Below are 115,343 nucleotides of genomic sequence, written 5' to 3'. Positions count from 1 at the left end.
AGTAAAAAGGAGCTATACATATAGGTTTGTTGTGTTTTACTCATCGATATCCTTGTTTCCCTTCAGGGTGTTCTCCCCCGTATTAGCGAATACGGATCGTTTCGGGATTAGCTGGTAAGGAACCCTTATGAGGCCGTCTCGTTTGTTTTTATCTTCAATTGTGTAAGGAGGGTAGAAATACGGTTGTCCCAAACTAGATTGCCTAAGTAAATGTAAAATTAATAAAGCGACGCTTACAGCGATTCCTAAGCCGCCCATTATACCCGCGGATAGGATGATGGGAAAACGAATAATTCGAATTGCATTCGCCATGCCAAATACAGGTGTTGTGAACGATGATAAGGCGCTTAAGGCCACGATGATGATTAAAATATTGCTGGTAAAACCAGCTTGTACCGCTGCCTGTCCAATGACGATACCGCCAACAATCCCCATCGTTTGCCCTACTTTGGAAGGCAGCCTTGCACCCGCTTCACTTAAGAGCTGAATAATCATTTCCATGATTAACGCTTCTACGATCGGAGGAAAAGGTACTCTTGCGCGTGATTGCGCTAGCGGGACTAGCAATGCTTGTGGAATAATTTCGTAATGATACGTAAGTGCAGCCACATACGTTGCCGTAGCAAATAGGGATATCGCAATACCGACAATTCGCAAGTTTCGAAAAAACAACCCCGTAGCCCATCTAAAATAGTAATCTTCAATGGATTTGAAAAAATCAAAAAATGTGTTGGGACATATTATGACATGTGGGCTGCCGCTAACTGTAATCACAACCTTCCCCTCCAACAGGGGAAATATCGCCCGATCCACTCTTTCTGTGGTAATCATTTGCGGGAAAAACGAACTTGGATTATCTTCCAGCCATTGTGCTAAAATCGTTGCATCCAGTATCGCTTCAAGCTGTAACGCTTCGATGCTGTTATAAATATGGGTAACCATTTCTAAATCAGCTCGATTACTCAAATAGACGATACGTATATTGGTTTGAGTAGTATTTTCACCCTTAATCAAGGCGATTTCGCATAGATCGGGATTCGGCAAATATTGATGAATCAGCGCTACATTGGTCTCCATATTTTCCGTAAAAGCAATTTGCGGACCAAGAATCTGACTCTCATTTTCTGGCTTAGTCAACGCTCGTTCTCTGCGTTTAGCGGTGTTAGCTAGAATCCCATACGGATAACCGCTTATGTGGATATACGTCCAGCCTTGCAAGATACGCTGCTGCAAAGGGTACCAATTATCGTCAAGCAGCCGTTGACCTATGGGGATTAAATTCACCAGCTTCTCAGGTGAAGGCACATCTTCGATCTCAAGTAATCGATTCAGAATTTCTTCGATGAGAAGATCCGAATCCACCAAATTACTGAGATAAAAAACACCATACGTAACCTTCTTCACCACCAATTCTCTACTAACAAAATCAGGAAACATACGAAACGTTTCTTGAAACTGTGTGTGCATTTGAGGCAATTCCGCTACGAAATGAAAAGATGTAGTCGCCGTCACATAGGACTCATTGATCTTGGGTTTGGATTTGAATAACCTTTTTATTATGGAAAACATGGTCGTAGTCACCATTATCCTGACATGTTGATAGTAGGAATATCATGCGCGGAATCGATGCAAATTATGTAAGTGAATGGGTATATGTCTACACAGAAAAAGACTGAACTCACCTAATCTTCCCTAGTGAATTCAGCCTCTCTACGATTAAATAACAAATTCAATAAATTCCGGTGAACGCAGTCTCCCACTTTGGGTCCAGCTCCTTGTCTTGATCCTGGCCATGATCCGAGGCTCCATATAAGCAAAGTTCTTATCTTCCTTGAAAACTAATCGCCTCTTCACGCCTTCTATGGCCTTCATATGAAGGGGGGATACACCTGATTCAATGATTCCTACTGGCAACTTGGATCCATCGGCCCCATCAATAGATGCTAATAAAGCAAAATTATTTTTCCTATAACCAGAAATGTACACATCTGCATACGTCCAATTAATTACTTTTTGCCAGCGGATGGAGCGTTTGTTTATTTCATATGTGGAATTTTCTTTTGTGGATTTGATGATAATGCCCTCAAGCCCGCGGCCACGAACTTGTTCGTAATAATCGATTGCACTTCCTTCAAACATGTCAATTTTTTTATAATTTTCATTTTCAATAAATGCCTGGTCCAATAACTCTTTGCGTTGAAGCAAACTTAAACCTGTGACATCAATTCCTTTGTATCGCAAAATGTCAAAAGCACAAAAAACCACAGGCATTTTATTTTTCTTAGATAAAAACCTCGCGGACATCGCTTCATAATCAGGTTTTCCTTGATCATCCAGTACGACTAATTCACCATCAAGTATGGTGCCTTCCGGTACAGGGCATCTTAATAGCTCAGGGAATTTATGCGTAATTAAGTTATTGTGTCTCGTATACACATACAGTTTATCCATATGGGAAAGAATACATCGTAAACCATCTAATTTGAGTTCGGCAATATGATTCTTACTGTAAAACGGCTGGTTATTTTTGGCATTGTACAGCATCATAGGAGAAATGAACATATTATTATCACCCTGACTTAAATGATACTGCACTATGAACCTCCTGCCTATTGGTAACTGTTTCCCGAGCTTTTATATAATAAATATAAGAATCCTCTAAGCCTGTCTTCCCTTTTGTGATAAAACCTAGTATATTAAACGTACAGTTTAATAAAAGCGTTTTCATGGCCAGGAGATAATGAGAGGCCCTAACACCAAGCGATGTGTATACATCGCGGTTGTTAGGGCTTTTTGTTGTTTATTCACAGAAAGGAGTCAGTCTACATGTAGCTTTTAGAAGCATCGTTCTCCCATGTGATTTTCCAGTTTTTTTGGATTTCTGGATTTTGGTTCTCACTCTCCCAAATGAAATGGAGGAATTACATTGTACAAGAAAAGTTTTTCGGCAATGTTCGCTAAGTGCTTAGTCGCCGCGTTGTTGGTAGTGAATGTCGCAGGATTGGGAACCGTCCCAGTTGCCCATGCCGCAGCAATAAGTCCATCTGACTTGGTGATCACCGAGATCGTGCCCGCTTCAAGTGGTACAAGTCAATCCTATGAATATATTGAGATCTTTAATAGGACGTCGCAGACGATCGATCTTCAAGACTTCAAATTACAGTACTATACGGATTCACCGTACACGACTCCCAAAAACACATGGCCTATTACTAACAAAACGATTGGACCTAAAAGCTCTTTGGTGCTTTGGTTGAAAAAAACCGATGCCTCCAATGTGCCGCTGATCGTGCCACTGAGCAGCTTTAATGCGAATTATGGCGTCAACCTAACCGCAGAAAGTGTATTCGAAGTTGCCTTGACGACGAGTGGTCAAGGGCTGCATGATTCATCGAAACGGCGAGTAGCGATCGCAGACGTTAATGGAAATGTGATCAGCGGGGCTTACATAAACGATGGAGTAGTTGATGGCACAAATAAACTCGACAAAAGTGTAACTTACACCTACACTGCGGGGAACTTGGATGTAACAAAAATCGCAAACGGACAAATACCCACACCCGGCACGCTAGCAATCCCTTCTGGTTTGACGGCAACACCTTTTTTAAACAGCATTGAATTAAGCTGGAACGCGAATTCAGAAGAGAATTTAGCCGGCTACAAAGTTTACCTTGCAGAGACTCAGCAAGTCTTTACCGTGACAGGTACAACCTATTCGATCCCTGACTTGACGAGCGGAACCACCTATAACATACAAGTAACCGCTAAGGATACCAATGGCAATGAATCTCCACGCTCGTCGTCAGTCCGTACAACCACGCTAACGAATAACGACCTGCCTCCCTCAACACCTGTTGGCTTGATGGTGGTTGCAGGCCCAACATCGACAACGCTTACCTGGAATGCCAACACGGAATCTGATTTAGCAGGCTACAAGGTTTATATGAACGGCAGCAACATTTCAGGTACAGTAACAGGTACGACGTACAAGGTAAACGGATTGACAAACGATGTCACGTATAATTTCACGATCACAGCCGTGGATAACATCGGCCAGGAATCAGCTCTATCGGATGCTCTCGCAGGCACGCCACGACAATATCCTACCCTGATGATCACGGAAGTCGTACCGGATAGCTTGAAGATTGATATGAACAGCGGCACGCCTGATGCCTATGAGTTTGTTGAAATCTATAATACGGGCAGCGAACTCATTCATTTGAAGGACTATAAAGTCATTTACACGACGCCAACTGTATATAAATGGCCGATTACAACCGATATCGTGATTCAGCCAAAGGGAACAGTCGTGTTATGGGCCAAAAATACAAGCAACTCCACAACGAACACAGCTACATTGGCAGGTTTTAATGCAAGCTACGGGACGAACCTGACCACGGATCAGCTTGTTGAAGTTGATGCATTAGGAGGAATGGCCAACGCCTCGCCTAGAACGTTATCTATCGCAGCACCGAACGACGTACCGATCAGCACGGTTTCCTATGACGCGGTAGATGTTGGTGAAAATCGAGGGGCTAATTTCAAATTTCCAACGGATGGAACGATCACATTGCGAAAGCTTGGATATGCCGAAACCGCTACACCAGGTTCCATATTTGCCGCTCAGCAGCCACCATCGCCATCAGACACCATCCCACCGGCCGCACCTACAGGTGTAGCTGCTGCATCACAAACAAACAGCAGCGAATTGAGCTGGAATGCGAACCTGGAGGCAGATGTCGCCTATTACAATGTGTATATGGATGGAACTCTAACTCAAACATTGCTAGGTAATCATACAACCACTACGATCATTAATTTACAAAATAATCGACCATATAAGTTCGAGGTAACAGCAGTAGATACTGCAAGCAATGAATCCTTGAAATCCACTGCGGTAATCGTGACGCCATCAGAAGCGATGCTGCCTAAGCTTCTGATTACAGAGCTTTCTCCAGACACAGGGAACTACTTACCCTCAGGGGCGCCTACCAGTTATGATGCCTATGAATTCGTAGAGATATTCAATTCAAGCAACGCTTCGATAGATCTCCAGGGCTACAAGCTACAATTTACTAGTTCTGATGTGACGAAAAGCTGGGAGAAAACGATCGACCAATCATTCGTGATCGCTCCACGCGAAATTAAGTTAATTTGGACTCGCAATGTCGGACTCGACTTTTATTCGGATGAGCATTTTAATCATTACTATTTCGATGCCTATACGGAAAAGTACATGCCACAAGGACACATATACAAAATAAATGACGTCAACGGTCTCATCAATGCTGGTCAGCAAACGATCGCGATTTCCGATCCGGCTGGAACAGAAATTATCCGTGCTATTTATAACGATAACGGTGCTACTGACTATGCTGAGAAAAAGACAATCACCTATGCTTACCCGTTTGACGGCTCGACTACCATGAGGAAGATCGGTACGATGCAATCCACATCGCCTGGCGTATTGCAGGATGGACAAGTGCCTCCAAGAACGAAAACAGACGATCTTGCCCCCGCAGCTCCGACTGGCGTCATTGCTGTTGCTGGTGAAGGTAACGTTTCGCTCAGCTGGAACGCCAACATAGAATCGGATATCAACGCGTATAAAATTTATAAAAATGGATTGTTGGACATCATGATACCTGCCGGACAAACAACGTTACATGTTCCGCTGCTTCAAGGAGAAATCTCGTATTCCTTCGAGATATCCGCTCTCGATTCATCTGACAACGAATCACTACGATCGGCGATAGTCGCGGCAACGCCAACTCATCAACGCATCACACAAACGGAAAGGGCTATAAATTCATTTAATCCGGCTTACCAAACGCTATGGAACGTAAGCAGTGAAGGAGCCATCATCCCTGGACTTGCCGAAGATTTCGTTCCGCAAGGAATGGCGTACGACAAAGATGAGGATTGGATTATCATCACCAGTTATATGGAGGACAAACGTCCGAGCACCCTGTCGATCATCGACGCCAAAACCGATCAATTGATCAAATATGTAAACCTATATGATGGCAATGTGCCTTATAACGGCCATGCCGGAGGAGTAGCCGTCAGCAAAGATCATGTATGGATTGCTTCCGGGTCAACAATCTATCAACTGAGTAAGGAAGACCTGATCAACGCACCGGATAAAGGCGGCGTCTCTTTCGAAAGCAAGTTTTTAACGATCACTAACGCATCCTTTACTAATTATGCCGACGGCGTTCTATGGGTCGGAGAATATTACTACCCTCCTACCTACACGACACCTGCCAGTCATAAAGTGTTAACCCGCGACAATTCGTACCAATATGCCTGGGTAGCTGGTTACCGATTGGACGACCAAACTGATGTTCTGCCGACTGGTAGAAATGACGGAACTAATGCGGTTGTTCCCGATTTGATTTTGTCCATACCGGATAAAACACAAGGAATGGCGATGCTGCATGACAGCATCATGCTTAGCCAGTCCTATTCGCGGAGCAGGGACAGCAATCTTTTGAAATACAATAAACCTGATTTTAACGGAACAGCCGATACGACCGTAAAGATAAATGCCATTGACGTTCCCTTGTGGTATGTGGATAGTCAAGCGAAAGCAGCCGGCAATAACGATTTGCTCGTCCCACCTATGTTGGAGAATACGATCGAACGTAATGGGAAGCTGTATTTATTGTTCGAATCCGGCGCTAACGAATACCGGGATACCGCCAACTATACGCTTGATCGACTACAGATTGTCGATTTGAGACAGTGGACGAATTATGGGAAACCGTTGGACCCAGAAGGCAACCCATCGCAAGAGTCTGTGCCAACACCTGCACCAAAGCCGGAAACAACCTCGCTTATTGTAAAGCCTGAAGATTTGACTCAGGTGAATGGGAACGTTATTTTCGAGTTATCGGGTGAACAGAACCAGGTTATTCTGCCGGCCAATACGATCGAATTGCTCCAAACCGGCTCTTTGGAAATCATCAGAGACGATCTGAGAGTAACACTAACCCATGATGCTCTACAATTTATTGCTTCACAAGCGACCGAGGGAGAACTGAAAGACGGAACAATTTCCTTCATACTAAACAAATTGGATAAAGAGAATGTAACCACGCAGCTGAATCATGCCTACGGTTCAACAAATGTGGTTGTAAGAAGCGCTAGCGATGCCATTGACTTCCATCTGAGCATTGTGAACAGTACTGGTGAGGAGAAAGAAATCAGCACTTTTGAAACTCCAATCACTATTACCTTTAAGATCAATCCCAATGTGGACACCAACCTGTTGGGCATCTATTATATCGACAATAACGGAAATATGGAGTATGTCGGTGGGGAATTGAAAGGGGATGTATTGGAGGCTCAGTTGAATCACTTCAGTACATACATCACTCTGGAGTACCACAAGCTTTACACGGATGTTCCTGAAGGACATTGGGCGAAACCGGCTATTTCCGAATTAAGTGCAAAGCACGTCGTGCAAGGTGTAACCGATATGACATTCGAACCGGCCAGAGCCGTAACGCGAGCTGAGTTTGCCGCGTTGCTTGCAAGAACTATGATGCTGAAAGCAACACAACGGTCTCCTTTTGCTGACGTCTCCGAGCACGCATGGTATGCCGAAGCCGTCACAGCGCTTGCAGAAGCTGGTATCGTGAACGGAGCCGAAAGTAACAACTTCGCTCCGGACCTCACGATAACTCGCGAACAGATGGCGGTCATGCTGCTTCGGGCTGCGGAAGTCAGCGGGACTCCTGCTGGAGCCGTTAGCATGAAACCGACATTTACGGATGATGACTTGATCAGTGATTGGGCAAGAGAAGCCATTGAGAAAGCAATAGTCCTTGGCTTGATCGAAGGTAAAGACCACAATCGCTTGGATCCGCAAGGTCAGACGTCCCGTGCGGAGAGCGCCAAGGCGATCTCTAATTCATTGAAGAAATTGAAGTCATCCTTGCAATAATGACATCAATGCCAAAAAGATCTGGATGCGCGAAGCACCAGATCTTTTTGTATTTGAAATTTAGCTAAGGCCAGCTTTTGTCAATCCGAATGCTGCATCAGCCGAGCCTGGTACGTTCTTGAAAGCGACATTAATGCGATTCCAAGCATTAATCGCCATTACAGAGAAAGTCAGATCTGAGATTTCTTTTTCAGAGAACTGTCCACGAACACGATCATACAATTCGTCCGGCACACCATGTTCAGGAAGCTTAGTCAGAATCTCTGTCCAAGCAAGTGCCGCCCGCTCGCGCGGCGTAAACAGTGTTGATTCTCTCCATATTGCAGTGTGGTATAGGCGAAGCTCGCCTTCCCCATGAATCTTGGCTTGTTTAACATGCATGTCTAGACAGAATCCGCACCCGTTCATTTGTGAGGCTCTGATGTGAACTAGATCAAGAATCTTCTCTTCAACCGCACTATCATGTTCGGCGTTGCTGAATTCCAGCATTTTTTTGAAAAGCTCCGGTGATTGCTGCATATAATTTAAACGTTGTGTCATAAGTGATTACCTCCTATTTTTTCTGACACTATTAAGACAACTGGCGACTTTAATGTGTGACATCATCTTTTACTCGCTCCCCCTTCTCATACCTGCCAATTTCTGCATAAGCACTTTCCGCTCTGTTCATACTATCTCTGAGATCATAGGCACTGGAGGGAATCATCCTTGGAGGCAATCAGCACGAGTATAGAAGTGAATGAAGACTATCTCAGTGAACAGTTCAAGGATTGCTCCGATATTGTCATACGATCCTTTAAGTTAATGGATGAAACCCAACTTTCACTAACGAAATTCGTATCTATTCTCAATTTCGTTCAGAATATCGATGCTTTCTTCATACCACTTTGGTTGCTTGGAGCTTTCATTAAATTATCCCTATGTTTATTTATTCTTAGCTATGGTTTATCGGAGTGGACAGGAATTCAAAATTGGAAGTTTATCGCTTACGTCATGGCTTTCATCTTGTTGATATACGTCATCTATATCACACACAACCTTCGGCTTTCGTTTACACTTAAGAGCATGTTTCTGATTAGCTTTTTTACCCCGCTGTCTACATTGTCATTCCCTTGATTTTATGGGCAATTGGCAGTATACGACTTCGCCGTAAACCCTCAAATAGCTAAATGTTGTAGTTTATCTGGATTCACAATAATGTAAATTCGTTGAATAGCCATGGTTTGTTCATCCCATTCAAAACAAATGACACCAGTTGGAACACCATCTTGCGATATCAATACCCCTGGCTGCTCATTGACCTGGGCAAGCTGCGCTTTCGAAACTGGGAAGCGACTTTGTGAGAGAGCACCCAATAACTTGAGCACGCGTTCTTTCCAATAGATCGGATGGATAGCTGCCGATACTTTCCCTCCACCGTCTGCAATCAGTATGACATCCTCTGTTAACATATCCACCAAGGATTGAATGTTACCATTCGCAATCGCCGAAATGAATCGTGTCACCAGTTCCTTTTCTTGAACTAGACGGGTGGATGAACTTGCCTGCTTTTCTGAGGACACATCTACCTTCTTCTTGACACGACTGTATATTTTCCGGCAATTCACTTCCGTTTTATTAAACATTTCACCAATTTCACTATGTTCATACGCAAAAACTTCGCGAAGAATAAACACCGCTCTCTCCAAGGGGGTCAGTTTATCCATCAGAATAAGAAAAGCATATGAAATCCTATCATGGCGCTCTGCGCTTTCCAACGGACGATCCTCGCCTAACTGCACGGTTGGTTCTGGCAGCCAATTTCCCACATAGCTAATTCTTTTTTTTCGCGCTGACTTTAATTCATTCAAACATCGATTGACCATCATTTTACTTAAGTATGACTTGGTATTATGAATATTCTCATTGATATGATCATGAATGCTAATGAACAAATCTTGCACCATATCCTCTGCATCTGATCTAGAACCAAGCATCCGGTACGCAATGGAAAATAAATGAGGCTTGTAGGTTGTATACAAATCCTCCATATTCGTTGTAGGTTGATCCATCGTGGAACTTTGCATAATAACCCTCCTTCATTCCTAAAGAGAAACTTCAGTCATTCTGACAAAAAAAAACGTCTTAGATAAGACAAATGGCGGTGTCCATCTGTGACATAAATCTTGAAAAAAAGAACACCAAGGTGTTCGTAGGTTTGGATGGACTTGCGATTCATACATACATCAGCAGGCCATAAGAAAAAGCAGCCATTTGGGCTGCTTTTCCTTATTTCATATATCACAATTTCAGCGAGGTAACTCTACCGATACCTCACGACGGGCCGCCGCGGAGCGCAGCACGCCATCAATAATCGCCTGTTGGATAAGAATCTGCTCACCAGGAATTGGAGCTGGTCGACCATCCCTAACCGCTTCGGCAAAATCGTGTACTTTCTGATCGAACAAATTCAATTTATGCTCGACAAGCGGAACTGGCGTCGCTGTATGTCCGCCGAATTCATCATGGAATAGCGTGATGGATCCTACGGAGCCATCCCATACACCTGACCACGGCCCAGCACCGGCCGGCGTCACTTTAAGCCCCGCATCCGTACCGAGGAACATCGTTGCTCCTAGGGTATCCATGTGCATCGCCCACGAAATTTTGAATTGAAGCACAAGATCATTCTCGAAGCGCACCATCGCAACCCCGAAATCTTCAACTTCGAACTTGCTCGCTTCCGGATGGTACAGGGAGTTCGTACCGAAATGGTTAGACGTAAAGGCAGACACCGTTAGCGGGCGGGGATATCCAAGCGTATTCAGCGCCATATCTAACGAGTAACAACCAATATCCGCCATCGCGCCTGCTCCGGCGAGCTGTTTACTGATGAATGTCCCGCCCGGCATACCCCGACGACGCCCGCCACCAGTCTCTACATAATAGACATTGCCCAGTCGTCCTGATTGCACAATCGTTTGCAGTAGTTTCATATTCGGATCATAGCGAGGCTGGAAACCTAGTGTTAGCATTTTCCCGCTCTCCTTCGCCGCCTGTGTCATATCAACACCTTCTTCAAGTGTCACCGACATCGGTTTCTCAAGTAGAACATTCTTTCCTGAGCGCAACGAATCCACAGTCGTTATGTGATGGGAAACGTTCGGCGTACAAATGCTAACCCCATCCAAATCCAAGCGCAATAAATCCGTATGACTATCAAAGGAAGCAGCTTCCGTTAATCCTTCCGCCTGTGCAAATGCGAACGCCTTGCCTGGAATTACATCTGCCACACCTACAATTTCCACATAATCTAGCTTTTTATACGCGGATATATGGGCTCTGGCAATGCCCCCAGTTCCGATGATCCCAATACGCAGCTTTTTGCTCATCGTCGTCAATCCTTCTTTCTATGAAAGTGTTTGAAGTCCGGAATTCCCCTTCATTTCAATACAGATTGACAATAGCATATAGAAGAACGATTTATTAGTTCATATTGATGCCATAGGACATGTAAGATTGCGACATTCGCATAGGGATCTCTACACAGCCTCTTCGGTTAATCGACATATGGCCTCTTCAAGTATCGTCTGATCTCGAAGAAGCATAAATTTGGCTGAATAATCGGCACAATTTAACACTGATTCCTGCATCACTGACAATGCTTGGTCAAGTGTCATCCATCGAACAACCATCCCTAGTTGTATTTCGTTGTCAGTCAGCATCGGATCGCAGATGCTATCGTTTGCTTTCGCTAGATAACAGTAGGAGAATTGCATATAGTTATTTCTGTTTTTATGCTCTTCGATATATCCCAACTCATGAATGATTTCTGCATCATAACCAGTCTCTTCCTGAATTTCACGTAGAAAGGCATCCTTAGAATCCTCGCCTTCATCTACCCCTCCACCAGGCAGCTTGTACAGATTCGTAGAGGACATATACATCAGTGCAACGTTCATCAGGTTATCAACTACAACACCTCTTGATCCGTATCGAGAGATGGTATCAATATATTCAAGTGCACTACCGAGGATATCGTTGTCTGTAATTTTTCTGATCAGTCGCATGTAATCAACTCCCATTATCTTCATTCGATTTCATTATAAGTGATTGATTAAATTTTGCGTGAAAAAGAAGCACACCTTAAACTTGACTCTCCTCTTAGGGTAAGACTTTAAACTACATAAGGAAGGGAGGAATGAGCCATGCTGTACACGGTCAAAGAAGTTTCGGAGTTATCGAACGTAACCATCAAAACACTGCATCATTATCACAAAATCGGTCTCCTCTTACCAAGCAAAATTAGTGATGCTGGCTATCGTTTTTGATTCGATGCCATCTTGATTTTTTGAATAAACAGGGTCATGTGCTATCCGCGCAGGATTTTGCAGCGCAGACACAATTTTCCTCAGTGATGACTTTCATCTTAAAATTTCTGGAAGATCAACAAACAGGACTAGCTTACTATTTGTCTGCCTTTGCCGCGTCGTTGGCTTTACAGCCATAGAGCAGTCCCGGCCCAATTGTCGCTACGCTATAAGAGAAGTGCAAAAAGAAGGTCCAGTAAGCCGTATAGGTGGCTTATTGGGCCTTCTTCTTATCTCCAAATCACTTTCTGCGAGTCGTTACTCCTGCTGAGGTAGTGTACTTTCGCCTTTTTGAACAAACAAAGTATTTTATTTGAAATACTACCTTGACAGTCATAGTACTATGTCGTATTATAAAGGTGCGAGGTGATGATATGAGCGAGAACAAAATTACATCCGACCTGCTGCGAGGACATACCGATACTATGATTTTACGGCTCTTGTCCGAAGCTGACCGCTACGGGTACGAGATTGTCAAATTGATTGCCGAGCGATCAGGCGGCGAATATGAATTAAAAGAAGCCACGATGTACTCCAGCGTCAAGCGGCTTGAGACAGACGGCGATATCGAGTGGTACTGGGGCGATGAATCTCAGGGCGGACGACGCAAGTATTTCCGGATTACCGAAAAGGGTAAGAGTGCTTACGTCCGTAACAAAAACAATTGGGAGTATTCGAAGCGCGTACTAGAAAACTTATTATAAGGGAGAGATTGCTATGATGAATCCAAAATTGACGAACTATTTGAACAGTGTTTTCACGCCATACGATGGGGTAAAAAGTGTTACTGAATTAAAGACCGACCTGCATTCCGATTTGCAGGAGCGCTACCGCGAACTTAAAGCTGAGGGCAAAGACGATGAAACCGCGTTTCATATGACGATTGAAAGCATCGGCGACATCGAACAAACAATCCTGGAGGTCGCCAACCTCTCCCGCTCACTGGAACGGCAACTCGTGACCAACTTTAGCGCAAGCAACCTTGCAATGGGTGACTTTGCAGGTGTTAAGGCCCATAAAGGTCAATTTAATGCTAGCGCGTTACGCGGTGCCGACTTTGCAGGCGCTGACTTGACTGGCAGCTCGTTTAAGGCCAGCGACGTACGTGAAGCTAATTTTGACCGCGCAAATCTGACGGACTGCACCCTGAATGCAACTGACCTTACTAATGTAAGCTTCAATAAGTCAATCCTTGTACGCACCAACTTCAGCGTTTCGGGAATGGAAGGAGCCAAATTCACAGGTGTAAAACTGACCGACGTCACGCTAAGCAAGATCGATCTTAGAAAAACAATCTTTGAAGATTGTATCTTTGACGGCGTGGACTTCGAATATTCCGACCTGAGCGGGGTGTGTTTTGACGGGCAAACCTTTATCGGCGTTAAGTTTGACAAATCGGCAGTAAGCGAAGTTTCATTTAAAGGCGCTATACTCAAGAATGTGTCCTTTCAAGCGTTCTTTTCGTTGACCAACAAGTATTACCGTGCTTTCAAAACCATATGCTTTGATGAGGCAGTCATGGATAAACTGACCTATGCTTCGCTTAAAGGCATGGGGGCCGATTTGTCTAAGGTTACTATTCGATAAGGAGGGGGAAGTTATGCCCAATAATTCGATTCAAGTCAAAGGACTGCACAAGTCCTACAAGCAGCATCAAGTCCTAAAGGGTGTTGATTTCGAGGTGGAAAAGGGCAGTATTTTCGCCCTTCTCGGCTCTAACGGGGCTGGCAAAACAACAGTTGTCAAAATCCTTACCACGCTGCTCAAACAAGACAGCGGAACGGCCACTGTAAACGGATTCGACGTTACGAAGCAACCCGATCATGTCCGGCAGGCGATCTCTCTGACCGGTCAATTTGCCGCGGTGGACGAAATATTAACCGGTCGGGAAAATCTGATCATGATTGCCAAGCTGCGATACCTCAAAAATCCACGTCAGGTTGCGGACGACTTACTAACTCGCTTCGACCTGACAGAAGCCGCTGACCGCAGAGCGTCTACTTATTCAGGTGGTATGCGGCGCAGACTTGATATCGCCTTGAGCCTTGTGGGAAAACCACAGATCATTTTCCTCGACGAGCCGACCACTGGCCTTGACCCCGAGGCACGTATCGAAGTTTGGAAGATTGTCAAAGAACTTGCCGACGGTGGCACGACGGTACTCCTGACCACGCAGTATTTGGAAGAGGCTGAGCAGCTTGCTGACAGAATTGCTATTCTTCATGAGGGTAAGATTATCGCCAGCGGCACGCTCTCAGATCTCAAAAAGCTCTTTCCATCTGCAAAGGTGGAGTATGTTGAAAAACAGCCATCATTAGAGGACATCTTCCTCTCTATCGTCGGCAAAAAGGAGGCGAAGTAAATGGAAACGGCAAAGAATCATTTCTTCACCGATATTAACGTTATGCTAGGACGTTCCATGCGCCATATTTTCCGTAGTATGGACACCATCATCACGGTCTGCATCACGCCAATTGCAATGATGCTCCTGTTCGTCTATGTGTTAGGCGGCGCCATTCAAACCGGAACGGATAACTATGTGAATTACCTGTTGCCAGGCATATTGCTTATGGCGATCGCAAGCGGAATAGCCTATACATCTTACCGCCTGTTTATGGATAAACAGCGAGGCATATTCGAGCGGTTTCACACGATGCCGATTTCACGTTCCGCCTTACTTTGGGGGCATGTACTGACCTCTCTAGTTTCCAACGCCATATCACTAGTCGTCATCATTCTTGTAGCATTGATTATGGGTTTTCGTTCTTCCGCGGGTATACTGCCTTGGCTTGCCGTAGTAGGCATACTTGCGTTGTTTACACTGGCGCTAACTTGGGTCGCGGCGATTGCCGGACTGTCCGCAAAAACGATTGAAGGTGCAAGCGCATTCTCTTATCCGCTTATCTTCCTGCCATTTATCAGTTCGGCGTTTGTGCCGACCGAGTCGATGCCGACAGTTGTACGCGCCTTTGCTGAAAACCAGCCAGTGACCTCGATTGTGAACGCCATCCGTGCGCTACTGGCAGAGCAGTCGGTGGGCAATGATATATGGATCGCTCTTGCGTGGTGCGTTGGGATTTTGTTAGTATCCTTTTTCTTTGCGATGAGGGTGTATAAGAATCGGGTGTAACCATTCAGATTTGTAAAAAACATAAAAAATCCCGATGTAGAAGGCTTTGAGCCACATCGGGATACTCTTATTAGTGACAAAGTGAATGACAACTCACAACGGTTATGCTTTCCTATCCTTACGCCATCCTGTAGAGAGATAATAATTACTGTTCTCTTCAATTCCCCCTCATCAATCCCCGCTATCCCTTACCCCACAAGGAATTTAAGCCTCAATCGAGTAATAAATCAAGATAATAATTACTGTCCTCATCGATTACATAATCGGAGTGAAAACTGGCTGAAAACTGGTTCAATTGTGAACGAAACGAGATAATAATTACTGTCCTTTTATGTCAGATCGAAGGTTTGAATAGATGCATAGGAAAAGGCTATTCAAATTCCCCTCTGCCTTTTACTCTTATATTTCGGCCGCTGTATCGAAACACGCTGTATCCCTTGCTATTACTGACTTTTCTCATATATGTATTCGGTTTAATCTCCTTGTTTCCTTCCAGCTACCCCTCTTCTCTTCACCCTGATTACAACGAAAAAGACTGGAATTTTGATCGAGAAAAAAATCGACCAGTTTCCAGTCTTTAGTGTATCCGTGGACAGTTATTTTTACCCATGGACACTTATTTAGGTTGGTGGACAGGAATTATTTACTGATTAAAAAGTAATGATAGTAAAATAAGGAGTTTTACTATCATTAGGAAAAGTCGTATGGAGTATCAGAGATAACACACTAGTTGGAGATCAGAGGGATTAGATAAAGAACTTTGTCAGATCATAGTTTGATTAGATACTAGGGCAGAAATCCAGCACATCTCCTTTTTTTTATTTTCCCCATGGCTTTTTCCATGGATTTAGATTACTTTCTGTCTTGTTCTGCTCGTCAAATTCCCTTACCCTCGATTCTACCAAACAAAAAACCAGTCAGAACACAAAATAAAGTTTTAGACTGGGTTAATTTTGAAGTAAATGTTGACTCGTCTGTAGGCAATCTAGCATTTTTAAATTTTCTTTCTATCCCAGATGCACGAAGGTTACCTGAATGTAAAATTCCATTCCTAAGAGCATTAATGAGTTGAGCATAATATTGAACTTTTTCGTCGAAATTTTCTATGTTATGTGAACTCGATATAAACTCATGACTTTTTAAAAAGTGAATTGTTCTATCGGTGAAGTCTGACCCAAGACTACTTGAAAACTTAGTTATTCCGATAGAAATTGATTCTCTTTCTTCTGGAGAATAGTTAGCATCTTGATTTACTTTGTTCTTTAAATTATTCAGCATTTCAATTTTCATCGTAACTTCATCATTAGAGACATTAGAAGCATTTAAGTCAATGAGAATATTAATAAGAGGTCCTAATAGTGCAATTTTCGTATCAAGATATGCATTTTTCTGCATCTCAATATAAAAAAATATTAACTTATCAAGTTTATTTGCTTTTACATTCTGAGAACTAATGGTAGTCAAAATATGCTCTATTTTTAAGATCACATTTCGGAATGATCCTTTTAGTTCTAATTGATCTCCTGAATATTTATTCCAATCTTCCAATGTTTCAATCTCCAGGCATATATAATCACCAACAAAAAACCATCCTTTGCTGTCGAATGTATCCTGTTCAATGATTTCATGTCTCTTATAACCGCTATTCTTAACATCTTCGTAATTTTCAACTTTTACAAACGTATATTCACAAATTGAAAATTCATTTACTGAATCCAAAAACAAGTTATAAACTTTCTGCATAACTCTCCTCCTTATCAAATGATATTTTAGATCTATTCCGATCCGAGGAGAAATAGGAATCCACTCCTGATTTTCCTCGGCTCTTAGGCAAACTATTTAAGTTTAGTAGACTTAGTGGGAGAGTGACAGAATAATGCACCAATGTATCCCTTGTTCAATTCTCATTTTTGGGCCTACAAAGGAGCATGCTTAGCAATATCAAGGCTCTACATTGGATTTTATTCCCTCAATAAGAATCGAAATCATACTTTCTGTACTACTGGTTTAGAACCTACCTGATTAGTTCTTATATTTCTTTATTACCCCCACCAAATCCACGAATTTAAATCTCATAACTCCGAGAGAACTCATGAGAAACTCAAAGAAACATAATGAAATTGGATACGAATTGTGACAAACTGCAATGTTTTTGCGGGATTTTCCAAAGCACCCTTGCGCCTGCAAAATTCTAATGCAGATAAGGATCGTACGTAAAAAGGAAGAATTTATTATTTGCAAAAAAGAGAAAAACTATTAAATTCTAAATTTCAGCTATGCCTTCTTTTAAAAGGAAGTTTTTCCTTAACGCATTAAAAAAGCGATCAATATCATTTGATTGCATACCTCTTAATAGCTTATTTTGGCATACGGTTTCTTTGAAACCATGTAGTTGTATTAGATTAGTGTAAGTAATGTTTAACCTTTGAAACCTGTGTAATGATAATAGTTCAAATATTCTTACTGATACATCATAGATATCTTTAAACAACTGTAAATCTAATTCTATTTTCTTAACTAAGTGAAGGTTAGCAATATCATAATGTGCAATATAATAATGTCTTAGATCAATAATATCCCTCACAAGTTCTTTTCCACGCTTGATCAAGTCCTTGACTTCTCCACGATTAAATTCTTTAACTGATTCTCTTAAGTCTGAGATACAAGATAGAAAATTGTAATGCTTCAAATAATCAAATCCAAAATTGTTAGATTGTTCAGGTTTTGCAGTTGAAAACAATTTTGTAGAAGTAAGAATCAAAACAAGATAAGAATTATTAATAAACTGCTTGACAAAGATCAAGTCAGTCGGAAATACTCCTTTAACTTTAAACTCATCATTAATAAACTTCAATATTTTCTCACAATAGAATAAATTCACATCAAAATTTATTAACTCATTTCTTATAAGACCAGTCATACCTTCAAAATTATCCCTTTTTTCACTACACAGAATATTTTTATAATAAAACCTTTCTTTATAGCTGTACATGTTGTGCGTAGTTTCTGTTATCCTATTTTGAAGAAAAATAATACAATAGATATATCCTTCCTGGTCAGTTACACCTGCTTCAGTTAAGTATAGCTTTAGCAAATAATCTGCCACAAGCTTCCTACGAAATATGTGTTTACCTTCAATTCCATCAATATCATCTTTGTCATTGTTTCTTTCTATAGAATCTTTCAGAAAAATAATTTCTTCACTGTTGACTTCATCATCACTCATCAATAAAAGTGTTATTTCATCAACATTTTGCAGTAATAAATTAAAAATTTCAATTGTATAAAGCTCTTGCTCATAGAACATTGATATATGTTTAACAGCATCTTGAATTCGATTAATTATATTTCCCAAATGAAGTCGTCTCCCTTTTAAGATTTTTTTCTGTAACGAACATGTTCTTCTCTATGACTATTAGTAGATCTCTTCTTGTAAATCCGCCATCATTTGTGTGAATATTTAAAACCTCCACAATATTATCTATAGTTAGATTATACCATTCATATACACTCCGAATTGGCATGTTTTCTCCAAAGATGCGGAGATCAAATAAAAAAAGAACGGCCGAGGAAACACAGGAGTTGATACCTGAATCTCTCGGCTCATATTTCTTAGGCAGACTTTTATTAAGAATCATTGGGATATCATCGAACTTCTGAACTTCTGGCGAATTCTTAGAGGTCAATAATGTTTTGCGGTGGACGAATTACCCTATAGAAATTTAGTGCATTCTTATGTTTAAGCTTTACCTCATGATTATCGGTTTGAAGAATTCTTCTTTCAAGTATTCATCAAAATTAACATCAGCCCAAGAAACCCATTCTATTGCATTATCAAGATATCGTCCTTCATTTTTAACAGGCACCTCGTACGGTATAACCAATCCATTCCCAACTACCACATTTTGAAAAAACGGAGCATTTAAGCAGGAAGTATGGCATGCACCACCAAACCATTGCTGGTTTTGTTCCGTTAAATATGCATCAACTATTGGCTGACTGATATACATATTGTTGGTTTGATCTATAAAGCATTCACCATAACTTACACCTACACGAAATGGCAGGTCCAAATTTGCTGAAATAAGCCATTAGTGCACCTATCGCATCAAAAAAGTTGGCTACAGGGACAATTGTATCATGATTTTCCTCAGCCACATCGACCCACATTAAAAGAGTATCGCTAAAAATAACTGAATTTACAACTTCGATTTGCAGACGATATTCCCCTTGACCATTGATCGTATGAACTCTTTGATTTGTCGCTTGATCTATGGCATCCCTTTTTAGTCGTTGAAATCTTTCCACTGCCTCTTGTAACTCTGTCTGCTCGATAAACTGCCTAAATCCTATAATATCACACATTGCAATATCACGATTACCGTATGACACATCGTCGCCTCCAACGGGATGCCAGATTTTACAATTGCATTAACTATCGCTTTCTGTAAGCTTACAGCTAGTATTATTGATAATACTGGGTATAAAACCGATAAGGAGTGATAAACCGCACCGGTTTCTGCTCCAGATAATCCATGACCTGAACAAATTCTGTGAAATCCGCAGCATTCCAGTGTGGGGGGTGAATTTGAAGTAATAGATATTTCTTGTCTACCCCCTTGGCTTCATATTGCTGCTGGAAAGCTTCTAGATTGGGGTGAATGACAGGGTGCTCAATATCAACAACCCGCTCCAGCACTGCTTTGCTGCTCAGGCGACCAAACAGCCAAACCATAAGATCCGGCACTGCTTCCAAAGCTCTCGTTGTATGATCATCTATGGCATTGCCCGGTGCTCCGAATGTGCGAAGCACTACCCCTAAACGCTTGCGTGCCAACTGTTGTGTGCGCAAAAGATGCTCCAACTGATATTCAGCTGACGTATTCTGAAACTCGTAGCATACAACGTTTTGATCGTTTTCCTTAGATAGCATGTGATCGTATCCATGGTTCCAGATTTCATGACCGTTCTTTTCTATCAGTTGCTTCACTCTGTAAACAAACCGTTCATCTGCGTTTTCCAGGGTATTCCCGATAAGCCCCAAGCTTGCAACAATTCCGCGTCGCTCCATCTCATTAAAGAAACGATTCCATGCCGGAGACAAGCCATCGGGGCTATCCTCCGAATAGACTAGATCATCAGCTTTAAGAATAATCCATTGTCCATCAAAGGCAAAATTATCAGTGCCCATATTACACTTCATTTTCCGATTCTCTCCTTTTTTATTTAATTTCCATCTAAGATGATATTTTATATATTAATAGAATAAATTTATATTTTGATTCTTTGATACTTTTTAACCTTCTACTCTTTCTAGATCATTAGACACTCAACAGAAATCTAAGAAACTGATTCCCTTGAATAATATTCCAAACCTATAACATCAAGTCTTTCTTAGATTGGAAATGTAATTTACCAATAAAGGACGAATAACTTTAAAAGTTGCTTTCAATGAGTACTGAAGAATTGCAAAAATCATAAATACTTTTTTATATATTCAAAGTTTGGCATTAGATCCAATTTATATGCTTTTCTTATTAAATAATAAAAGCTTTTATATGAGCAAAACTGATAAACCTTCAACATTTACGCTCGTCGCATTCGGGTTAAGCTGTTCTACTACCTGTAACTTAATTTTAAAAATAACCAATTTGCAATAATATATAATAATAAATAAATTGGTAGTGACAAACTATTTTCCCAATGAGTATGATTGACAAAATGAAGCCACTGATCAAATAATGGATGTCCAATGTACGTTGTGAGAAAACTAAATAGACTACCTTTTATGAATACTTGTTTTATCGAATCACTTTTTATCATAAACATTATAATTACAGGTATAAGAGTAAAATCATACGGGAGAATTCCAATTGGTATAGGCAATAATTGTACATTGTACTCCCAGTAACCCAATGTGACTCCCAAAGCATCCAATATGCATGAAATGAGAGCTATGACAGCCCCGGCGTATAAACGTTGTTTTCTATAATCTCTTCTATCGTAGATCAACCACAATATCCATGGTAATACGGATAATGCTAGACAAGTCCACCATTTCCAAGAAATTATACTGCTCCGAACAAAATCTTCGATTGGAACCACCTCCTGGTATTCGTTCTCAATCTTTTTTGGCCTAATTATGCACTTTACAGTAATGTTCAACTCAATAAAATATCTTTCAGAGGTTTCAAAGCTCCACCTCGTTCATGCCCAATGCCTTGCTAGCTAGTAGGTTCGGGTCTCCATTGACATATTCGGGAAGCTTCGGATATGGGAAAACGTCAAGCTGGTGTACGCTGAAATGTTGCCGGATCAGATCGAAAATCGAGACACCTTTGGGGTATTCCTCTATCTGGACATATTTTATCAACTAGCTCTATTGACCACTTTGACTCATGATTGATCCCTCAATCAGCAGCTCGGAGATGATTCCAGTCATTAGGAATTAATCATGAATTCCGCCGTCTCCATGGAATATCCGGATTTCGAAGGAGCTGCTGCCTACGAAATCCGGGTGGTCCTGTACGAATGTGCTTATGCTCAGTCACTCGTCTCTAGGTTGATCTGCGCCGTTCCTCCTTTACGCATCGCCTGCGACAATAGCCTTTTGGCTTCTTAAGATTCGCTGCAATTCGGAAACGTTTACCTCCCGTGTTGCGATTTTTTGCCTGACCGAAAGTGCAGCAGCTACGCCTGCCGCTTGGCCGATAGCCATACAATGGGATTGAACGCGCGAGGAAGCCAATGCTTCATGGGTTGCTGAAATATTGCGTCCTGCGACCAGCACATTGTCGAGGCCCAACGGAAGCAAGCATCTGTAGGGTATATCATATGCCCCCTCCAATTCCGTCCATTGGTTGGTCATATCCCTCGGGTTATGAATATCAATCGGGAAGCAGCCTTTGGCAATGCCGTCAGCGAAGCTCCGTCCTTTCAGAACGTCGTTTTCATTCAGGATGTAATCCCCGACAATTCTCCGCGTCTCTCTAACTCCGACTTTCGAAGCTAAGCCAGAAATTGAAGCTTTGGAGAATCCGGGAAAGTACTTCCGGGCGAATTGAGCCAAAGAAATTGCTTGATCCCTCAACTCAAGCTCTGCCCGGATTAGGTCCCGATTGTCGGTGCCATCAATCTCATTTAATCTTGTCGCATTGAACAGCACATCCCCTTTTCGGTAATCGGAAAAAAGTGTGACGCGCTCACGTCCGAGATTAAGCTCACCTTGCTGCCGCCCTCGAAGGACCAGATTGTTAAAGCCGCTGAAAGCGACCATCGAGTCAGAAAAATACGAAGGCAGGTTTGGCGGCAAGATCGGATAGGTAACCCAGACGAGTTCATCCTCATGCTGCCGTGTGTATTCGATAAGAGAGTCAGTATCAACATAGCTCATCTTGAAAATCGAAGTTACCGGCTGTACAGCCCCATCTTTTTGGCGTCCGTATTCGTAACGAGCGCCGGCCATGACAGCAATATCCCCGTCACCGGTACAATCAATAAAAACACTTGCTTTTATGAGTTGCTTCGAGGATTTAGTCACAGTTCCTATGGATTTAACGAGGCCGCTCTCAGTTTCGACTTGATCGACTCTCGTGTTTAACCGAAGGTCGACACCGGCTTCCGTCACGATTTTGTTCAATACGAATTTAAGAATTTCGACATCAAAGGGGGTGATATGTCCGCCTGTCCCCCACGTGCTGTTCGGATCCTTGTAAGGGCACTTGATCGTCCCCGTAGACCCTTCGTATTCCACAAGCAAGTCTACAATTTCTTGGAACACTCCCCGAATAACTTGGGTATCTTTGTAGAAGTTGGTCATCCATGGGCCGACCATGCTTCCGGTGCCCGCACCGCCTAGATACGGGGTCGGCTCGATCAAGACCGTCCGAGCCCCAGCTCTCGCAGCTGCAACCGCTGCAGCCACACCCGCCGGACCTCCTCCAATCACTGCAACATCATATGGCTGCGTTAAAGTCATTCCGAATAACTTCCCTTCAAGTGGTTTCATTATTTACCTAACAAAATCTTATCACCGTTTTTCTTCATGTTTGCGATTGTGGCTGCCGACGTTTGTTCGCCGAGCAGTGCTTTTTCTACTTCCTCATTGACCACCTTAGTCAGTTCCGGAAGCTTTTCCACATTCGAATCCACGACATAGTCATTTTCGGAGAAGATCACACGCTTAAACGATTCCAGATCAAACAGTTTTTCCGGATTATCGCCAAGCAGCAGCTTAAGTACTTTGTTCCTGTCCACCTTTTTCCAAGAAGGCACCCGTCCTGAGGCAATTAACGGTTCGTTTCCTTCTGTCACATACCATTTAAGGAATTTCCAGGACGCATCCTTATATTTGGAATCAGCGTTGATAGATACGTAATCGAAATAGGAAGTACCGCCACCTGGATATTTGCCCACCGAAGAAATGTTAGGTGTCGGCGCCAATGCCGTTACAAAGTCATGTGGAAAGTTTTTTATATCCTTAATCGTCCGAATGCTGGCCGTACCGCAGAGATTCATGGCTGCTTTTCCGGTAGCGAACATGCTGGTGCCCTGCAATTTAGTAGTGTTCGCTTCCGCATATGCCGGCTGCGCTTTTAGGTTCCGTTCCAAATTGACCATGACATCGATATATTTCTTGAATGGCGGTGCATCGAAATTGCTCGTTCCGTCCTTTTTATAGTACGCATCTGGACCGAGCTCCGTCTTGACGATCGAATTCATCCAGGCGGTCTTCGGCTCCAAACAGCCAATAAATGAACCATAACGTTTGCTCGCCCCATCGCCTTTCGTCAATTTGGCGGCATAATCCGCGTATTCGTCCAAAGTCCACGTTTTGGGAATGGGAAGACCCGCTTCGTCCAGGTAGCTTTTATTTAAAGATACGAATTCATTTAAAATAATGGCCGGAATATAATAGGAGCTGTTGTTAATCTTTAGAATGGATTTATCGCCGAAATTCTCTTCAATGTTGAACTTGTCTTTGGCGAAATAGCTGTCGAGAGGCTCTGCAATCTTCGCCTTAATTCGCTTTTGCATTGGTGCCATACCGTAGTTAATAAAAACGTCTACCTGCCCACCCGCCAATAAGGCTGTATCCAGCTTCGTGTTGCCTGCATCGTCATTCACGTACCGAAGATATTCCACCTGAATATTCGGATTGGCCTTATTCCAGTTGTCGACCATCTGCTGAGGACCGTTTTCAGGTGGAATCGCTCCCCACATCTTTAATTTAATCACCTCATTTTTGGCCGGCGTTGTCACCGTTCCTTCTATCTGCTTGCCCACATTGTCCGTATTCGATTGCGAACAGGCTACAAGCCCCATCATACTTAAAACCAATCCTGTCAAAAGTAATTTCTTCATATGAACCCTCCTTGTATTGTCTCCTACAATAACTCTGCATACTGCATCAGCGCAGATTCATTGATCTCAACGCCCAACCCAGGGCCTTCTGGCAATTCGTAATACCCGTTCTTGCAAACAATAGGCTCCTTCAGAAGCCGGTTCGCCGCCGGCAGCACGTTTGGCTGGAACTCAAGCGTGTAGTAATTGTGGATATTAGCGCATAGCTGCAACGTCGCAGCGATGCAAATACCTAGCCCATTGCTTAAATGTGGAGCAATCTGAATATTGAAGGCTTCCGACATCGTGGCGATTTTACGCATCTCGGAAATGCCAACCCAACCCATATCCGGCTGATAAATATCTCCGGCTCTTACGTTAATCCGGTCCTTGAACTCATAACGCGTTCGGATCTCTTCGCCAATCGCTACGGCCATATCCAGCGCCCGGCTGACTTCAGCGATTCCCTGGATATCCTCACTGGCAACAGGAGCCTCAAGAAAATCGTAACCGAGGGCTTCCAGCCGGCGGCCCAATTGAATCGCTTGCGACACCGAATATTGCTGGTGCACGTCAACCATTAATCGGAAACCGTCCCCGACCGCTTCCCTTATCGTCTGGGCGGTTCGGGCATCCTGTTCGATCCCAAAGCCCAAATGCAGCTTGATGGCGTCGAAGCCCTGTTCCTTCCACTGAATCGCCAGCTTGCCCTTCTCCGAGTCTGAATCTGCGTACAGCCCCGAAACATAAGCATGTATCCGCTTTCTTTCCGCACCACCGAGCAGCACATGTATCGGCTGGTGCAGCGATTTTCCCCACAGGTCCCACAATGCAATATCGACAGCCGAGATGGCCGTCAGCATGAACCCGGAGAAAAAACCTCGTTCTCTCATCGAGCCGTACATGCGATTCCATAAAACCTCGATTTGGCGCGGGTCTTCGCCTAGCAATAGCGGTGTCAAAATTCGCTTGATGATATTGCCGGTGACCTCAGGACCGATCGGCGATAAAGCTTCGCCCCAGCCGGTTAATCCGCATTCCGTCTCTATTTTCACCAGCAGTGTTTCCTGCTTGGTCGAATAAATTGCTTTATACTTTGGATGTCGGTAATAATCGGAGTCAGGCTTTGTAGCAGCCGAATTTATTAATTGCACGCTTTGCTTAGGGGATTTGTGAACATAGATGTCGATTGACTTAATTCTCATATTGCCCTCCGTATGTTATTTGATTAAAAATCAACCTTTAATACCGCTGGAAACAACCCCTTCCACAAACCATCGCTGAGCGAGAATGAAGATCAGGATGATCGGCAGAACGGCACTTACCGAAGCAGCCATCATTAGAGTGTAGTCTGTTCCCATTTCATCGATATAGTTCGTTAAACCAAGCGGTACCGTATACAATTTATTGTCTGACAAAAATACAAGAGGATTGATAAACTCATTCCAGTTCGACGTTACGTTCAAAATCACAAGTGAAACCAACGCCGGCTTCGAAAGAGGCATCACGATTTTTGTCCAAATCAGGAAATGGCCTGCTCCCTCTATCCGGGCAGCTTCGGAAAATTCATGGGGAATCGTAATGTAGAATTGCCGAAGTAAAAACACTGCAAACACTACGAAAACGCCAGGTACGATAAGGGCCAGGTGGGAATTGTACATGCCTAGATACTTAAACAGTATGAATCTGGGGATAAGGGTGACTTGATCTGGAATCATTAATGTTGCTAAATAAAGCATAAAAATCGTGTCCCGTCCTTTAAATACGATGCGCGAGAAGCCATATGCCGCAGCCGAGCTAATAACGACCGTACCTGCCACCGTCAATATCGTTACTTTAATGGAATTCAAGTAATATAACCAAAACGGATTCGATCCCATCCATACCGATTTGTAATTATCCCAGCGAAATACCGAGGGAATCCACTTTACGGGAAACACGAATACTTCAGCTTGTCCCTTTAAAGAGGTGGACAGCATCCAAATAAAAGGCAGGACCATCGTCAGGCTTAATGCGCCCAGCACCACTGTGAGCATCAATTTGGACACAACCTCTTTGGATGAAGACGTTTGTTTGTGTAAAAAACCTCTCATGTCGCCCCCCCTATTAATAGTGCACCCATTTCTTTTGGCCTCGCCATTGAACGATGGTAATGATGAAAATCATAATGAAAAGGATCCATGCCATCGCCGAAGCATAACCCATATCGAAAAACTTGAATGCAGACTGGTAAATATAAAAAGTTATGACGCTAGTAGCCGTTCCAGGACCGCCGTACGTCATCGAGAACACAGCGATAAACACTTGAAAGGAATGAATCATGCTTGTGATTAACACGAAAAAAGTTGTCGAGGACAGCATTGGCAGCGTAATGTGAAAGAAGCAGCCTCTAGAGCCGGCACCGTCGATTTTGGCAGCCTCATATAAATCCTTCGGTATACCTTGAAGGCCAGCCAAATAAATGATCATGTTATACCCGATGTTCGACCAAATGGTCATAATCATGATCGCGGGCAATGCCCAGGTCGAGCTGGACAGCCATCCGGGAGGGTCGCTGATTCCCAAGCTTCTAAGGAAAGCATTGATTGGACCTTGAGACGGGTTATACAAAACTCCCCACACGACCGATATTGCTACTAAACTAGAGATGTGAGGCATAAAGATTAGCATCCGGAATGTCGACTTGAGATATGCGCCTTTATTTAATGCGAGGGCCGACAGCAGAGACAAGACGATAGTCGCGGGCACCGTGACACAGGTGAAAACCAGATTATTTTTCAGACTGTCGATGAACCAGTGATCACTCCACATTTTTGTGTAATTGCTGAATCCCACAAATTCGATCCCAGAGAACCCCTCTAAAAAGTTCCAGTTGGCAAAGCTGATTACCAAAGAGAAAATAATGGGAATGAATGTAAACAACCCAAAGCCAAGCAAACTGGGGAAAATAAACAACCAACCTCGAAGTGCTTCCGATCTATTCATACTAAGTTCACCTCCTTTTGAGAAAATTATAATGTAAGCGCTATTATTCAGAAACTCACGCATCTTTGAAATACGAACGTATTTATTATTTCCTATTGAGCAACCATCCGCTCTTTAAAGGGTGTGTTTGCAATTCTTCGATATTGATCACCGATTCTTCGAGACTCAATACTTATACTGTGAAGGAGAGACAGACGTGTACTTTTTGAAAATTTTCGCAAAATATTTTGTGCTGCGGAAGCCGACCTGCTCTCCGACGTCGATCCAGTGTAACTGATTGCTTCTCAGCAACTCTTTCGCCCTCTCCACGCGAACCTTTTGCAAATAATTGACGAATGGCTCTCCCATTTCCTTGGAAAACAAGTAGCTAAAGTAATTTACACTTAGATTGGTCAAATGTGCCATGTCAGTAACCTGAATCTGGTCCATATAATGAGCATGTAAATAATCTATGACTTTACAAATCTCGATTCGATGATGCGAGGCTTTGAGAATATGCAGCGTCTCCCAAGCCAGCATGTGAAAATCGAGACACCAACCTCTTAATTGCTGGTAGGTTGCAGCTTGTGAAATTTGATTGTAGGGGGACGAATGGTTCCAGAATTGCTGAATATTCCCGCCCCACTCCTGCATCAGAGAGACCACGGTGGAAACCCATAGGCATATTTCATTTTTTATATTTTGCTCAGCGATGCACTCATCTGCATCCAACGGGAACAAACGTTCGAAACCTTCGCGAGCAATAGCTTCCTCAGGCCCTTCAAGTACCGTGTAGTATTGTTTTAAATGTTCGACGGCAAAAAAGTTTATGCTTGTACTTACGGCAGCATGCGTTCTCGCGCCGTCTTCCGGGCGCAGCGCTTGTCCATAAAAGTCCGCCTCCGGTTTCTCCAACTCGCAATCAGACAACTTGTCGGGTAGTGTGTCATGTTTGGATATCGGACGAGCTTTACCTGTGCAATCCTGAATTCGCTTGATGTTCAACACCGTTTCCAGCAGTTCGTCCGGCCCCATTAGAAATTTCTGTACGTAATCGGTTACCCCCAAGCGAAGGGCATTCCTGACTGATTCAAAATCCTCCAGCACACTAAGTATTATTATTTTCATCTCAGGAAATTCATCCCTGATCATACGTATCATCGTTAACCCATCCATTTTGGGCATCCGAATATCGCTTAGTACTATGTCTGGCAGCGTACGCCTTACGAGCTCAAGGCCAGTTTCTCCGTCGGCAGCTTCACCAGCCACTTCTATCCCATAATACTCCCAATTCATGCTCATAATCCCTCTGCGTACGAGTATCTCATCATCAATCACGACGATCTTCATCAACCATCTCCTCCTTGTGAACCGGCAGCTTGATGGAAACCACTGTATGACCATTCCCTTTATTTTTCTGAAGCTGTATTCCACAGTCCGCCCCATGCATTAATTGGATGCGATTGTGAACGTTTTTCAAACCGATGCGCGGCCCATGAGCCGATGCCGGCTGCTTCAACAATTTATGAATTTCATCGATTCTTTCCTGAGATAAACCTTGCCCTGAATCCTCCACCTCAATTAGCAAAATTCCGGAGGCAAGCTTTGTTCGAATAATCATCTCGCCCTCGCCCCTTCCGGAGAATATCCCGTGCTGATAAACATTTTCGACCAGGGGCTGTAAAGACAGCTTGGGCACCATGCAGGCCAGTGATCCCGGATTAATCTTCTCACGGACTTTAATGCTCTCACCGAAACGGTATCTCTGTATGGTCAAAAACGATCGGACGTTCTCCAGTTCCTCCTCAAACTTAATAATCTCTTGTCCGCGATGGATGCTCATATTCAATAAATGTCCGAGCGACATCAGCATTTCCGTAATGTCCTTTGTGCCTGACATTACCGACATCCATTTGATCGTATTCATCGTATTGTATAAAAAATGAGGGGTAATTTGCGACTGGAGCGCCTCCAGCTTGGCTTGTTCCTTCTGCTTATTCAGAATCACCTCATTTTCAATATGGCTCTTTAGCCTCATCAGCATGCTGTTCATGCTTCTGCTTAATAATCCAATCTCGTCTCGGGACTTCACCTCGCAGGAAACGTCCAGCCTGCCGGACTCCACCTGCCTCATCACTCTCCTCAACTCTCGGATCGGCTTGCTCAGCATCGAGGAAAAACCGATAATCAGTACGATGAATATCGTCATCGCTAATGATAATACAAGTACCGTCCAGCGGGTCATCTGATTGACCTTTCGGTACATTTCGGTGTATGGAATCATTTGTACGACATGCCAGCTCGGAATGGAAAGCGAATATGTGCTGACCAGATACAACTCCCCATTCCAATTAATCTCATACGTATTATTTCCTGCGGACCAACTCGACTTTAATTGCTCGTAAATGGCTTTATTGAGTTCCAAGTCGGTGCCCCAAATCCCGTCTTCAGAAAGCAAGAAGCCGGTCTGTTCAGAGGAGGAGCCTTGTCTTCCCAATATCTCGAGCAATTCATCTGTGGGCAAGCGAATTACCGCTACTCCCAGATCCGACAAGTTTTCGTCTTTGAGGAGCTTACCCACCGTGATAAAACCGCTTTCGGAATTGTCCGCAGTTTGTGATTGTATCGACCAAACCATATATCCGTTCTTTGCTGTAATTTGATCGATTAACTGTTCCCTAACGTCTCTAGACCCATTGGGAATGCCATACGTATAAATGTGCATATTTCTATCCTGAACTATAATTTGCGCCGTATCATCCAAAAGTGTCGTTGTTACTTCAAGAAATTTTTTATCCATCTGTTGAGCAGCATTCAGTTGATCCCGTTCGGTCATTTGGGGTGTTTCCAGCAATGTTTTCACATTGGGATCCAAAGCGATCGAATTCATCGTACTAGTGATCACTTTTAGCTGCCTTTCGAAGTTAAAATTCACCTGCTCCAACTGATTGGCCGCATCCAGCTCCACTTGTTTGCGGAGCAAGTCATTGAACTCATGATAAGAATAATAGACCGTCCCTATGGTGGGGAATAAAATTAAGAATAGGAAAGCGGCCAGCAATTTGTTGTGGAAGCTTATAAAGCCCATCTCCGTCGCTCCTATCTTTAAAATCTTGAATAAAGTTATAAGGAACTTCAATGATATTGGTAATATATAGTAATTATAGACACTTCTAGCCGACGGCTTCATTTGCCCTCGGCTTTTTCATGAACGGATTCTGAATGTAATGTTATAATAACGAATTCCACGAACTCCATTCCCTTGTACTGGTTAAAATTGAAGAACGCTTGTCGTTTCCGAATGATTGCTAAGCAAAGAACTCGAAGTTATTCCGCTTCAATCCGGTCGCGCATGAGCTTGGACCAGCGTAAAGCGATTGCTTCTTGACCCGCCGCTGAAGGATGGACAAGATCGGCGGACAACTCATTTACACTTCGCAACAGCTCCGTTCCCGCTGTGTAGATAGTCCTCGAATCACCTAAATCCTCGACTGCTCGACGGACTGCCAACCTATAGTCTAAGATCCGATCCAAACCATCCAGATCATGGTTACATAGAAATAGGTCCGTCACAAAGAGCCATCGATTACGCTTGCATTTAAGGACGGCAGAAAGAAAATCACGCATCTTATGTTCGAATACTTCTGCCGTCCACTGCCCTATCACGTTTATCCCCATCTCTAGTGATGCAAAGTCCCAATCATCGCGCTCCGCAATATGATGACCGAGGGCCAGATCCATATGTGCGCTACTTGCGAATCCCTTATTCAATAAATCCACGCCAAGTAGATCGGCGATGCGCATCGCATAAGATCCGGTGGGACGTACGGCATCACCGCCATGCGTAATGGATGAACCATAAGCCAGGTATCGACGCTGTGGTAATTGTTGCGGCTTCGGTGGAACTAGATCACCTTCTGCATCCATGAAAATAATTTTCCAATCGTATGGCAAGATGATTCGAACAACCTCCGGGTCGAAAACGAGATTATGTTCTCGGTAAAGTGCTGAAAGCTTCTCTATATGGGGGCGTTCAATCGTAATTTCAGTAAGATCCGTCCCAATCATTCTCGGTGTGACTGAATAGGGCGCCTGAAATTGGCCATAATAGACTTCTGCAGCATGCGATGAATCAAGACGCGCTTTACCTCGGCGAAGAATAATCTTCGCCTTATCACTACGCATTAAGAACCTTAGCTCCACGCCGCATGTATTTTCCGCACGGTCAACTCTGGCTGCCTCATTTAACTCCTTTCTCACTTGGGAAGGCACCCGGTTTAGAGCCCAACCCCCGCCTTGAAAAGGTACCAATTCATCAACATTGTGAAATACGATTCCCTTGAAAACTTGCAATTTTTCCACCTTCTTGTCTAATAGTAATCAACTAAGTAAGCATCTTACTGTAATGTTCTAATGTTCAACTATACAAGATAAAAGATCCGCAGTACCACACGCCCTGCTTTGACCGTTAAGTATTGAAGATAATCGGTAATCGACGCTGGGGAGGTCCCTTATTAACGAATCGTATTTCGCTGCAAATCTCGAAATTAATTATGTTGTTCTTCCCGTATAAATATCCGAAACCCATATGAAGGCAATACCAGCTTTTCTCCGCCGATGTTCCGTCCAGTCTCCCTGAAGCATGCTTCCAATTCCGCAACGTTTCGGCTTTTGGGGCCTTTCGGCTACTTTTACCTTTTATTTTCGTCGGCCGTCCCTTGCTTCAACATATACAGCATGGGGGTGATCACGAGCTTCTAACGGGCCAGCGAATGATCCATGGATAGATCAATCCCTGCAGTAGATGTTCTCTTTTTCTGAACGCATCTTTATCATACCATCGTAGTGTGAGGCGAGTAAGAAACAGATTTAGTGTCCTCTTGTACAAAATTACGCTACCACCTGTAAAAAACGTCCCTCTCCTCAAGAAGGAAAGGGGCACGAATAGCTATCAGTTGGACATGTGATTCTTTTCTGAACTCACTGGGCGACTGTTCTAGACAGAACTTGAAATTTTTTTGCAAAATAAGCCTAATTCCCAAAACCGCCCCTTGTAGTCTTCCCTTCCGAATATTGTTCACTTAGTCTATTTCAAGCCAATGACATATTCGATCGTTGTAGCGTACTGATTAATTTATCCGCCTGCTCCTGGGAAAGCTTCTTCCCTCTTTGGGCTTCTATGCTATTTTCAAAAGCATGGAGCTTGTTGATCGTAGCGACAGCGTTTGCAATTTCCAAAGAATCTGCTACCGCCTTCAGCTTCAAATTCAAATCGTTATGGATGGTCGTATCTATCTGGAAGACGATATAATAGATACTCTCCGCGACCAGGTCCTCTGCGTTCACATCGTAAACTGTGATAATCACGCTCTCGCTGTCTGTTAATTACCCGTCGCTTACTCGAATCGCTATGGTATATGCTCCGGACTTAAACTGAGGCGTCCAAGAGAACTTCGCAGTTACAGGGTCAAATACTGCACCTGCCGAGAGATTGTAGACACTGTACGTAACGGTCGTCCCTATGGTCGGGAATAAAATCAAGAATAGGAAAGCGGGCAGTAATTTGTTGTGAAAGCTTATAAAGCCCATCTCCGTCGATACAAAAATGGAAATAATGGGTAATCCATAGAAACTTCCTGCCGACGGCTTCATTTGCCCTCGGCTTTCTCTTTCTTACAGATTCTAAAATGTAATGTTATACGAAAACGCCCTCCATTTCCCTGAACTGGCGAAAATGGAAGGACGATTATCGTTTCCGAATGATTGCAAAAGCAAAGAATACGATGTACTCGAATACTTACAGTCAGCGCGCTCCGCAATATGATGACCGATTGCTCGATCCATATGTGCGCTACTTGCGAATCCCTTATTCAATAAATCCACGCCAAGAAGATCGGCGATACGATCGCGTAAGATCCGGTGGGACGCACGGCGTCACCGCCATTCGTAATGGATGAACCGTAAGCCAGATATCGACGCTGTGGTAATTTATGCGGCTTCGGCGGAACTTCTTGATTGCCTTCTGCATCCATGAAAATAATTTTCCAATCGTAAGGCAAGATGATTCGAACAACCTCCGGATGCTTTCGATAGAGTGCTGAAAGCTTCTCTATTAGTAATTTCAGTAAGATCCGTCCCAATCATTTTCGGTGTTACTGAAATTGGCCATAATAGACTTCTGCGGCATGCGACGAATCGAGACGTGCCCTACCGCGTCGAAGAACTAAGTAAGCATCTTAATGTAATGTTCAACTATACAAGATATCTTTTAGCGGGTGTCAAAACTCCGCCTCGTTCATGATCAACGCCTTGGTAGCTAGAAGGTAAATTCGGGTCCCCACTGACATATTCGGGGAGCTTAGGATATGGATAGATAGGTCTCTGGAAGCTGATCCCGTTCGGAGCAAAGCTATCTTTAAACGCTGTTCCGATGATTTTATCAGGTGCTTTTCCATGCTCGACCCATTCAACTAACGCGGTGAAAACGTCGTACTCGCTATCTTGAACAACGCTTTGAAAAACACCGAGACCGATATCGTTTAACCCCGGACCGCCACCACAGTGTCCCATCCCCGGCACGAGGAAAAACCGAAAAAACTCTTGGGTTTGGGCTAATCCCCCCTGATCTTGAATCACCCGTTCATAATAATGGAGCGCATCTTGATAAGGCACAAGCGGATCAGACAACCCTGTATACATCAAGATTTTCCCACCGAATTTCTTCATCTCGTTTAAATCGGGATTGTTAGCATTTAGAATCGGCGCTAAAATTTCATTCAATGTATCCAGATCGCGGTCAAAATCAAATCTTGTGTAATCAAAATCGGCGCCGAACACCCATTTGAACATGTATAAAAGCGACTGCGGCAGCTTTTCGGGATCTTGTTGTAACTCTAGGCCCCCGGCGCAGTTCTCACTTCCGTAAGGAAGAGGCGTGTATATCCGTTCTCCCGTTCTTGGATTGGTTGGTCCTGCATAAATTTGCTTCAGTGCGGATAATTGCTCACTTGTAAGACCATTGTTGTAATCTCCCCCGTTACAATTGGGAATCGTCTCTGGATCGAAATTGCATTTTCTAGGATCCGTTAAAAAGTTATCGCCCGGAGCACCGCCATCTTTTCCTTGATATTGCCTGACCACCTTGTGTGTAATGAAATCTATTTGTTCTTTCGTTAAAATTGTACTCCCCGGCGTTGGATTCATAGCTTTGTAATTCCATAGAAACCCGGTATGCAGGTGTGTGCGATTGTTAGCCGGAGCACCAGCAATAATTCCGTTATAATCAGACGGATAACGTTGAGCTTCCATTAATGCTTGTTGGCCGCCCGTCGAGCATCCAATGAAGTATGAGTATGAGGCTGATCTTTCATAAAATACTTGAATGATTTCCTTCGCCGCCACAGTCATCTCATGTGTAGCGCGATGACCGAAATCCGCCCATCGTTCGGGCTGGCCAATTAAAGTATTGGCATTAGGGGACGTGCCCAGGTCTGTGTTAGCAGTTGCATAACCGCGCCGTATTCCAAATGCAAGAGGCGTATAATTGATGAAACCGGCGCCCCCTCCGTTGCCCGTGCCGAGAAATTTTCCGTTCCATATCTCTTGAGGTAACCAAACCTCTATATTGATGTCTGATTGGGGAGTTGGCTTCAAATTGACAACAACACGGCAAAATGCAGGTAAGTCGCTTATGATTCTACCATCCGGCAAGGTAAAGCATCCATCAGTCACAAATTGAACATTTGTAACAGTGCCCCCTTCTATATGGACGTCTTTTAGTATATCTTCCATTCTTACTCTCCTCCTCAATAACTGCTATTGTGCAGTATATCCGCCATCAATGACAATAGCTTGACCTGTCACTCCTTTTGCATGCTCGCTGGAAAGGAACAAGGCATATTCCGCTATTTCATTCACCTCCAGCAGACGGCGTTGTGGGACCAAAGGCAGGATAATCTCCTCCAACGCCATCTGAGACGATGTGTTGTGAAGAGCCGCTACATCCTTCAATTGATTTCTTACCAGGTCCGTATCCACATAGCCGGGGCAAAGCGCGTTAACCGTAATTCCGTATGCGGCAGTCTCAAGGGCAACGGCTTTTGTCAGTCCGATGACCCCATGCTTGGCGCTATTGTAAGCCGATTTGCCTGCAAAGCCTACTAATCCGTTAATCGATGAAATGTTAATGATTCTCCCGAACCGTTGTCTTTTCATAATTGGAATAGCCAGCTTAATCATTGAAAAGGGGGCCGTGAGCATAATTTTTATCATCTGCTCAAATTTTTCCGTTGGAAAATCTTCAATGTAAGATACATGCTGCATACCGGCATTATTGATCAGTATGTCCAATCTCCCCCACTCGGACGCTATGTGGTGAATAGTTTCAGCTATTTCCGCTTCCGACGTCACATCCAATTTTACGCCATGAACATCCAATCCTAATAAACGAAGATGCTCCGCAGATTGTTCTACAGCGGCGCGATCCTTATCCGTTAATATGACTTTAGCACCCGACTCGGCAAAACGTTTCCCGATTTCAAAGCCGATTCCCCTGGCAGAGCCTGTAATCAGAACGACCCGATCTTGCACCACTAACTTCTCCTCCTTGTTAATAAGCATTCAACACCAGGTTTTCCGCCATGCGGAGCGATGGTTCTGTCATTGCTTGAATATCGTCGCATGTGTAACCTTTGGCCACTTCCATCAGCATAAGTCCCTGCGAGGTAACGTCAATAACCGCACGATCCGTAATGATCCTATTAACGACCCCTTTGCCAGTCAAAGGCAGACTGCAGTGGCTCAATATTTTCGGTTTGCCTTCTTTATTCACGTGATCCATAATGACGACGATACGTCTCGCGCCATGAACAAGGTCCATGGCGCCACCCATTCCTTTGATCATCTTGCCAGGTATCATCCAATTGGCAAGGTCTCCGGATTCCGATACTTCCATCCCGCCAAGAATGGCCAAATCGATATGCCCACCTCTTATCATGGCAAATGAATCAGAGCTATCGAAATAAGAGGCTCCCGAAATTGCTGTTACAGTTTCTTTGCCTGCATTGATCAGATCAGGGTTGACTTGGTCTTTTTTAGGGTAAGGCCCGATACCAAGCAACCCATTCTCGGATTGAAGCATGACTTGTTTAATGCTAGGAATATAATTGGCTACCAACGTGGGAATGCCTATACCAAGATTTACATAGAACCCGCTTTCAATTTCCTTTTCTGCACGGATGGCAATTCTTTCACGAACGGACCATTCTTTCATCGTTTTTCTCCTTTTGCAGTTATTATGTTATAACTCAGTGCTGAGGGTCATCTTTTCAATTCTTTTTTGTTGCTGACCGACAATTAGGCTTTGCACATAAATACCCGGAGTATGGATATTTTCAGGATCGAGTTGCCCTACTTCAACCAACTGCTCTGTCTCCACGATAGTTTTGCGTCCTGCTGTAGCCATAATCGGATTGAAATTTCTTCCCGTTTTGTTGAATGTCAAGTTCCCATTCTTATCTGCAACTGCTGCGCGAATTAAGCTGAAATTGGCTGTTAATGATTCTTCCATCATATAGGTTTTGCCGTTAAAAACTCGAGTTTCCCGACCTTCCGCTAGAAGAGTCCCCACTCCTGCTGGGGTATAGAAAGCAGGAATTCCAGCGCCTCCCGCTCTTATTTTTTCCGCCAGCGTTCCCTGCGGCAGAAGCTCTGTTTCGATTTCCCTCGAGAGGAGTTGGCGTTCGAATTCTTTATTCTCGCCGACATAAGAGGCAATAATTTTCTTAATCTGTTTATTACGCAGCAGAAGCCCCAGTCCCCAATCATCGACACCGCAGTTGTTGGAAATGATCGTTAAATTCCGCTTCCCGCTTTCTGCAAGGGCCATGATCAGATTTTCAGGAATACCAACCAGTCCGAAGCCGCCAACCATGAGAGAGTCCCCGTCTTTTATTTCCGCAACCGCATCTGCAAACGATGTTAATATGCTTTTCATTTTACCTCCCCCTCCTGTTCATATAAGCAACGCTCAACAATAATGGAAATACCTTGCCCGCCACCGACGCACAGCGTAGCTAATCCATATCTCGATTCTCTGCGCATCATCTCATAAAGAAGGGTCACTACAATTCTTGCTCCACTAGCACCAATCGGATGTCCAAGGGCAATGGCTCCGCCATTGACGTTAAGTTTGTCGTCGTTCAATTCAAAATGTTTCGAAAAAACGAGCGATTGCGCAGCGAACGCCTCGTTTGCTTCAATTAAATCTATATCTTTTATTGCCAATCCAGCTTTTCTCAAAGCTTGTTCGGTGGCTGGAATCGGTCCGATTCCCATAATAGCAGGGTCTACTCCTACAACCGAGCTTGAACGAATAATAGCCATTGGACGAATCCCAAGGGATTGTGCCTTCGCATGGCTCATCAATAAACACGCAGCTGCTCCATCGTTAATGCCGGAAGAATTGCCGGCCGTAACATTCCCGTCCTTCATAAATGCTGGGCGCAGTGCAGATAGTCCTTCCATGGTTGTGTCCTGTCGCAAATATTCATCGCTGTCTGTGGTTATGATACTTCCTTTTCTCCCTGGCACGTGTACTGGCACAATTTCGTCTTTAAATCTTCCCTCTACAACAGCTGCTGCGGCTTTTCTTTGGCTTCCGAGGGAATAGCGGTCCAGCTCTTCTCGCGCCAAATCGTATTGATTACACAGATTTTCAGCTGTAATTCCCATATGATAATCATTCTCCGCGCACCATAAGCCGTCTTTTATCATACTATCAACCAGAACTTGCTCACCCATACCGTATCCAGTCCGTGCTCCTTTGAGCAAATACGGCGCTTGACTCATATTCTCCATTCCGCCAGCTACGATGAAATCGTACTCGCCGCTTCGGATGGATTGATACGCCAATTGAATGGCCTTTAGCCCGGAACCGCATACTTGATTGATCGTTGTAGCGGGTATCTCGGTGGACAACCCTGCCAATAGAGATGCCTGTCTTGCCGGATTCTGGCCAAGGCCCGCCTGCAGGACATTGCCCATCAGCACTTCTTGAACCAAAGAAGCCTCTATGTTCGCACGTCGCATTACTTCTTGAATGGCAGCTGCCCCAAGTTGAATGGCTGAAAATTCCTTGAATACACCATTAAATTTCCCTATCGGTGTTCGGGCTGCACTTACAATTGCAACCTCGGTTTCATACATATGATGGTCATCTCCTTGAAATAGTAATTACAACGAATAGATGTAACGCTTACATTAAAGTGTACAGCTCAACAATTTATGTGTAAAATTATAAAAATGAATGAGATTTATTCCAAAATCGAATATATAGGAGAAGATTAAGGATGGATTTTCAACACTTGAGCTATTTTATTGAAGTGGTGCGGCACGCCAGTATTTCAAAAGCGGCTCAGACCCTGCATATTACACAGCCCACTTTAAGTAAGATTATCAAGAACCTTGAAGACGAATTAGGGGTTATATTGTTTAACCGCTCAACAAGGCATATTCAATTGACAGATGACGGTGACATTTTTCTAAAATTTGCCCATTTAACATTATCGATGGCTGATGACCTCCAAGTATCCCTGAATGACGGAAAGCTTTTAAAGAAGGGAAAATTATCGTTAGGGCTCCCTCCTGTAATTGGTGTTAGCTTCTTTCCGCATATTATTGCAAAGTTTCGAGACCTATACCCTGGCATTCATCTTCACCTGATTGAGGAAGGGGGAAAAATAGTTGAACAACTTTTACGCGATGCAAAAATTGATTTGGGAGTGGTCGTACTTCCTGTAGACGAAAGTCAATTTGATTTCATTCCTCTGGTTGAACGCAAACTTTCGTTAATTGTGAATTCGAATCACGCTCTCGCCAATCAAGAAATTGTTCATTTATCTGAGTTACGTAACGAATCATTTATTTTGTTCAAGGAGGGGTTCTCACTTAACGACAGAGTTCGAGAGGCGTGCATTCGAGAAGGGTTCGAGCCTATTATTTCTTATGAAAGTTCTCAATGGGATCTAATTAGTGAAATGGTAGGGGTCGGATTAGGCATCGCTTTGCTGCCGGAGACAGTTTCAGGAAGAATACATACCGAATCTGTCAAAGTCATTCCGAAGACGGTTCCTCATATCAGTTGGGATCTTGCTATCATATGGAGTAAACAGCATTACCTTTCCCATGCGGCGAGAGGATGGATCCAGTTTATAAGAGAATGGGTATGGCTACAGCGGAACATGATATGAATACAAGGAGGCTGCCCATAGCAATTAAGGACAGCCTCCCTGTATTTCTTTTTAAAATATCCAACAAAAACGGGACACTTAATCATACCTACATCATATATTGCCTGCGATTAACGCACTTTTGTGAATAGCATGTTGCCCACTGAACTTATTAATTCCCGCTTAACAAATATTGGGCATCTCTGAGCAAGTAGCTAGCGGCTTGGCTTGCAATGTGTTTTCCGCTTTGGGCTTTCACAAAATTCACTAAGGCAGCCAAATTATTCTCCGCCAATTTGCTTTGCAGGCTTGTTGCGATTCCTGCGTTATCGATCCATCCCATACTCTTAAAGCGTGTGACCAAATCTTGTATAGATTGAATGCTAGTTGTTGTCTGGAACAGGACGGTTTGTGTGCTCATATTCCCCGCCAAGTCACATGCCGTTACAATAAAGGTGTGTGAACCAAGCGGCAGCGTATATAACGAAACGGTAGCTCCTTGCTGCATGGGTTGTTGAACGCCATACGTACTTAAGGTGACCGTCGTTTTGCTGTTGTCCACGCCGGACAAGTTATCACTAAGCGTAAGGATCGGCGTAATATTCATGGAATCGTTGAACGTTCCATACGTCACACCGGATACGGTAATCGTCGGTGCAGTCAAATCCAAATTGAATCCGATAGTATTTACCGCTTCAACATTGCCGGCGTTGTCCATCGTACGGTAGCTCATCGTATACTTGCCGTCTTCGTTAAATGTGACCGGATCCGTGTAGCTTTGCCATGTGCTCCCGCCGTCAAGACTGTACTCCGTCTTGGCAACACCCGAGAGATTGTCATACGTGCTTAAGGTGACTGTCGCCGGAAGTACTTTCCAACCGTTACTGCCGTTTTGCGTTCCAGGATTAACAGTCGCGTTTGTAATAGGCGCCGTTTTATCTACCTTGAATGTGATAGTTTGAGTTTGCTCGGCATTGACCGCCTGACCAGCGATGCGATAACCGACCGTATAAACCCCTTCTTCGAAGGCTGGAATGAAGCCCGTGTAAGTGATCCAATTCCCGCTGTTTACATTGTATTCTGCGCTGCCATAGGTCGATATCGTTACGTTAACCGGTACCGTATACCAACCGTTAAGTCCGTCTGTCGCAGCGGGATTCAAGGATGCCGAGATCGGATATATTGCGGATACGACCATTTCGTCGAACGCAACCTCCGTACGATTGGTCATTAAGCCGGCCGTTCCTTCCGACAGGCTCGAATTAATTGCCTCCACCATAAAATTGCCGTTCACGTAGAGCCTGATCCGAGTACCTGTGAATTCAGCGCGCAAAAGTATCTCATCACCAGTCTTAATGACTCCCGCAGGGACGGATGCCAACTTGGTGAGTGTTCCACCTACCTTGGAATATATCACGTACTCGCCTGTGTAATAACCGGCGTAATAATAATTATTAATATCGGTAACCCTGCCCGTGACAAATATTTGCTCCAGCGAGGTACCCGTGTATTTGGCCTTTGCCGAAACGGAGTAATCTCGCCAATGGAATCCTGCGGCCAGGTATGTTCGGCTGAGTCCAGAGTTAATGGACCGGATTTGCCCCGTATTCAACCAGCTGAATCCTGTCTTGACAGCCCAATTCCCTCCATACCCTGCGTCGAAGTTATCCATGTATAATGAAGCGGCACTCGCTTGACCACTTGCTTCGTTGGATGGCTGGCTTTTGCCCGTCTCATTCACCGCCGTTACCGTGAAGTAATAAGGCTCCTCTGAAAAAGTAATCGGCACCTCGTAGCCAGAGGACGTCACTCCCTCTATCTTGGAAGTATATACCCCTGAGGACAGTCCATATTGAATGATGTAGCTTGTATTAACTGGAGCCGTGGTGAAATTTACAACCAGGCGATTACCTGACGGTGTAATTCCTAGCACTGTAGGCTGCACCGTTGTATTTTTCAAAGGCGTTAACGACATCTCATTGGATAGTCCACTCTCTCCGTCCGGGGTGACAGAAGAGATTGCAAAATAGTACTTCGTACCGTTGACGAGATCCGGAACAGTCGTTGTTAGAGGGCGTCTGGTGTTCAAGACCTGTGTATAGTGTCCGGGCTCGGATCCGTAATGAATGTTGTAGCTTACAGCATCCAGGATTTTGGAGTAGTTCAGCGTGAGCTCACCATCTCCTATGACAATGGACTGAAGCTCCGGCGGCGTAGGCGCCAGATTCTTCACCACCACCGCGTCGAAGTACGCGTCGCTTTGCCGTCCCATGAATCCGATTCCGCCCTGCGCATACTCGGTATCGGTTGCATTAAGCAGGAGATTGCCGTTGATTGACAGCTTCAGATTGCCTCCGCTCATATCAACCTCGAAGCGGTAAGAACGATTGGCATCCAGGGCATACGTCGCTTCCGCAAGTGTCGTCACGGTATCGCCGTTGCGCTTCTTGATGGCGATCTTCTTCCTTGTATTGTCGTAGGCCATCGAATAGTAGTGAGTGTCATCCACAACCCTTCCGAGCAAGCCCACTTCGTTGGCAGCGTTGAACTGGAGCCATGCCATATAGCTGATATCCTTGAAGCTCATCTTCGAATAGGCCACCGAGTTATCGGTCACACCGGATAGCTTCAGCACTCTCTCCGACGGGTCGGTCAGGCCGGTCGGTTGTTTGGTATTTGCGCTTTTCTTGATATTGTAAGGCACAATGGTCTTATATTGCGGAGCCCAGCTGCCTCCCCGCACATTCCACTTACTCTCCAGACTGAGCGCCGGATCTGTGGCGGCAAGATCATAATTGAAGGTGTCATTCCACGCGGGAAGGTCAACCAATCCGTGTGCAACCGTAAAGTCAGTCATCAAATCATTGTCCGCGTAATACATTTTCGCGCTGGTGGAAGATACCGTGAAGAAGCCGTTGACCATTTTAGTATAATAATCGTCCAATCCTACCTGTTGCCGTTGTTCAATAAGTTCTTTGGCCTCCGGATAAGAGGTGTTATCCAAATACCCATAGTATTCGAATAAGCTCCGATTTAACAAAGCAGGATCGATTCCGAGCCTGGAATAGACCGAGCTCTCACGGTTACCGCCGGAATCGCTGGAGTGGAATTCCTTGGACATTCCCAACTGTCCCATATAATAGCCCTCTTCGGCAGGATGCACGAAGTTGAACTGCTCCATCACCGAGAAGACCTGTATCGGATCCTCCAGAAGCTGTTTCATCGTAACGGTTTTGCCATCAGAATTCGTATAATACCAAGACGCATTTCGGACCACAAGATTGATGTCGGTAGCCGCTGTTTTGACAAAGGCGTCATGAATACGTGTTAACCCTTGGGCATCAAGTTCGGAAATAAAATTGTTGTGATTGTAAGTCCTGAGCCAATCATCAGACTGGGCAAGCCCCAGGATCATCTGAGCAGAAAACATCACTCCGAAGAGTGGCTCCATATAGTTCGGAGCAGTATGGGGCCAGCTGTTCGTCCCGCCATCCATCTCCGGGCGGCTTGCGCCGCTTGATCTTGGCTTGTAGGGACCTTTGCCGCTAAGTACATAAGCGCTGGAAACCAGCTCCGCCTTCAAGAAGGTAACCAGCTTGCTCTTCTCCGACTCTGTGAACAGATTCATAATATCCTGGTGCGTCCATACCAGCGCCAGCCCATAGGTCAAGTAGATGTTGCTCCTTGCATCCAGTCCTCCGAATACATCAGGCACATAGTCATATTCCGTGACCATCTTCCGGACAGCGCCGGTGAATGCCTGAACGATATCTGGACTCCGGTCTCCACGGGCAAGCTCCGTTGCAAGCACCGTGAATTTCCTGTATTCCGCGTTGAGCACTCCCCGATCAGCAAGCGTTTTCATATTCAGTGTCAATGCTTTCTCAACCACGTCCGTATGGAACCCTGGATAATTGTATTCAGGCAGACGGGAACTCAATAACTCCGTCTCCGTTACGCCAGTCCGTACGTTGTTGAATTGATCCTTCAGAGCACCTGCAGCGACCTTGACCCGCACTTGGCCGGTAACCTCCTGCTGCAGATCCAAGATCAGGGAGTTGTTGCTCAACTGTGCTCTGTCACTGGTGCCGAGAGGAACGTAGCCGTTGCCGTTCCGGTCGATGGTCACCGCAGCTTTCAAATTCGTCGTTGCTGCTGCAAGGGATTCGTTAAACCGGAGGCTCACTCTTTTATTCACGGCATACAAGCTGGCTCCTTGATAGACAGGCGGCTCAAAATCGAGATGAATAATTGCGTTCACAAGTTCTGATCGGTTACCTGCCGCATCCTTTAGAGTGCCTGCAGCAATACGGATGTTCGTCCCATCCGGGATTGCCTGCCCCAAGGTCAGAACAAGCTGACGGGCGCTCAACGTTACGGTATCTCCTGCTGCAAGGGGCACATAGGAACCATCCGCTTTGGATATGGTAACAGCTGCCTTAAGCGCAGCGGCATCAGCCAGACTGTTTATCACGTCTTCATCGAATTCCAGAGTGACTAGCTTGTTCAAATTTCCAATCTCCGAACTGCTTAATACCGGTGCAGCCGCATCGTACTGAAGCGCAATTGTAGTCTCGGCAGTGGCATTTCCCATAGCATCCTTCAGCGCTCCCGCAGCCACCCGGATTTTGGCGCCAGGTACGGCTAATCGGCTCTCCAGTGCGACGGTTACGTCGCTTCCGCTAATCGTCACGGAGTCATTCGTCGCCAAGGGCTGGAATCCCATTCCGTATACATCCATGGTTACTGCGGCTTTCAACGCAGATGCATTCGCCAAATTGTTTAAGACCGGCTCGTCATAATGTAAACCGATGACAGCATTCTCTCCGCTGACCGCGGCCCCGGTTGATACAGGGGCGTTCCGATCGGTAGTAATAAAGAGGTATGGACGGTTTGCCACGGTTGTAGTGTTGCTGCTTGCGAAGTAAACCTTCTGATTCTGTGACCGAAGAGCGATAGAAGCAATCCCATCCGTCTGCTGCTGGGACTTGATATAATCAGTGAGATCCCACTCGTACCAACCGGCACCGTTGCCTACCCATGTTTTAGTCAGCAGAATGGAGTTCAAGTATGCAGATGTGGTCCCCAGGGGAAAATCTATCCGGTTGTCCCAATTTAGTGTATTTTCATTCCAAGAATCACTTAATATTTTGTACACGCTTACAAAACGGTCCGACGTAGTTGTGCAATTTGTGGTGCAATACATACGCAGAACCGCTTTGTCATAGTCACCCAATTGGCTCAGATCGAACTTCATGATTCCGATCCGATGATTTAATTCATTCGTTACGGAAAAAGTGTCATTGTATCCATAGAGACCAATTACGGAGCTTCCGCCAAAAGATTTAGCTTGCATGCTATCTTGCGTCTCGCCTGCGGGCAGGGTCGGAACACCGCCATCAATGTAGGTGTCCTCCGTAGGATACAGTGTTCGATTGACTTCAAGCGGTACCGCTGCCTCAGCCTTGGATTGACCCAGGAACTCCAACGGAGCAAGTCCTAACATCATCACTGCGACCAAGAATACACTGATAATCCGTTTCCACTTTTGATACACGATTGATCATCCCCTTATCTTCAATGCAATGTTGGAATTACGATCCGGAAGTGGGACTCCCGTGCAACGTTTTTGCGTATCAGGAGTCCCCGTTAACGGATCCGCCGATTTAACCATTATTGTCCTCTCATTCAGCTTGAGCGGAACCTCCGGTGCGGCGACATACTTCTTGCTGATGTACTCGTCGATCCCTTTTTGAGCAATCGAGTTCGTTCCCAATCATGACTTTGCTGCTATTTCTTGTTTGCCCCCGCTTGCATAATGGCGACAATTTGCTCTGCCCCCAGTTCCTTCAGCTTGGCAACAAACTTGTCGTAGTTAGGCTCAATCGGCTCTGCTCCCAGCACCCATTTTTGCAGAGTTTCCTCCACATAAGTCGCCAGAGGCCCCGACAGTTTACTGTTGGTCTGTCTGTCTTGCTCGCTCAAGGTTAAAGGAGGTGCAGGGGGAACAATATATTTTTTGTTGATATATTCATCAATGCCCTTAAGCGCAATCTCATTAGTCCATTGTCTTTCGTTTTCATAGTCCTGAGCGAAGCCGATCTGCTGCTGAGCCCCGATCTTGTTCAGCTCATCCGCCACGCTGGGCTTCGTCAGAATATCGGCATTCAATTGTGGCTTGCCGTTTACCATCGTATACGTCTGGCCTTCCACTCCGAAGTTCATCAGCCTGCTTCCTTCCTCGGTGAACCAGAAGTCGAAATACTTGATCAGTTCCACTGCGTATTTCGTATGGGAGGAAATTCCCCAGCTCATGGTGTTTCCATTAGGATAAGGGCTCCGGGACGTATATTCCTTTATGACGCCTGTGGGACTTGCGGGAGGCGCGATAGGCACAAAATTGAGGCTCGGCACATTGCTCTTCAGACTGGTATTATAATTAGCCGTGCTGGCGAAGAAGTCGTGGGTCAGACCACCTTTATTGTCACCCAGCAAAATTTCCCGCGCTTTGCCGCCACGTGTGAAGATTTCCTTGTCAATCAGGCCTTCTTTATACCATTTGGCCAGGGTGGTTACGGCTGTTTTGAATTGCGGCTCCAGAGGGCCGTATACTCTCTTGCCGTCCTTGCCGTATAGCCCCATTTGCGTATCCCACAGCGCCAATAAATCATAGATGCCGTACCGGTTGTCCCGGTTGAAATATGGAACCTCATCCGCAGCGCCGTTGCCGTTTGGATCCTTTTCTTTAAACGCCTTCAGCACCGTATACAGCTCATCAACCGTTTTCGGTTGCTGCAGCCCAAGCTTATCCAGCCAATCCTTGCGGACAAACCAGCCTTTCTGCACCTGTCCACCTTGAACATACGGAATGATATACAGCTTGCCGTCCGTATTCAAGGCAGCCTTCTTGATTAACGGATTATCCGCAAAATACTTTTTGATGTGCGGCGCGTACTTATCGATAAGCTCATCCAGTGGCTGCAGGCCGCCCTCCTCGGCCAGCTTCTTCAACGTTCCATCATAGAACTGGATAATATCAGGCAGATTTCCTCCAGCCACCATCAGATTGTACACTTCATCGCTGTTGGTGGATGACTTGGAAGCCGTTCCCTTCAGCGTCACATTGGTCAGCTCCGCCGCTTTTTTGAAAACTGGCCAGTTGCTGTCGAATACTCGGTTGCCATAATAATGCATATGGATTGTGGCCTCAATTGGCGTGTTGCTTGCCTTCGAAATGGCCTCCGGGACAGCGGACTTGCTTGCTAACGGGCTTGCCGAAGCGCCGTTCTTAGGCTCGTCTGAGGAACAACCTGTCGAAAGTGCTGCCAGCAAGGCGGCTGCAGTTGCTCCGAAAACGATTCTTTTTGTTGTAAACATGTGTTTCTGCCTCCCTATTATTTTTTTTCTTTTCTGTTACTAGCGGCAGGGCCTCTCCCGCAATTGCTTATCCTTTGACTGAACCGATCATCACCCCCTGCACGAAGTATTTTTGAATAAAGGGGTATATCACGATGATTGGCAGCACCGCCACCATGATAGTAGCATAGATCACTGTTTCAGGAGTCATGCTGGACCCTACATCCTGTATGCCCAGCATCTGGTCGCTTGCCCTCATCTGGACAACCAGCTTGGTCAACAACACCTGCAAGGGAATCTTGTCCTCGTCTCGCAACAACACCATGGCCCAGAAGTAGCCATTCCACTTCCCCACGGCATAAAATAACCCCAGAGCTGCATAGGCTGGCTTGGCCAGAGGCAAATAGATTCGCAGGAGGATTTGAGCGCCGCCCGCTCCGTCAATTCTGGCAGCCTCTTCCAACTCATCTGGAATCGAGCTGAAGAAGGAGCGCAGAATGAAGACATAGAAGGTACTCACGGCAAATCCGATAATCAGCGCCAGCCTGGTGTCGATAAGACCCAGATTGCGAAAGTTCAGATAGACCGGAATCAGTCCGGCTCCGAACAGCATGGCAAAGGTAATGAAGAGAGTGATGGGCTTCCTGCCCAAAAGCCTTTTTTTCGAAAGCGGATACGCTCCCATGGTTGTAAAGGCCAGATCCACCGCCGTGCCCACTGCCGTATAGAACAGCGTATTGGCATAGGCGAGCCATAACCCTTCGAAATGGATGACCTTTTTATAAGATTCCAGGTTCACCCCTGAAGGCCATAACCACACCTTTCCATGTGAGACTGCCTCTCCTGTGCTCAGGGAAGACACGAGAACATACCAGAAAGGATATAGGGTGGCAAAGGCAAGCAACGATAAAAACAAATAGTTGAATACGTTAAATATCTTTTCCCCGTTGGATAATTTATTCATGTGCCCCACCTACCATAATGAAGTCTCCGAAATCCTCTGCGATAACTTGTTCGCCAAAAAAACCAGCGTCAGCGACACCACAGAGTTGAATATTCCGACGGCTGTGGCGAAGTCATAATGACCCTCTTGCAAGCCGGTCCGGTATACATATGTGCTGATGACATCGGCTGTGGCATACGTAGACGGCTGATACAATAGGATGATGTATTCATAGCTTACACTAAGCAGGCTGCCGATTTTAAGGATCAGCATAATGATGATGGTTGGTGCGATACCGGGCAGAGTGACATGGAGCACCCGCTTCCATTTGTTGGCCCCGTCGATCTCCGCCGCCTCATACTGCTCCGGATTGATGCCGGACAATGCGGCAATGTAGAGGATGGCACCAAAGCCCACTTCCTTCCATATGCCAGAGGTAATGAAGATCGTCCGGAAGTACTCCGCTCTGGTCAGGAAGTAGATTTTGTCAAAACCAAGTTGGTCGAGGATCAGGTTGAACAGCCCGTTTGTAGGTGCAAGAAAGTTGGTGACCAGCCCCGCGATAATCACGATGGATACGAAATGGGGCAAATAGGTAAGGGTTTGTACAATCCGCTTGAACAGGCCATGCCTGATCTCATTGAGCAGCAGTGCCAGCACTATGGGTGCCGGAAACGAAAAAAGCAGACCGTAAAAGCTGATGATAAAGGTATTTTTCAAAAGCCTCCAAAAATACGGGTTTGTAAACAATTCCTGAAAATGCTTAAAACCGACCCACTCGCTGCCCGAAACTCCTTTAAAGAGCTTGTAGTCCTTAAAGGCAACCTGTAAACCGTACATGGGCATGTATTCAAAAACCACGTACCATGCAAGGAACGGAATGAGCAGCAAATACAAGAAGCGGTCCTGGATCAACGTCTTCATGATGACCATTGCCGGACTCTTCCTTCGGGCGGTGTAACTGGCGGATAATTTCTGGTTGATTTGTTCCATCTCTTTCTCCTTCTCCTCCTCTATATTTGTAAACGCTTGCTTGCCTTGCAACAAAACTCTAACACCCTGTAAAGCGGAACGTAAATGTCCAGAATCCAAGGTTTCATGTACAATACCTGTGATCTCTCGTGTACTTCATACCCCGGAGTGCGGATTTCCCGTACCGTTCTAATAGCGGCTCTTCACTATAAAAGAAAGGAAAACACCATTAGATGTCTTCCTCCCGAAATTTAACGAGCCGTTACGTTCCAACGTGTCGGTGAAACCATTGTAACGTGAGATATATTGTCGACGGTGACTGGTTTTTATCGGACATACACAAACCGGACTGCATCGGCGATGGTCGTCAAATTCACCTGATTAGCCAGCTTCACATAGCCGGATTGGCCCACAGCAAACGGATGGACACCAAGCAGGGTCCATTTGCCTCCTGGTACAACCGTCTGGTCGACAGCATAGGTTTGGGAGCCGCCGTCGAAATATACCGTATACGGTGCAGATGTGTTCCTATTGGATGCCCCATCTGGTAACCATACATAGACCTCATAGTTCCCGGAACGCCAAATATCCGGTCTCCACACCGCGGTTTCTGTTCCGGAACCGTTTCGAACATAGCTGTAATCGGATCCGTAATAATTGGCGTTATAGGTAGAGGGCGTCCAGACGCCCTGCAAGCTCGCCTCCTTGTTGTCTATCACGATGTCCGGTACAAGCACAAACCGGACAGCATCGGCGATAGTCAGACTCGTCTTATTCGCCACTTGTACATAGCCGGATTGGCCCGCAGCAAAGGGATGGACACCAAGGAGGATCCATTTGCCTCCCGGCACAACCGTCTGGTCAACGGCATAAGTTTGGGAGCCGCCGTCGTAATATACCGAATAAGGCACAGATGTGCTTCGGTTGGATGCCCCATCGGGATGCCAGACATATACCTCATAATTTCCTGCCTGCCCGATATTCGGTCTCCATAGTGCCGTTTCCGTTCCGGTGCCATTTCGGACAAACACATAGTCGGTTCCGTAATAATTAGCATTGTTCGTGGATGAGGTCCAGTTTCCCGTCAGAATAGCCTCTCCATTATCCATGATGATGTCACGTTGGATCTCTGCCGGAGGCTCCGAGGCAGCGGATACTACTCTCAGATTATCGTAAAGGGCTAAAGTATTATTGGTCAGAAAACCCGCCGTTCCACTGACCAGGCTGGAGTCTGTCGTTTCCGTCGCCAACTGCCCGTTGACATATAAGCTGATCCGGTTGGCCTTGAATTCCGCCCTCAATGCCAATTGGCCCCCCGTCTGCAAGGAGGGAGCGGGCACACCGGCAATCTTGGTCACCGCTCCGCCGTCGACCTTCTTCAGGATAGCGTACTCCCCGAAATAATAGCCTAGCAAATAGTAATTGTTCACGTTGGTTGCCCGTCCCAGAAGGAGGAGCTGCTGCGCTTGAGTGCCGGTATAGGTAATATCAGCGGAAACCGCATAGTCCTGCCATTCATAGCCAGCCGCCAGCCAGGCCCGGCTAAGCCCCGTGGAGGCAGACTTGAGCTGTCCATCGCCTGTCAGGGAGAAGCCTTGCTTCCCCGTCCAATTGGCCCCGTAAGCTCCCTGACCGAAATCGTCAATGTACATCGTTTCGCTGTCCGACTGACCGACCAATTCGTTAGACTTGGGGCTGCTGCCTGTGGCGTTGGCAGCGGAAACCGCAAAGTAATATGGCACCCGTGCGAATGAGAGCGGCACCTCATAGTTGGAATACGTTACTCCCGTGATGGTGTTGGAATATATACCCGGGCTGAATCCATAGTGAATGGTATATTCGGTATTCAGCGGGTCCGTACTGAAGCGGAGTCGCACGCTGGAGCCTGAGGACACCACCGATTGCAGGACAGGTTGAACCGCCGTGTTGACGGCAGGGGCCCGGGCCATTTCATTAGACAGCGTGCTTTCGCCATCATTAGTTACGGAGGAAACAGCAAAATAATACACCGTGCCGTTGGTAAGACCCGGAACCGTTTCCGTTCCATCTCTTCTGGTATCTAGCACCTGGGTATACACACCCGGTGCTGTCCCGTACCGGATTTTGTAACCTATGGCATCGGGAATTTTGTTGTAGTGGAGGGTTAGCTGGTTTTCCCCGATATCGATGGTAATAAGCTCCGGAGCTGTAGGCACGGGATACTGAACCACAACGGCGTCGAAATTGGCTGCGCTCCGTTGCCCGATGAACCCCACGCCGCCCCTTGTCTGGGAAGCGGAGGAATCCGTTGCCGATAGCAGCAGCTTGCCGTCAATATAAAACTTGATGGACTGGCCAATGAAATCAGCTTGGAAACGATAGGCTTTCCCGACGTTTAAAGCATACGAAGCTTCCGCCAAAGTGGTCACGGTTGCACCCGCTTTTTTCTGAATGGCTACCTTCTTGCGGAGATGATCGTATACAAGGGCATAATAATGTACCTCATCCACCACTTTTCCTACCAGCCCGATTTGATCGGCCGCGTCGAACTGAACCCACGTCATATAGCGGATATCCCCGAAGCTGCGCTTGGAGTACGCAACCGCCTGGCCGTCGCCCCCGTAAAGCCTCAGTGACCGTTCCTGCGGGTCCTGAGTGCCTGCGGCGGGAAATTTGGAATTGGCGGCCTTCTTGATATTGTATGGCACGATAACCTTAAACTCCGGGGTCCAGCTTCCTCCGCTGAAGTTCCAATTGGCAGCGGCGGTCAACGCTGGATCTGTAGCTAACGGGTCGTAATTAAAGGTGTCATTCCAAGCGGCAGGCTGGTACAGCCCACGTGCGGCGGCGAATTCCGACATCACATCGTTGCTGTAATAATAGGTCTGCGCGCTGGTGGAAGATACTGTATAAAAGCCGTTGACCACCTTCGTGTAATAGTCGTCTAACCCCACCTTCTGCAGGTCCTCAATTCGATTCCGCGCCTCTGGATAGGCGGTCTGGGACATAAATCCGTAATATTCCAGCAGGGTACGGTTCATGAGCGCCGGGTCCACTCCATGTTTGGCATACACTGAGCTTTCCCGGTTTCCTCCGGAGTCCGAGGAATGAAATTCCTTCAGCATGCCCAGCTGCCCCATATAATGCCCTTCCTCCGCAGGATGCTCGAAGGTGAACTGCTCCATGGCGTCAAACGCCTTAACCGGGTCCTCCAGCAGTTGTTTCATGGTAACGATTTGCCCGCTTGACGTTTTATAACTCCAGCTTTGGAATCGAACCACCGGCTGGATTTCCGAGACTGTTGTTTTGGCGAAAGAGGCTTTGATCCGACTTAAGCCCTGGGCCTCCAGCTCGGCAATAAACGCATTGTGGTCGTAGGTCTTCAAAAAGCGATCCGACTGCGGCAGGCCAAGTACCATCTGTGCCGCAAACATCACGCCGAATATGGGCTCCATATAGTTTGGGCCTGTATGGGGCCAACTATTTGTGCCGCCGTCCAATTCTCTGCGGCTTTTACTGTTGGATCGGGCGCTGACATCGGCGTTCTTGTCGCTGAGTACATAGGCGCTCGACACCAGCTCCGCCTTAAGAAACGTGATCAATTTGCTCTTCTCCGCTTCCGTAAATTGGCTCATAATATCTGACTGTTGCCAAACCAGCGCCAATCCGTATGTCAGACTGACGTTGTTCCGAGCCTCCAACCCGCCAAACACATCAGGCATGTAGTCATACTCCGTGATCATCTTTCGGACAGCGTTCGTAAATGCCAGCACCACAGCCGAGCTGCGCTCTCCCCGAGCCAGCTCCGTAGACAGCACCACAAATTTTCTGTATTCCTCCGTCACCACTCCACGATCAGCGGGAGTTTTCACATCAAGGGCAATAGCTTTTTCCACTCGCCCCGTGAGAAAGCTGGGATATGGATAATTGGCGAAGTAAGCGTTGATGGGGTTAGATGTCACCTCCGACGCAAGAATGTTGCCGGAATCATCCTTCAGGGAATTGGCGGCGACCTTGATTCGCGTCTGCCCGGAAATGGCTTCATCCAAATCCAGTACCAAGCTGCTTCGGCTAATCTGAACCTTATCTAACGGACTAAGCACCGCAAAACCCGTGCCATTCCTCTCTATGGTAACCACTGACTTCAAGTCAGTGACGGAGGCGGTTAGAGGCTCGTTAAACTTGAGGACAATCCGCTTGTTGAAGGAAAGAATATCCCCACCCTGGTAAATCGGCGGCACGAAATCGAGCTGCGCCAAGGCAGTCAGAACGCTCACCGCATTGCCTGCCGAATCTCTCAGTACACCGCTGTCAATGCGAATTTGAGCATTGTTAGACAAGGCCGATTGAAAGGTAATTACTAGTTGATTACCTTTCAGCGTAACCGTATCACCGGTGGCAAGAGGAACAAATCCGCCGCTATTCCGGTCAACCGACACAGCCGCCTTCAGCGCCACCACATCTGCAGCCGTACTGATGATACTTTCGTTGAAATTCAGAGTTACCAGCTTGTTCATTCCGCTAACGGCTGTTGAGGTTATCGCAGGAGACTCGGCATCGTACTCCAGCGGAATGTCTAATTGAGGTACCTTGTTCCCAATACTATCCTTTAGCGAATCAGCTGACAGTCGGATACGGGCACCCGGGACAGCCAGCCTGTTCATCATGGTGACAGTCAAATTATTGCCATTGATGACAACTGTATCTCCCGCCCCCAAAGGACTGAAGCCTGTTCCTCCGACATTAAGCGCTAGCGCCACTTTCAAGGCCGAACCGTCTGCAAGATTATTCAGAATTGGCTCGTCAAATTGCAGATCGATCACGGTGTTCCCGCCACTTACCGGAGCTCTAGACAAAGCCGGCGGTGTTCTATCGGTGCTCAGCAGAAGATACGGCCTTTGGGCCGCATTGCCGCTGTTACTGGCGGCAAAGTAGACCTTCTGATTCTGCGAGCGCAAGGCGATCGAGGCAATCCCGTCTTCTGCCTTCTGCTGCAGCATGTAATCCGTCAAATCCCATTCGTACCAGCCAGCCCCCCCTCCAACGGTAGTTTTGTTCAGGAAAATGCCGTTTAGTTGGGCTGCCGTCATTCCGGCAGGAAAATCCGTACGGTCGAGCCAGGTAAGCGTTTGTTCGTCCCATTGGTCACCAGAGATCTTGTACGCGCTTACATATTTGTCCGGTGCAGTATAAGTGCAATTGGAGACGCAATACATACGTAGCTTGGCACTGTTAAAACTGCCCAAATTGTTCAAATCAAACTTCATAAGGCCGATCCTGTGGCTCTGGGGGCTGCTAAAGTCATCGTTATATCCGTACAAGGCCATGACACTTGATGTACCGAAGGATTTCGACTGCTCTTCGTCTGTACCCGGGGAAACCCCGCCATCCATATACGTATCCATAACTGGATTTAGTATCCTGTTTATCTCTTCCTGCGATTCTGCTTTAGCCGGAGCCGCCCCCCAACCGCCGGAAAGCCCGGCAGGCAGAAGTCCCGGCAGCAGCAATAGACACAACAGCATGCTTATAAGCTTCTTCCATTTCTCAATCATGAATAACCAACTCCCTTACAGTTAAATATGTGACGGAATTCGGTAATCAGCGGTCAGCAAGGTCCACCCAGATTCATGCTGGCAAAGCGAACGCGCCGGATAAGGTCTACAACCAGGCGACAAGACTAAGTGGCCGTTTACTCTCTTGCCGTTTTTCCTCGTTCAGTATAACTTTCTGAATTCCAGGCCAGTTTGTTCCACAATGTGATGTTGATCAAGCCTGTTTTCAAGATGGGGGTAAGCGATAGTTTTAGCACCTCCTTTTCAACTTTTTTGTAAACCTTTTCATGTAAGCGCATTCTTGTCTGCGACCAAACTGTAACATTCAGCATAGAGGAACGTACATGTTCAGAATCCAAGTTTTCATGTGCAATATCCTAGATCACCCGCATAATAATTCATTTATTCCTGAAATGTGACCGAATGAAAAGGCATACCTATTCGGCATGCCCATCACGATCCTTCAGATATTGGCCTGGAGATACTCCTTCGTACTTTTTGAACATACGGATAAAAGTGTGGGAATTGGTGCAGCCTACGCGCAGCGCCAAATCGTTAATTTTCACATCCTCTTGACTCAGTATCTCCTTGGCCTTCGTAACGCGGCAGATATTCAGATAATCCCTGAAGTTCTCTCCCGTATGACTCTTGAACAAGGTGCCGATGTAACCTGCGGACAAGCCAAAATGCTCCGCCAAATACTGTAGGGATAAATCCGCCGCGTAGTTTTCGGCAATGAATTCAATGATCCGGCTCACTTGGGCATTGTCCATACGGTCATCTTTGCCTTTGATCCTTCCAAGCATCCAAAAGAACAGCTTACGGATTCGATCGGGCATTTCCGTTCTTACCGGAACCATCTTGAACTCTGCGTAAAGGCTGATCTCATCCCCAAAGAATTCTACGGGCATCTGGCCAAGTTGGTGCACAACCCGGTTTACGGTGGTAATTATGGCATAATGGAATTGTGACAGCACCTCGTCGCTAAGCTTCCGTTTAACAAAGTTTTCCTCTAGCACCCGGTTCAACAGATTCTCCGCTTCTTTTTCCTTGCCACGCAGCAGGTAATGAATGAAGCTAGACTCCAGATCCAGTGGATAAAAGAAGCTTTCCTGAATGGTATCCTCCAGATCTGTCCAGGTCAAGATGGTCTGGTTATGAATGGAATACCAATAGTCCATAATTTGCAGTGCGCTATGGTATGATTTTTCAATTTCAGGAAGGTTTTCCGACGGAGAACCGATGGCTGCCACCATAGGAAACTCCATGCTCGCTTCTATGGTCTTCAGGGCGCCATCCAACATTTTTTTGAGCACAGACGGATCTGTCTCTCGTAGAAGAAGTACAAACCCCTTGTATGTTATCTCTACCACCTCTGTTTCCGTCTGTTGACGAAGTTGCTCCTCCAAAATAATCGCTATTTGAGGCTTGAGTTTTAAAATCAGTTCCTTGGAGTATTCCTCTTCCAACTCCTTGTAATTGGCAAACTCGACAATGACCACTGTCAGATGGCCGTTGAATGCCTCCAACCCGTGTTTCTCCAGCTCCTCCTGAAGCCTGTGGTCGGGAACCATGCCCCATAACAAATCTCGGATAAAGTTGATCTTCAATGGAGCACGATGGGCGGACATCATCTCCCTGAGATTGGCATTGGCAGTATGAATCCGAGAAGCTGCCTCCTGCACGAAGGCAAATTCATCCCGAGCTTCACTGTCGATATCGATTCCCTTAAAGGAACGGACCAGATTGTGGACAGGTCGATACATGCGCCTGGAAAACATGTAAGCCAAGCCCGCCCCCAAAATTCCCAAAGCCATGTACACCAAAAGGGACTCCATGAGCAGGTTGCGGGTGCTTTTGTCCATTTTATTTTTTGGCACCAGATACACATAGCGCCAATCCCGCATAACCTTGGACGGAACGGCATGAATGAAGTAACGGCCGCTTTCGGTCCGGAAATATTCATGGTTCTCCATCCCCCCTTCCCGGATAAAAGGCACCATAAGTCCTTCCAACTTAGCTCGGTCAAGATCGGATTGCATAGAAACCAAGCCGTTGCCGTTAACAATTCCGAAGGCTTCCGTTTCTGACGAACTCAACTGCAAAGAGAATTGCTTCTCGGGGAAGTTTACAAAAACAATGAACTCCCCATTCTCCCCGATTTTTTCCTTACGCACCAGAGTCAACGCAGTGTTTCGACGTTCCACCTCCGCCCCAGGGTGCTTCGGAACCGTAAGGAAAGCACCGGTTCGGCTGCTTTCCAGATGGTCTTTCACTATCAAGATCTCATCGTGAGTCAGGCCGATTTCCTGGTAATAGCGCTCTTTGTCAATAGTATGCTCCGGGGTGATCACAACAGAGTCATCCTTGTTGGTGATCCCGATCATATAACCAAAATCGGCGAAGGCTCCCACCATATCCATTAGATCCAAATGCAGCTTCGTAACAGCATATGGATCGGCTCCCCCGCTTTTGACATAGTCGTTCATATGGTCATTGGTCCTCAGTTGGTAAATCAAGTTAGTGGCCACCAACAAGTAGGTGTCCAGCTTCTCTTCCGCTTGTTCCACCAGTTGCCTCTGAGCATTGTCCAGATCATGATTAACAAGCTCATTGTTCTTGTAGTAGAAGATCCCCGACGCAATAAAGGTGTAGACCACCACAAAAACCATAATAGCTGCGAACAGCTGAACAAAAAATTTACTTTCTCTCATGCCGCAGGCCCCCGTAATGTAAGCGCTCTATTTATAGACATAGCATTACTCAACGAATTTTATCAATAGTTTCCTCCCCATGTAAATGAACATTAGCCCAGATCCGATGTACTAAATCCACTTTCAACCGGTAAAAAATAGGCTACAAATGCCATGTTGTCTTTCAACTCAATTGACCTTAATTCACGCGTTCCAGCCACGAAGTAACAGCCAACTTACCGTACTGTGCATCCAAAGTTTCCGGATCTACTTCAAAAGGTCGCTTCTTATAATGCTTAAGAGGCGACCTTTTTGAAATTTAACAATACTTATTGGGATAATTAAGAGTCTCGCTTCAGGAAAACTGGAAGGCTCGCCCTTTCAGACATTAGCCTTAAAAACATTTCCTTCTCTAATGAACACACGATATCCGTAAGCTGGAAGACACAATTTTTGTTCTACTGGAGTTCCATCTAGATCAGTGACAATCTCTTTCAATAGGATGCTTTGCTCTGTATTGGTGAAATTATGAAGGAAGATGAAGTCCTGATCGCCATCCGTACGGACCTGCGCATTGACACCTTCCGCCCAATCTGCCCGAAGTGCACGGCTCAATCTGCAACGACCTGACAGCGTGCGATAAAAGTCGTCCAGAAACGAAGGCTCAGTTCGAGTCGCCATGTAGTAAACTTCCCCATCTATAAATCGGTTTACGGTCAATGCCGGATACCCTTGATAGAAATCCTCTTGGTATTCTGCAAGAACTTTCGCCGTCTCGACATGAATCAGATCACACATCAAAGATACCGAATATGTTCCCGATAAGCCTTCCAATGCGTTCTCCTTCATAACGAGTGAATTGTGATCTTCTGGATACAGCGCATCAAGTTCTTCTGACCATACCCCAGCTAGCTTACGAAGTGGTCCTGGGAAGCCGCCCAAGAAACAGAGATCATTCTCGTCGACAATTCCGCTCCAATACGTTAGGACAAGAGTACCCCCTGAGCGAACAAATGTCTCAAATCGTTCTGCCGTCCCCTGCTTCAACATGTACAGCATCGGAGCAATCACGAGCTTGTAGCCCTCAAGTGAACGATCCATGGATATAATGTCTACAGGAATACCTTGCTTCCAGAATGGCTCATAATGGCGGAATACTTCCTGATCGTAGCTAAGATTCGGTTTTCGCGGCCCTGCCGCTCCTTCCACCGCCCATTTATTTTCAGTATCGTAAATGAGTGCGGTTTCCGCCCGAATAATCGTACCGTTAACAGGCTGTAGTCGTTCCAGATCAGCACCTAATTCCGCAACATCGCTAAAAACTCTCGTATGCTCGTGTGCGCTATGGTCCACAACAGCGCCGTGGAACTTCTCCGAACTTCCTCTGCTCTTACGCCACTGGAAGTATTGAACGGAATCAGAACCGTGAGCCACAGCTTGTATGGAGGACAGCGCATGCATGCCGGGTCGCTTCAGCTTGGCAACCTCCTGCCAGTTTGCCAAGCTCGGTGTGCATTCCATCAACAGAAAAGGTTTATCGGGCTTGAACGAACGGTACCGGTCGTGAGTAAACGCTGCATGGCAAGCCGTTCGCCAGTCGGGGTTCTTGCTGTGCCAATACGGATAGCTGTCCCACGAAACAATATCCACATGCTTGGCCATTCGTTCATAATTGATGTTGCACCCGCCCAAGAAATTCGTCGTGACGGGAATATCAGGGGTAAGCCGCTTCAGAGGCGCAATCTCCTGAAGCATAAAATCAATGCTCTGATCGGTGACAAATCGTTTCCAATCCAGCTGTAAACCGTGCAACATATGTTCCCCAATAGGAGAAGGCGACTCAATTTCTTTCCAGTCTGTATAGGTGTGGCTCCAAAAGGTCGTATACCACGCCTGGTTCAAACTGTCTAAATCGTCGTTGTATTTCTTCCTCAACCAATCACGAAATGCCGCCTGGCATAAATCGCAGTGGCACTCCCCATTGTATTCGTTGGAGATGTGCCACAGCAACAAATCGGGATGTTTGCCGTAACGTTCGGCCATCAATGTATTGATAATCCTGACCTTCTCTCGATATATAGGCGACGTATAGCAATGGTTATGCCGGGTTCCATACAAATTACGCACTCGTTCCGGTCTGACCCGAAGCACCTCCGGGTATTTACGGGCCAGCCATGCCGGCCGCGCTCCGCTTGGCGTACCCAGAATGAAAGAGATGCCGTTGAGAGTCAGTTTATCAATGATTTCGTTAAGCCATCCGAATTCGAACTGTCCTTCATTCGGTTCCAAACTGGACCAAGAGAACATGCCCATGGTCATGACATTGCACTTTGCTAGATGCATCAGACGCATATCTTCATCCCAGACTTCGGGCATATGGATCCACTGCTCGGGGTTATAATCCGCCCCGTGCAGCATCCGATTCAATTGCGGAAAAAGTGGCTTGCGTTGACTCATTTGCATATCCCTCCTTCAATGGCATCGAATTTCAAAGATTCGAGCATGATCCAACCCATTGGTACCCAGAACCTCCAGCCGAAGCTTACGCACCTGCTCAAACTGAACTTGACATGTAACTTGCCGCTGATAATTATCCTGGACGTGCATCACTTGAAAGCCTTCCTCACAGGAGTCCTCAAAATAAGCCATTATCCGAAACTCCTTTAAGGTTTCCGGCTGCGGCCCCCACACATTTTGTTGGTGCAGGTTGTCATCGTGTGTCAGTGTTAGCCTCCGATGCATGCCCGTATCAAGAACAATGGTGATATCGCAGATAGATACTGGTTCTTTCCACTCCAGCTCAATCCAAGGCTCCCGATCTTCCTGCTGTGCCATCCATCGGTGGGTGCCAGGAACAGATAGATTCGGTCTTACCCCTCTCGAACCATGTATGGAACGTGTATGTCCGTCAATGACATTTGAAGCCAAGCCCTCCGGCTGCTCAGATGATGCCCGGACAATAGCCTTACTCGCCAGATTGGGATCCGCCTGAATGCCAGGCAAATAGGCATCCTGTCTGATCAGCAACTGTTGCGTATTTCGGATCAACTCCTGGTCACGCCATGCTTGATCCAGTGTGACCCCATTGCAGATCGAAAGCGCTGCGAACGTTCCTGCCCCCTGTCCCATTACACCGCATGTTGCCATAACTCGGGTACTTGAAAAAGCAATATGCGTAGCGGATATATTCCGTCCTACAAACATCAGATTATCCACATTGGCGCTAATCAAGGCTCTCAGCGGGATACCGTATACATAATTGGTAACTGGCTGACTACAAGGATCCTGGTCTTTTGCTTCGATCCCCTGCGGAGGATGCGTATCCATCGGCCACCCGCCATACGCTATCACATCCTCAAAATGGACAGCTTCTTCCAAATCCGATTGCTTAAGGAGATGTTTGCCGATAAATCGGCGGGACTCCCGTTTGCCGGGGACAAAGCCGAACCAATCCAAAGCCCAGTTCTCCGACTCTGGATGGTTGCCGCTGTTCTTGATATGATCCCAAACGCCCATCATAATGGCAAGCAGTTCATCGCGGATCGTTTCGTTATCGGCAATCGTATCCAGCAAACCGCCGAACTCCACCCACCAATATCCGTATTCCCATGAGGAGTGGTCGCGGAACTTTAAATCCGCTTCTGTATACTTTTTAGCCCATGCGGGAGGGATATACTTCATCGGTTTGCCCATATTCCGGGTTGTAAACAGCAGCGAAGAACCGAGACGGTACGGATCGGCTTCTTCTCCTGCATGGGACTCCCCGTACTGTTTAGAGGATTCCCGGCCTGTCTTAAACAACGCACCTGCTTCTTTGCCGAGACGCCCATCTCCCGTACAATCCATGAAGATACTGGCGAAGATTTCAAAATAATGCTCCGTGCTTTCCCTTGCAGCCAGTACGGACAGAATCCGGCTGTCCTCCATCCGCACTCCAGTCACTGCCGTATTGAGCATTAATGTCAGGTTCGGTTCCGCTCTGCACTTTTCATATAAGATGAGATCGAACATCGATGCACTTCGCTGTGGATTGCGGATGGCACATTCAAGCAGAATTTCTTCAAGTATGCCGCCTTCTCTCGCTTCTGTCTCCAAATCCTGCTTCCGCTTGGAATTCGCCGCCCCAACGATATGCATGCGAATCTCGGAAGAAGCATTACCGCCCAATACAGGCCGATCCTGACATAATATGACCTTCGCACCATTACGAGCAGCTGCCAATGCAGCTACCACGCCAGAAACCCCACCTCCTGCAACTAGTATGTCTGCACGCAATTGCATGTGAACTCCCCCTTTATCAACCTTTGATCGCTCCTAACAGCATACCCTTGGTAAAATGTTTCTGCAGAAATGGGTACAGGACAATGATTGGCAAAGATGCCGTGATCACAGACGCCATCTGCAACGTTTCTGTAGGCATCAAGTTTTCAGCATTTTCCAAAGGTTGCTGCGTCTGAATCAGAATTTCCCTTACTATTACTTGCAATGGGAACCAGTCTCTGTCCGTCATATACATGATGGCTTGAAAAAACTCATTCCAATGACCAACGGTATAAAACAAGCCGATTGTCATTAAGGATGGAACCGACAAAGGTACGACAATCTGCGTCAAGATACGCATCTCCTTGGCTCCATCCATCCGGGCGGATTCGAACAATTCCTCCGGTAAGTTTTCAAAGAAACTTTTCATAATGAGAATATTGAACGTCCATATTGCACTAGGCAATATCATGGACCAGATAGAGTTGAGTAATCCTATATTCTTCACGACAATATAAGTAGGAATCAATCCTCCGTTAAACAACATCGTAAAGACAACCATAAAAAGAAAGAAACTGCGGCCAGGCAACTTCTTCCGGCTAAGCGGATACGCCATGAGAAGCGTCAAAACCAAATTAACTGTGGTTCCTATAACGGTCAACAAGGCAGTCACCCACATCGATCGTGGAATTCCTGTTGTCGTAAACAGTTGCTTGTACGCAGTTAGATCAATTTTTCCCGGAATGAGTACGAATCCTCCGTTTTTCAGTACTTCGGAGATTGGGGTAATCGATACAGAAACCACATACATGACCGGAATGATCGCGGCCAAGCCAGCCAAACCCAATATTACCAGCACAGCTCCGTCAAATAACTTATCATTCCAGTGTTTTACCATATGCTCTCCCCCCAACGCTTTGCAAGCTTGTTAGATAACAGAATTAGTACCAAACCCACAAATGATTTGAGTAAACCGGCAGCAGCAGCCAGACTGAAGTTCAGTTTCTGCAGCCCCGTTCGGAAAACCCAAGTGTCCAAAATATCCGCAACCGGGTATACCTGAACATTGTATAGAATGTAAATTTGATCAAATCCCGCATCCAGAATGTGCCCAAGCTTCAGTATCAGGAGCATGACGATAACTGATCGGATCCCGGGCAACGTAATATGCCATATCATTCGAAACCTTCCTGCCCCGTCGACCTTAGCGGCTTCGTAAAGCGTCGGGTCAATACCGGTCATTGCAGCTAGATAAATGATTGCGCCCCAGCCCAAGTCTTTCCAAATCTCAGAACTAACAAGCACACTCCGAAACATTTCCGTTGAAGTAAGGAAACTGATTGGAGTACCTCCAGAATCTTTAATCCAATGGTTTACCAGGCCCGAACTTTCGGACAGAAACGCAAGGAGAATCCCGTAAATAATCACCCAGGAAAAAAAGTGAGGCATATAGGTTAACGTTTGAATGAAAGACTTAAACCAACGGACTCGGCATTCGTTAAGCAGGATCGCAAAAAGGATCGGAGGCACGATGCCGAAAATCATTTTATAGAAACTAATAATAAACGTGTTGGACATGACCTGTATGAAGTAAGGCGATTCATAGAACATTTTGAAATACTTGTACCAAGGGTCTGCCCATCCACTGAACAGGATACCGTCCGAGAAATTAAAATCTTTGAATGCAATAATAATTCCATACATAGGGATATACTTAAAAATAATGTAGTAAATGATTCCCGGCAGCAGCATGAAATAGAGTGCCCGATAGCTCAAAATCACTTTTCTAAGTCGTTTCATCTGGGCTCTTTGTACCGTTTGCTTTTTACTTACCTGTAAAATTCCTTCATCCATCTTTGGTTTCCCTCCTTACCAAAAAAGCGAAGAACCGAGAAGAGAGTAATCGGTTCTTCGCAGAAAACTGTTTGCTTTATTTGCCATAACCTAACTCATTCAACTGCTTGTTGGCCGAATTCAGAAAAGTCTTGTAGTTCATTGTCGTTTCAAGGCTTTTCAGGAAATCATCATACTGGCTCATTGGCCGCTTCCCGTAAATGAATTTCGTAAGCTCTTCCGAAACATAACGACTGGCATCGGCATCATTGTAACCCTCCGGATAGTTCAGGAATCCGTTAAGCGACTGAATACGTGATTGTTTATTCGCAAAATCGATATATGGAAATTGAGTTGCAAACTTGGTTGACAAGTATTCAAGATCAGGTCGACCTGTAAATTGGTACAGATACGTATATGCGGCTTCCGAGGCCATAAGCGGAGTCGGGACAACCTTGCCGTTTTCCAGATTATAATGCTTACCCGCCACGCCATATTGGACAAGCTTCGAACCTTCTCCGGTGGAGATATAATTCAAGAGGTCGAACACTCTATGCAGCTTCGTCTTGTCTTTCTCAAGTGATTTCGGGATTGCCATCAATCCAGCTGTTTTTCCAATATCCGTTGATCCTGAGAACTGTCCTGCAGGACCTTTCGGCGCTGTTAACTGCACCCATTCGGCATTAGGATTAACTTTCTTGATTTGATCAACGATCTGCACATTGGTCAAATTCGTCCATTCTGTCCAGATGATCCCCACTTGACCCTTTACGGCCTTATCCCTTGCCTGTGTACCTGCACTTAATACCATTTCTGGATCAACCGACCCACTGGCAATGAATTTTGTAATAAAGCTCAGTGCATCCTTCATGCTTGGGTCATATAACGATTGAACAACCTTACCGTCCTTGACGAAAAATTCACCCGGATTGGAGACACCATAACCTCCAAATACAGGAGAAAAAGCGGATAACAAACTGACTCCAGTCGAGCCCATCAGGCCTGTGATGCCATAAGTATCATTTTTTCCGTTACCGTCCGGATCTTTCTCTGTGAAAGCTTTAGACACTGTCAGCAGATCATCGAGTGTTTCTGGTAGCTTCAATTGCAGCTTGTCCAGCCAATCCTTACGGATCCAGTAAGTAGCCTTCGGAGCTTGCGGTGCTTGTGCAACTGCAAATACTTTACCGTTAACCGTACCTTTCTTCAGACTGGAATCTCCGATGAAGGTTTTGACTGATTTAAGTTCTTTATCGAAATAGGGCGTCAGATCGAGCAAAAGCCCTTGATCCGACAACTGCTTCAACGAAGCCTTGTCAACGGCAAACAAGTCCGGGTAATCACCTGCTGCCATTCGTACATTCAGCTGATTGCCATAATCAGAGGCATATGCTGTCAAGTTGATATCTGCATTCAGTGCCTTGTTCAAATTCTCCCGAACGAAATCTTTCTCCGGAGCTGGTAGGCCGGACCCACTTTCTATAATGTTCAGCTTGACCATCTTCGATGATTCCGCGGATGCTGCTGGAGCCGCAGATGAACCGTTGTTGTTAGTACTGTCTCCACAGGCTGAAAGCAGACTGCCTAGAAGTGCAATTGAAGTTACAGATAACGAAATCTTTTTATATTTTTGCATCGATATCCCCTTCTTTTCTAAATCGATTTTTTGGCTTGGAATATAGAAGGAAGATGAATCCCTGCAGTAGATGCCTCTCCCTTTCTGTAACACACCTTTATCATATCATTGTATCTAAAAGCGGATAAGAAACAGATTTAGTGAACTCTTACACAAAATTAAGCCACTAAAATAAACAAACCCCTTCCTCAAAACAGGAAAGGGGCTTGAATCTAACCATTCGACATGTGATACTTTCTAAATTCACTTGGCGTCTGCTCTGTCCAGCGTTTGAAAATTTTTACAAAATATGCGACATTGCCAAATCCTACCCTTTCAGCAATTTCCCCGATCGTTAATGTAGACTGCAGCAAATAAAAACGAGCTTGATCAATTCTCACTTTGTGCAAGTATTGAATTAATGTACAACCCATCTTTTTACTAAATAGGCCGCTTAAATAGTGCTCATCCAAGGCAACGTGTTCTGCCATCAATTTCAACGTGATTTCCTTATCGTAATGGCTTTGGATATAATCCACAATCCTGTTGATCTCAGGATGGCCCGATGGCAAAGTGGTTGACTTTATCCATTTCGTTAACCAATCATCGATCCTTTTCTCCAGAACAATTCGAAGCTCCTCATGGTTTGCCGCGGACAACCAATTATCGGTTTGGGCTTTTCCATGGCCGGAAATAGCCCCAAACCTATTATCCAATCGTTCCGCCATTTCCCTAACAACGGTCATACTTGTATGGTTCTTCTTCATTTCATCAAACATAATACTTAACTGGCGAATGCAGCTAATCTTATCTCGACGCTCAAACGCCTGTAATATTTCTCGTTCCATGTTCCAAAGCGTTTGTGAGGATAGGACTGGCTTTTGTTTAATGTTGGAGGCTGTTGTTGAATAGGCTATCCTACTTTTGCTGCATTCATACCAGGACTCCTCGATGCGTCTAATCATACCTCTCCACGTAGATTCCAGTTCAGACAGAGCTACAGAATAGGCACACACAGCTGAATATGCCAATTCCCTGTTCTCGGTTAAATCAAGCGAAACAGGATGCTCCGAGCGTGAATCCCAGGAAAAAAATGTCGTACATCCATGCATTCTGAATTTATGAATTACTGATGGTTCCTTGGCGATAATCAGCCCCGATCGGGCCAGCTCCTCCTCATCGATCCCACTGGTGCCATGCAATACTAAACAAAGATCTACATGTGTGAAGCCGCTTGTGGAGAAACGATCCATCAAGTCTCTTCGTTCCGGCTCTGCGTCATCCATACCGTGAATCTGCCTCCACGTATACCGGTACAATAATTCAAAATCACGATACGATAGTTGACGCGCAGGTATAGCCGCTTTGCTTAATTCTCGGCTCACCTTATCTAGCATTTCGCGTATCGTATCCACATTCAACGAGAGCTTCAATATATAGCTGGTCGCACCATACTCAACTGCTTGTCTGGCCAATTCGAATTCATTCATGCAGGTTAGCATGACAAATGGGCCTTCAAATCCTTGCTCACGTGACTTGCGGAGAAGTTCAATCCCATCCATGAGTGGCATCATAATATCGCACAATATGAAATGTGGAGATTCTTCCTTAATCACCTTCAGCGCTTCAATCCCGTTAGCGGCCTCACCTATGATTACGAACCCTAACTTCTCCCAATCAATAATTTCTTTAATTAATCGCCTGACACGCGTTTCATCTTCAACTAGCAGCACCTTCCACATGGAATCATCATCCGCCCTTCTCGTACGGTTCCGATAAAAGCAACGGGAATTTTAAACGGATGAGCGTTCCTTGACCGCTCGAAACCGCCTCAAGCTGTCCATCGGATTTAAAAAGCAATTGCAACCGTTCCCGCAAATTATTAATTCCAATCCCTTTACTCTTGCGTAAAGGTTGATGATTAGCGGAAGCCTCCATCCCGATCCCGTTGTCCTTCACTTCCATGATCAGAGATTTATGCTCTTTCACCACCCGAATCGTTATGCTTCCCTCTTTCTGCATCTGATTAAAACCGTGAAAGAACGAATTCTCGACCAGCGGCTGCAAACTCAGTTTGGGAACAAGCGCGTAACGAAGCGATTCGTCATATTCATAACGAACATTGACATAACCGTCGAATCTGAAATTCTGAATACGCACATACGCCTTCACCAGCGTTAATTCCTCGTCTAGAAGGATCAAATCGTTCTGGACATTCAAGCTGGATTCCAACAGTTCGCCCAGGCAAACACAAATCTCCGCAATCTCGGAATCCTTGCGTCCCAGAGCGGTCCATTTGATCGCATTCAACGTATTTAACAGAAAATGAGGATTCATTTGTGCGAGCAGCATCTGGAACCTCGATGCTTCCTTTTCTCTTTCCTCCACTTTTAACTTTTGTATCAAACTGCGGATATCGCTAATCATTCGATTGAAAGTTATCCCTAATTCACGAACCTCTCCGGTGCCTAGCTTTTCGGGCAAGGTCGACCTGAACTCATTTCCCACAATAATCGACATATGATGCTGAAGAAGCTGCAACGGACGTGTAATTCTATGGGAGATGATAAACGTGATGACAATGAATAAAATGATAAAGATCGTGAGAATGATTACCAATCTGTGTTTGACTTGATTGATGTCCCCGAAAAACGTATGAAGTGGAAAACTGTTAATCACATACCACTGATAGGAAGGCAAATATACTGCACTCATCTGTTCCTGACCATCCGTCCAAAAATTGCCCTTTTCCGCTTGCTTTCGAACAACCTCAGCAGATGGAATAGGAATATATGCATCTGGACTGGTCTTGGTAACAACATTGCCTGTTTGATCCATTATGAAATAATCCTGTCTGATTGTAAAAAAACGGTACATGGCTTTTAGCCACTCCATATAATCAAAACTAATCAATAGTTGACCATCCACGCTGTTATCCGATCCAATCATATTAACCGTTAGCGTATACATGTCCCTGAGTTTTTTTTTTGATACTTGGTCATACTGCTTTTCTAATCCTTCCGAATTTTTCCACCAATCTTCACTTGTAAGATCGCTGTAATTGATATCACTTCCAAATGTGGAATTTACCTCCTTGTGACGATGGTCGATCAGTGAATAATATACATTGGTGGGTAAGGGTGGCCTCCCCTCAAGTAACCGATTTTCCTGCAATTTATTCGTTACAAATAACCGTCGTTTTTCTGAGTCCTTTGAATCATCCCGGAGTATAGCTAGAAGTTCTTTATCATTACTTAATACCAAAGATTCTCGAAAAAGCGAGACTCGGATATTTTCCATACTTTCTTTTACATAGCCCAGCTGTGCAGCGCTTTGGGAGTTTATCTTTTCTTTCAATGTGCTTTCAAGCTCCCTGAAGTAATACATTACAAAGATTGCGGCAGGCAACAAAATAAAAAATAAAAACGAAATGAAGAAACGGTATTTGATTTTTTGTGGATACCAAGTGGATATCCGTCCCATCATGCTACCACCCTCCTCGACCTATTCAATTAATTGCATAATATAGCTCCATAGTACCATCTAAACCTGGGAATACGTAAGGAACATATTTCATTATAAATGAAACATATTTAACTAAATCAGATATCTATCTGTAACATTCTCTATCTCTCCATAATCTTGGAAAACGGTTCTTAAATCGCAGTGATCATTTGAGTTGGACCTAGAAGATCTTTCACTTTTTCTTCACCTCATCTTCAAGTCTGTTAATTCCCGTATCTGCTATACCCGGGCTCAACAATTTAGATGAAACGTTGACAGTGACTTCAACTTTAGAAAATTGCTCAATCCACTGAATTTTGATTTGTCCCCATTCTTTTGGATATTCATGATAAAAGGCTTCTGAGAAACCTACTTTATCCGCGTGCATTTTTCTTTGCACTTGCGCTTAGGTGAGCGAAAGGCTGCCGATCGTGCCGGCAACCTCACGCTACTGTATATTGAACAAACATTCTCAGGTTAGTTTAATTTCTCATGTACCTAATCCTTCTCCACTCGTTTGGATCATGCAGCCAAATTGCAGGTTTGAAGCATGGGCTAAACCGTTTTTCTTCTGTAAATTGCTTAGTATAGGCTAGTGAAGATTCATTAATTACTCTTATTCCTCAAGAGATACTTTACCATGTTCTAATTTATGATAAATCATAGATACAATGTTTCAATATCCTGTCTTTTCCAAAATGTACAAGCTACAAGGTCGCTATAGTTACATTTCCCAGAAATCCCTTAAGTAATTAATTAACAATGCAAATAGTAACATGACTATTTCTTTATTTTACGAAAGTTCCAACGTCAAGAAATAATACTTTTGTTTGTGAATTTATTTGCTTTTTACTACGGGCAATAGCAACCAGGATAATATTCTTCAGAAGATGAACGTCTAAATTCTCCAGATGTGAAAGCATAAAGGAGCCATTACAGTTGCTATCGCGAGAGAACTCGCAGGATTTGTATGGGCGATTGCCAAGGAGATAGATAAGGGTAGGCAAAATGTTGCAGTTTGATGTAACTAATACTATTTGATATCAGCATGCATGAACTACATTCTGAAGGGAGCGAGGATATTGGGGGAGATCATTTATTACCTCGCGGGCAAATCAGGTAAGGTGAAGAGAAAATCCGCGTAAGACTTTTGTGCAGCTCTTAGTGGCGAATGCCCGTAAATAGTTAGCGGTATGCTCTTCAGACGTATGTAGAAAGTGTGAGAATCCACGAATATCAGATTGCCAACCAGGGAATTGTTTTTGCCTCCGAGCTAATAAATGATCCACCCCTTCCGTCCCCTAAAGGGAAACGCAGGGAGTAAACTCCCTGCACCCGTTACTCGCCGTAAGGCAGGCCGGGGAACTTAAAGTATGGAAAGATTAGGGCATCTGTCGCGACTTGCTAGCTTCATTTAAATTATCTCATGTTATCGTTGGTATGGAGCCGACTGGCCATTACTGGCTATGCCTTGCCGGATGGCTCAAAAACAAGCCATTGAAGCCGTATTAATCCTCACCTAGTTAAAAAGAATAAAGAAAACCGCGACAATACACGCTCTAAAAGCGACAAAAAAGATGCTTTAGTTATTGCCGACATGGTGAAAAATGGCCCACTCGCAATAAGCCTCCCACCATTTAAATGCAACATGACGTTTATCAGACGGAAGTGCTACCTGATTTTCATGAAATTCTATGCCATAAGTATTTAAGGAAATAATAGTCTCTCATTTCCATGGACAAGAAAATTATCTAGTTTCTCCTTAGTTTTATATTAATAATTTCAAATATTTCTAACTGATTTTCTGTACTAAGTTTTCTAAATGCACTGATTAACTCACTCTCAAATGAAGTTGTTTGCAAATTACGATAATCAGACTCTTCCTCTTCATCCACTTGGTTAATAGAACCAGTAAGCAACCACTCCAATGAACATTCAAAAATTTTTTGTAAATAGAAACAACCGTATCTACAGCTGGTTTACTTTTTCCTGCTTCTATATCGCTCAAGCTACCTTGAGAAACCCCAATTAGATTTGAAAAATCAACTTGATTTAAGTTATGGATCTTTCTCAACCTTTTTATGTTTTCACCAATAATGTTCATGGAAGCCTCCCTTGGAAATTATCGACTTATGACAAAAGTTATTCCAGAAATTTTCAAGATAAAATTCACGAACTTCTATTCGCTCTCATTCTAAATTCATGCTTACTTCCTAATCGCATAGCACGTAAAAAATCCCGATGTATCAAGGCTTTAAGCCACATCGGGACTAGTCTAAGTAGTGACAAAATTACGTTCCAAATCTATGACAAATGACGTTCCAAACGATGACAAAGTGAATTACAACTCACAACGGTTGTGCTTTCCTATCCTTACACCATCCGCTGCCTAGCCGCCTCAAAAAGCAAAACCGTCGCCGCCATCGCGACGTTCAGCGATTCCGCTTTGCCCTGCATCGGAATAATGACCTGCACGTCCGACTGCCCAGCAACTTCCGGCGACACGCCCTTGGCCTCGTTGCCGAAAATCAGCCACGTCGGCTGCCGCAGGTCCGTGTCGTAGCACGAGCCCTGCGCCTGCAGGCTCGTCGTCACGAGCCGCACGCCGCGCTCACGCACGCGCGGCAACAACTCACCCAAATCTGCCTCCACGATCGGCAGATGATACATCGATCCCATCGTCGAGCGGATCGTCTTGGGATTGAATAGATCGACCGTGCCGCGGCCGAGCACGACCGCTTTGGCACCAACAGCATCCGCGCTGCGGATGATCGTGCCGAGGTTGCCCGGGTCCTGTACGCCGTCCAGGACCACGATCAGATCGTGCTCGCCGGCTAGCAGCTCGTCCATGCCAACCTGTGGCCGTGTCACGATGGCCACTACACCCTGCGGTGTCTGTGCGTCCGAGCACTTAGCCATCACAGCCGCACTTACACCGACCCACTCGACGGTGCGATCACCAGCGAGGGTGACGAGCTCCTGAGGGCTCCCTTTTTCCGCTAGAAAAAGGATAGCCTCCACCTCAGCCCCAGCCTTCAAAGCTTCCTCGATCAAATGGTAACCTTCAATGATATACTTGCCCTGCTTATCTCTGCCGCGCCGCTCCAAGAGCTGAGCCCAGTCCTTGACTCTCGTATTTTGGACAGACATGATTTCTATGTATGCATTTGTCATGAATATACCTACTCCGCAAAAGTGACTTCAAAGTTTTGAAGACTCGAATTTTTACCCACAATGACCAAAATATCTTCTTGCTTAATCGGCGCCTCCGCACTCGGCGGAATGATCATCTCCTCGTTATGTTTGATCGCAATCACGTTGCAGCCATATTTGGCACGCACATCGAGTTCACGCAGACTTTTGCCAATCATCTCTTTCGATGCTTTCATTTCTACAATACTATAATCGGCGGAGAGCTCTATATAATCGATAATATTCGATGAAATCATATGATGGGCTACACGTTGCCCCATATCCCGCTCGGGATAAACAATTTTATCTGCGCCAATTTTTTTGAGAACCTTGCCATGAAGATCATTTACAGCTTTTACGATTGTCGTAGCGATGCCCAATTCTTTGAGAATTAATGTCGTTAGAATACTTGCTTGAATATCTTCCCCTATGGCCACAACCACAACGTCAAAATTCCGAATTCCGAGCGCCCGCATAGCTTCCTCATCCGTAGAATCAGCTTGAACAGCATGAGTCACATAAGCGGAAACGTCTTGAACCGTTTCTTCATCCTGATCAATGGCAAGAACCTCAAATCCTAGTTGTGATAACGTCTTAGCGACAGCTGAACCAAATCTTCCCATCCCAATAATCGCAAATTGTTTTCTCACCGCTCTATTCCTCCATATTCCCCAGAATATTTCCCATTCATTATACCATACTCCGCCCTGTAAGCTCACTTTCCAATACTGGCGGCACTGCCTGCATTGGCGAAGAGTGGGAAGGATGAAGCCATCTTAATCTGCACATAGTAATAGCGAGAATGAAATGGAAGCGAGGTTCTTGAATGAATATTACCCTTAGACAAGCGATCCACCAGCGGGTTAATGACAAATCACCGGAAGAACTCAAAGAAGTTATTGAAGACTCGATTGGCGGAGAAGAGAGGGTCTTACCTGGGTTAGGTGTTCTTTTTGAAATTATATGGCAGCATTCAGAAGCAAGCACGCAAGACACACTCGTCGAAACACTTAAGGCGCATCTTCAGTAAATTCCTCCCTGTATGGTCCATCGCAAATGTCAAATAACTAAAACTTGCTGAGGAATGCTTCGGCATTCCTTGAGCAAACGAAAATCCCCCTCATCAGTCATTGACCAACGAGGAGGATTTCGTTTTTTACTATAGCACCGTCAACGGATTCATCGCTGCCGGCTTCTCGCAGCTGCTCTTCATGACATAATGCTGACCGGAGTCAGACGCGTCATGGAAACCATGCATCGCTTCCAGCACGTGATAGGCAAGCTCGCCGTTCGCACGATGTGCTGAACTATCGCCAGTTATCAGCGATTGCGCCATAGCTGCAACACCAAGTCCACGGTTATTGTCTATGTAGCCGTGTGAAAGTGGAATCGGTTCATACACCGCAGAACTAGGTTTGCGAATAAGCACTTCCCCACCGAAATTATTCGGGTTAGGCACACTCAACGAGCCATGACTGCCGTAGATTTCAATGTGTGGCAGCCCAGTACCAGCCATAATATCAAAACTTGTCACAAGGGTTGCAATAGCACCACTATGGAAATCTAATACACCAGCCACGTGTGTTGGCGTATCTACTTTAATTTTTTGTCCACGCTTCTTCTCACTTGAAATTGTACGCTCTGGGAAACTCGCACCCGTTGAACCCGTTACACGACGAATTGGCCCGAGTAATGCCACGAGAGCCGTTAAGTAATAAGGACCCATGTCGAACATTGGGCCACCGCCTTTGGCGTAGTAAAACTCTGGATCTGGGTGCCAGTGCTCATGCCCCTTGGCCATCATGAAAGCTGTAGCAGCAATAGGTGTGCCAATCCAACCATCTTGAATAAGCTTTACAGCCGTTTGAATACCCCCGCCTAGGAATGTATCTGGCGCACTGCCGATCAACAGTCCCTTGCGCTTCGCTACCTCCAGAATTTGCTGTCCCTCTTCACGAGTAACTGCTAGCGGCTTCTCTACATACGCATGTTTGCCCGCTTCAAGAATTTGAATACATACCTCTGCATGCACAGCTGGGATCGTCAAATTGATAACAATGTCCACCTGAGGATCGCTTAACAATTGTTCCACTGTATACGCATGAGGAATTCCGAACTCTTCCGAACGCGCCTGCGCTCTACCCAAATCAATATCGGCACAAGCGACCAATTCCAAGTGTACGTAGTTAGGAATATTTTTCATATAAGCCGCACTTATATTTCCACATCCAATGATACCAACCTTCATCTTACTCATCGCTTATGTCCCCCTATAGTTAGCGTGTTGCCCAAAGCAATCCGCGTCGCATTAATTCCAACGTCTCTGGCATACGTACAATGTTAGCCTGATGGCCCAGTGAATTATAATAGACTTTGCCTGCACCATACGTTTTGGTCCAAATAACCGGCATCTCGACATCATCAAAATCAGTCACCGCATGCACCTTAATCGCCGGATCGACATGCATATAATATTTCTCCGAAACTACAACGAAATCACCGATGCCCGCGGTTAGTGGCTGCTCGCTATCTTTCATACGAACCGTGTAGGTAACACCGTCATTTCCCGGATGCGCCACCCATTGTCCTCCAACCATATACTGGTAGTTCACTTCATTTCGGAAGGAATCCGCCATCCCGCCATGACAGCCTGCGATCCCCGTTCCGCCAACTTCGACTGCATGAATGAAAGGCGTTAGCTGCTCTTTTTCAATTTTGCCCATGGTCCATACGGGAACGATAAGATCGATACTTTTTAGGCGCTCCTCATCACGAAAGCTGTCCAACGTATCCGAAACCTCTACCTCATAATTCTCTTCTCTTAGCAAGCCCGCAAAAATCCCCGCAACCTCCTCGGGTTGATGACCGTCCCAACCACCCCATACAATCAATGCTTGTTTCTGACTCATCGCAAACCGCTCCTCTCTCTATTTAGACTTCGCTAATACTCACCCAACGACGCTGCGCGATCGATTGATCCACCGCTTCCAGCACCTCTTGACACTTCACGCCATCCACGAAATTCGGAACCGGCTGACGATCCTCAGAGAGCGCTGTCATCAACTCCACAACTTCATGTACGAAAGTATGCTCATACCCGATCGTATGTCCTGCTGGCCACCAAGCATCCATATACGCATGTGAGGCATCTGTTGCCAGCACGCGTCTAAAGCCCTGAACATCCTCATCATCACTTGTAAAATACACCTGTAACTCATTCAATCGCTCGAAATCGAATTTCACACTGCCTTTACTGCCGTTAATTTCAAAAGAGTTCGTACACCGGTGCCCGGGAGCAAATCTCGTTGCCTCGAAGCTGCCCAAAGCACCATTCGCGAAGCGAGCCATGAATAATGTCGCATCATCAACAGTAACAGGTCCATGCGGTGCATCTTTGCTGCCTTTGGCACTAAGCCCTGTCATCGATGTCGGAAGCGGACGCTCTTTCACGAATGTTTCACTCATCCCGATCACCTCGGTCATCTCGCCAACAAGGAAGTGCGCCAGATCGATCAAATGCGCGCCTAGATCGCCATGCGATCCTGAACCCGCAATCTCCTTCTGCAAACGCCACACTAATGGGAACGTCGGATCGACGATCCAATCCTGCAAAAACCATGCACGGAAGTGGTAGATTTGGCCGAGGCGGCCGCTCTCCACAAGCTTCTTCGCCAGCTGTACCGCTGGAGCAAAACGATAATTGAAGCCGACCATGTGCTTCACGCCAGCTTCTTCAGCCGCTTCCAGCATCTCCCTTGCATCTGCAAGGGTTAGCGCCAGCGGCTTCTCACAGAACAGATGCTTGCCGGCCTTCGCCGCCGCCAAAGCAATTTCCTTGTGCGCATCACTGGGCGCATTGATATCGACGACGTCGATATCCGGATTCGTCACCAGCTCGCGCCAATCCGTTACATACCCGTCCCAGCCGAATTGTTCCGTTGCCTGCCGAACACCGCTCTCATCGCGACCACAGATGAGCTTCATCTTCGGAATCGCCGTCTGTGGAAAGAACATCGGTAAATCTTTATAAGCATGACTATGTGCTTTTCCCATAAATTTATAGCCAATCATACCAATATTGAACGTTTTTTTCATCGCATACACGCCTCCCCAAGTGTGTTTACTATTCAAACTCTATGTTCTCAGCCAGTAGCTTGCTCCTGCCACCAGTCACAATAACCTACCACTTACCCGCCTATCTACTCATCTCCCATGAATAACTGGAAAATATACAGCTATTAATGCCTCCATCCAGCCATCAATCGCTCAGCCCGTCAACTCCCCGCGCTCAACGCCCCTGACTTCGATGACTGCCTGATCTTCACTTCCGTCGGCAGCTTAACTTGCAGCCCAGCCTCGCTGCTTCCCTGCCCGATGCTAGCTAGAACGGCACGCGCCGCTCCTTTGCCCATTTCAAAGAAGGGCACTTTAATACTGCTGAGCGGTGGATCACTTAGCTTCGCCGCATCCGAGTCATCGCACCCGATGACCGCATAATCTCGCCCTGCGATCCAGCCTCGTTCGCGAAGTCCTTGCATGAGTCCAATGGCCATTCGATCATTAGCCGCAAATACAGCTTCCACTTGATCACGGTTCTCCCACAGCTTTGCGGCAATCTCATAACCGCTAGTACGGCTGTAGTTCCCCTCAAATTGCAGGGAAGGATCCATCGTTAAGCCGGCTTCTAGCATCGCCTTTTGATACCCATGAAGTCTATCTAAGGAATTGGTATACTGCGGAGATCCGTTGAGAAAAGCAATTTTTCGATAGCCTTCATCCAGTAAATGGCGTACCGCTTGATAGCTTCCCTCCACATGATCTGCGTCAACTTCAAGGAAGGACAAGCCCTCGAATCGTTGATTGACCAAGCAGAATGGTAAACCCTGTTCTTGCAATTGCAGTAATGACCTTCGCTGTGATTCGGTATCTCTCGCCCCGAGAATGACACAAGCATCTACCTTTTGCGAGCGGTATAACCGGCCATAATCCAAATCGTCATCCGGTGTTAGGAGGGACAACAACAAGTCATAACCCTGTTCTCTCACCTGCTCCCCTATCCCGCTAAGAATCTCGGCAAAATAATACGCAGAAAACAGATGCACCTTCGGCATATAAGGAAGCACGACACCCAGATTACCGCTTCTTCTTCGAGCGAAACTTTGGGCAATCGCATTCGGATGATAGCCAAGTACCTTCGCTGCTTCGAGAACTCTTTCTTTCGTTGCAGGCTTCATCGGACCAAGTCCATTGAATACACGAGATACAGTCGCCTCAGATACCTTGGCTAAATCGGCAACCTCTTTTCTCGTCACCATGTTGATTGGCTCCTTTCCACCCAATTTTACGTTTAATGTACACGCGTACATTTTCTCATTCAGAAGCTGCTTCTGTCAATACAAATTCATAATTTCACTCATTAGCTCATTTTCGCCATAAATCGACATTTACATCAATTTTTCATTAAGAAACCCGAAAATAATGTCCATTTTTTGTCATAAAAGCAAACTCTTAATATTGTCTATCTCTGCTTCGAGCCTTATGATAAAGGATATGGGACAACTATGAGATGGGAATGAGTGATAGTAAATGAAAGCAATTTGGCGCCATCTTAAGTTCACTGCGTCTACAACGATTGAGGCTATCAAGAACAGGTCTCAGATCACTCGACTACACTCTCGTGGGCAGCTCCTTGCCCAGTTAGAACATGCTGTTCGAAAACACGATGACACCTCATCCTCTCGGGTCCGTGCATGTCTTGTTTTCGATATTGATCGTTTTCGCCAAGTGAATTTCGCCCTAGGATACAGGTGCGGAGATCATCTTTTACAAGAATTAAACCGCAGATTGACAGCATTGGATCACATCGATCTTATCGTTCGGTCTGGCGATGATGAATATACCCTTCTTCTTCGAACAAATAAGCAAGAACAACTTCAATCTGCGCTGCATCGTGTTGCGCACGTATTTGATCCCCCCTTTACTTACCAGGGTCAGGACTGTTTCCTTCGTGCAAGCTTCGGTCTGAGCGCCCTTGAGATAACACCTAAGAATGTACAGCAGGCTTTCCACCAAGCAGAGCAAGCACTCCTCCTTGCCAAACAAACAGGCAAGAATAAACTCATTACCTTTCACTCCATGCCATCACAACAACGGTTCGCTAATCAGATTCAAATGGAAACCGACCTTCACAAAGCGATCACAGAGAATCAGCTATTGTTATACTATCAACCTCGACTTGAGCTCTCGACCGGTCAAATTAGTTGTCTAGAAGCCCTGGTGCGTTGGAATCATCCCCAATATGGCATGATCCCTCCTGCTGATTTCATCCCGGTTGCTGAGGAATCCGGCCTCATTTTGCCACTAGGAGAATGGGTATTGCGGGAAGCCTGTCTACAGAAAGCGCGGTGGCTCGCTGAAAATAAGCTCCATTATCAAGTTGCGGTCAACATTTCGCCTTGCCAGTTTCAAGATGAGAACTTTGCAGATAAAGCTATTCATATCATTCAAAAAACCGGCATTAACCCCTCTTATTTGGAGTTCGAAATTACCGAAAGCTCTATTATGCAAAATATGGAGAAAACGATCGCCGTCCTTGATAAGCTTTGCTCCCAAGGAATTTCCATCTCCATCGATGATTTTGGGATTGGTTATTCCTCCCTCAATTACTTGAAGGAATTTCCTATTCATTGCCTCAAAATCGACCGTTCCTTCGTCAAAAATATTCAAAGCAATTCCGATGATTTGGCGATTACGAACGCCATCATCCACCTCGGACATGCCCTTAATATCCAAGTTGTCGCTGAAGGGGTTGAAGATGTCGGCCAGCTAGATATTCTCAAGGAAACAACCTGCACAACGATACAAGGGTTCTTGCTTAGCCCTCCGATTTCCGCCTATGATATCGAACAGACTTTTCATATGTATGACAATAGACCGGTTATGATTTCATAACCGGCCGTATGCTCTGGCGTATTTTCTGATTTTGGCAAAAATACGCTTATCCTTTAATCTCCGAAAAATATAAGGATCCGGACTTGTATTCACTTCCAGAATCCAGGGATGCAGGTCTTTATCTAAGGCGACATCGACGCCTATTTCTTTTACCCCTCTATACCGTTCATTCGTCGCCTTGGCCACCTGGATTCCCATCACTTGCAGCTGCTTTACAAACCCTTTTCTCTCCGTAGGTGGCAAATACTTCTTTAACAAGGTGTCCACAGATTTCAACGTACCCCCATTATGAAAGTTCGTAACAATCTTTGCAGGATGTGCCACGCGGCCGATAACCCCTGTAGTCTCCCATCTACGAGCTGGTGTTTGCTGCACCATAACGCGGAGATCAAAGCGGTTCCCTTTGTAGGTCAACAGATGAATCCCTTTCTGTACTAGATAAGGCCTTTTCCTTGTCACCTTGATAAGCGAGACGTACATGTCCGCGAAGGTTTTGAACCTTTTGATCGTGACCCCAGATTGGTAGGAAAAGGGCCGTTCGGCCTCTTCATCTGCTAATTCGATACGGATCACACCGTTCCCGAACATTCCTATATTGGGTTTCACATAGACCATTTTATATTCTTCGAGCATTTCTTCTAAGGATACAGAAGTCATGCGTTTGGTGATTGGCACATACTTGCGAAGTGATTCGACAGACTCGACGGCCTTCGTTTTGCCAATTTTACTGCTTACGTATCTCGCCTTATTCAATGATAGCGGATTCTTTACATTTTTCTTCCTCATTTTCTTCATACTTAGCCTCCAGCTTCGAATTCTCCCATCCTAGTGTATGTATACGACGAAGCATTGGCGACAACATGCAAGAAGAGACTTCCCCTGAAATCTTCAGGAAAAGCCTCTTCATACTTGCTAGCTATTAAGGCGCACTTGTTAAGAACTGTGCGGTTGGATTTTTATCTATGGAAGAGCGCAGCGCATATTCACTTTCGAACAAGCCTACGAAATTCCCCTTCTTGTCTTTCACCAATTGGGAGTTAATGCGGAATTTAGCTGGATCGATTTTCTCATCGACAATCCAACGCGCGAATTGATAATTCTGACGTTGCAAAAGAATATCCACACCATACTCCGATTTCATCCGGTGCTCCAGTACTTCGAATTGAAGTTGGCCTACGACGCCAAGAATCATATCTTCGAAACCAATCGTCGTGAAGACTTGGATCATCCCTTCTTCCGTTAACTGATCGATCCCTTTCAGGAACTGCTTTTGTTTCAAAGCATTTTTGATCGATACCTTGCTGAATAGCTCCGGTGAGAACGTTGGCAGTTCATCGAAAACGACCTCTTCACCTTCACTTAAGGAATCACCAATCCGGAAAATACCTGGATCGAATAGACCAATGATATCCCCTGGGAAAGCCTCTTCCACGATATCACGATCTTGTGCTAGGAACTGCTGCGGCTGCGCCAGCTTAATATCCTTGCCAAGCCTTACATGCTTCACGGACATTCCCCGTTCGAACTTTCCGGAGACGATCCGCAAGAAAGCTACACGGTCACGGTGAGCCGGGTTCATATTCGCTTGAATTTTGAACACATAGCCAGAGAATTTCTCTCTCGTTGGCTCGATCACACCTGCTGTGCTTGTGCGAGGCTCAGGTTGTGGTGCCAGCTGCAAGAAGTTCTCTAGGAACGTCTGCACACCGAAGTTGTTCACTGCGCTTCCGAAGAAGACAGGCGTAAGCTCACCCTTCATCACTTTATCCATATCAAAAGGATCCCCAGCGACATCGAGCAGCTCGATATCTCCGCACAATTGCTTATGCAGGAAATCACCTGCGATTTGTTTTACTAACGGATCTTCCACGCCATCAACTTTGCGGACTTCAATCTCCCTATGATCATCGCCTTGATACAGTTCCAATTGCGATTTCCCACGGTCATACACACCACAGAATTGCTTACCTGAGCCAATTGGCCAGTTCATCGGATAGGAACGAATGCCGAGCACTTCCTCAAGCTCTTCTAACAGCTCGAAAGGATCACGGCCCTCACGGTCCAATTTGTTAACAAAAGTGAAAATAGGAATCCCACGCATACGACATACTTGGAATAACTTCTTCGTCTGAGTCTCGACCCCTTTGGCAACGTCGATCAACATCACCGCGCTATCGGCAGCTGTCAAAGTACGGTAGGTGTCCTCACTGAAGTCTTGGTGACCTGGTGTATCTAGAATGTTGATGCGGTGACCTTCATAGTCGAACTGCATCACGCTTGACGTTACGGAGATACCACGCTGCTTCTCGATTTCCATCCAGTCTGATGTGGCATGTTTACTTGCTTTACGACCTTTAACCGTTCCGGCTAAACGGATAGCGCCCCCGAATAAGAGCAGTTTCTCTGTTAGTGTTGTTTTCCCGGCATCCGGGTGAGAAATAATCGCGAACGTCCGTCGTTTAGCGACTTCCGTTTCGAGAATTTTTGTGAGTTGCGTTTTCATGTGTTCGTTTATTCCCTTCTTATTTTAGAGGTAGTTCAAAAAGTCCACTTTTGATCACGAAGTAGTCCATGAAGCGTATTCGACATCGAATATTGCATTCAGCTGGAACTTCCGGTGCTCATATACATATAGACTTTCTTCAGAATCAAGCGTGTGCTTTCTCCAAGGGAACGGTCCAGTTCGCTTCTTCGATGAACGTGCGATTACTGAATTCCCTGCCGCGCACAACCACTTTATCTGCAAATACTTGCACATAAATCCCCTGTGCTTTATCCTGTGCAGTTTGTTGATACGCGCGGTTCAGCGTTCTCCCTACAGAGGCATTATGGAAATAATGGAACGTTTCTTGAATATAGTGCGGTGTCCCATTCTGAAAATCCTGATGACGATGACCGCAGAAGACGAATACATTCTTGTAAGGCTTCAACGTTTCACGGAACTGAATGGCCCGAATGAGCTGGTGAGTAGCCCCATTGGTGCCAACAGGCGGCAATGGTTGGTGCGTCATCACGAATAGAGGTCTTCCTGGTTTATATAAATTGCCCAGTCTTCCTTTGAACCAAGCAAGTTGTTCATCGGAGTACCATGCACCTTCACCCACTTCAGGCTTCTCTTGCACGTAAGCTTCTTGTGACAGCAATAGGATAGAGTGTCCGTTCGTCGTAAAATCATTATAAATGGAAGTATAGCCCATGAACTTCTTGAACTGCTCTCTACTTACCTCATCACTTTTGCCGTTCGGCACGTTATCCTGATCCCAACTATTCGCTTTATTAATCCAAATCGTATAATAATCATGATTTCCCATGTTCCCATGAATAGGCGGAAGCTTATAATTGTTCAATATGGCACGCAATGCCTTATAGTCAACTTCGGTTCCTGTATCCGTCAAATCACCGGTCAGCATAATCGCATCGACAGGACCATCGAACTGAGTGACATCATCTAACGCAAGTCTAAGCTTTTTGTTGGGAAGAGAATCTCCCGAAGTAACATGTAAATCACTTAAGATAAAAAAGGACATCAACGGGCCAAGAGGCAAAGGTTCCTCCGAAGGCGCTGGCGTAGCTTGAGGAGGCTCGGAGCTAGCCAAGGGTGCGGCAACTGCTTGTTCCTCGGGAATGAATTTTTTCTTAACCAACAGACTAAACCAAGCACTTAATCCTACTAAAACAGCCCCAATGGCGAGCAGCCATCGCACAAACGCTCTTCGTGACATCAATGCACCTCAAGTGTATAAAATGAAAAAATGGCCATATTCACTAGTATACCACAAATTGTGTCCTTTACGTCGTTCAGACTCGACAACATGGAGCGATTTCTTACTGCGCTTGTACCTCCACGCAAAAAACCAACAGGCGAATTCGCCTGTTGGATTCACTACCTATTTTAAGCCAATACGGTTGTTTTCTGAACAGCTTCCCAATCGACTTCTCCTTCATTCTGGCCATTAATCGGCCACCACTTAAATCCATCATCACTCAAGAGCTTCGCTGCTTCTGCAGGACCCCATGAGCCAGCAGGATAGTGCTTAAGGTCATCTGTCTGTTCGCCCCATGCAGCCGCGATGCGATCCACATAAGACCATGCAAGCGCGACTTCATCCCAACGCGTAAAGTAAGTGGAATCTCCGCGAGTTGCATCATACAGTAAACGCTCGTAAGCCTCTGGCGTATTGATACCAATTTGACAACTTTGGCAGAAGTCCATCGCCACAGGTACGATCACGCCTTCTGAACCAGGTTGTTTTGCGTTCATTTTCAAATAGATGCCTTCCATCGGATTCACGCGGAATACGAGGAGATTCGGCTCTAACTCATGCTTTTTAGCCAAATAAACATTGTTTGGAATGTTCTTGAATTCGACAACGACCTCTGTCGTTTTGACCGGTAGTCTTTTTCCAGTACGAATATAGAATGGCACACCCGCCCAGCGGAAATTATCCACGTGAACACGCGCTGCAAAATAAGTTTCTGTCGTCGATTGCGGATTCACAGAATCCTCTTCACGGTAAGCAGGGAGAGCTTTGCCTTTGGTAGAACCACTGGCATATTGACCGCGAATCACGTTCGCACGTACATCATCACCGTCTTCGAATAGACGTAGTGAACGGAGCACCTTCACCTTCTCATCCCGGATATCCTCGGGATGCAGACGACTAGGCGGTTCCATCGCCATCATCATCAGCATTTGCAGCATGTGATTCTGACCCATATCGCGAAGAGCCCCAGAGTGGTCATAGTAGCCACCGCGCTCTTCTACACCCACAGTCTCACTCAACGTGATCTGGATGTTCGCTATGTATTTATTATTCCAAAGCGGTTCGAAGAAAGCATTCGCGAAACGAACGAACTCAATGTTTTGGACCATTTCTTTACCCAAATAATGGTCGATGCGGTAAATATCCTTCTCTTCGAACACTTGACGAAGCTGTCCATTCAAACGCTCTGCAGACGGCAAATCGTAGCCGAATGGTTTTTCAATAACTAAGCGATGCCAACCCTCTGTTTGGAGCAAGCCACCCTCACTTAAATTGTACGACACATTGCCGAACAACTCAGGCGCAAGTGCCAAATAGAACAGACGGTTACCGCCCGTTTGGTACTTCTCATCCAATTTCGCTGTCAGTGTATTCAGTTCATGGAAACCTGCGACATTGTTAATATCGAGTGACATGTACTCGAATCTTTGGGCAAATTTCTCCCATTCTGCAGCATCCGTATTTTTGTAACGAGCGAAATCTTGAATCGAATTTTTCACGTCTTCACGAAATTGCTCATTCGTCCGCGGTCTGCGAGCCAGACCAACTACAGCAAAGTTATCTCCCAGCTTGCCTTCCCGATAAAGGCTATAAAAGGCTGGAAACAGTTTTCTTTTCGCTAAATCACCCGTTGCTCCGAAAATATAAAACACAGCTCCACTCATCTATGCATCATTCTTTCTCTATTAGAATTAGTTAATATGCTTAGCATACCTAAAATTGTCAAGCTATTCAACTTATATAGTCACTTTAACCCATAACATTTTCTTATGAGAAACTAGACATTCGTCTATACCGTTACAATCAGCATGGCATAGGCTAACAGTACATACGAATACGGAGGTGCCGTTAGTCATGCAACCCTTTCATCCAATCACCGCAAAAAGCTGCAAAAACCTTATAGGAAAGCCCGTTCTTGTCTACTTAACGAATGGCTCTGAGATATATGGAATCGTTAGTCGCGTGGAGAAAAACAAGCTCATCCTAAATGACAATCAAGAAGCAAGCATCAAGTCCTCTTCCAAAAACACCAAGCCTACGCCTACGAAAAAGGGGAAAAAGAAGCAAGCTCAGCCCGTTTCACCGAATCAGCCATCAACACAAGAGCAGCTGTCTTCCTTCGGTCTCATCCGTTTTGGCGGACCTTTACAAGCCCCACCAGCTAAGCCCACCCGTCCTGTAGATATTCAAATCGACTATATTGCCGCCTTGTTTAGTGAATAATGGTAATCAAGGCTGTGGATGTTTAGCTCATCTACAGCCCTTTTCTCAACGTTTCAACTTTTTATTCATCCGATAACAGCTAAGTTCAGGTACATATGAATCAATCTCATAACCTCTTTTACTATAAAATCGGATCGCCTTCGGGTTGCTGTCATCAACAAATAGCTCCACCGTATAGCAACGTTCACTACGCCCGTAGTCTTCAGCAGCCTTCATAAGCGTATGTCCAATGCCTTTACCCTGCTCGCGCGGATCAACAGCCAGCATATCTATGAAGAGCTTACTCGTTTTACGTATGACCGAAATGAAGCCGTAAGGCCGTTTGTACCCTTTGGCGATGACGAACGTTTTATTGGCGTTCAGCCGCTTACGGATCTCCGAGTAGGTCACAGAATTTCCTGAATCATACATTCTAGAAAAAGGGACTAATTGTTCAACAACTAATCGATATATAGCAGCGTCGTCAATGGTAGCCAAACGTTTGCGTATCACATGGCACCGCCTCCACAAGAAGCAATAATGCTATCTTATGTAGGTAATCCCGTAATTGACCCCACAAGTACCAATTTACCCCAGTCTACTGGGGTGATATACTTAGTGTATATGAAATGAGGTGATCGTAATGATCAATGCTTACCCATCCGTCATGGCGGTGAACAGGTATCAAACTCATAAAGACTATTACCGTGTTGGCGCTGTAAGTGCGGTCAATGGTGGTAAATCGAATACCATACGGCGAATGTTGGATTTACCTTATGAGCAACTCGCCTACAAGCAGTTCGCGCAGACGGCTGCCAAGGACGTGGCTGGCTTAGTTCAATCTACGCAGAACGTCAAGCTATCCGCTCAGACACTCGTCAACACAACTGCGTTCAACCTGACTAAAGAGTCCCACACTGACATCACCCAGAACCTTCAAACATTTGTTCATACATATAATGAGTTACAAGATCAGCTAGGGGATGCACCTGACTATGTAAGTCATGCCTTGCTTCAAGGTCTGGAAGGAGCGGCAAAGCCTAGCACACTGCATGATCTCGGCATTACCAAGAGTGATACTGGCAAGTTGACGCTCCAGCCTGAAGTCCTAGAGAAGCAGCTAAATCAACCTAGTGGCATTAACCGCACAAGCTTATTTGATCTCGCCAACTTCGCAAGCTCCTTAGTGGGCAGTATTGATCGTCTGCAGCAGCTGCCTTCCGTCTCATTATTTCAACTTTCCTCATCACCGCTCAAGCCATACGGTCAATATCAATCGCAGCTTGAGGCCTATTTGCCGGTTCCGATGCGCGGCATATTGTTGGATGCGAAGATGTAAGCGGGGCCCCACATCTCCTTCATTTCCACCAAAAGTGGAGAATTAAATGTACATTTTCCATCTATTCGCGGATTCCAGCTAATTCCGATTAATTTAACTGTATTTTTTACATCTAAAGCGCAAAGCAAGCTTATTCAAGCCTTTTCAAGCTTCTTCCAGCCGACTCAGGCTCTTCCTTATTCAGTCTCATACAAAAAGGCTGTATCCCCAAGTAGAATCATCTACGGGCGATACAGCCTCTTCTAATTAAAATAGCTTCTTACCTAACACATGATCAACAGGAATGAAGCCAATGACGCGGCTATCCATACTATTGTTCCGATTATCCCCCATCACGAAAATATGATCAGCCGGAACGGTCCACTTTTTGTTCCCGTTTGCTCTCATTTCCTCGTTGATGTAAGACTCATTCAACAACTCGCCATTTCGGTACATCTGATTATCCTTAAGCTCAAGCTGATCCCCTGGCTTCCCGATCACACGCTTGATCCATACATGCTTATCATCGCCTCGAACAAATAAGCTGAGTAATGGGCTGTCCAACAAATCATGTTTAAAAGTCCGTTTCATCTCAACCCTAGAATCGATAATGACAATGTCTTCATAATTAGGCTCGTAGTGAAAGGTATGCGACAATTTCGACACATACACTCGCTGGCTATCATGCAAAGTCGGATCCATCGAATGGCCGCTAACTCTCGTAGATTGAAATACAAAAACACCTAGAAAGACGACTAATACAAAGGAAATTGCAATGGAACCAAACCAGCTCCAAATCTGTTTGACTACATTCAAATTTATCGCTCCCTTGCCTTATTCCGCCAGTCCGTGCTTAAAGGCATAAATCGCCGCTTGCGTGCGATCTTCTACGCCAAGCTTGGATAGAACGTTGGTGACGTGGAATTTCACCGTCTTCACGCCAATGAATAAATCATCAGCCAACTCTTGATTCGATTTGCCCTTCGCGATCAAGCGGAGCACTTCCATCTCGCGTTCCGTTAGCTCCTCATGCGGCTCTGCAGCCGGCTTCGGTTGACGGAAGCGATTCATGATTTTTGAAGCTACCTGCGACTCCAGAATCGATTGCCCTTTGGCCGCGGCTCTAATCGCTTGCGCAATTTCGGAAGCACGCGAGGTTTTCAATAAATAACTGAAGGCACCCGCTTCAATAACAGGATACATTTTCTCATCATCTAAGAAGCTAGTCAATACAATGACCTTACAATCAGGGTATAGCTGCAATAAATTCCTTGTCGTTTCAATGCCGTCCATACCTTCCATAACAAGGTCCATCAGTACCACATCAGGACGATATTCCTGGGCTAAACGAATGCCATCGTGGCCATTGCTCGCTTCGCCAACGACCTCAATCCCATCTTCCGTCCCTAGAACAGCCGCAAGTCCAATTCTGACCATTTCATGATCATCGACAAGTAGTACTTTGATTAAGGTGTCGTCCATTCGCTTCTTCCTCTCTATGTACGATGCTCATTCTCGATCATTGAGGTTCGGTTGCTAAGATTGGCACTCGGATCTCGATACGTGTACCTCGTTCTGGCGCTGTAATAATATCCACCGAACCACCGATTTCGTTCACGCGTTCTTTCATGGACACGATGCCGTATGAAGTCAGCTTCTTCGCATCCAGCTCAAAACCAACACCGTCATCGCGGATCACTAATCGGATGCCGTCTGATCGATGCAGCAACTTCACTTCCAGCTTATTCGCCTTAGAGTGACGCAGGGCATTCGAAAGCGCCTCTTGTACAATTCGGAATAAATGATCCTCGATTCCTTTGTTCAAGCGGATTTCCTCATCCATATCCCAGCTGATTGCCATTGGAACCTTAGCCGCTAGCTCCTTCAAGAGCTCAACGAGTCCCTCTGACAGTCGTTTCCCTTCGAGATGGATCGGCCTCAGATGCAGCAACAAGGCTCTCATTTCGGATTGAGCGACGGAAGCCATCTCTTCAATAAGATGAATCTGCCGCTTCGCTTTCTCAAAGTCTTTATCCAATGTCCGTCCAACAGCCGTAGCTGTCATAGATATAGCAAACAATTGCTGACTTACCGCATCATGCAGCTCGCGCGCCAATCGCTGGCGCTCTTCAATAACCGCGGAAAGCTTAGCTTTCTCGGTAAGCTCAGCATTACTATTCGACAGCCTCTGAAGGGAGGTCACTTGCTCTTCCCATCGCTTCATAATACGGCCGAGTTGTTCGCCTAAACGTCCAATCTCATCATCATCCCCGTTTTGAAAGCCTTCTCGGGCAAATGTTCCCTTTTCTAATAAAATCATCGTCTCCATCATCGGCTCCAGCCTGCGTGTTACCTTAGAGCTGTTCCAGTAACCGAACACTGCCCCAATGATACCCAGAATCAATAAGGCCATAAACGAGAACTTGACCCCCTGCTGCCAGCTGGTGAAGGGCTCAATCAAATGACTTGAATTCAGAAAATACAGCATTGCTCCAAAAACGGCGAAGCTAAAAAGGATGGCTTCCCCCATGCTGCGCCAGATCATGTTCGTTAATCGTCGTTTGTAGCCATCCACTTGGTGAAGAACCCCCTAAAGAAAGTTACAATACTTTGACCTTGATATCTCCTACGATGAAAGAGAGTATGAGTTTCACCCGATGGTCGCAATGTTGATAATTCTGCGATTGCCAAACGACTTTGTTCATCACACCTGACTCTTTTTCTTCCGCGATTTGAAGCTGACCTAGCATGACAGAAGCTGTAACGGAAACGCCGATATCATCAGGTACCTTTATATCAATATCTCCTACAACACCCTGTAGGATAACTGTCGTTTCTTTTTGTTCTAGAATGGCCATTGAAAGATCCATATACGTTTCCCCCACCAAGTACCAAGTCGAGGTATTCCGTTGAATCCATGGCTCTCGGCCTAGGCGAACACTGTCAACAATTTTCTGCTTTTGGGTATACGTATCATCCTTGTGGACCTGCTTAGATCTAATGAAAAATAAACCTAATGAAATCAATACAACAGAGATGACAATGGTGAGATGATCACCAAATAAAATGACAGCACCAACCCCCATCAACACATAACCCTTGCGCTCTTTGCGTGAACGAACACGATGAATGCCCAGCAATATAAGGATTACGGCCAAAATGGGAAAAAAGCCTATGGTACGTTCCAGAAGCAAAAAAACACCGGCTCCAATCAGCACAAGCGCTGTATTCCGGCTGCGGTTATTTTTCGTTTCTTCTCCCATCGATGCACCTCCTCTGGCTGCCATTTCTCTTTCGTCATACGATTCCTAGCATACCATAAGAATGGACGACCTCCAAGATGCAATTCCTTATAGCGCAAGGGTTTGCTTTCGTGGAGGTCACCATCCTGGCTATTTACTGTTGCGCGGATCGTGCTGATCGTGCTGGTCGCGCGCACGCTGCTCCTGCTGCCAATCGTGCTGCAACTTGCTGCGCAGCGAGCGCAGTTCGTGCTGAAGGTTGCCGCCGGCTTCCTTCAGCGTCTCTTTCGACAGGCGGCCCGCCACGCGGAGCCCCTGCATCGCTTCCCGGCCGAGCTCGCGGCCGGTCATTTCCAGCTCGCGCCACGTGTCGCGAGCCTCTTTGCCGTGCAGCCCGCCGCGCGGCTGCACATCCTCGGCTGCGTGCCCCGCACGCAGCCCGCGCAGTTCCTCTGCGAGCGCCAGGCACAGGTCCTGGCTGCTCGCGTACTGCGCGCGGTAGTGCTCGCTCGCGGCTTCCTCGCGCAGCTTCTCTTGCAGTGCGAGCCGCGCGAGATCCTCTTCACCAGCGCGCATCGCAAGCTCGGCCTGCTCGCCGCGGAGCTTCGCCATCTCTTCTGCTCGGGCGATGTTACTGCGCAGCGCAATCGTTGCCTGCAGCGCGTCCTCATAGCGCTCCTCAAGCTGAGCTATCTGGCTGCTATCATAAGAGCCAGGATTCATTTTACCAATGGTCTCGTGCCAGACAGATTCAGTCATTTTGCCAATACGGTCAAGTATATTAGTAGGATCAATTTCCCGGTTCTTATTATTCATGTTCAATCGCCCCTCATCCTTCATCATACTCTTATCGTAGCTCAATTTCTGAGGTTCTAAAACCGACTATCGACTGTTTTTGAACCTAGACCTAAGTCTAGTATGTTAAGGTATAACCATATATTGGTTGTTGTCCAAGCATGCCGGTAATGCTAAAATATTTGAAGCCGAGTCTGGTGCATCCATGAAGGCACTGGTACGGGGGACGAAATACTTGGGGTGAATATTTGCTTCAGCTTGGAGCAGACTAGGGAGAACCTTCTTCCCGAACCCGTCAACTAACCTCGAAGGCTCAAGAAGGAGGATTACCAATTGAATAAGCTTATCAAAGGGTTAACTAGCCTTGCTGTTTCACTAACAGTGTTGGCTGGCGGCTTTCTTTCCCCATTTACAACAGCCCAAGCGGCTGAAATGGCAGTGAAAGTGCAAGTCAATGATGACCTGATCCATTTTCCTGATGCACAGCCATTTTTGGATGGCAACCACACGACCCAGGTCCCGCTTCGTTTTGTTACGGAGAAGCTCGGATATACGGTGAATTGGCAGAAAGATGGCAGTCAGATTAAGGTAACACTAAATAACGACAAACATACGATTACTTTAGTTTCAGGGCAAAAAGAAGCTAGCATTGATGATTCAATGGTCGTCTTAGATGGTGCTTCTCAGTATCAAAATGGACGTGTATATGTGCCTCTTCGCTTTCTTTCCACAGCCGCAGGCGTACCTGTGCAGTGGGATGCAAGCAGTAATCTAGCTATCTTAAGTAAAGATGGCGGGGAACATGCACCTGATTATCAAATATTTGAATCTACAGCTTATTCGGCAGATCCTTCTGAGAATGGCGGCTATGGAGCCTTTGATTACATGGGCAACCCACTAGAGATCGGCACTGTAGCTGTTGATCCTTCCGTCATTCCACTTGGCACAAAGCTTTATATTGAAGGCTATTCGTTTAGTGGCCTTCCTAAAGGCGGCATGTACGTCTACGCAACAGATACGGGCGGTGCTATTAAAGGAAATCGAATGGACATCTTTATTCCAGGCTCAAGGAAATCGTTGCGAAGCTTTGGGTTCCAGAAGATTAAAGTGTATCAAATCCCCAACTAAATCAGAAAAAAGCTGCCATGAGGAAACACTCTTGCGCAGCTTTTTTTTGTAGGTCAATGTTCCATCGAATAAGGGCAAATGTCCAATCAACAGGGTTCCCACCTACATATGTTGTATAGTGTTTAACCCACATCACATCAAAACCGGAGGGGATACTTATGGCAGCTGTAGTTGGTTGTGGAACGCCAGGATACGGAAATTCTGTAGGCGTTATTCTTGTTCTTTATGTACTGTTAGTCATCATTCTTGCTACTTTCTACTAAGACCATCTTCCGCCTCAGAAAATAACCCGCTTGCTGAAGCTTCTCATTTCGAAGCTTCAGCAAGCGGGCTTTTTCATTAAAGCATGTATTATGTATTACATATAAAAGGATAAGTTCATTTAGGTCATCGCGTTGTAAACACCTTTACGTTATCGCCTCGCTGATAGCCCTGCCCCCCAGCTGGCAGCCAAATCAAACAATCCGCATCTTTGATCGATACCATAATGCTCGATTTATCAATGCCTGCTGGTCTTACCCATAAGCACCCTGCCTCAACCCGTGTGGTCCCTCGTATATAGCGCGGATATGCAGAGGGTTTATCATAGGGAACATCCAAGAAAGCTGTTAACTCTTCCGCCTCAGGGCGCTGGCTCCCTAACATCGCCTTAATAATTGGCTTAGCGAATAGCTCGAAGCCTACGAACGAAGCACCAGGATTACCTGACAGCGCCATGAGCAGCTTGCCCTTCCATAACGCAGCACTCGTTGGAGTGCCTGGCCGCATTGCTACTTTATTAAACAATAGCTTACCATCGAATCGACCGAATAAATCAACGAGCACATCATAATCGCCAACAGAGACACCGCCAGAAGTCAGAATAAGATCGACATTAGACAGAACAGCTTCAAGTGCAGCTTCTACCTGCTCAGGATCATCCGAGAGGGCTGGCATGATGAAAGCTGCTCCCCCGTTCGCTTCCACTTGAGCCGCTAACATGTAACTGTTACTGTTACGTATTTTCCCTGGTTGCAGTTCCTGTTCGACTTGTAAGAGCTCTGAACCTGTTGAGAAAATAGCCACTCTTGGCCTTCGGAACACCTCAACCATGAAGAACCCGAAAGTCGCTAATATCGCGGCTTCTCCTGGACCAATCCGAGTTCCCTTCGAGATTACTAACTCCCCGCGGGAAACTTCTCCAGCAATCGGCGTAATATTACTTGCCGCTTGTACATTTTTCTTAATCTTCACCTTGACATCCGATGATGACAATGCCTCATCGTGCAAGGTATCCGTCATCTCCAGCATTACAACAGTGTCCGCACCATCTGGAACAGGCGCCCCCGTCATGATCCGAGCAGCCGTCCCTGCTTGAACCGTACACTTCGGTACAGTACCGCTTGGAATTCTCTCAATAACATCTAACACAATCGGACTGTCCGGACTCGCGGCAGCGATATCCTGAGCGCGTACAGCATACCCATCCACGCCTGATCTGCGAAAATGTGGCACTGCATGATCCGCATAAATATCCTTTGCTAATATTCTGCGGAAAGACGTCGGAAGCGAAACAGTCTCCGTCTCTGTGGGTTTAACGTATTCGTAAAGTGCGGCTCTTGCCTCATCGACCGAGACCACTTTACGGCCAAACCTAAGCTTCAATTCGCTGCTCACTTGCTTCCCATGCCTCCTTGTGCCCGTTAGCTAACCGCCGATTTGTGACATTCGACGAAGTGTTGGTGTATGTGACTGCTCTGCATTCATCAAAGCCTGAGCCATCTCGTGATTCTGTGGTTTAATATCCAGCGCTCGGAAGAACAAGTCTTCTACCGCAGCATCATCTCCGATATATTTTCGCACATTAAATTCGTCTGACCAGTATAAGCAAGGCTTGATATTACCATCTGCTGTCAAGCGCAGCCGGTTGCAAGTTTCACAGAAGTGATCGCTAATCGGATGAATGAGACCGAATGAGCCTAATGCCCCTTCAATGCGATAATTCTGTGCTGGACCGTTGCCATACACCGCATTCGAAGCTGTTGCTTCCCAACCCATTTCCTTGCAGCGATCGAGAACCGTTGTAAGGGATACATAACGCTTTTTCCAATCCTCGTCTTGATGACCGATAGGCATATATTCAATAAATCGAACTTGAATCGGTCGATCAATCGTCATTTGCAAGAAATCAGCAATCTCGTCATCATTAATGCCTTTCATCAGCACCACGTTCAGCTTAATCGGCGTAATCCCTACACGATATGCTTCTTCAATGGAAGCCAGCACGCGACGGATATCACCACCACGGGTGATTAATGAGAACCGATCTGCCCTCAAGGAATCCAAACTAATATTTACACGAGTTAGCCCTGCTGCACGAAGCTTCTCAGCCCGTGATGCAAAGTAAATCCCATTCGTAGTCAATGCTATATCTTCGATACCGGGAATCTGTGATAACCTGCCGATTAGCACCTCCAGGTTTTTACGGACCAACGGCTCTCCCCCAGTTAATCGCAATTTGCGAACGCCAAGTCCAGCCAATACTCGGACAATCTCGGTTATTTCATCAAAAGTTAACAGCTTCTCATCCGGTTCAAATTCCATTCCATCTTCCGGCATACAATATACACAACGCAAATTACAACGATCAGTCACTGAGATGCGCAGGTAATCATGCATCCGTCCAAAACGATCCAATAGCAGCTTTGGCATCGGAGTTCACCTTCTCTCTCTGTCCATTATGACATATTTTCTGACAAAATCCTAGATTTCTAAGCATTCTCTCCAGAAAATTGAATTATAATGGTAGATTATCTAACATAACAACGTATTCTTCGGGTGTATTAATATTGGTAACGAAATTCGTTCGTAGACCTCGTTGAGCAAAATAATCCCCATCCACAGCCTGCCAATCTAAATGATCTAGCAGCCCCATCAATCGGTAATTCTGTTGCCCCAGCAACAGCTCGGTTTCAGGCCCAACTTCTCTTGCATAGATCCCATGCAGGGGATGCAGACGGCCCTCTATCTCGGGGATAACCGCATCCAGATTCAACTCGAGGCACAGTTCTGCCATCACCTTTGCAGCATCTACGGATATAAAAGGCATGTCGCAGCCAACAACCCATACATGAGATGCGCTTGCGACTTTCATGGCAGCGTGAATACCGCTCAGCGGTCCCTTTTGGATATAATGGTCACTCACACACTGCACCTCAATATCCTTAACCCCAACGAGCAACGGCTGAAGGATTTCAATGTCATTGGTCACGACAATGATTTGCTCGCATCCACGTGACATTTCTTTCAATTGTTTCAGAAGAATAGCTTCGCCTTGCACAGGTAGAAGGGCCTTGTGTTTTCCACCCATGCGGCGATTCAAGCCCCCGGCAAGAATAACACCTGTAATCATGCCTCAAGCTCAGCTAATCGTTTCCTGAACGATTGCTTCCAGCTGGCCGAAAGCGCATCTACAGAAAGTACTCTTTTGATCGCATCGATATTGAACTTATCGTGATATTTAATCCGATTGGCGAACGCAACCGTCACACCCGCTGCATCCCTAGCCATGAGTTTCATCTTGGAATCAGGTGAAATATAGCCCTCTTTCAGCACGCGAAAATAATAACCTGTATATCCCGTTTCCTGAACGTGCAGCGTTGCTTCTGGCCAATCCATGCGCTTTGCTAGCTTATGACAAGGCTGCCTAGGCTGTGAGACCTGCACAATAACCTCGTCAATGGCAAATTGATCACCAATACAAACCTCATGCTCCTGCAAGCCGAGGACTGTCAAATTTTCGCCAAAGGTAGCGGCGTCCAATGAATGTCCCCTCAAATTCTCCCAGTAGGCATAGTGCTCTTCTGGATATACACAGATGGCTTTATCAACACCGCCATGTACGGTTAAATCCGCCTGCCCATCCCCGTCTATTTGCACCTTCGATACAAACAAAGAGGAGCTGACCGGTCTCTTATAAATCCCCGTAGTCAGCTCTTTACCTTGATAAGTTATAATCTGGGGTAACCCCACATTGATAGATGTAATTTGCATGGCAAATGCTCCTCATTCCGAACAGGATTCTTTGCCCTTACTATACCAAAATTTCAGTCAAAAGTCAGTCCCCGCTTCAACAGCACTGAACCAATGTTAGGCGTTTGATTTACCGACCCAAGCATCGTTATCATAGCCCCGCACTTCCCAATACCCCATATGCTCTTTCTCAATTAATTCGATGCCTTGCAGCCATTTCACTGATTTATAGGCGTACATCTGAGGCACGATCAGTCGCACAGGTCCGCCTAATTGCTGAGGAATCGGCTTACCGTCCATCAAGACAGCGACCATAATGTCATCCCCGTTTGCCTGACTCAAGGAGAGTGCATCCGTATAAACCTTATCACCTGAATAAAATTTCACATATTTTGCTGATGCTTGAACCCCCGCCGCCGCTAATAGCTGCTTAAGCGGGATACCTTCCCACGTACATTGGTAGACGGACCATCCCGTCACACAGTGAAAATCACTCACTTGAACCGTGCGTTTCATCTGCAGGAACTGTTCCCAGCTCCACGCATTGGGTTTATCCACGAGACCGGATATCGCGAATTTCCAGGTATCCGAGGAGAACGTTGGTATTTCCGTCACCGTATAGATGCGGAAATTCCCTTTGGCCCCTCCGCCTACAACAGCGGCGGAGTCGGGCAACGGCTCTGGCGGCGGCAGCATGCGGTTGCCGTCGCTGGCCACATACTCGGCGGTCGACGACCCGCCGGTATCGAAGGCGCCTTTTATCCAGCGATAAAAGGCGGGGCCGACCGCGATCACGAGCACCACCCCTGCGACGAGTCGCAGGAAGGAGGCACGTGTGATCGGCGATTCCTTCAGCGTGGCGATGACCGCCTGCGCTGCTGTGCGCCCTGCGGCGGCGTCCTCGGACGCCGCAGGGGCTATGTCTGCCGCTGCGACGCTCGCGGCAGCAGGCGGCCTTGCAGCGGCTTGCTCGAGCCGCTGTTGGTGCTTGAGCCATCTGCTGCGAGAGATGGCATGGTACACGGCATACGGCACTCCGACCCAGGTGAGCAGGTCATGCACGAGGAGTGCCGCGTTGTTCAGGGCCGGTGGCATGTGCCGGAACTGCCACAGGATCACGCCTGATACGGCCCAGCCGATCAGGAGCGCGAGAACGAACACCAAATTCGCGCGTTGGTTGCGCCGCGCTCGAATTTGCCGCCAATGCTTGCGGATCATTGGCGCGTACAGAATCATGAGCAGCACAGAGGCTACTCCCAAGTAAATGTGAAGCTGCTTCAGTGTTACGCGAAAAGCACCGAGATCCCCTCGAATTGCGCCAATACTGAGCACAATTCCGGTCACAGTCAGAAGCACCAGAATCCAAGCATTCCAGCTATGAATAGCATTTAATCGCTTACCGAACGACTGCTTGAGCCAGCCTCTTTTTGACTCCACCTTTGCCACATCCTTTATGCGTTCATCCTAATACATCTATCATAACGTATAAATATTAAAAAAGGCTTACAATTAGCAGCTAGGCCTACTTTTTTACCTTCATAAGTGCAAAAGAGCCTACCCAATAGGCAGACTCCTTCCATTCATTTTACTTATTTCAATAAGTACATTTCAACAAACGACTTCGGAACATAGGTCATACTGTCAATTAGCATCGGACTATACATTAACATGCCATCCTTACCATCCGCGGTGATCTTTGTACTATCAATCTGAATACTGAATGTGTGTCCCATCATCATCATGCTCTTGTCATCCATTTTCTCTTTATCATCCATCATCTTGTCTTCCATCATGCCCTTATCACCCATCTTCGCAAAAACAATCGTACGTGTATCATCTTGCCAAGTCACTTTGAAGCCTAATGATTCCGCAACTTGGCGCAAGGGGACCAACTCCGTACCGTCTTTCATCATCGTTTGGATACCTGTATAATCATAAGACTTTGCCATCATTTCCTCGGCACTCGCGAATGTCGGCAGTGCCAGCGTACAGGCAACTGCCCCCACAATCAGAGCTTTTCTCCATGACATACGCACATTCATTTTCGAATTCATCGCATTCATTCCTTTCACTTCTATTGTATGTTCGCTTCACATTACCTAATTTACAGTGCCATGCTTACCAAGCTCTAACGATAATCTTACAAAACACTTACAGAAGCCTAACAAAAAAAAGCCCAGCATCTTGTTACATGCCAGACTTCTTCGAACACATACACTATGCAACATGGACTGGCAGCGTAAACCAGAACTGACTCCCGCTCCTGCCTGTCGCTTTATTTCGCTCAACGCCAATTGTACCTCCATGCAGTTCAACAATCGATTTAGCAATGGCCAAGCCAAGACCAGCACCTCCGCTTGATCTTGTTCGAGATGGATCTGAGCGATAGAACCGATCAAAGATACGCTCTTGGTCTTCTTCCCTAATACCTAGTCCTTGATCTGTAATAGACAGCTTTACGAACTGCTCTGTGACTTGCTCTGCCCGAATATCTATCGTTCCGCCAATAGGCGAATGCCGAATCGCATTGTCCATAATATTGGCAAACACTCGCTTCAGTTCCTGCGGCATGATGGCAACTGGCGGCAATCGCTCAGGCAGATCAACTTCAACCTGCAATTCTTTTTCCTCTAACTGAAAAGCCAAACTTTGTAACCCATCCACGAGAAAATGATCCACGTGGTATAGCTCAGGAGCGAACTCCGTGCCACCTGCATCTAGCTGTGATAACTTAAACAATTCTTGAATCAGCGCATCTAATCTTCCCGTTTCCAGCCGAATCGTTTGCAAATACCGCTCGAAAGTCGGCTTATCTGCAATCACATCATCCTGCAAGGCTTCAACAAAGGCTTGAATAGACGCCATCGGGGTACGCAAATCATGTGAAACATGGGCTACAAGCTCTTTGCGGGAGGCTTCTGCAGACCGAATTTTACCGAAACTATCGTTTAATTTGGCTGTCATCTGATTGAATTGTTCTGCTAGCCTATGGTATTCTAAGGGACCAATTAGCGGTACTTTACCTTTAAAATCCCCTTCCGCAATGTGTGTTGTTTCCTGTGTAATAGCTTTAATCGCTTTCTCCAAGGGTCTCGTCATGACAAAATGAATGAGCATGGAGACGCCAGCCGCGCCCACCGTTACGTTTGATAAAAGCACAACATCTTTCCAATTCAACAGCATGTACCTGTAGCATATAAATAAGCTAAGCAGGATCATTCCTGTGCTTACGCCACTTGCGATAAGCAGATATAATCGAAGCTTCATGATGGCTCCCTACCCTCGAATTTATAGCCGATTCCCCATACGGTCTTAATAAATCGTGGTTGTGACGGGTTCGCTTCTATTTTCTCCCTTAGTCTGCGAATGTGAACAGTGACCGTTGTGGTATCGCCATAATAATCTACATCCCACACTTTATTAAGGAGTTGATTTCGCGAGAAGACTTGCTCTGGATGTCTGGCGAATAAATGCAGCAACTCAAACTCCTTCACGGTCAATTCGATTTCCTTCTCATTCACACGCACACTGCGGTGTAGGACATTGAGCTCGAGACCTGGAAATCTCATAATATGCGAAGGGATCACTTCCGCAGTCTCTGGCAACACCACTTGATTGCGCTGTTGCCTGCGTAAGATTGCCTTCACGCGCAGCACTAGCTCACGAGGCGAAAACGGTTTCGTCATGTAATCATCTGCTCCCATTGTTAACCCCATCAAGCGATCCATTTCGTCCCCTCTCGCCGTTAGCATAATAATGGGTACATCCTGCTCATTGCGAATTTCTTCACATACCTGCCAACCAGTCGTACCAGGCATCATAAGATCTAACACGATTAGCTGCGGATTATGCTGCCTCCATAATCGAAGAGCCTCTTCGCCGCCTTCTGCTGTCATTACTTGATAGCCTTCGCGTTTCAAATAAACGGAGCATACATCGGTTATATTAGTCTCATCATCAACAACGAGAATGAGTGAATTCATCCTTTAATCTCCCCTAACGATCTTTACTAATTTTAAGTATACCTCATAATTGGGAGCTCAAAGCTTACAGATCTCTTACAAATAGGTTGAACATCATGCCTTTTAAGCAAAAGAAAAAGGTCAAATCGCGTCGCAACGGATTTCACCTTCATACGTTTATATTGTTGAAATTAGCCGCCAATACGAATCTTGCGGTATGTATCGATAAACGATAGGACATCGACCCGTTTCCCCCTCTTTTTAGCTACACGAGCCATTTTCACAAGGGTAGTCCAGAACTCATCTAGAACAGGCGATTCAAATCCATCTTCATTCGATTCTTGGTTTAACTTATGGTTGTTTTTGTAGGAAGTGCCTTCATCTGAAATGAGGTACTGAATTTGACTTTTTTTCCACTGCTCACCCGAGACATAGCTGACACCCATTTCACGCATTTTTTTGCGAACAGATGTGACAGGACGAGATAATTCTCTAGCAATGACAACTGGCGGACACTCTGAGGAAAGGCGAATTAGTTTGTCCAGCTCTTGGGTGGACCATGGTTTTTTAGTCATAACAATAAACCCCGTTTCGTGAATATGAATGTTTCATTTTGCTTGTTCTTGGTGAAGTACTATAGGTATAATCAGAGAATAGCAATGAAATGTTAAGTAAGTATGAGTTAACCATAATGAAAGTATGAAGACATAACTTTTTCGCTATTTTTTTCACAAACAGGTTATTGGAGGGTGAAAAACAATGAAAAAACACGTAAACGGTACCGAATTATTCGTTCAAGATCAAGGTCAAGGAGCTCCTATTATCCTCCTTCACGGCTTTCCTTTGGATCATCGGATGTGGCATTCACAAATTGCGACTTTGTCCGCAAACTACCGCGTTCTTGCACCTGATTTCCGTGGCATGGGGCAATCCGATGTGCCAGTTACACCAATGTCACTCGCTCACTATGCGCAGGATATTCTCGCTTTAATGGATGAACTAGGCATAGAAAAAGCCACCATCGGAGGATTCTCCATGGGTGGCTATGTCGCTTTTGCTCTATTGCGTCTTGCGCCTGAACGATTCTCTGCGTTGATTCTAGCCAATACACGCCCCGAGCCCGATGGCCAAGAAGGACGAAAAAATCGCATGAACATGGCTGTCTCGCTGTATGACAAGGGAGCCGCGGCAGCTCGAGATGCCATGCTCCCTAAGCTAGTCACTCCATCGACCTTACAAGAACAACCACAACTGATTGATAACCTCAAGCTCATCATGGACAGCATGCCAGCCGAAGGCCTTGTCCATGCCAGTATTGCGATGGCGTTCCGTGAGAACTCGGCGGACCTTCTGCCTACCATTTCTGTGCCAACCCTCGTCATCGCTGGCGAACAGGATGCAATCGCACCGCCAGATGTTATGAAGTCAATGGCTGATCATATTCCAGGCGCTCGTTTTCACGTCATTCCTTCTGCTTCCCACTTAACACCAATGGAGAAACCAGAATCCTTCAACGAATTAGTTCTTGCTTTTCTGAAGGAAGTTTCACTTAAATCAATGGACTATCACTCACCTTCCTGAATGAAAGCTAAGCTTTAACCAACTGATTCATGACCATCACGGCAGCTCCAACGGCTAATGCTTCATCACCAAGCTGTCCTCTGCTAAAAATAACCTGATAGGCGGGGTAATAATAAGTCTTGCGAATCGCAACCTGTGTTGCTGTTTGAAAGAACAACTCCCCGCCTGTTATCAATGGTCCCCCGATAATCACTTTCTCCGGGTGCAAAATATTTAATAAATTCGCCAGGCCGATCCCGAAATAGGTCGCAGCCTCCGTCACGATCTCCACGGCTAGGGGATCATTTTGTTGGAGCGCCTCCATAATATGCTGGTAAGTAACCAATTCTGGATCCTCAACCATATGTACTAACACAGTGGATTTCCCTTGCTTCAAGGCAGATTTTGCAGCCTTCTCTATCGCATACAGTGAAGCGTACGATTCCAATGCGCCATAATTGCCAGCTTGATTACGATGGGCAACACCATCCGTTTGAATAATCATTTGCCCCACAGAGCCTTCCATATCGACCGCCCCATAGATGACCTTGCCTTCTGATACCATCGAGGAACGCAAGCCTACCCCTGCATGAATATAAAGGAGATGCTTAAAGCTCTGCGTCCGTTGATGCCAGGATTCTGCCAGAATCGCCGTGTTCGCTCCATTATCAAGCAGCGCTGGGATTTGCAGTGCTTCACTTAACCATTTACAAATCTCTACATGCCTCCAGCCATTCGCAGGGAAATAGGAGGGCTCCAGAATAACCCCGGACAATCGGTCTACGGGTCCTACTGCGCCAATCCCAATACCCAACACCTGTGAAGCTTCGATGCCATGGTGAACTAGCATGTGCTGCGCTTCCTTGATTATGAGGGGAACTAATATTTCCGGAGTCATAACTTCTGTCATCGCCCAACTCTTCGTTTCCAGCTTGTTCATCCCTAAATCTACAAGTACCAGCTTGGACAGTGTTCTCGAGATTTCCAAACCAAATATATAAGCATAGGCCGGATTCTTCTCATATAAAATCGGCCTACGCCCGCCCGTAGATGCACCAAAGCCAGATTCCATTATGAGTCCCTGACTTGTTAACTCCTCTAGAAGTCGTGTTAACGTCGAGACCGTCATACCGCTTTGGTCTAATAAATCTATTTTCGATACCGTCGTTTGACGTGTAATCAGCTCGTAAACTTCCTTAGCCTTACGGTTCGAAATTCGTTCTGTAATAACGTCTACATTCAACAGAAGCAGCCTCCAATGATAATCTTTCTCATATGCTTCGCCATGAAGGAATCATTATCCTGCTTCTTATTGTATCCTTAGTCCTTGGAGCCAATCATTAAGGTGTAGCCCATATAAGGATGATACTTGCTGACCAGCTCATCGTACCGGGCTGTTATCTGCCATACGCGGGGATCCATGAAGGATTGCCGATCAGATAAATGAACAGGATCTGGATGCTGAACCTGATCTTCGAACATTGTCAATGGGAAGGGGTGGATGCCTGTCGAGGTAACGGTAGTGAATTTATTGCTCTCCAGCAGATCTTGCCACTCTTCCAGTTTATAAATCTTACTCACCCCATAGAAGCTGCAAAGCGCCCTATGAATGCCAGCTGTCATATCTTTTACTTTAATCACTTCTCGGTCATATAGCTTTCCTTCTGGTTTTAATACCCGATAGTACTCCGATACAGCTTTCTGAGCGTCTGCGAAGTTCGTGACAGACTCCACCATCACAACATCGAAAGTATTCGCCTCGAACGGCAGCTGACAGACATCCCCAATTAGGAAATTTACCTGGGCTCCCTGTTTCTCCGCACGAATCTTTGATTTATTAATCATTTCCGGACGTATATCGATGGCAGTAACCTCACATCCTTGCTCTGCCAAATAACAGGCCGTTCTACCTGTTCCGCAGCCTACCTCCAGCACCTTTTTCCCTTTGTCGATCGGATATTTTTTCAATTGCTCGATGGTCTCTCCAAATCCCCCGGGATGTGCATTTCCTATCCCCAGCTTCGCTAACATATCCAAGTAATCGATAGCCCTTACACCTCCGCAATGGCATTACGTTCTTTTTCTACCATATGGAAGGCTACTGTCACTTGTTCAACTTCTCGCCACCTTTTTCCAAAAACAGGCTCTTGCCTAAAAGTCGTTATTGTCCCTATAGATTTAGGCGAAACACCCAAGCAAATCGTGACATCTCTCCATAGGATAGTATTGTCTCTCATTCGCTACTGCGGAAGAGCATTCCTAGAGATGGGAGGTGACATAAATGGGTGTTGCTGTAGGTACTGGTGCAGGTTATGGTGGAACGTCGTCCGCTGCTGTTGTTCTTGTTCTCTTCGTTTTGCTTGTTATCGTAACAATGACTTTTGTTTGGTAATTAGTCATACATGGTAAGAACGAATATAAGGAGCCATAGCTCACTGAGCTTGGCTCCTTATCCATACAACAACTTATTTCTTGGAGGCTGCTAAGAATGCATCCAATTGCTTTTGCTTTTCAGCAATGATTTTATCAATGCCTGCTGCTTTCATCTTATCTTGATATTTCGGCAAGGATGCATCCATATCCACAGAACCTGTATCCATCGCTGCATCGAACTCTTTTCCTACGTTAACTGCTGCAGCCACTTGGGTTTTAACAGGCTCAGAGTCGAATGTGAAGCCTAGACCTGGTGATTTTTTGCCCGATTTATTGAACTCTTTAAATTTATCCCATTTCTGTGGATCTTCATTGTCGTACAAGTAGTTCAAGAATTGGTTCCCGAACTGCCATGCAGCACCTGGTGCATAATTTTTGCCTGCATCTGTTGCTTTGATAATGTTGTCAGACACTTTCGTGTAGTGTGTTCCTTCGATACCAAAGTTGATCAAATTGTTCAATTGTTTATCCGTGTGCAAGAGGTTAATCACCATCATCGTACGTGCAGGATCCTTGGAAGTTACCGAAATACCCAACATGGAACCCGCTGTGTCACCAGTGGAAATGGTACGTGGTGTCAGCTCGATTTGTCCAAGCTTGCCTACCAAGTTCGTTGCATTCGCAAGTTCACTATCTTTACCTGGTTTCAAAGAAGAGGTAATCATGAACACATTACCGGATTTCAAAGCATCTTGACCTGACAATTGCGTCGTAGCCGCATCTTTATTGATATATCCTTTTTGCATAAAATCACGTGTTAATTTCAAAATTTCTTTGTAACGCGGTTGATCCCATTTTGGAATAACTTTTGTATCTGTGCCATCTTTCATGATCACACCTGGAATTGTGCTGTCACCTAGATAGTCATACTGTGCCAAATAGTGCGCATTCAAGTTATCCCCGTCGCGAAGGAAGAAAGCTGTCATTTCCGGCTTTTTCTCTTTGACTGTTTTCAGTACATTAGCCAGATCTGCCATCGTCTTCACAGCCGTCATATCAATGCCTAGTTCTTTGGCGATATCGGAGCGATATACAACACCACCGGAAGCTGCGAGTTCTTTATTTGTTGGAACACCGTAGTTTTTGCCGTTAATTTTAGCACCTTGCAGGAACGCTGGATCCAAGGAATCTGTAATACCCTTTCCGTGTTGCCCAAGTAAATCATTCAGCGGCATCAACGCACCTTTACCCACATTGACAGCGTGACCATTCCATTGTGCTGTGAAAAGGATATCGAACTCTTCACGAGAAGCGATCATTAAGTTCGTTTTGTTATCCCATTGACCCCAGTCGATTGGCATTAATTTAATTGTTGCATTGATTTTTTCTTTCAAAACCTTGTTCATAGCGTCTTCTACTTTAGCTTGATCTGGTTGTGGTGTACCAGGGTAGACGAGTTTCACTTCATAAGGCTTCAAATCCGTTGTAGCTGCTTTCGTCGCAGCAGGCGTTGTACTTGTTGCTGGCGCTGCTGTAGCACTTGCTGCAGGCTCTGGTGTGCTCTTCGAACAGCCCGCCAAGGTGAGTGATAACGAAAACGTTAAGGTAAGAAGTGCAAAAGTGCTTTTTTTCAAAGCTTTCATTGATGGATTGCCTCCCTTTTTCTCAGTTCTTATATGCTAAACCAGTCTACACTGGTACAAGCCGTAGTTAACTATCCTTTTATTGCACCAACCGTTAGGCCTTTCTTAAAATACTTCTGGAAGAATGGATACGCGAATACGATCGGTCCTATTCCGAGTACAGCCATCGCCATACGGACTGTTTCCGTTGGTAGTTGCAGCATGCCCCCTGCTTGGGATAAACCTTGACTCGCCTGCACATTCGAGGTTAAGAACTGAATATCCAGCATCGTTTTGTACATCATGAACTGCAGATTGATGTTCTTACTTCCTGAGATGAACACCAGACTGAGGAACCAGTCATTCCAATAATTCAGCACCTGAAACAATCCAACCGAAGCTAATACAGGTAAGGAAAGCGGAATAATAATTTGACCGAAAATCCGAACCTCACCGGCTCCATCAATCTTCGCTGCTTCGATCAAAGGCATCGGAATCGAATTCGCGAAGAATGTCCGAAGCAATAGGACGAAGAAGGCGGAGACTAATAAGGGCAGCATAAGTGCTGCGATCGTATTTTTCAAATCCAGCAACTGGGTATATACAAGATACCATGGAACGAGTCCACCATTGAAAAGCATGGTAAAAAACATGAAGAAGGAGAAGAAACTTCTATGTGGAAAATCACTTCGCGATATCGGATACGCATAAAGTGACATCATCACTAAACTAATCGCTGTTCCTACCGTTGCTAGGAATACTGAGATCCCGAAGGAACGCAGGATTTGATGCCAATCCTTAAACATAAATTTATACGCTTCCAAGCTCCAAGCTTCAGGTATGAAATTGTAGCCATGTATGAGAACTCCCTTTTCATCTGAAAAGGATACGATAATAACCAAAACTAAAGGCATTATACAAGCTGCGGTATAAATCCAGAAGAACACGTTAACCAACAAATTCGCTGTAGGCGTTAATTCATTTGGTCCTCGTTTCCTGGCTATCCGTTGTTTACGTACTGAAATTGCTTCACTCATGACAGCCACTCCTTCTAAAATAGTGCATTCTCTTTGCTTACTTTTCTTACAAATAAGTTCGTAACTAGTACAAGTAGGAAGCCCACTACCGCTTGGTACAAGCCTGCTGCTGATGACATTCCGATATCCCCCATTGTGAGGAACGTTTGATACACATACGTATCAATAACTTGTGTGGTCGGAAATAAAGCGCCTGCATTTTTGGTTACTTGGAAGAATAGGCCGAAGTCCGCATAGAAAATCCTACCTACTTGAAGCAGTGTCATCGTGATCATAACCGGCATGATCAGCGGAATCGTGATGCGTTTAACCTGCTGCCATTTATTCGCTCCATCAATTAGTGCCGCTTCATAATACTCATGATCAATCCCTATAATTGCTGCCATATAAATGACCGTATAGTAACCAAGGTTTTTCCATGTGTTCACAATCGGTAGAATAACCGTCCAATATTTCGGCTCTGTATACCAGTCAATCGGCTCTATGCCTAATTTAGGCAGGAGCACTGTATTCACGAAGCCATGCTCGGCACCAATGAAAGCGTATACCAGATAAGCAACACACACCATAGAAAGAAAGAATGGCAGAAACATCGTGCTTTGATGAAACTTCGATAGAAACTTGCTGCGCATCTCATTAAACATAACAGCCATTGCAACTGCGATTACCAAATTCAATACGATGAAAACCAGATTATACGAGATCGTATTGCGAGTAATGACCCACGCCACCTCACTCGAGAACAAATACTTGAAATTATCGAAGCCTACCCATGGACTTCCCAGAATGCCTTTTGTGTAATTCACATTTTTAAAAGCAATCAGAACACCCGCCATTGGGATGTAGTTGTTAATGATGAGCAGTAGCGCTGCTGGTGCCATCATCACATAAAAGATCCAATATTTGCGAACCGTCCATAGAAAGCTTGTTTGTACCCTAGTTCGTTTGGTCGTACGTATAGGGGCTGCCTGCGCTGCCGTATTTGGCGTATCGTTCATCTTTTATTTTGCTCCCCTTTCCATTCAATCCACTTGCGTCCTCTCTCTTATAGGTTCATTGTAAATTGTTTGGAAATAAATCTCTATCTTCGTAGTGACCGAATAAGCACTTCTGTGACATTCAGCTAAACCTTAATTCCCTACCATCAATCTCTGAAAAGCACAAAAAAGCTCCCCATGCCTGGGCAGCTTCTTGCCATGCCATCTTAAGTTGTTCTGAACCCCTAATTCCATGCCTCAGAACCACATTAGCCCTGGAAGTTCTTACGATATTCCTGCGGGGAAAGTCCCGAATACTTCTTGAACATTTTCGCGAAAAAGGAAAAGTGAGAATAACCCGTTTGCTCTGCCACATAGCTGATCTTATCGTTGGTTTCAGCAAGCAGCTTCATCGCTTTCTCCATCCGAACCTTCAGACTATATTCCGAGATGGAAAGCCCCGTTTCTTTCTTAAATAGTCGTGATAAATAGGCCGGGTTGAGATACACAGACGCCGCCAATTCCTCTCTGCTAAGCTCTTCTTCCATATGCTCGTCAATGTATTGGCATACCTTCGCTGTAACTGCTGAGACGCCTTTCAGATGGCTATTCATATAGTCACAGCTTACTGTAGCGATGCGAACTGCCCAATTCCTGAGTTGATTTAAAGAACGCGTCGCACTGTTATAGTCCTGTAACTCTTGATGAGGGAGCATTTCATGAACAGCTAATCCTTTTTTGTGCAAAACATGATACACCACATGCAACAGCCCATAATAGAATGCCTCCACGGTTTCAGAGCCCACTTCTGACTTCTGTAGCCGATCAATATTTTCCTGAATGCGAGCAACTAGCTCTGCCTTCTTTCCAGACTCTAGCAACACGATCCAATCGGAAAAGGTAGGCACCTGCGGCTTATTCGTAAGAGGCAGATCCGTCTCATTATCCATCCATACACAATTGCTCTTCGTCACATTATTCCGCTCATTCTGAAACAGATCCGCCACCCTCGCAGTTAGCTTAATTAGAGGTGTTTCCTCGCCTACATAGCAAGACAAGCTGCACTGGAAATAACGGTGACAAGCACTAATATAAGCCTCACACTTCGCTTTGATGTCAGGCAGAGATAGTTCACTTCCTTCAGCTACATACAAGAGAACCAAAGATGAGCCATTCTCTTGAATTACGCAACCAGCCTGTTCCACAACAATGATTTCTGCAGCAGCTTTCCGAATCGCGTACTCCATAATCTCTTCATCTCTTGCATTCAGATCTTCTTTCCAGTGCTCCACACTAATCAAGATGGGCAAGATCCTACTCGTCATGTCCAAGGGGATTTCATACATCTGGAAATTGCGAGTCAACCGCTCCTCATTAGCAGGTATTTTCCCGCTCAACAGTTCCTGCCAAAACTTTTCCACCAATGTCGGCAGCTCATTGACCCAATGACTGTAATACATCTTATATGTTTCATGAAAATCAGTCTGCTCCTGATCTTCTTTAATCTTCTCAATGGCGAGCTTCACAATGTCTTGCAACCGATCATGATCCACTGGCTTCAAGACATAATCAAAGCTCCCTAAACGAACTGCCTGCTGCGCATATTCGAAATTTGCATGACCCGTTAAGAAAATCGTCTCCGTTTGTGGTGAATGCGTACGCACCCACTCCTGTAGTTGCAAGCCATTGCTACCCGGCATTTCAATGTCCGAAATCATAATGTCGATTCGATTCTGAGATAGTACCTGCTTCGCTTCGCTCACATCCAGTGCTTCATAAATTTGACCAATCGGAAACGCCTCCCAATCGATCCCCACTGTGATACCTTTCACCGCGATCTTCTCGTCGTCCACAACTAATAAGTTAAACATCCTTCTCCGTCCCTTCCACAATGGGAGTGTGAAGCGGCAGCCTAATTTGAACCAAGGCCCCTCTCTCCGGCTTATTCAAGAATCTAAGCGCAACTTTGTTTCCATAATTCATTTGCAAACGATGCCGTACATTCCAAATCCCAAGGTGCTCATCGCCCGATTGATCCAAATACTGAGCCGAATTTAATTGCTGCAGCATTTCTGCTTGAAAACCATCCCCATTGTCACTAATCGACAAGAGAAAGAACTCCTCAGGCGCTTCGGGATCTTGCTCTGCTTTCACTTGAATGACATACGTACCGTACTTCTTCGTAAAGCCATGGATCACTGCATTTTCTACAAATGGCTGTACAATAAGCGGAGGAATAGCGTATTGGCTGTATGTCTCTGGTAATTGGATATCAAACGTCAAATTGTCTGGATATCTCATGACTTGAATCTCCAAATAATTGCGAATATGATCAATCTCATCTTTCAGCGTCATCGTTGTCCGATTCGTACGCATAATAAAACGGAAATAATCGGCCAGATGCAGAGACATCTTCTGAACGGATTTCGTATCTTTTAGCGCCGCGAGGTTATAAATGATATTTAAACTGTTCATATAAAAGTGAGGATTAATTTGCACCTGCAAATGCTTAAATTCCGCCTGCTGTACGCGGATCTTCTCCTCATAGACCGAAATCTTCAGATTCTCAATCTGATCCACCATGTTATTAAAAGTAGCTATCAGAAACGCAAATTCCGTCGAGCTACCTTCGTGCAACCTAATTGATAATTCCCCTTGGGCAATTTTCCGCATACCACGTATTAATTGCATCAATGGCTTGAATAAGATGCGCTGCACATACAACAAATAAATCCCAAGCACGAACGCTCCACCCAATGGTAAAAAATAAATCAACAACTGTAAATACGGCAAATTCTGTAGCATATTTTTCTCGGCAATAATAAGTTCAAACTCCAAATCAGCATGTGAGGAGCCTTCCCGCACAATTAAAAACTGCTGATCAAGCTCCTTATCTTTGACAATTTGAAAGCCAGAAGTCTTCTGCGCGATTTGATCACTAAAGTTCTTATATCTTAGTAATGGAAAATAGGTGTTTGTTAACGTAGTTCCATCTGGAGATACCACAATGGTGCCCCCACCTTCTCCTGTGTCCCACTTGCTGAGCGGTTCAACCATGCTGCTCATTTTAATGAGAATACCTCCTGATAGCCCTGCACCCAAATCCTTGTTAATCTTTATCAAATAGTGATCACCGTTCGCAACCTTCATAATGAGCCAGTTCCCATTTGAGCTATCATTAGGACGGCTTTTCGAATTCTCTACGATGAATTGTTTCACGGTCTGAACACGATCATAGTAATACGTATTTTCCCTTGTTGACACAAGCAGATCCCCCGTCGTATTCGAAAATACGAAAAACGTATTGACCAGATTGTATATATCGAGCTGCCGAGTTAACTTATTGAACAAGCGCTGCTTCGCTAGTACATAATCATCTGACTCCAAGGGGTACAAGTTCATATTAATCACATCTGGATCACTATAGAGATGAAACAAATAATTATCGAACTCTTTGAGCGTATTATCCGTATCTTCCACGTACTGCTGCAGGAGTTTATTGTAGTTTTGAGAAATTTGATCCCGTACCACATTCATGGAATACACATTATTAAAAATCAGGAACAAGACCAAGGGAGCAACCACCAGCACGAACCCTATAAAAATCTTAAACCTTACCGAATTCACAATATTCAAAGGGTCCCCGCCTCATAAGTCATATTTGGGAATGAACTTTCATTGTAAGCATTCCCTTCCTATTTTACTATCTGTAAAACACATATACATAGCATTTTAGATACAAAGTTGGTTGGTTCGAAGTAATCTATCACTCATCCGCTCCCAAAGTTAACAGAAAAAAAGCCCATGAAATCAAAAGATTTCATAGGCTTTCTTTGTTTGTTATACCGGCAAGAGGACTCGAACCTCCACCCTTTCGGACTCGATTTTGAGTCGAGCGCGTCTGCCATTCCGCCATGCCGGCATAAACTTGTAAAACAATGGTGCCGAAGACCAGACTTGAACTGGTACGGTAGTCACCTACCGCAGGATTTTAAGTCCTGTGCGTCTGCCGATTCCGCCACTCCGGCTTATAAATGTTGTGGAGGCGCCACCCAGATTCGAACTGGGGGTAAAGCTTTTGCAGAGCTCTGCCTTACCACTTGGCTATGGCGCCTTAGTAATAATGGAGCGGAAGACGGGGATCGAACCCGCGACCCTCGCCTTGGCAAGGCGATGCTCTACCGCTGAGCCACTTCCGCATATAAAACTGGGGATCAAGGATTTGAACCTTGGCATGACGGAGTCAAAGTCCGTTGCCTTACCGCTTGGCTAATCCCCATTATGTTGCTTTGGTAATAATGGGCGGACGACGGGACTTGAACCCGCGAATGCCGGATCCACAAACCGGTGCGTTAACCCCTTCGCCACGACCGCCACAATATTAAGTTTGATGCATTTTGGCAGGGGCAGCAGGAATTGAACCCACACCAAAGGTTTTGGAGACCTTTGTTCTACCCTTAAACTATGCCCCTACAAAAGGTGAAAAATGGAGGCTGATGGATTCGAACCACCGAACTCGAAGAGAGCAGATTTACAGTCTGCCGTGTTTAGCCACTTCACTAAGCCTCCACAAAGCAATGGTGCCGTCGAGAGGACTTGAACCCCCAACCTACTGATTACAAGTCAGTTGCTCACGGCTTATTCAATTTAAAAATGGTGGCTTTGGACGGAATCGAACCGCCGACACGAGGATTTTCAGTCCTCTGCTCTACCGACTGAGCTACAAAGCCTTACTAGTTGAATGTGATAATGGCGGAGCTGACGGGATTCGAACCCGCGGTCTCCTGCGTGACAGGCAGGCATGTTAGGCCACTACACCACAGCTCCACATTCATTATTTGGTTGCGGGGGCAGGATTTGAACCTGCGGCCTTCGGGTTATGAGCCCGACGAGCTACCGGGCTGCTCCACCCCGCGTCATTAAGTATAAGTCACCATTCCTATTAAATCAAGTCTTTCATAAGGAAAAGTGATGGAGGCTGACGGGATCGAACCGCCGACCCTCTGCTTGTAAGGCAGATGCTCTCCCAGCTGAGCTAAGCCTCCATGGGATAAAAAATGGTGACCCGTAGGGGACTCGAACCCCTGTTACCTCCGTGAAAGGGAGGTGTCTTAACCACTTGACCAACGGGCCTTACTAAAAAGATTTGTGGCGGAGAGAGAGGGATTCGAACCCTCGAGACGCTTGTGACGCCTACACGATTTCCAATCGTGCTCCTTCGGCCAGCTCGGACACCTCTCCATATGGCTCCCCGAACAGGACTCGAACCTGTGACAACTCGATTAACAGTCGAGTGCTCTACCAACTGAGCTATCAGGGAATAGAAACATTGTATCTTTCAAGGTTTATTCCTTGAAAACTAGATACGAAACTTRCGTAAAGTGAACWTKTAGGTTTATTGGTTAAGCCCTCGACCGATTAGTATTCGTCAGCTGCATACGTTGCCGCACTTCCACCTCGAACCTATCAACCTCGTCGTCTACAAGGGNTAGGTTTATTGGTTAAGCCCTCGACCGATTAGTATTCGTCAGCTGCATACGTTGCCGCACTTCCACCTCGAACCTATCAACCTCGTCGTCTACAAGGGGTCTTACATACTGGGAAATCTCATCTTGAGGGGGGCTTCGCGCTTAGATGCTTTCAGCGCTTATCCCCTCCGTACATAGCTACCCAGCGATGCCTCTGGCGAGACAACTGGTACACCAGCGGTACGTCCATCCCGGTCCTCTCGTACTAAGGACAGCTCCTCTCAAATTTCCTACGCCCGCGACAGATAGGGACCGAACTGTCTCACGACGTTCTGAACCCAGCTCGCGTACCGCTTTAATGGGCGAACAGCCCAACCCTTGGGACCTACTTCAGCCCCAGGATGCGATGAGCCGACATCGAGGTGCCAAACCTCCCCGTCGATGTGGACTCTTGGGGGAGATAAGCCTGTTATCCCCAGGGTAGCTTTTATCCGTTGAGCGATGGCCCTTCCATTCGGTACCACCGGATCACTAAGTCCGACTTTCGTCCCTGCTCGACTTGTAGGTCTCGCAGTCAAGCTCCCTTATGCCTTTGCACTCTGCGAATGATTTCCAACCATTCTGAGGGAACCTTTAAACGCCTCCGTTACATTTTAGGAGGCGACCGCCCCAGTCAAACTGCCCACCTGACACTGTCCCCATACCGGATCACGGTACCAGGTTAGAACTCCGATACGATCAGGGTGGTATCCCAACGGCGCCTCCACCYAAGCTTGCGCTCAGGCTTCAAAGGCTCCCACCTATCCTGTACAGATCGTACCAAAGTCCAATATCAAGCTGCAGTAAAGCTCCATGGGGTCTTTCCGTCTTGTCGCGGGTAACCTGCATCTTCACAGGTATTAAAATTTCACCGGATCTCTCGTTGAGACAGCGCCCAAGTCGTTACGCCATTCGTGCGGGTCAGAATTTACCTGACAAGGAATTTCGCTACCTTAGGACCGTTATAGTTACGGCCGCCGTTTACTGGGGCTTCAATTCATAGCTTCGGGTTGCCCCTAACCACTCCTCTTAACCTTCCAGCACCGGGCAGGCGTCAGCCCGTATACTTCGCCTTGCGGCTTCGCACAGACCTGTGTTTTTGCTAAACAGTCGCTTGGGCCTTTTCACTGCGGCCCCCTCGGGCTATTCACCCTACCGAGGCACCCCTTCTCCCGAAGTTACGGGGTCATTTTGCCGAGTTCCTTAACGAGAGTTCTTCCGCGCGCCTTAGAATTCTCTTCTCACCCACCTGTGTCGGTTTGCGGTACGGGCACCTTCGCCTGGCTAGAAGCTTTTCTTGGCAGTGTGAACTCATGACCTTCGGTACTTAAATTTCCCTCCCCATCACAGCCCAGCCTTACGATGTGCGGATTTGCCTACACAYCAGCCTCACTGCTTGGACGAGCATCCATCAGCTCGCGTCACTATCCTTCTGCGTCACTCCATTGCTCATAACGGCTACGGTGGTACAGGAATTTCCACCTGTTGTCCATCGACTACGCCTTTCGGCCTCGCCTTAGGTCCCGACTTACCCTGAGCGGACGAGCCTTCCTCAGGAACCCTTAGGTTTTCGGCGGATCAGATTCTCACTGATCTTTTCGTTACTTATACCGGCATTCTCACTTGTATGCGCTCCACCTGTCCTTACGGTCAGAATTCAAYGTACATACAACGCTCCCCTACCCATGCACCACCTTCACTCCAGCTTCGAAGTCGCGTGTTTAGCTGGGGCATTTGGTCAGAATCTTGAACAACCACAGAGGTTGATTCTGACTAATGTCCCGTGGCTAACCACGAGTTCAAAGACGCAGTGAAGGTGATGCAAGCCATAGCTTCGGTGGCGTGTTTAGCCCCGTTACATTTTCGGCGCAGAGTCACTCGACCAGTGAGCTATTACGCACTCTTTCAATGGTGGCTGCTTCTAAGCCAACATCCTGGTTGTCTGTGCAACTCCACATCCTTTCCCACTTAACACACACTTGGGGACCTTAGCTGATGGTCTGGGCTGTTTCCCTTTTGACAATGGATCTTAGCACTCACTGTCTGACTCCCGGATTTAAGTTTGTGGCATTCAGAGTTTGACTGGACTTGGTAACCCTTGGCGGGCCCCGCACCCAATCAGTGCTTTACCTCCACAACTCAACATCCGAGGCTAGCCCTAAAGCTATTTCGGGGAGAACCAGCTATCTCCGAGTTCGATTGGAATTTCTCCGCTACCCCCACCTCATCCCCGAATTTTTCAACATTCGTGGGTTCGGGCCTCCAGTGAGTGTTACCTCACCTTCACCCTGGACAGGGGTAGATCACACGGTTTCGGGTCTACGTCCACGTACTMAAGCGCCCTATTCAGACTCGCTTTCGCTGCGGCTCCGTCTTTTCAACTTAACCTCGCACGGGAACGTAACTCGCCGGTTCATTCTACAAAAGGCACGCCATCACCCATATAGAGGGCTCTGACTTTTTGTAAGCACACGGTTTCAGGTTCTTTTTCACTCCGCTTCCGCGGTGCTTTTCACCTTTCCCTCACGGTACTGCTTCACTATCGGTCACTAGGGAGTATTTAGCCTTGGCAGATGGTCCTGCCGGATTCCGACGGGGTTTCACGTGACCCGCCGTACTCAGGATACCTCTAGGRGATTCGTTYRGTTTGGGCTACAGGGCTTTTACCTTCTATGCCGGACCTTTCCAGATCACTTCGCCTACCAAACTAACCCCATGTCGAGGTCCTACAACCCCAAGGAGCAAGCTCCTTGGTTTGGGCTATTCCGCTTTCGCTCGCCGCTACTGACGGAATCACTTTTGTTTTCTTTTCCTCCAGGTACTTAGATGTTTCAGTTCCCTGGGTCTGCCTCTACTAWAGCTATGTATTCACTWTAGAGTAACTGCGCATTACCACAGCTGGGTTCCCCCATTCGGACATCCCCGGATCAAAGCCTGCTTACGGCTCCCCGAGGCATTTCGTCGTTCGCCACGTCCTTCTTCGGCTCCTAGTGCCTAGGCATCCTCCGTGTGCTCTTTCTAGCTTAACC

The 115,343-nt window shown here is 45.8% G+C and carries 93 protein-coding genes, 15 tRNA genes, 1 rRNA gene, 2 pseudogenes and 1 riboswitch (1 of these 112 running past the window's edge); of the genes and pseudogenes, 17 read left to right on the top strand and 94 right to left on the bottom strand.

The features are described 5' to 3' along the window. The 3 genes from ASG89_RS02370 to ASG89_RS02360 form a co-directional block, all read right to left on the bottom strand. A protein-coding gene (locus tag ASG89_RS02370) for a GerAB/ArcD/ProY family transporter (RefSeq protein ID WP_057308696.1) crosses the window boundary here: on the bottom strand, positions 1 to 44 show its 5' portion. 1,069 nt of this gene lie to the left of the window's left edge; only the first 44 of its 1,113 coding nucleotides appear in the window; it begins with the start codon at positions 42 to 44; its stop codon lies off the left edge, out of view. Beyond that, positions 37 to 1,569, bottom strand: a complete 1,533-nt coding sequence (locus ASG89_RS02365; RefSeq protein ID WP_057308695.1) for a spore germination protein — start codon at positions 1,567 to 1,569, stop codon at positions 37 to 39. The genes ASG89_RS02370 and ASG89_RS02365 overlap by 8 nt, the downstream gene beginning before the upstream one ends. A 147-nt stretch (positions 1,570 to 1,716) precedes the next feature. Continuing rightward, positions 1,717 to 2,595 (bottom strand): DNA ligase, encoded by an 879-nt coding sequence (locus ASG89_RS02360; RefSeq protein WP_235549565.1) that lies wholly within the window; start codon positions 2,593 to 2,595, stop codon positions 1,717 to 1,719. A gap of 331 nt (positions 2,596 to 2,926) precedes the next feature. Between ASG89_RS02360 and ASG89_RS02355 the strand changes: the two genes are divergently transcribed. Beyond that, positions 2,927 to 7,951, top strand: coding sequence for a lamin tail domain-containing protein (locus ASG89_RS02355; RefSeq protein ID WP_057308694.1), 5,025 nt, complete (start codon positions 2,927 to 2,929; stop codon positions 7,949 to 7,951). Between the two features lie 60 nt (positions 7,952 to 8,011). Here the strand turns inward: ASG89_RS02355 and ASG89_RS02350 are convergent, their stop codons facing one another. Beyond that, positions 8,012 to 8,491, bottom strand: a complete 480-nt coding sequence (locus ASG89_RS02350; protein ID WP_057308693.1) for a carboxymuconolactone decarboxylase family protein — start codon at positions 8,489 to 8,491, stop codon at positions 8,012 to 8,014. A 168-nt stretch (positions 8,492 to 8,659) separates the two neighbouring features. On the opposite strand from ASG89_RS02350, the gene ASG89_RS02345 reads away from it, so the two are divergent. Then, positions 8,660 to 9,067 (top strand): GerAB/ArcD/ProY family transporter, encoded by a 408-nt coding sequence (locus ASG89_RS02345; RefSeq protein WP_057308692.1) that lies wholly within the window; start codon positions 8,660 to 8,662, stop codon positions 9,065 to 9,067. 41 nt (positions 9,068 to 9,108) lie between these two features. Here ASG89_RS02345 and ASG89_RS02340 read toward each other — a convergent pair whose 3' ends face one another. The 3 genes from ASG89_RS02340 to ASG89_RS02330 form a co-directional block, all read right to left on the bottom strand. After that, the gene (locus ASG89_RS02340) at positions 9,109 to 10,017 is read right to left on the bottom strand and encodes an RNA polymerase sigma-70 factor (RefSeq protein ID WP_057308691.1); all 909 of its coding nucleotides are present in this window, start codon (positions 10,015 to 10,017) and stop codon (positions 9,109 to 9,111) included. Positions 10,018 to 10,239: 222 nt separating this feature from the next. Continuing rightward, complete coding sequence (locus ASG89_RS02335; protein ID WP_057308690.1) at positions 10,240 to 11,322, bottom strand: Gfo/Idh/MocA family protein; 1,083 nt, start codon at positions 11,320 to 11,322, stop codon at positions 10,240 to 10,242. Positions 11,323 to 11,472: 150 nt separating this feature from the next. Continuing rightward, the gene (locus ASG89_RS02330; RefSeq protein WP_057308689.1) at positions 11,473 to 12,000 is read right to left on the bottom strand and encodes an NUDIX hydrolase; all 528 of its coding nucleotides are present in this window, start codon (positions 11,998 to 12,000) and stop codon (positions 11,473 to 11,475) included. Between the two features lie 138 nt (positions 12,001 to 12,138). Here ASG89_RS02330 and ASG89_RS38540 point away from each other — a divergent pair. The 5 genes and pseudogenes from ASG89_RS38540 to ASG89_RS02310 form a co-directional block, all read left to right on the top strand. Beyond that, positions 12,139 to 12,255: pseudogene (locus tag ASG89_RS38540) on the top strand (MerR family DNA-binding transcriptional regulator); the annotation flags it as partial. Between the two features lie 419 nt (positions 12,256 to 12,674). Next, on the top strand, positions 12,675 to 13,004 hold the full coding sequence (locus ASG89_RS02325) for a PadR family transcriptional regulator (RefSeq protein WP_057308688.1): 330 nt from the start codon (positions 12,675 to 12,677) through the stop codon (positions 13,002 to 13,004). A 16-nt stretch (positions 13,005 to 13,020) separates the two neighbouring features. Then, entirely contained in the window at positions 13,021 to 13,887 is an 867-nt protein-coding gene (locus tag ASG89_RS02320; protein WP_057308802.1) for a pentapeptide repeat-containing protein, read from the top strand. Between the two features lie 13 nt (positions 13,888 to 13,900). Beyond that, positions 13,901 to 14,662: an ABC transporter ATP-binding protein gene (locus ASG89_RS02315; protein ID WP_057308687.1), complete on the top strand. Its 762-nt coding sequence runs from the start codon at positions 13,901 to 13,903 to the stop codon at positions 14,660 to 14,662. Continuing rightward, positions 14,663 to 15,430, top strand: a complete 768-nt coding sequence (locus ASG89_RS02310; RefSeq protein ID WP_057308686.1) for an ABC transporter permease — start codon at positions 14,663 to 14,665, stop codon at positions 15,428 to 15,430. A gap of 876 nt (positions 15,431 to 16,306) precedes the next feature. On the opposite strand, the gene ASG89_RS02305 is transcribed toward ASG89_RS02310, so the two are convergent. From ASG89_RS02305 to ASG89_RS02190, 23 genes are all read right to left on the bottom strand, one after another. Next, positions 16,307 to 17,173 (bottom strand): hypothetical protein, encoded by an 867-nt coding sequence (locus ASG89_RS02305; protein WP_057308685.1) that lies wholly within the window; start codon positions 17,171 to 17,173, stop codon positions 16,307 to 16,309. 520 nt (positions 17,174 to 17,693) lie between these two features. Further along, positions 17,694 to 18,785, bottom strand: a complete 1,092-nt coding sequence (locus ASG89_RS02300) for a hypothetical protein (protein ID WP_057308684.1) — start codon at positions 18,783 to 18,785, stop codon at positions 17,694 to 17,696. Positions 18,786 to 19,176: 391 nt separating this feature from the next. Then, on the bottom strand, positions 19,177 to 19,440 hold the full coding sequence (locus ASG89_RS37390; RefSeq protein WP_057308682.1) for a hypothetical protein: 264 nt from the start codon (positions 19,438 to 19,440) through the stop codon (positions 19,177 to 19,179). Between the two features lie 25 nt (positions 19,441 to 19,465). Then, positions 19,466 to 19,822 carry a hypothetical protein gene (locus tag ASG89_RS02285; protein WP_057308681.1) on the bottom strand — a complete coding sequence of 119 codons (357 nt, stop codon included), beginning with the start codon at positions 19,820 to 19,822 and terminating at the stop codon, positions 19,466 to 19,468. A gap of 73 nt (positions 19,823 to 19,895) precedes the next feature. Then, the gene (locus ASG89_RS02280) at positions 19,896 to 20,633 is read right to left on the bottom strand and encodes a DUF2334 domain-containing protein (protein WP_057308680.1); all 738 of its coding nucleotides are present in this window, start codon (positions 20,631 to 20,633) and stop codon (positions 19,896 to 19,898) included. A 416-nt stretch (positions 20,634 to 21,049) separates the two neighbouring features. Continuing rightward, the gene (locus ASG89_RS38535; RefSeq protein ID WP_414813237.1) at positions 21,050 to 21,535 is read right to left on the bottom strand and encodes a CBO0543 family protein; all 486 of its coding nucleotides are present in this window, start codon (positions 21,533 to 21,535) and stop codon (positions 21,050 to 21,052) included. A gap of 85 nt (positions 21,536 to 21,620) precedes the next feature. After that, a complete protein-coding gene (locus tag ASG89_RS02270) occupies positions 21,621 to 21,803 on the bottom strand; it encodes a hypothetical protein (RefSeq protein ID WP_057308678.1) in 183 nt (60 codons plus the stop codon). A 210-nt stretch (positions 21,804 to 22,013) separates the two neighbouring features. Beyond that, positions 22,014 to 23,438: an FAD-dependent oxidoreductase gene (locus ASG89_RS02265; RefSeq protein ID WP_082592613.1), complete on the bottom strand. Its 1,425-nt coding sequence runs from the start codon at positions 23,436 to 23,438 to the stop codon at positions 22,014 to 22,016. Beyond that, complete coding sequence (locus tag ASG89_RS02260; RefSeq protein WP_057308676.1) at positions 23,438 to 24,793, bottom strand: ABC transporter substrate-binding protein; 1,356 nt, start codon at positions 24,791 to 24,793, stop codon at positions 23,438 to 23,440. The genes ASG89_RS02265 and ASG89_RS02260 overlap by 1 nt, the downstream gene beginning before the upstream one ends. A gap of 23 nt (positions 24,794 to 24,816) precedes the next feature. Beyond that, positions 24,817 to 25,977, bottom strand: coding sequence for a mandelate racemase/muconate lactonizing enzyme family protein (locus ASG89_RS02255; protein WP_057308675.1), 1,161 nt, complete (start codon positions 25,975 to 25,977; stop codon positions 24,817 to 24,819). Between the two features lie 30 nt (positions 25,978 to 26,007). Next, the gene (locus ASG89_RS02250) at positions 26,008 to 26,865 is read right to left on the bottom strand and encodes a carbohydrate ABC transporter permease (RefSeq protein WP_057308674.1); all 858 of its coding nucleotides are present in this window, start codon (positions 26,863 to 26,865) and stop codon (positions 26,008 to 26,010) included. 13 nt (positions 26,866 to 26,878) lie between these two features. Beyond that, complete coding sequence (locus tag ASG89_RS02245; RefSeq protein ID WP_057308673.1) at positions 26,879 to 27,757, bottom strand: carbohydrate ABC transporter permease; 879 nt, start codon at positions 27,755 to 27,757, stop codon at positions 26,879 to 26,881. Between the two features lie 165 nt (positions 27,758 to 27,922). Further along, complete coding sequence (locus tag ASG89_RS02240; RefSeq protein WP_057308672.1) at positions 27,923 to 29,086, bottom strand: response regulator transcription factor; 1,164 nt, start codon at positions 29,084 to 29,086, stop codon at positions 27,923 to 27,925. Then, complete coding sequence (locus ASG89_RS02235) at positions 29,067 to 30,824, bottom strand: sensor histidine kinase (protein WP_057308671.1); 1,758 nt, start codon at positions 30,822 to 30,824, stop codon at positions 29,067 to 29,069. Before ASG89_RS02235 ends, ASG89_RS02240 begins: the two co-directional genes overlap by 20 nt. Before the next feature lie 239 nt (positions 30,825 to 31,063). After that, positions 31,064 to 32,089 carry a GDSL-type esterase/lipase family protein gene (locus ASG89_RS02230; RefSeq protein WP_057308670.1) on the bottom strand — a complete coding sequence of 342 codons (1,026 nt, stop codon included), beginning with the start codon at positions 32,087 to 32,089 and terminating at the stop codon, positions 31,064 to 31,066. 738 nt (positions 32,090 to 32,827) lie between these two features. Then, complete coding sequence (locus ASG89_RS02225; protein WP_057308669.1) at positions 32,828 to 33,103, bottom strand: hypothetical protein; 276 nt, start codon at positions 33,101 to 33,103, stop codon at positions 32,828 to 32,830. 18 nt (positions 33,104 to 33,121) lie between these two features. Continuing rightward, positions 33,122 to 33,388, bottom strand: coding sequence for a hypothetical protein (locus tag ASG89_RS02220; RefSeq protein ID WP_057308668.1), 267 nt, complete (start codon positions 33,386 to 33,388; stop codon positions 33,122 to 33,124). A 218-nt stretch (positions 33,389 to 33,606) separates the two neighbouring features. Then, positions 33,607 to 33,795: a hypothetical protein gene (locus ASG89_RS02215; RefSeq protein ID WP_162259668.1), complete on the bottom strand. Its 189-nt coding sequence runs from the start codon at positions 33,793 to 33,795 to the stop codon at positions 33,607 to 33,609. Positions 33,796 to 33,988: 193 nt separating this feature from the next. Beyond that, positions 33,989 to 35,527, bottom strand: coding sequence for a tannase/feruloyl esterase family alpha/beta hydrolase (locus ASG89_RS02210; RefSeq protein ID WP_057308666.1), 1,539 nt, complete (start codon positions 35,525 to 35,527; stop codon positions 33,989 to 33,991). Between the two features lie 24 nt (positions 35,528 to 35,551). Next, the gene (locus tag ASG89_RS02205; RefSeq protein WP_414813236.1) at positions 35,552 to 36,355 is read right to left on the bottom strand and encodes a 3-hydroxybutyrate dehydrogenase; all 804 of its coding nucleotides are present in this window, start codon (positions 36,353 to 36,355) and stop codon (positions 35,552 to 35,554) included. Beyond that, positions 36,345 to 37,007: a 3-oxoacid CoA-transferase subunit B gene (locus tag ASG89_RS02200; RefSeq protein WP_057308664.1), complete on the bottom strand. Its 663-nt coding sequence runs from the start codon at positions 37,005 to 37,007 to the stop codon at positions 36,345 to 36,347. The genes ASG89_RS02205 and ASG89_RS02200 overlap by 11 nt, the downstream gene beginning before the upstream one ends. A gap of 27 nt (positions 37,008 to 37,034) precedes the next feature. Further along, positions 37,035 to 37,730 carry a CoA transferase subunit A gene (locus ASG89_RS02195; protein ID WP_057308663.1) on the bottom strand — a complete coding sequence of 232 codons (696 nt, stop codon included), beginning with the start codon at positions 37,728 to 37,730 and terminating at the stop codon, positions 37,035 to 37,037. Beyond that, positions 37,727 to 38,941 (bottom strand): acetyl-CoA C-acetyltransferase, encoded by a 1,215-nt coding sequence (locus ASG89_RS02190; RefSeq protein WP_057308662.1) that lies wholly within the window; start codon positions 38,939 to 38,941, stop codon positions 37,727 to 37,729. Before ASG89_RS02190 ends, ASG89_RS02195 begins: the two co-directional genes overlap by 4 nt. A gap of 143 nt (positions 38,942 to 39,084) precedes the next feature. On the opposite strand from ASG89_RS02190, the gene ASG89_RS02185 reads away from it, so the two are divergent. Beyond that, positions 39,085 to 39,984 carry a LysR family transcriptional regulator gene (locus ASG89_RS02185; protein ID WP_057308661.1) on the top strand — a complete coding sequence of 300 codons (900 nt, stop codon included), beginning with the start codon at positions 39,085 to 39,087 and terminating at the stop codon, positions 39,982 to 39,984. Between the two features lie 151 nt (positions 39,985 to 40,135). Here ASG89_RS02185 and ASG89_RS02180 read toward each other — a convergent pair whose 3' ends face one another. The 15 genes from ASG89_RS02180 to ASG89_RS02110 all read right to left on the bottom strand — a co-directional run bounded on the left by ASG89_RS02180 (position 40,136) and on the right by ASG89_RS02110 (position 69,073). After that, the gene (locus tag ASG89_RS02180; RefSeq protein ID WP_057308660.1) at positions 40,136 to 45,520 is read right to left on the bottom strand and encodes an OmpL47-type beta-barrel domain-containing protein; all 5,385 of its coding nucleotides are present in this window, start codon (positions 45,518 to 45,520) and stop codon (positions 40,136 to 40,138) included. Between the two features lie 6 nt (positions 45,521 to 45,526). After that, complete coding sequence (locus ASG89_RS02175; protein WP_057308659.1) at positions 45,527 to 45,739, bottom strand: hypothetical protein; 213 nt, start codon at positions 45,737 to 45,739, stop codon at positions 45,527 to 45,529. 14 nt (positions 45,740 to 45,753) lie between these two features. After that, positions 45,754 to 47,340 (bottom strand): extracellular solute-binding protein, encoded by a 1,587-nt coding sequence (locus tag ASG89_RS02170; RefSeq protein ID WP_082592607.1) that lies wholly within the window; start codon positions 47,338 to 47,340, stop codon positions 45,754 to 45,756. Positions 47,341 to 47,407: 67 nt separating this feature from the next. Beyond that, the gene (locus ASG89_RS02165; RefSeq protein ID WP_057308658.1) at positions 47,408 to 48,283 is read right to left on the bottom strand and encodes a carbohydrate ABC transporter permease; all 876 of its coding nucleotides are present in this window, start codon (positions 48,281 to 48,283) and stop codon (positions 47,408 to 47,410) included. A gap of 9 nt (positions 48,284 to 48,292) precedes the next feature. Then, the gene (locus ASG89_RS02160; RefSeq protein WP_235549564.1) at positions 48,293 to 49,309 is read right to left on the bottom strand and encodes an ABC transporter permease; all 1,017 of its coding nucleotides are present in this window, start codon (positions 49,307 to 49,309) and stop codon (positions 48,293 to 48,295) included. 251 nt (positions 49,310 to 49,560) lie between these two features. Then, the gene (locus ASG89_RS02155; RefSeq protein WP_057308657.1) at positions 49,561 to 54,768 is read right to left on the bottom strand and encodes a hypothetical protein; all 5,208 of its coding nucleotides are present in this window, start codon (positions 54,766 to 54,768) and stop codon (positions 49,561 to 49,563) included. A 437-nt stretch (positions 54,769 to 55,205) separates the two neighbouring features. Beyond that, complete coding sequence (locus tag ASG89_RS02150) at positions 55,206 to 57,482, bottom strand: helix-turn-helix domain-containing protein (protein WP_057308656.1); 2,277 nt, start codon at positions 57,480 to 57,482, stop codon at positions 55,206 to 55,208. Between the two features lie 360 nt (positions 57,483 to 57,842). Beyond that, positions 57,843 to 59,918, bottom strand: a complete 2,076-nt coding sequence (locus ASG89_RS02145; RefSeq protein ID WP_057308655.1) for a beta-galactosidase — start codon at positions 59,916 to 59,918, stop codon at positions 57,843 to 57,845. 15 nt (positions 59,919 to 59,933) lie between these two features. Further along, positions 59,934 to 61,742 (bottom strand): FAD-dependent oxidoreductase, encoded by a 1,809-nt coding sequence (locus ASG89_RS02140; protein ID WP_057308654.1) that lies wholly within the window; start codon positions 61,740 to 61,742, stop codon positions 59,934 to 59,936. 16 nt (positions 61,743 to 61,758) lie between these two features. Then, positions 61,759 to 62,619 carry a carbohydrate ABC transporter permease gene (locus tag ASG89_RS02135; protein WP_057308653.1) on the bottom strand — a complete coding sequence of 287 codons (861 nt, stop codon included), beginning with the start codon at positions 62,617 to 62,619 and terminating at the stop codon, positions 61,759 to 61,761. Next, on the bottom strand, positions 62,613 to 63,521 hold the full coding sequence (locus tag ASG89_RS02130; protein WP_057308799.1) for an ABC transporter permease: 909 nt from the start codon (positions 63,519 to 63,521) through the stop codon (positions 62,613 to 62,615). The genes ASG89_RS02135 and ASG89_RS02130 overlap by 7 nt, the downstream gene beginning before the upstream one ends. A gap of 130 nt (positions 63,522 to 63,651) precedes the next feature. Continuing rightward, entirely contained in the window at positions 63,652 to 65,190 is a 1,539-nt protein-coding gene (locus tag ASG89_RS02125; protein WP_057308652.1) for an extracellular solute-binding protein, read from the bottom strand. Positions 65,191 to 65,402: 212 nt separating this feature from the next. Then, positions 65,403 to 66,911 (bottom strand): response regulator, encoded by a 1,509-nt coding sequence (locus ASG89_RS02120; RefSeq protein ID WP_057308651.1) that lies wholly within the window; start codon positions 66,909 to 66,911, stop codon positions 65,403 to 65,405. A 7-nt stretch (positions 66,912 to 66,918) separates the two neighbouring features. Next, the gene (locus ASG89_RS02115) at positions 66,919 to 68,655 is read right to left on the bottom strand and encodes a sensor histidine kinase (protein WP_057308650.1); all 1,737 of its coding nucleotides are present in this window, start codon (positions 68,653 to 68,655) and stop codon (positions 66,919 to 66,921) included. A 211-nt stretch (positions 68,656 to 68,866) separates the two neighbouring features. Continuing rightward, positions 68,867 to 69,073 (bottom strand): Ger(x)C family spore germination C-terminal domain-containing protein, encoded by a 207-nt coding sequence (locus ASG89_RS02110; protein WP_157276490.1) that lies wholly within the window; start codon positions 69,071 to 69,073, stop codon positions 68,867 to 68,869. 989 nt (positions 69,074 to 70,062) lie between these two features. Between ASG89_RS02110 and ASG89_RS37385 the strand changes: the two are divergent. After that, a pseudogene (locus tag ASG89_RS37385) lies at positions 70,063 to 70,285 on the top strand (IS110 family transposase); the annotation flags it as partial. A 219-nt stretch (positions 70,286 to 70,504) separates the two neighbouring features. On the opposite strand, the gene ASG89_RS02105 reads toward ASG89_RS37385, so the two are convergent. The 3 genes from ASG89_RS02105 to ASG89_RS02095 form a co-directional block, all read right to left on the bottom strand. Next, a complete protein-coding gene (locus ASG89_RS02105) occupies positions 70,505 to 70,777 on the bottom strand; it encodes a helix-turn-helix domain-containing protein (RefSeq protein WP_057308648.1) in 273 nt (90 codons plus the stop codon). Between the two features lie 269 nt (positions 70,778 to 71,046). After that, on the bottom strand, positions 71,047 to 71,847 hold the full coding sequence (locus tag ASG89_RS02100) for a TrmH family RNA methyltransferase (RefSeq protein WP_057308647.1): 801 nt from the start codon (positions 71,845 to 71,847) through the stop codon (positions 71,047 to 71,049). 8 nt (positions 71,848 to 71,855) lie between these two features. Next, a complete protein-coding gene (locus ASG89_RS02095; RefSeq protein ID WP_057308646.1) occupies positions 71,856 to 72,515 on the bottom strand; it encodes a potassium channel family protein in 660 nt (219 codons plus the stop codon). A gap of 176 nt (positions 72,516 to 72,691) precedes the next feature. On the opposite strand from ASG89_RS02095, the gene sspI reads away from it, so the two are divergent. Further along, on the top strand, positions 72,692 to 72,895 hold the full coding sequence (gene sspI, locus ASG89_RS02090; RefSeq protein ID WP_057308645.1) for a small acid-soluble spore protein SspI: 204 nt from the start codon (positions 72,692 to 72,694) through the stop codon (positions 72,893 to 72,895). Between the two features lie 129 nt (positions 72,896 to 73,024). On the opposite strand, the gene ASG89_RS02085 is transcribed toward sspI, so the two are convergent. The 4 genes from ASG89_RS02085 to ASG89_RS02070 form a co-directional block, all read right to left on the bottom strand. After that, the gene (locus tag ASG89_RS02085) at positions 73,025 to 74,122 is read right to left on the bottom strand and encodes a Gfo/Idh/MocA family protein (protein WP_057308644.1); all 1,098 of its coding nucleotides are present in this window, start codon (positions 74,120 to 74,122) and stop codon (positions 73,025 to 73,027) included. Positions 74,123 to 74,141: 19 nt separating this feature from the next. After that, positions 74,142 to 74,774 carry a ThuA domain-containing protein gene (locus ASG89_RS02080; protein WP_057308643.1) on the bottom strand — a complete coding sequence of 211 codons (633 nt, stop codon included), beginning with the start codon at positions 74,772 to 74,774 and terminating at the stop codon, positions 74,142 to 74,144. 22 nt (positions 74,775 to 74,796) lie between these two features. Next, positions 74,797 to 75,960, bottom strand: a complete 1,164-nt coding sequence (locus tag ASG89_RS02075) for a Gfo/Idh/MocA family protein (RefSeq protein WP_057308642.1) — start codon at positions 75,958 to 75,960, stop codon at positions 74,797 to 74,799. Positions 75,961 to 76,139: 179 nt separating this feature from the next. Further along, on the bottom strand, positions 76,140 to 77,180 hold the full coding sequence (locus ASG89_RS02070; RefSeq protein WP_057308641.1) for a LacI family DNA-binding transcriptional regulator: 1,041 nt from the start codon (positions 77,178 to 77,180) through the stop codon (positions 76,140 to 76,142). 271 nt (positions 77,181 to 77,451) lie between these two features. Here ASG89_RS02070 and ASG89_RS02065 point away from each other — a divergent pair, with 271 nt between their 5' ends. After that, positions 77,452 to 78,816, top strand: coding sequence for a putative bifunctional diguanylate cyclase/phosphodiesterase (locus tag ASG89_RS02065; RefSeq protein ID WP_057308640.1), 1,365 nt, complete (start codon positions 77,452 to 77,454; stop codon positions 78,814 to 78,816). Here ASG89_RS02065 and ASG89_RS02060 read toward each other — a convergent pair. The 4 genes from ASG89_RS02060 to zwf form a co-directional block, all read right to left on the bottom strand. Next, entirely contained in the window at positions 78,811 to 79,611 is an 801-nt protein-coding gene (locus ASG89_RS02060) for a YheC/YheD family protein (protein WP_235549563.1), read from the bottom strand. The two genes, ASG89_RS02065 and ASG89_RS02060, sit on opposite strands and share 6 nt — an antisense overlap. Positions 79,612 to 79,735: 124 nt before the next feature. Beyond that, positions 79,736 to 81,319 (bottom strand): peptide chain release factor 3, encoded by a 1,584-nt coding sequence (locus ASG89_RS02055; RefSeq protein ID WP_057308639.1) that lies wholly within the window; start codon positions 81,317 to 81,319, stop codon positions 79,736 to 79,738. A gap of 145 nt (positions 81,320 to 81,464) precedes the next feature. After that, positions 81,465 to 82,538, bottom strand: coding sequence for a metallophosphoesterase family protein (locus tag ASG89_RS02050; protein ID WP_057308638.1), 1,074 nt, complete (start codon positions 82,536 to 82,538; stop codon positions 81,465 to 81,467). 170 nt (positions 82,539 to 82,708) lie between these two features. Beyond that, complete coding sequence (gene zwf, locus ASG89_RS02045) at positions 82,709 to 84,244, bottom strand: glucose-6-phosphate dehydrogenase (protein WP_057308637.1); 1,536 nt, start codon at positions 84,242 to 84,244, stop codon at positions 82,709 to 82,711. Between the two features lie 190 nt (positions 84,245 to 84,434). Between zwf and ASG89_RS02040 the strand changes: the two genes are divergently transcribed. Continuing rightward, a complete protein-coding gene (locus ASG89_RS02040; RefSeq protein WP_057308636.1) occupies positions 84,435 to 84,803 on the top strand; it encodes a hypothetical protein in 369 nt (122 codons plus the stop codon). A 45-nt stretch (positions 84,804 to 84,848) separates the two neighbouring features. Here the strand turns inward: ASG89_RS02040 and ASG89_RS02035 are convergent, their stop codons facing one another. Continuing rightward, positions 84,849 to 85,295, bottom strand: coding sequence for a GNAT family N-acetyltransferase (locus tag ASG89_RS02035; RefSeq protein WP_057308635.1), 447 nt, complete (start codon positions 85,293 to 85,295; stop codon positions 84,849 to 84,851). A 130-nt stretch (positions 85,296 to 85,425) separates the two neighbouring features. On the opposite strand from ASG89_RS02035, the gene ASG89_RS02030 reads away from it, so the two are divergent. After that, positions 85,426 to 86,121, top strand: a complete 696-nt coding sequence (locus tag ASG89_RS02030; protein ID WP_057308634.1) for a hypothetical protein — start codon at positions 85,426 to 85,428, stop codon at positions 86,119 to 86,121. Between the two features lie 246 nt (positions 86,122 to 86,367). Here the strand turns inward: ASG89_RS02030 and lepB are convergent, their stop codons facing one another. From lepB to ASG89_RS02005, 5 genes are all read right to left on the bottom strand, one after another. Then, positions 86,368 to 86,916, bottom strand: a complete 549-nt coding sequence (lepB, locus tag ASG89_RS02025) for a signal peptidase I (RefSeq protein WP_057308633.1) — start codon at positions 86,914 to 86,916, stop codon at positions 86,368 to 86,370. Between the two features lie 18 nt (positions 86,917 to 86,934). Continuing rightward, the gene (locus ASG89_RS02020; protein ID WP_057308632.1) at positions 86,935 to 87,582 is read right to left on the bottom strand and encodes a response regulator; all 648 of its coding nucleotides are present in this window, start codon (positions 87,580 to 87,582) and stop codon (positions 86,935 to 86,937) included. Between the two features lie 37 nt (positions 87,583 to 87,619). Continuing rightward, positions 87,620 to 88,675, bottom strand: a complete 1,056-nt coding sequence (locus ASG89_RS02015) for a sensor histidine kinase (protein ID WP_057308631.1) — start codon at positions 88,673 to 88,675, stop codon at positions 87,620 to 87,622. Between the two features lie 25 nt (positions 88,676 to 88,700). Further along, on the bottom strand, positions 88,701 to 89,363 hold the full coding sequence (gene liaF, locus ASG89_RS02010) for a cell wall-active antibiotics response protein LiaF (protein ID WP_057308630.1): 663 nt from the start codon (positions 89,361 to 89,363) through the stop codon (positions 88,701 to 88,703). Between the two features lie 129 nt (positions 89,364 to 89,492). Next, positions 89,493 to 90,158, bottom strand: coding sequence for a PspA/IM30 family protein (locus tag ASG89_RS02005; protein WP_057308629.1), 666 nt, complete (start codon positions 90,156 to 90,158; stop codon positions 89,493 to 89,495). 155 nt (positions 90,159 to 90,313) lie between these two features. Next, positions 90,314 to 90,466, top strand: a riboswitch (cyclic di-AMP (ydaO/yuaA leader). 4 nt (positions 90,467 to 90,470) lie between these two features. Here ASG89_RS02005 and ASG89_RS38405 point away from each other — a divergent pair. Both ASG89_RS38405 and ASG89_RS37085 read left to right on the top strand, forming a co-directional pair. Continuing rightward, positions 90,471 to 91,265, top strand: a complete 795-nt coding sequence (locus ASG89_RS38405) for a stalk domain-containing protein (protein ID WP_057308628.1) — start codon at positions 90,471 to 90,473, stop codon at positions 91,263 to 91,265. A gap of 158 nt (positions 91,266 to 91,423) precedes the next feature. Continuing rightward, positions 91,424 to 91,528, top strand: a complete 105-nt coding sequence (locus ASG89_RS37085; RefSeq protein ID WP_200963412.1) for a sporulation protein YjcZ — start codon at positions 91,424 to 91,426, stop codon at positions 91,526 to 91,528. A 124-nt stretch (positions 91,529 to 91,652) separates the two neighbouring features. Here the strand turns inward: ASG89_RS37085 and glp are convergent, their stop codons facing one another. The 9 genes from glp to ASG89_RS01955 form a co-directional block, all read right to left on the bottom strand. Then, positions 91,653 to 92,921 carry a gephyrin-like molybdotransferase Glp gene (gene glp / locus ASG89_RS01995; RefSeq protein WP_063867640.1) on the bottom strand — a complete coding sequence of 423 codons (1,269 nt, stop codon included), beginning with the start codon at positions 92,919 to 92,921 and terminating at the stop codon, positions 91,653 to 91,655. A 30-nt stretch (positions 92,922 to 92,951) separates the two neighbouring features. Next, positions 92,952 to 93,956, bottom strand: a complete 1,005-nt coding sequence (moaA, locus tag ASG89_RS01990; RefSeq protein ID WP_057308627.1) for a GTP 3',8-cyclase MoaA — start codon at positions 93,954 to 93,956, stop codon at positions 92,952 to 92,954. 85 nt (positions 93,957 to 94,041) lie between these two features. After that, a complete protein-coding gene (locus tag ASG89_RS01985; protein ID WP_057308626.1) occupies positions 94,042 to 94,656 on the bottom strand; it encodes a molybdenum cofactor guanylyltransferase in 615 nt (204 codons plus the stop codon). After that, positions 94,653 to 95,297 carry an MOSC domain-containing protein gene (locus tag ASG89_RS01980; protein ID WP_057308625.1) on the bottom strand — a complete coding sequence of 215 codons (645 nt, stop codon included), beginning with the start codon at positions 95,295 to 95,297 and terminating at the stop codon, positions 94,653 to 94,655. Before ASG89_RS01980 ends, ASG89_RS01985 begins: the two co-directional genes overlap by 4 nt. A gap of 96 nt (positions 95,298 to 95,393) precedes the next feature. Continuing rightward, entirely contained in the window at positions 95,394 to 96,713 is a 1,320-nt protein-coding gene (locus ASG89_RS01975) for a molybdopterin-dependent oxidoreductase (RefSeq protein ID WP_057308624.1), read from the bottom strand. Positions 96,714 to 96,865: 152 nt separating this feature from the next. Next, a complete protein-coding gene (locus ASG89_RS01970) occupies positions 96,866 to 97,306 on the bottom strand; it encodes a copper amine oxidase N-terminal domain-containing protein (RefSeq protein WP_235549562.1) in 441 nt (146 codons plus the stop codon). Positions 97,307 to 97,493: 187 nt separating this feature from the next. Then, the gene (locus tag ASG89_RS01965; protein ID WP_057308622.1) at positions 97,494 to 98,543 is read right to left on the bottom strand and encodes an ATP-binding protein; all 1,050 of its coding nucleotides are present in this window, start codon (positions 98,541 to 98,543) and stop codon (positions 97,494 to 97,496) included. Beyond that, positions 98,540 to 99,259, bottom strand: coding sequence for a response regulator transcription factor (locus tag ASG89_RS01960; protein ID WP_057308621.1), 720 nt, complete (start codon positions 99,257 to 99,259; stop codon positions 98,540 to 98,542). Before ASG89_RS01960 ends, ASG89_RS01965 begins: the two co-directional genes overlap by 4 nt. A 170-nt stretch (positions 99,260 to 99,429) precedes the next feature. Further along, on the bottom strand, positions 99,430 to 99,813 hold the full coding sequence (locus ASG89_RS01955) for a hypothetical protein (protein WP_057308620.1): 384 nt from the start codon (positions 99,811 to 99,813) through the stop codon (positions 99,430 to 99,432). Positions 99,814 to 99,997: 184 nt separating this feature from the next. Here ASG89_RS01955 and ASG89_RS01950 point away from each other — a divergent pair, with 184 nt between their 5' ends. Further along, positions 99,998 to 100,819 carry an alpha/beta fold hydrolase gene (locus ASG89_RS01950; protein WP_057308619.1) on the top strand — a complete coding sequence of 274 codons (822 nt, stop codon included), beginning with the start codon at positions 99,998 to 100,000 and terminating at the stop codon, positions 100,817 to 100,819. A gap of 7 nt (positions 100,820 to 100,826) precedes the next feature. Here the strand turns inward: ASG89_RS01950 and ASG89_RS01945 are convergent, their stop codons facing one another. Both ASG89_RS01945 and ASG89_RS01940 read right to left on the bottom strand, forming a co-directional pair. After that, positions 100,827 to 102,041, bottom strand: coding sequence for an ROK family protein (locus tag ASG89_RS01945; RefSeq protein ID WP_414813235.1), 1,215 nt, complete (start codon positions 102,039 to 102,041; stop codon positions 100,827 to 100,829). A 77-nt stretch (positions 102,042 to 102,118) separates the two neighbouring features. After that, positions 102,119 to 102,829 carry a class I SAM-dependent methyltransferase gene (locus ASG89_RS01940; RefSeq protein ID WP_057308617.1) on the bottom strand — a complete coding sequence of 237 codons (711 nt, stop codon included), beginning with the start codon at positions 102,827 to 102,829 and terminating at the stop codon, positions 102,119 to 102,121. A gap of 250 nt (positions 102,830 to 103,079) precedes the next feature. Here ASG89_RS01940 and ASG89_RS36075 point away from each other — a divergent pair, with 250 nt between their 5' ends. Continuing rightward, complete coding sequence (locus ASG89_RS36075) at positions 103,080 to 103,190, top strand: sporulation protein YjcZ (RefSeq protein WP_157276489.1); 111 nt, start codon at positions 103,080 to 103,082, stop codon at positions 103,188 to 103,190. 73 nt (positions 103,191 to 103,263) lie between these two features. Here ASG89_RS36075 and ASG89_RS01935 read toward each other — a convergent pair whose 3' ends face one another. The 21 genes from ASG89_RS01935 to ASG89_RS01835 form a co-directional block, all read right to left on the bottom strand. Next, positions 103,264 to 104,814 (bottom strand): ABC transporter substrate-binding protein, encoded by a 1,551-nt coding sequence (locus tag ASG89_RS01935; protein ID WP_057308616.1) that lies wholly within the window; start codon positions 104,812 to 104,814, stop codon positions 103,264 to 103,266. A gap of 71 nt (positions 104,815 to 104,885) precedes the next feature. Beyond that, on the bottom strand, positions 104,886 to 105,830 hold the full coding sequence (locus tag ASG89_RS01930; protein WP_057308615.1) for a carbohydrate ABC transporter permease: 945 nt from the start codon (positions 105,828 to 105,830) through the stop codon (positions 104,886 to 104,888). A 14-nt stretch (positions 105,831 to 105,844) separates the two neighbouring features. Next, the gene (locus ASG89_RS01925) at positions 105,845 to 106,828 is read right to left on the bottom strand and encodes an ABC transporter permease (RefSeq protein WP_057308614.1); all 984 of its coding nucleotides are present in this window, start codon (positions 106,826 to 106,828) and stop codon (positions 105,845 to 105,847) included. A 248-nt stretch (positions 106,829 to 107,076) separates the two neighbouring features. Beyond that, positions 107,077 to 108,678 (bottom strand): response regulator, encoded by a 1,602-nt coding sequence (locus ASG89_RS01920; protein WP_057308613.1) that lies wholly within the window; start codon positions 108,676 to 108,678, stop codon positions 107,077 to 107,079. Then, positions 108,671 to 110,434 carry a sensor histidine kinase gene (locus tag ASG89_RS01915; protein WP_235549571.1) on the bottom strand — a complete coding sequence of 588 codons (1,764 nt, stop codon included), beginning with the start codon at positions 110,432 to 110,434 and terminating at the stop codon, positions 108,671 to 108,673. The genes ASG89_RS01920 and ASG89_RS01915 overlap by 8 nt, the downstream gene beginning before the upstream one ends. Before the next feature lie 216 nt (positions 110,435 to 110,650). Further along, positions 110,651 to 110,729 (bottom strand) — tRNA-Leu (locus ASG89_RS01910). A 17-nt stretch (positions 110,730 to 110,746) separates the two neighbouring features. After that, a tRNA-Leu gene (locus ASG89_RS01905) sits at positions 110,747 to 110,835 on the bottom strand. Between the two features lie 12 nt (positions 110,836 to 110,847). Then, positions 110,848 to 110,921: transfer RNA gene (locus tag ASG89_RS01900), tRNA-Cys, on the bottom strand. Between the two features lie 10 nt (positions 110,922 to 110,931). Beyond that, a tRNA-Gly gene (locus ASG89_RS01895) sits at positions 110,932 to 111,006 on the bottom strand. 8 nt (positions 111,007 to 111,014) lie between these two features. Further along, positions 111,015 to 111,086: transfer RNA gene (locus tag ASG89_RS01890), tRNA-Gln, on the bottom strand. Between the two features lie 22 nt (positions 111,087 to 111,108). Then, positions 111,109 to 111,181, bottom strand: a tRNA-His gene (locus ASG89_RS01885). A gap of 24 nt (positions 111,182 to 111,205) precedes the next feature. Then, positions 111,206 to 111,279, bottom strand: a tRNA-Trp gene (locus tag ASG89_RS01880). Between the two features lie 15 nt (positions 111,280 to 111,294). Next, positions 111,295 to 111,376, bottom strand: a tRNA-Tyr gene (locus ASG89_RS01875). A gap of 85 nt (positions 111,377 to 111,461) precedes the next feature. Further along, positions 111,462 to 111,537, bottom strand: a tRNA-Phe gene (locus ASG89_RS01870). 20 nt (positions 111,538 to 111,557) lie between these two features. Then, positions 111,558 to 111,634: transfer RNA gene (locus ASG89_RS01865), tRNA-Asp, on the bottom strand. Between the two features lie 12 nt (positions 111,635 to 111,646). Beyond that, a tRNA-Met gene (locus tag ASG89_RS01860) sits at positions 111,647 to 111,723 on the bottom strand. A 56-nt stretch (positions 111,724 to 111,779) separates the two neighbouring features. After that, positions 111,780 to 111,852: transfer RNA gene (locus tag ASG89_RS01855), tRNA-Val, on the bottom strand. Between the two features lie 13 nt (positions 111,853 to 111,865). Then, positions 111,866 to 111,940, bottom strand: a tRNA-Glu gene (locus ASG89_RS01850). 16 nt (positions 111,941 to 111,956) lie between these two features. Beyond that, a tRNA-Ser gene (locus ASG89_RS01845) sits at positions 111,957 to 112,048 on the bottom strand. Positions 112,049 to 112,051: 3 nt separating this feature from the next. Continuing rightward, positions 112,052 to 112,127: transfer RNA gene (locus ASG89_RS01840), tRNA-Asn, on the bottom strand. Positions 112,128 to 112,304: 177 nt separating this feature from the next. Next, positions 112,305 to 115,343: ribosomal RNA gene (locus tag ASG89_RS01835) — 23S ribosomal RNA — on the bottom strand.

The organism is Paenibacillus sp. Soil766 (assembly GCF_001428105.1).
Taxonomy (GTDB): domain Bacteria; phylum Bacillota; class Bacilli; order Paenibacillales; family NBRC-103111; genus Paenibacillus_E.
This window is presented reverse-complemented; position numbering and strand designations above follow the sequence as displayed.

Coding starts and splice junctions, on each gene's coding strand:
- ASG89_RS02330 (WP_057308689.1), bottom strand. CDS start 12,000: ATGCGACTGATCAGAAAAATTACAGACAACGATATCCTCGGTAGTGCA.
- ASG89_RS02185 (WP_057308661.1), top strand. CDS start 39,085: ATGGATTTTCAACACTTGAGCTATTTTATTGAAGTGGTGCGGCACGCC.
- ASG89_RS02315 (WP_057308687.1), top strand. CDS start 13,901: ATGCCCAATAATTCGATTCAAGTCAAAGGACTGCACAAGTCCTACAAG.
- ASG89_RS02165 (WP_057308658.1), bottom strand. CDS start 48,283: ATGAATAAATTATCCAACGGGGAAAAGATATTTAACGTATTCAACTAT.
- ASG89_RS02150 (WP_057308656.1), bottom strand. CDS start 57,482: ATGAGAGAAAGTAAATTTTTTGTTCAGCTGTTCGCAGCTATTATGGTT.
- ASG89_RS02195 (WP_057308663.1), bottom strand. CDS start 37,730: ATGAAAAGCATATTAACATCGTTTGCAGATGCGGTTGCGGAAATAAAA.
- ASG89_RS01970 (WP_235549562.1), bottom strand. CDS start 97,306: ATGTCATGGAGAAAAGCTCTGATTGTGGGGGCAGTTGCCTGTACGCTG.
- ASG89_RS01980 (WP_057308625.1), bottom strand. CDS start 95,297: ATGCAAATTACATCTATCAATGTGGGGTTACCCCAGATTATAACTTAT.
- ASG89_RS02130 (WP_057308799.1), bottom strand. CDS start 63,521: ATGAAACGACTTAGAAAAGTGATTTTGAGCTATCGGGCACTCTATTTC.
- ASG89_RS01930 (WP_057308615.1), bottom strand. CDS start 105,830: ATGAGTGAAGCAATTTCAGTACGTAAACAACGGATAGCCAGGAAACGA.
- ASG89_RS01940 (WP_057308617.1), bottom strand. CDS start 102,829: ATGTTAGCGAAGCTGGGGATAGGAAATGCACATCCCGGGGGATTTGGA.
- ASG89_RS02005 (WP_057308629.1), bottom strand. CDS start 90,158: ATGAATAATAAGAACCGGGAAATTGATCCTACTAATATACTTGACCGT.
- ASG89_RS01960 (WP_057308621.1), bottom strand. CDS start 99,259: ATGAATTCACTCATTCTCGTTGTTGATGATGAGACTAATATAACCGAT.
- ASG89_RS01920 (WP_057308613.1), bottom strand. CDS start 108,678: ATGTTTAACTTATTAGTTGTGGACGACGAGAAGATCGCGGTGAAAGGT.
- ASG89_RS02145 (WP_057308655.1), bottom strand. CDS start 59,918: ATGAGTCAACGCAAGCCACTTTTTCCGCAATTGAATCGGATGCTGCAC.
- ASG89_RS02020 (WP_057308632.1), bottom strand. CDS start 87,582: ATGGACGACACCTTAATCAAAGTACTACTTGTCGATGATCATGAAATG.
- ASG89_RS02260 (WP_057308676.1), bottom strand. CDS start 24,793: ATGAAGAAATTACTTTTGACAGGATTGGTTTTAAGTATGATGGGGCTT.
- ASG89_RS02265 (WP_082592613.1), bottom strand. CDS start 23,438: ATGAAACCACTTGAAGGGAAGTTATTCGGAATGACTTTAACGCAGCCA.
- ASG89_RS02105 (WP_057308648.1), bottom strand. CDS start 70,777: ATGAACATTATTGGTGAAAACATAAAAAGGTTGAGAAAGATCCATAAC.
- ASG89_RS01985 (WP_057308626.1), bottom strand. CDS start 94,656: ATGATTACAGGTGTTATTCTTGCCGGGGGCTTGAATCGCCGCATGGGT.
- ASG89_RS01925 (WP_057308614.1), bottom strand. CDS start 106,828: ATGAACGATACGCCAAATACGGCAGCGCAGGCAGCCCCTATACGTACG.
- ASG89_RS01935 (WP_057308616.1), bottom strand. CDS start 104,814: ATGAAAGCTTTGAAAAAAAGCACTTTTGCACTTCTTACCTTAACGTTT.
- ASG89_RS02320 (WP_057308802.1), top strand. CDS start 13,021: ATGAATCCAAAATTGACGAACTATTTGAACAGTGTTTTCACGCCATAC.
- ASG89_RS02080 (WP_057308643.1), bottom strand. CDS start 74,774: ATGAGTCAGAAACAAGCATTGATTGTATGGGGTGGTTGGGACGGTCAT.
- ASG89_RS01955 (WP_057308620.1), bottom strand. CDS start 99,813: ATGACTAAAAAACCATGGTCCACCCAAGAGCTGGACAAACTAATTCGC.
- ASG89_RS02115 (WP_057308650.1), bottom strand. CDS start 68,655: ATGATGGGACGGATATCCACTTGGTATCCACAAAAAATCAAATACCGT.
- ASG89_RS02200 (WP_057308664.1), bottom strand. CDS start 37,007: ATGAAAGAATGGTCCGTTCGTGAAAGAATTGCCATCCGTGCAGAAAAG.
- ASG89_RS02050 (WP_057308638.1), bottom strand. CDS start 82,538: ATGTCACGAAGAGCGTTTGTGCGATGGCTGCTCGCCATTGGGGCTGTT.
- ASG89_RS02190 (WP_057308662.1), bottom strand. CDS start 38,941: ATGTATGAAACCGAGGTTGCAATTGTAAGTGCAGCCCGAACACCGATA.
- ASG89_RS02245 (WP_057308673.1), bottom strand. CDS start 27,757: ATGAATAGATCGGAAGCACTTCGAGGTTGGTTGTTTATTTTCCCCAGT.
- liaF (WP_057308630.1), bottom strand. CDS start 89,363: ATGGGAGAAGAAACGAAAAATAACCGCAGCCGGAATACAGCGCTTGTG.
- ASG89_RS02365 (WP_057308695.1), bottom strand. CDS start 1,569: ATGTTTTCCATAATAAAAAGGTTATTCAAATCCAAACCCAAGATCAAT.
- ASG89_RS36075 (WP_157276489.1), top strand. CDS start 103,080: ATGGGTGTTGCTGTAGGTACTGGTGCAGGTTATGGTGGAACGTCGTCC.
- ASG89_RS02250 (WP_057308674.1), bottom strand. CDS start 26,865: ATGAGAGGTTTTTTACACAAACAAACGTCTTCATCCAAAGAGGTTGTG.
- ASG89_RS02055 (WP_057308639.1), bottom strand. CDS start 81,319: ATGAAAACGCAACTCACAAAAATTCTCGAAACGGAAGTCGCTAAACGA.
- ASG89_RS02085 (WP_057308644.1), bottom strand. CDS start 74,122: ATGAGTAAGATGAAGGTTGGTATCATTGGATGTGGAAATATAAGTGCG.
- ASG89_RS02210 (WP_057308666.1), bottom strand. CDS start 35,527: ATGGAAGATATACTAAAAGACGTCCATATAGAAGGGGGCACTGTTACA.
- ASG89_RS02075 (WP_057308642.1), bottom strand. CDS start 75,960: ATGAAAAAAACGTTCAATATTGGTATGATTGGCTATAAATTTATGGGA.
- moaA (WP_057308627.1), bottom strand. CDS start 93,956: ATGCCAAAGCTGCTATTGGATCGTTTTGGACGGATGCATGATTACCTG.
- sspI (WP_057308645.1), top strand. CDS start 72,692: ATGAATATTACCCTTAGACAAGCGATCCACCAGCGGGTTAATGACAAA.
- ASG89_RS02205 (WP_414813236.1), bottom strand. CDS start 36,355: ATGCTTATTAACAAGGAGGAGAAGTTAGTGGTGCAAGATCGGGTCGTT.
- ASG89_RS02155 (WP_057308657.1), bottom strand. CDS start 54,768: ATGATTGAGAAATGGAAGAAGCTTATAAGCATGCTGTTGTGTCTATTG.
- ASG89_RS02030 (WP_057308634.1), top strand. CDS start 85,426: ATGATCAATGCTTACCCATCCGTCATGGCGGTGAACAGGTATCAAACT.
- ASG89_RS02335 (WP_057308690.1), bottom strand. CDS start 11,322: ATGAGCAAAAAGCTGCGTATTGGGATCATCGGAACTGGGGGCATTGCC.
- ASG89_RS37390 (WP_057308682.1), bottom strand. CDS start 19,440: ATGTATATCAGTCAGCCAATAGTTGATGCATATTTAACGGAACAAAAC.
- ASG89_RS02135 (WP_057308653.1), bottom strand. CDS start 62,619: ATGGTAAAACACTGGAATGATAAGTTATTTGACGGAGCTGTGCTGGTA.
- ASG89_RS02310 (WP_057308686.1), top strand. CDS start 14,663: ATGGAAACGGCAAAGAATCATTTCTTCACCGATATTAACGTTATGCTA.
- ASG89_RS02140 (WP_057308654.1), bottom strand. CDS start 61,742: ATGCAATTGCGTGCAGACATACTAGTTGCAGGAGGTGGGGTTTCTGGC.
- ASG89_RS01965 (WP_057308622.1), bottom strand. CDS start 98,543: ATGAAGCTTCGATTATATCTGCTTATCGCAAGTGGCGTAAGCACAGGA.
- ASG89_RS02125 (WP_057308652.1), bottom strand. CDS start 65,190: ATGCAAAAATATAAAAAGATTTCGTTATCTGTAACTTCAATTGCACTT.
- ASG89_RS02240 (WP_057308672.1), bottom strand. CDS start 29,086: ATGAAGATCGTCGTGATTGATGATGAGATACTCGTACGCAGAGGGATT.
- ASG89_RS01950 (WP_057308619.1), top strand. CDS start 99,998: ATGAAAAAACACGTAAACGGTACCGAATTATTCGTTCAAGATCAAGGT.
- ASG89_RS02305 (WP_057308685.1), bottom strand. CDS start 17,173: ATGCAGAAAGTTTATAACTTGTTTTTGGATTCAGTAAATGAATTTTCA.
- ASG89_RS02325 (WP_057308688.1), top strand. CDS start 12,675: ATGAGCGAGAACAAAATTACATCCGACCTGCTGCGAGGACATACCGAT.
- ASG89_RS02065 (WP_057308640.1), top strand. CDS start 77,452: ATGAAAGCAATTTGGCGCCATCTTAAGTTCACTGCGTCTACAACGATT.
- ASG89_RS02070 (WP_057308641.1), bottom strand. CDS start 77,180: ATGGTGACGAGAAAAGAGGTTGCCGATTTAGCCAAGGTATCTGAGGCG.
- ASG89_RS02170 (WP_082592607.1), bottom strand. CDS start 47,340: ATGTTTACAACAAAAAGAATCGTTTTCGGAGCAACTGCAGCCGCCTTG.
- zwf (WP_057308637.1), bottom strand. CDS start 84,244: ATGAGTGGAGCTGTGTTTTATATTTTCGGAGCAACGGGTGATTTAGCG.
- ASG89_RS02280 (WP_057308680.1), bottom strand. CDS start 20,633: ATGAAGTGTAATATGGGCACTGATAATTTTGCCTTTGATGGACAATGG.
- ASG89_RS02220 (WP_057308668.1), bottom strand. CDS start 33,388: ATGAAGCCGTCGGCAGGAAGTTTCTATGGATTACCCATTATTTCCATT.
- ASG89_RS02350 (WP_057308693.1), bottom strand. CDS start 8,491: ATGACACAACGTTTAAATTATATGCAGCAATCACCGGAGCTTTTCAAA.
- ASG89_RS02340 (WP_057308691.1), bottom strand. CDS start 10,017: ATGCAAAGTTCCACGATGGATCAACCTACAACGAATATGGAGGATTTG.
- ASG89_RS02060 (WP_235549563.1), bottom strand. CDS start 79,611: ATGAAGAAAATGAGGAAGAAAAATGTAAAGAATCCGCTATCATTGAAT.
- ASG89_RS02100 (WP_057308647.1), bottom strand. CDS start 71,847: ATGACAAATGCATACATAGAAATCATGTCTGTCCAAAATACGAGAGTC.
- ASG89_RS02040 (WP_057308636.1), top strand. CDS start 84,435: ATGCAACCCTTTCATCCAATCACCGCAAAAAGCTGCAAAAACCTTATA.
- ASG89_RS37085 (WP_200963412.1), top strand. CDS start 91,424: ATGGCAGCTGTAGTTGGTTGTGGAACGCCAGGATACGGAAATTCTGTA.
- ASG89_RS02255 (WP_057308675.1), bottom strand. CDS start 25,977: ATGAGAATTAAGTCAATCGACATCTATGTTCACAAATCCCCTAAGCAA.
- ASG89_RS02120 (WP_057308651.1), bottom strand. CDS start 66,911: ATGTGGAAGGTGCTGCTAGTTGAAGATGAAACGCGTGTCAGGCGATTA.
- ASG89_RS02235 (WP_057308671.1), bottom strand. CDS start 30,824: ATGGGCTTTATAAGCTTCCACAACAAATTGCTGGCCGCTTTCCTATTC.